This window comes from Lactobacillus sp. OTU4228 (assembly GCF_001006945.1).
Taxonomy (GTDB): domain Bacteria; phylum Bacillota; class Bacilli; order Lactobacillales; family Lactobacillaceae; genus Lactobacillus; species Lactobacillus amylovorus.
Map to the genome: position 1 here is coordinate 173,015 of NZ_CDLD01000012.1, position 84,722 is coordinate 257,736.

85 protein-coding genes, 3 tRNA genes, 1 other RNA gene and 3 pseudogenes (1 of these 92 cut by a window edge) are annotated in these 84,722 nt (G+C 37.8%); 73 read left to right on the plus strand and 19 right to left on the minus strand.

Features of this window, described 5'->3' with window-relative positions:
- The 3 genes in view from rapZ to whiA are tightly spaced (at most 8 nt apart) and all read left to right on the plus strand, a layout consistent with a single transcriptional unit that may run on beyond the window.
- On the plus strand, nucleotides 1-510 hold the 3' portion of the coding sequence (gene rapZ / locus BN1206_RS03115; protein ID WP_052542903.1) for an RNase adapter RapZ. 372 nt of this gene lie to the left of the window's left edge; only the last 510 of its 882 coding nucleotides appear in the window; its start codon lies off the left edge, out of view; it ends in the stop codon at nucleotides 508-510.
- A gap of 8 nt (nucleotides 511-518) precedes the next feature.
- Nucleotides 519-1,556: a gluconeogenesis factor YvcK family protein gene (yvcK, locus tag BN1206_RS03120; protein WP_013641668.1), complete on the plus strand. Its 1,038-nt coding sequence runs from the start codon at nucleotides 519-521 to the stop codon at nucleotides 1,554-1,556.
- Nucleotides 1,556-2,491 carry a DNA-binding protein WhiA gene (gene whiA / locus BN1206_RS03125; protein WP_013437496.1) on the plus strand — a complete coding sequence of 312 codons (936 nt, stop codon included), beginning with the start codon at nucleotides 1,556-1,558 and terminating at the stop codon, nucleotides 2,489-2,491. The genes yvcK and whiA overlap by 1 nt, the downstream gene beginning before the upstream one ends.
- Nucleotides 2,492-2,542: 51 nt before the next feature.
- On the opposite strand, the gene clpP is transcribed toward whiA, so the two are convergent.
- Nucleotides 2,543-3,127 carry an ATP-dependent Clp endopeptidase proteolytic subunit ClpP gene (gene clpP / locus BN1206_RS03130; RefSeq protein WP_013437497.1) on the minus strand — a complete coding sequence of 195 codons (585 nt, stop codon included), beginning with the start codon at nucleotides 3,125-3,127 and terminating at the stop codon, nucleotides 2,543-2,545.
- A gap of 189 nt (nucleotides 3,128-3,316) precedes the next feature.
- Between clpP and BN1206_RS03135 the strand changes: the two genes are divergently transcribed.
- Entirely contained in the window at nucleotides 3,317-4,945 is a 1,629-nt protein-coding gene (locus BN1206_RS03135; protein WP_014565680.1) for an SH3-like domain-containing protein, read from the plus strand.
- Nucleotides 4,946-5,005: 60 nt separating this feature from the next.
- Here BN1206_RS03135 and BN1206_RS03140 read toward each other — a convergent pair whose 3' ends face one another.
- Nucleotides 5,006-6,439, minus strand: coding sequence for an APC family permease (locus tag BN1206_RS03140; protein WP_013437499.1), 1,434 nt, complete (start codon nucleotides 6,437-6,439; stop codon nucleotides 5,006-5,008).
- A 313-nt stretch (nucleotides 6,440-6,752) separates the two neighbouring features.
- On the opposite strand from BN1206_RS03140, the pseudogene BN1206_RS03145 reads away from it, so the two are divergent.
- Nucleotides 6,753-7,618: pseudogene (locus BN1206_RS03145) on the plus strand (IS30 family transposase).
- Between the two features lie 117 nt (nucleotides 7,619-7,735).
- Here BN1206_RS03145 and BN1206_RS03150 read toward each other — a convergent pair.
- Nucleotides 7,736-7,807, minus strand: a tRNA-Arg gene (locus tag BN1206_RS03150).
- A gap of 239 nt (nucleotides 7,808-8,046) precedes the next feature.
- Here BN1206_RS03150 and BN1206_RS03155 point away from each other — a divergent pair.
- The 4 genes from BN1206_RS03155 to tpiA all read left to right on the plus strand — a co-directional run bounded on the left by BN1206_RS03155 (nucleotide 8,047) and on the right by tpiA (nucleotide 12,257).
- On the plus strand, nucleotides 8,047-9,078 hold the full coding sequence (locus tag BN1206_RS03155) for a sugar-binding transcriptional regulator (RefSeq protein ID WP_013641671.1): 1,032 nt from the start codon (nucleotides 8,047-8,049) through the stop codon (nucleotides 9,076-9,078).
- Between the two features lie 53 nt (nucleotides 9,079-9,131).
- Complete coding sequence (gene gap / locus BN1206_RS03160; RefSeq protein WP_013437503.1) at nucleotides 9,132-10,148, plus strand: type I glyceraldehyde-3-phosphate dehydrogenase; 1,017 nt, start codon at nucleotides 9,132-9,134, stop codon at nucleotides 10,146-10,148.
- Between the two features lie 113 nt (nucleotides 10,149-10,261).
- Nucleotides 10,262-11,473 (plus strand): phosphoglycerate kinase, encoded by a 1,212-nt coding sequence (pgk, locus tag BN1206_RS03165; protein ID WP_013641672.1) that lies wholly within the window; start codon nucleotides 10,262-10,264, stop codon nucleotides 11,471-11,473.
- Nucleotides 11,474-11,498: 25 nt separating this feature from the next.
- A complete protein-coding gene (gene tpiA / locus BN1206_RS03170; protein WP_013437505.1) occupies nucleotides 11,499-12,257 on the plus strand; it encodes a triose-phosphate isomerase in 759 nt (252 codons plus the stop codon).
- A gap of 336 nt (nucleotides 12,258-12,593) precedes the next feature.
- Here tpiA and BN1206_RS03175 read toward each other — a convergent pair whose 3' ends face one another.
- Both BN1206_RS03175 and BN1206_RS03180 read right to left on the minus strand, forming a co-directional pair.
- Nucleotides 12,594-13,115 (minus strand): hypothetical protein, encoded by a 522-nt coding sequence (locus BN1206_RS03175; protein ID WP_013641674.1) that lies wholly within the window; start codon nucleotides 13,113-13,115, stop codon nucleotides 12,594-12,596.
- Nucleotides 13,116-13,126: 11 nt separating this feature from the next.
- Nucleotides 13,127-14,002 carry a Cof-type HAD-IIB family hydrolase gene (locus BN1206_RS03180; protein WP_052542904.1) on the minus strand — a complete coding sequence of 292 codons (876 nt, stop codon included), beginning with the start codon at nucleotides 14,000-14,002 and terminating at the stop codon, nucleotides 13,127-13,129.
- Between the two features lie 67 nt (nucleotides 14,003-14,069).
- Here BN1206_RS03180 and BN1206_RS03185 point away from each other — a divergent pair, with 67 nt between their 5' ends.
- The 3 genes from BN1206_RS03185 to tsaE are packed head-to-tail and all read left to right on the plus strand — an operon-like array spanning nucleotide 14,070 to nucleotide 16,250.
- Nucleotides 14,070-14,768, plus strand: coding sequence for a uracil-DNA glycosylase (locus BN1206_RS03185; protein WP_013641676.1), 699 nt, complete (start codon nucleotides 14,070-14,072; stop codon nucleotides 14,766-14,768).
- Between the two features lie 13 nt (nucleotides 14,769-14,781).
- A complete protein-coding gene (gene pta / locus BN1206_RS03190; protein WP_014565682.1) occupies nucleotides 14,782-15,771 on the plus strand; it encodes a phosphate acetyltransferase in 990 nt (329 codons plus the stop codon).
- Nucleotides 15,771-16,250: a tRNA (adenosine(37)-N6)-threonylcarbamoyltransferase complex ATPase subunit type 1 TsaE gene (tsaE, locus tag BN1206_RS03195; RefSeq protein WP_013437511.1), complete on the plus strand. Its 480-nt coding sequence runs from the start codon at nucleotides 15,771-15,773 to the stop codon at nucleotides 16,248-16,250. Before pta ends, tsaE begins: the two co-directional genes overlap by 1 nt.
- A 178-nt stretch (nucleotides 16,251-16,428) precedes the next feature.
- Here tsaE and BN1206_RS03200 read toward each other — a convergent pair whose 3' ends face one another.
- From BN1206_RS03200 to BN1206_RS03210, 3 genes are read right to left on the minus strand one after another with little or no spacing between them, the layout of a single operon-like run.
- The gene (locus tag BN1206_RS03200) at nucleotides 16,429-16,881 is read right to left on the minus strand and encodes an alpha/beta hydrolase fold domain-containing protein (RefSeq protein WP_369792928.1); all 453 of its coding nucleotides are present in this window, start codon (nucleotides 16,879-16,881) and stop codon (nucleotides 16,429-16,431) included.
- A 48-nt stretch (nucleotides 16,882-16,929) separates the two neighbouring features.
- On the minus strand, nucleotides 16,930-17,304 hold the full coding sequence (locus BN1206_RS03205; protein ID WP_052542905.1) for an alpha/beta hydrolase family protein: 375 nt from the start codon (nucleotides 17,302-17,304) through the stop codon (nucleotides 16,930-16,932).
- Between the two features lie 13 nt (nucleotides 17,305-17,317).
- Entirely contained in the window at nucleotides 17,318-17,851 is a 534-nt protein-coding gene (locus tag BN1206_RS03210) for a 3'-5' exonuclease (RefSeq protein WP_013641681.1), read from the minus strand.
- Between the two features lie 97 nt (nucleotides 17,852-17,948).
- Between BN1206_RS03210 and murB the strand changes: the two genes are divergently transcribed.
- From murB to BN1206_RS03270, 12 genes are all read left to right on the plus strand, one after another.
- Complete coding sequence (gene murB, locus BN1206_RS03215; RefSeq protein WP_013641682.1) at nucleotides 17,949-18,845, plus strand: UDP-N-acetylmuramate dehydrogenase; 897 nt, start codon at nucleotides 17,949-17,951, stop codon at nucleotides 18,843-18,845.
- A gap of 61 nt (nucleotides 18,846-18,906) precedes the next feature.
- Entirely contained in the window at nucleotides 18,907-20,004 is a 1,098-nt protein-coding gene (locus BN1206_RS03220) for an ABC transporter ATP-binding protein (RefSeq protein ID WP_013641683.1), read from the plus strand.
- Entirely contained in the window at nucleotides 19,994-20,806 is an 813-nt protein-coding gene (locus BN1206_RS03225) for an ABC transporter permease (protein ID WP_013437518.1), read from the plus strand. The genes BN1206_RS03220 and BN1206_RS03225 overlap by 11 nt, the downstream gene beginning before the upstream one ends.
- Nucleotides 20,803-21,618: an ABC transporter permease gene (locus BN1206_RS03230; RefSeq protein WP_013641684.1), complete on the plus strand. Its 816-nt coding sequence runs from the start codon at nucleotides 20,803-20,805 to the stop codon at nucleotides 21,616-21,618. Before BN1206_RS03225 ends, BN1206_RS03230 begins: the two co-directional genes overlap by 4 nt.
- Nucleotides 21,615-22,688, plus strand: a complete 1,074-nt coding sequence (locus tag BN1206_RS03235) for an ABC transporter substrate-binding protein (RefSeq protein WP_052542906.1) — start codon at nucleotides 21,615-21,617, stop codon at nucleotides 22,686-22,688. The genes BN1206_RS03230 and BN1206_RS03235 overlap by 4 nt, the downstream gene beginning before the upstream one ends.
- A 38-nt stretch (nucleotides 22,689-22,726) precedes the next feature.
- Nucleotides 22,727-23,569, plus strand: a complete 843-nt coding sequence (gene cdaA / locus BN1206_RS03240; protein WP_013437521.1) for a diadenylate cyclase CdaA — start codon at nucleotides 22,727-22,729, stop codon at nucleotides 23,567-23,569.
- Nucleotides 23,566-24,525, plus strand: a complete 960-nt coding sequence (locus tag BN1206_RS03245) for a CdaR family protein (RefSeq protein ID WP_013437522.1) — start codon at nucleotides 23,566-23,568, stop codon at nucleotides 24,523-24,525. The genes cdaA and BN1206_RS03245 overlap by 4 nt, the downstream gene beginning before the upstream one ends.
- A gap of 28 nt (nucleotides 24,526-24,553) precedes the next feature.
- Nucleotides 24,554-25,909 carry a phosphoglucosamine mutase gene (gene glmM, locus BN1206_RS03250; RefSeq protein ID WP_052542907.1) on the plus strand — a complete coding sequence of 452 codons (1,356 nt, stop codon included), beginning with the start codon at nucleotides 24,554-24,556 and terminating at the stop codon, nucleotides 25,907-25,909.
- Between the two features lie 98 nt (nucleotides 25,910-26,007).
- Complete coding sequence (locus tag BN1206_RS03255; protein WP_013437524.1) at nucleotides 26,008-26,823, plus strand: Cof-type HAD-IIB family hydrolase; 816 nt, start codon at nucleotides 26,008-26,010, stop codon at nucleotides 26,821-26,823.
- 17 nt (nucleotides 26,824-26,840) lie between these two features.
- The gene (locus BN1206_RS03260; RefSeq protein WP_013437525.1) at nucleotides 26,841-27,647 is read left to right on the plus strand and encodes a Cof-type HAD-IIB family hydrolase; all 807 of its coding nucleotides are present in this window, start codon (nucleotides 26,841-26,843) and stop codon (nucleotides 27,645-27,647) included.
- A 20-nt stretch (nucleotides 27,648-27,667) separates the two neighbouring features.
- Entirely contained in the window at nucleotides 27,668-28,390 is a 723-nt protein-coding gene (locus BN1206_RS03265; RefSeq protein WP_013437526.1) for a hypothetical protein, read from the plus strand.
- Entirely contained in the window at nucleotides 28,387-28,848 is a 462-nt protein-coding gene (locus BN1206_RS03270) for a low molecular weight protein-tyrosine-phosphatase (RefSeq protein ID WP_013641689.1), read from the plus strand. The genes BN1206_RS03265 and BN1206_RS03270 overlap by 4 nt, the downstream gene beginning before the upstream one ends.
- Nucleotides 28,849-28,871: 23 nt before the next feature.
- Here the strand turns inward: BN1206_RS03270 and BN1206_RS03275 are convergent, their stop codons facing one another.
- A complete protein-coding gene (locus BN1206_RS03275) occupies nucleotides 28,872-30,005 on the minus strand; it encodes a glycerate kinase family protein (protein WP_013437528.1) in 1,134 nt (377 codons plus the stop codon).
- Between the two features lie 219 nt (nucleotides 30,006-30,224).
- Here BN1206_RS03275 and BN1206_RS09710 point away from each other — a divergent pair.
- The 4 genes and pseudogenes from BN1206_RS09710 (at nucleotide 30,225) to BN1206_RS03295 (ending at nucleotide 35,722) form a co-directional block, all read left to right on the plus strand.
- A pseudogene (locus tag BN1206_RS09710) lies at nucleotides 30,225-31,063 on the plus strand (PRD domain-containing protein).
- A 127-nt stretch (nucleotides 31,064-31,190) separates the two neighbouring features.
- Nucleotides 31,191-33,078, plus strand: a pseudogene (locus BN1206_RS03285) (beta-glucoside-specific PTS transporter subunit IIABC).
- A gap of 82 nt (nucleotides 33,079-33,160) precedes the next feature.
- Nucleotides 33,161-34,636, plus strand: a complete 1,476-nt coding sequence (locus BN1206_RS03290) for a glycoside hydrolase family 1 protein (RefSeq protein ID WP_014565690.1) — start codon at nucleotides 33,161-33,163, stop codon at nucleotides 34,634-34,636.
- 138 nt (nucleotides 34,637-34,774) lie between these two features.
- Complete coding sequence (locus BN1206_RS03295) at nucleotides 34,775-35,722, plus strand: alpha/beta hydrolase (RefSeq protein WP_052542908.1); 948 nt, start codon at nucleotides 34,775-34,777, stop codon at nucleotides 35,720-35,722.
- Between the two features lie 57 nt (nucleotides 35,723-35,779).
- On the opposite strand, the gene BN1206_RS03300 is transcribed toward BN1206_RS03295, so the two are convergent.
- Entirely contained in the window at nucleotides 35,780-37,405 is a 1,626-nt protein-coding gene (locus BN1206_RS03300; protein WP_013437534.1) for an APC family permease, read from the minus strand.
- 382 nt (nucleotides 37,406-37,787) lie between these two features.
- Here BN1206_RS03300 and BN1206_RS09395 point away from each other — a divergent pair, with 382 nt between their 5' ends.
- The 18 genes from BN1206_RS09395 (at nucleotide 37,788) to BN1206_RS03380 (ending at nucleotide 51,821) form a co-directional block, all read left to right on the plus strand.
- A complete protein-coding gene (locus BN1206_RS09395; RefSeq protein ID WP_013437536.1) occupies nucleotides 37,788-37,973 on the plus strand; it encodes a type Z 30S ribosomal protein S14 in 186 nt (61 codons plus the stop codon).
- A 127-nt stretch (nucleotides 37,974-38,100) separates the two neighbouring features.
- On the plus strand, nucleotides 38,101-38,646 hold the full coding sequence (locus tag BN1206_RS03305) for a VanZ family protein (RefSeq protein ID WP_013437537.1): 546 nt from the start codon (nucleotides 38,101-38,103) through the stop codon (nucleotides 38,644-38,646).
- Nucleotides 38,647-38,705: 59 nt separating this feature from the next.
- A complete protein-coding gene (locus BN1206_RS03310; RefSeq protein ID WP_013437538.1) occupies nucleotides 38,706-39,434 on the plus strand; it encodes a YebC/PmpR family DNA-binding transcriptional regulator in 729 nt (242 codons plus the stop codon).
- A gap of 185 nt (nucleotides 39,435-39,619) precedes the next feature.
- On the plus strand, nucleotides 39,620-40,594 hold the full coding sequence (comGA, locus tag BN1206_RS03315; protein WP_014565692.1) for a competence type IV pilus ATPase ComGA: 975 nt from the start codon (nucleotides 39,620-39,622) through the stop codon (nucleotides 40,592-40,594).
- Complete coding sequence (locus BN1206_RS03320; protein WP_052542909.1) at nucleotides 40,563-41,564, plus strand: type II secretion system F family protein; 1,002 nt, start codon at nucleotides 40,563-40,565, stop codon at nucleotides 41,562-41,564. The genes comGA and BN1206_RS03320 overlap by 32 nt, the downstream gene beginning before the upstream one ends.
- A gap of 10 nt (nucleotides 41,565-41,574) precedes the next feature.
- The gene (gene comGC, locus BN1206_RS03325) at nucleotides 41,575-41,919 is read left to right on the plus strand and encodes a competence type IV pilus major pilin ComGC (protein ID WP_013437541.1); all 345 of its coding nucleotides are present in this window, start codon (nucleotides 41,575-41,577) and stop codon (nucleotides 41,917-41,919) included.
- Nucleotides 41,900-42,319 (plus strand): hypothetical protein, encoded by a 420-nt coding sequence (locus BN1206_RS03330; RefSeq protein ID WP_052542910.1) that lies wholly within the window; start codon nucleotides 41,900-41,902, stop codon nucleotides 42,317-42,319. Before comGC ends, BN1206_RS03330 begins: the two co-directional genes overlap by 20 nt.
- Complete coding sequence (locus BN1206_RS03335; RefSeq protein ID WP_041808186.1) at nucleotides 42,316-42,585, plus strand: hypothetical protein; 270 nt, start codon at nucleotides 42,316-42,318, stop codon at nucleotides 42,583-42,585. Before BN1206_RS03330 ends, BN1206_RS03335 begins: the two co-directional genes overlap by 4 nt.
- Nucleotides 42,545-43,099: a ComGF family competence protein gene (locus tag BN1206_RS03340; protein ID WP_369792929.1), complete on the plus strand. Its 555-nt coding sequence runs from the start codon at nucleotides 42,545-42,547 to the stop codon at nucleotides 43,097-43,099. Before BN1206_RS03335 ends, BN1206_RS03340 begins: the two co-directional genes overlap by 41 nt.
- 173 nt (nucleotides 43,100-43,272) lie before the next feature.
- Nucleotides 43,273-44,274 carry a class I SAM-dependent methyltransferase gene (locus tag BN1206_RS03345; protein WP_013437545.1) on the plus strand — a complete coding sequence of 334 codons (1,002 nt, stop codon included), beginning with the start codon at nucleotides 43,273-43,275 and terminating at the stop codon, nucleotides 44,272-44,274.
- A 45-nt stretch (nucleotides 44,275-44,319) separates the two neighbouring features.
- Nucleotides 44,320-45,504, plus strand: a complete 1,185-nt coding sequence (locus tag BN1206_RS03350) for an acetate/propionate family kinase (RefSeq protein WP_052542912.1) — start codon at nucleotides 44,320-44,322, stop codon at nucleotides 45,502-45,504.
- 52 nt (nucleotides 45,505-45,556) lie between these two features.
- Nucleotides 45,557-45,923, plus strand: a transfer-messenger RNA (tmRNA) gene (gene ssrA / locus BN1206_RS09400).
- Between the two features lie 177 nt (nucleotides 45,924-46,100).
- Nucleotides 46,101-46,994, plus strand: coding sequence for a DUF3737 family protein (locus BN1206_RS03355; protein ID WP_014565707.1), 894 nt, complete (start codon nucleotides 46,101-46,103; stop codon nucleotides 46,992-46,994).
- Between the two features lie 4 nt (nucleotides 46,995-46,998).
- A complete protein-coding gene (locus tag BN1206_RS03360; protein ID WP_014565708.1) occupies nucleotides 46,999-48,174 on the plus strand; it encodes a MalY/PatB family protein in 1,176 nt (391 codons plus the stop codon).
- 80 nt (nucleotides 48,175-48,254) lie between these two features.
- Nucleotides 48,255-49,220: a mannose-6-phosphate isomerase, class I gene (gene manA / locus BN1206_RS03365; RefSeq protein WP_014565709.1), complete on the plus strand. Its 966-nt coding sequence runs from the start codon at nucleotides 48,255-48,257 to the stop codon at nucleotides 49,218-49,220.
- Nucleotides 49,221-49,255: 35 nt separating this feature from the next.
- Nucleotides 49,256-49,648 (plus strand): SdpI family protein, encoded by a 393-nt coding sequence (locus tag BN1206_RS03370; protein WP_013437569.1) that lies wholly within the window; start codon nucleotides 49,256-49,258, stop codon nucleotides 49,646-49,648.
- The gene (locus BN1206_RS03375) at nucleotides 49,648-50,370 is read left to right on the plus strand and encodes a response regulator transcription factor (protein WP_022087672.1); all 723 of its coding nucleotides are present in this window, start codon (nucleotides 49,648-49,650) and stop codon (nucleotides 50,368-50,370) included. Before BN1206_RS03370 ends, BN1206_RS03375 begins: the two co-directional genes overlap by 1 nt.
- Nucleotides 50,370-51,821, plus strand: coding sequence for a sensor histidine kinase (locus BN1206_RS03380; protein WP_014565711.1), 1,452 nt, complete (start codon nucleotides 50,370-50,372; stop codon nucleotides 51,819-51,821). Before BN1206_RS03375 ends, BN1206_RS03380 begins: the two co-directional genes overlap by 1 nt.
- Nucleotides 51,822-51,855: 34 nt before the next feature.
- Here the strand turns inward: BN1206_RS03380 and BN1206_RS03385 are convergent, their stop codons facing one another.
- Nucleotides 51,856-54,036, minus strand: a complete 2,181-nt coding sequence (locus BN1206_RS03385; RefSeq protein ID WP_052542913.1) for an LTA synthase family protein — start codon at nucleotides 54,034-54,036, stop codon at nucleotides 51,856-51,858.
- Nucleotides 54,037-54,179: 143 nt separating this feature from the next.
- Between BN1206_RS03385 and BN1206_RS03390 the strand changes: the two genes are divergently transcribed.
- From BN1206_RS03390 to BN1206_RS03400, 3 genes are all read left to right on the plus strand, one after another.
- The gene (locus BN1206_RS03390) at nucleotides 54,180-54,782 is read left to right on the plus strand and encodes a VanZ family protein (RefSeq protein ID WP_013437573.1); all 603 of its coding nucleotides are present in this window, start codon (nucleotides 54,180-54,182) and stop codon (nucleotides 54,780-54,782) included.
- An 87-nt stretch (nucleotides 54,783-54,869) separates the two neighbouring features.
- A complete protein-coding gene (locus tag BN1206_RS03395) occupies nucleotides 54,870-56,207 on the plus strand; it encodes a glucose-6-phosphate isomerase (RefSeq protein WP_013437574.1) in 1,338 nt (445 codons plus the stop codon).
- A 127-nt stretch (nucleotides 56,208-56,334) separates the two neighbouring features.
- The gene (locus BN1206_RS03400; protein WP_052542914.1) at nucleotides 56,335-57,714 is read left to right on the plus strand and encodes a DHA2 family efflux MFS transporter permease subunit; all 1,380 of its coding nucleotides are present in this window, start codon (nucleotides 56,335-56,337) and stop codon (nucleotides 57,712-57,714) included.
- A gap of 94 nt (nucleotides 57,715-57,808) precedes the next feature.
- Here BN1206_RS03400 and BN1206_RS03405 read toward each other — a convergent pair whose 3' ends face one another.
- Entirely contained in the window at nucleotides 57,809-58,822 is a 1,014-nt protein-coding gene (locus tag BN1206_RS03405) for a serine hydrolase domain-containing protein (RefSeq protein ID WP_013641706.1), read from the minus strand.
- Nucleotides 58,823-58,910: 88 nt separating this feature from the next.
- Between BN1206_RS03405 and BN1206_RS03410 the strand changes: the two genes are divergently transcribed.
- Nucleotides 58,911-58,982: transfer RNA gene (locus BN1206_RS03410), tRNA-Glu, on the plus strand.
- 5 nt (nucleotides 58,983-58,987) lie between these two features.
- Nucleotides 58,988-59,060, plus strand: a tRNA-Gln gene (locus tag BN1206_RS03415).
- A 92-nt stretch (nucleotides 59,061-59,152) separates the two neighbouring features.
- Here the strand turns inward: BN1206_RS03415 and BN1206_RS03420 are convergent.
- Complete coding sequence (locus tag BN1206_RS03420; RefSeq protein WP_014565714.1) at nucleotides 59,153-60,505, minus strand: Mur ligase family protein; 1,353 nt, start codon at nucleotides 60,503-60,505, stop codon at nucleotides 59,153-59,155.
- Nucleotides 60,506-60,640: 135 nt separating this feature from the next.
- On the opposite strand from BN1206_RS03420, the gene BN1206_RS03425 reads away from it, so the two are divergent.
- From BN1206_RS03425 to BN1206_RS03505, 18 genes are all read left to right on the plus strand, one after another.
- The gene (locus BN1206_RS03425) at nucleotides 60,641-61,240 is read left to right on the plus strand and encodes a thymidine kinase (protein WP_013437578.1); all 600 of its coding nucleotides are present in this window, start codon (nucleotides 60,641-60,643) and stop codon (nucleotides 61,238-61,240) included.
- 16 nt (nucleotides 61,241-61,256) lie between these two features.
- On the plus strand, nucleotides 61,257-62,345 hold the full coding sequence (prfA, locus tag BN1206_RS03430) for a peptide chain release factor 1 (protein ID WP_013437579.1): 1,089 nt from the start codon (nucleotides 61,257-61,259) through the stop codon (nucleotides 62,343-62,345).
- A complete protein-coding gene (gene prmC / locus BN1206_RS03435) occupies nucleotides 62,338-63,183 on the plus strand; it encodes a peptide chain release factor N(5)-glutamine methyltransferase (protein ID WP_013437580.1) in 846 nt (281 codons plus the stop codon). Before prfA ends, prmC begins: the two co-directional genes overlap by 8 nt.
- A 2-nt stretch (nucleotides 63,184-63,185) precedes the next feature.
- The gene (locus tag BN1206_RS03440) at nucleotides 63,186-64,187 is read left to right on the plus strand and encodes an L-threonylcarbamoyladenylate synthase (RefSeq protein ID WP_013437581.1); all 1,002 of its coding nucleotides are present in this window, start codon (nucleotides 63,186-63,188) and stop codon (nucleotides 64,185-64,187) included.
- Nucleotides 64,188-64,273: 86 nt separating this feature from the next.
- The gene (upp, locus tag BN1206_RS03445) at nucleotides 64,274-64,903 is read left to right on the plus strand and encodes a uracil phosphoribosyltransferase (protein WP_013437582.1); all 630 of its coding nucleotides are present in this window, start codon (nucleotides 64,274-64,276) and stop codon (nucleotides 64,901-64,903) included.
- Between the two features lie 123 nt (nucleotides 64,904-65,026).
- Nucleotides 65,027-65,740, plus strand: a complete 714-nt coding sequence (gene atpB / locus BN1206_RS03450; RefSeq protein ID WP_052542915.1) for a F0F1 ATP synthase subunit A — start codon at nucleotides 65,027-65,029, stop codon at nucleotides 65,738-65,740.
- 29 nt (nucleotides 65,741-65,769) lie between these two features.
- Entirely contained in the window at nucleotides 65,770-65,994 is a 225-nt protein-coding gene (gene atpE, locus BN1206_RS03455) for a F0F1 ATP synthase subunit C (RefSeq protein WP_181989513.1), read from the plus strand.
- Between the two features lie 50 nt (nucleotides 65,995-66,044).
- Complete coding sequence (gene atpF, locus BN1206_RS03460) at nucleotides 66,045-66,554, plus strand: F0F1 ATP synthase subunit B (protein ID WP_013437585.1); 510 nt, start codon at nucleotides 66,045-66,047, stop codon at nucleotides 66,552-66,554.
- Nucleotides 66,554-67,102: an ATP synthase F1 subunit delta gene (atpH, locus tag BN1206_RS03465; RefSeq protein WP_013437586.1), complete on the plus strand. Its 549-nt coding sequence runs from the start codon at nucleotides 66,554-66,556 to the stop codon at nucleotides 67,100-67,102. The genes atpF and atpH overlap by 1 nt, the downstream gene beginning before the upstream one ends.
- A gap of 14 nt (nucleotides 67,103-67,116) precedes the next feature.
- Entirely contained in the window at nucleotides 67,117-68,628 is a 1,512-nt protein-coding gene (atpA, locus tag BN1206_RS03470; protein ID WP_013437587.1) for a F0F1 ATP synthase subunit alpha, read from the plus strand.
- 10 nt (nucleotides 68,629-68,638) lie between these two features.
- Nucleotides 68,639-69,601 (plus strand): F0F1 ATP synthase subunit gamma, encoded by a 963-nt coding sequence (locus tag BN1206_RS03475; protein ID WP_052542917.1) that lies wholly within the window; start codon nucleotides 68,639-68,641, stop codon nucleotides 69,599-69,601.
- A gap of 33 nt (nucleotides 69,602-69,634) precedes the next feature.
- Nucleotides 69,635-71,074: a F0F1 ATP synthase subunit beta gene (gene atpD, locus BN1206_RS03480; protein WP_052542918.1), complete on the plus strand. Its 1,440-nt coding sequence runs from the start codon at nucleotides 69,635-69,637 to the stop codon at nucleotides 71,072-71,074.
- Between the two features lie 11 nt (nucleotides 71,075-71,085).
- Entirely contained in the window at nucleotides 71,086-71,526 is a 441-nt protein-coding gene (locus BN1206_RS03485; protein WP_013437590.1) for a F0F1 ATP synthase subunit epsilon, read from the plus strand.
- Between the two features lie 60 nt (nucleotides 71,527-71,586).
- Entirely contained in the window at nucleotides 71,587-71,817 is a 231-nt protein-coding gene (locus BN1206_RS03490) for a DUF1146 domain-containing protein (protein WP_013437591.1), read from the plus strand.
- Between the two features lie 83 nt (nucleotides 71,818-71,900).
- A complete protein-coding gene (locus BN1206_RS03495; protein ID WP_052542919.1) occupies nucleotides 71,901-72,890 on the plus strand; it encodes a rod shape-determining protein in 990 nt (329 codons plus the stop codon).
- A 13-nt stretch (nucleotides 72,891-72,903) separates the two neighbouring features.
- The gene (gene yidD / locus BN1206_RS09405) at nucleotides 72,904-73,197 is read left to right on the plus strand and encodes a membrane protein insertion efficiency factor YidD (protein ID WP_013437593.1); all 294 of its coding nucleotides are present in this window, start codon (nucleotides 72,904-72,906) and stop codon (nucleotides 73,195-73,197) included.
- 8 nt (nucleotides 73,198-73,205) lie between these two features.
- Nucleotides 73,206-73,433 (plus strand): DUF2969 domain-containing protein, encoded by a 228-nt coding sequence (locus BN1206_RS03500; RefSeq protein WP_052542920.1) that lies wholly within the window; start codon nucleotides 73,206-73,208, stop codon nucleotides 73,431-73,433.
- 21 nt (nucleotides 73,434-73,454) lie between these two features.
- On the plus strand, nucleotides 73,455-74,648 hold the full coding sequence (locus tag BN1206_RS03505; RefSeq protein WP_013437595.1) for an FtsW/RodA/SpoVE family cell cycle protein: 1,194 nt from the start codon (nucleotides 73,455-73,457) through the stop codon (nucleotides 74,646-74,648).
- A gap of 54 nt (nucleotides 74,649-74,702) precedes the next feature.
- Here BN1206_RS03505 and BN1206_RS03510 read toward each other — a convergent pair whose 3' ends face one another.
- The 6 genes from BN1206_RS03510 to rpsD form a co-directional block, all read right to left on the minus strand.
- Entirely contained in the window at nucleotides 74,703-75,845 is a 1,143-nt protein-coding gene (locus BN1206_RS03510; RefSeq protein ID WP_052542921.1) for a glycoside hydrolase family 3 protein, read from the minus strand.
- A gap of 117 nt (nucleotides 75,846-75,962) precedes the next feature.
- Nucleotides 75,963-76,427, minus strand: a complete 465-nt coding sequence (locus BN1206_RS03515; RefSeq protein WP_013437597.1) for a universal stress protein — start codon at nucleotides 76,425-76,427, stop codon at nucleotides 75,963-75,965.
- A gap of 61 nt (nucleotides 76,428-76,488) precedes the next feature.
- On the minus strand, nucleotides 76,489-76,770 hold the full coding sequence (locus BN1206_RS03520) for a hypothetical protein (protein ID WP_013437598.1): 282 nt from the start codon (nucleotides 76,768-76,770) through the stop codon (nucleotides 76,489-76,491).
- Nucleotides 76,771-77,067: 297 nt separating this feature from the next.
- Nucleotides 77,068-78,372, minus strand: a complete 1,305-nt coding sequence (locus BN1206_RS03525; RefSeq protein WP_013437599.1) for a replication-associated recombination protein A — start codon at nucleotides 78,370-78,372, stop codon at nucleotides 77,068-77,070.
- The gene (locus tag BN1206_RS03530; protein WP_014565717.1) at nucleotides 78,372-78,842 is read right to left on the minus strand and encodes a YueI family protein; all 471 of its coding nucleotides are present in this window, start codon (nucleotides 78,840-78,842) and stop codon (nucleotides 78,372-78,374) included. The genes BN1206_RS03525 and BN1206_RS03530 overlap by 1 nt, the downstream gene beginning before the upstream one ends.
- Nucleotides 78,843-78,931: 89 nt before the next feature.
- On the minus strand, nucleotides 78,932-79,543 hold the full coding sequence (gene rpsD / locus BN1206_RS03535) for a 30S ribosomal protein S4 (RefSeq protein ID WP_013437601.1): 612 nt from the start codon (nucleotides 79,541-79,543) through the stop codon (nucleotides 78,932-78,934).
- A gap of 282 nt (nucleotides 79,544-79,825) precedes the next feature.
- On the opposite strand from rpsD, the gene ezrA reads away from it, so the two are divergent.
- The 4 genes from ezrA to BN1206_RS03555 all read left to right on the plus strand — a co-directional run bounded on the left by ezrA (nucleotide 79,826) and on the right by BN1206_RS03555 (nucleotide 84,269).
- Entirely contained in the window at nucleotides 79,826-81,535 is a 1,710-nt protein-coding gene (gene ezrA, locus BN1206_RS03540; protein WP_013437602.1) for a septation ring formation regulator EzrA, read from the plus strand.
- A gap of 90 nt (nucleotides 81,536-81,625) precedes the next feature.
- Nucleotides 81,626-82,786 carry a cysteine desulfurase family protein gene (locus BN1206_RS03545; RefSeq protein ID WP_013641713.1) on the plus strand — a complete coding sequence of 387 codons (1,161 nt, stop codon included), beginning with the start codon at nucleotides 81,626-81,628 and terminating at the stop codon, nucleotides 82,784-82,786.
- Nucleotides 82,786-84,003, plus strand: a complete 1,218-nt coding sequence (thiI, locus tag BN1206_RS03550) for a tRNA uracil 4-sulfurtransferase ThiI (protein ID WP_013437604.1) — start codon at nucleotides 82,786-82,788, stop codon at nucleotides 84,001-84,003. Before BN1206_RS03545 ends, thiI begins: the two co-directional genes overlap by 1 nt.
- 56 nt (nucleotides 84,004-84,059) lie before the next feature.
- Nucleotides 84,060-84,269, plus strand: coding sequence for a helix-turn-helix domain-containing protein (locus BN1206_RS03555; RefSeq protein WP_052542922.1), 210 nt, complete (start codon nucleotides 84,060-84,062; stop codon nucleotides 84,267-84,269).
- Nucleotides 84,270-84,722 lie beyond the last annotated feature (453 nt).

Genomic DNA, 84,722 nt, shown 5'->3' on the forward strand with positions numbered 1-84,722 from the left:
ATTCAAGAAGAACGTCACATTTTAATCCCAATTAAAAATCGTTCTAACTACATTATTAATACTTCTAACTTGTCTACTAAGAAATTAAAGCAAAAGTTAATTAATACTTTTAGTGATCGTAAGCGACAACCATTTTCAATTGAAGTTATGTCATTTGGTTTTAAGTATGGGATGCCAATCGATGCAGATATTGTAATGGATGTACGTTTTTTGCCTAACCCATTTTATATTCCAGAATTGCGTCCATTTACAGGACTAGACAAACGTGTCTTTGACTACGTAATGAATAAAAAAGAAACGCAAGTCTTTTATCATAAGTTGTTAGACCTGCTTGAGACGGCGATTCCTGGCTATATCAAAGAAGGAAAAGAGAAACTTACAATTGCAATTGGTTGTACAGGCGGTCAACACCGTAGTGTGTCAATTGCTCAACAACTTGCTCGCGATTTAGCTAAAAAGTATCCAGTCGATATTACCCACCGTGAAGTGAGTCGCTATATTAGAAAGTAGGCATGACAATGTCATACGGAGAAACAAGAATCGTGCGCGTTATTAAAGGCAGACGCCCACGGATAGTCGTAATTGGTGGGGGAACAGGCCTGCCAGTTATATTAAATGCCTTAAAAGATCAAAATGCGGAAATTACTGCAATTGTTACTGTTTCAGATGATGGTGGCTCATCTGGCTCCATTAGAAACTTTATTAACGTTGTTCCGCCTGGTGATATTAGAAACGTATTGGTTTCATTAAGTGATTTACCACAAGAAGAAAAAGATATTTTCCAATACCGTTTTGATTCCTCTGATGCATTCTTCTCAGGTCATGCGATTGGTAATTTGATTATCGCTGCCTTGAATGAAATGCACGGCAATATTTTTGATGCAGTTCAATCTTTATCTAAAATGATGCGAGTAGATGGCCATGTTTTCCCTGCTTCAAATGAACCATTAACCTTGAATGCGGAATTTATCGATGGCACTACTCAGTCCGGTGAAACCGAAATCACTTCTAAAGATAAGCGAATTAAAAGAGTATGGGTTACCGATACTGACTCAGATGCAGAACCTAAGGCAGTATTACCGGTTCTTGCTTCAATTATGCAAGCCGATGCCGTTGTTCTAGGACCAGGTAGTTTGTTTACTTCAATTTTGCCTAACTTGATGATTTCTAACTTGGGTGAAGCTGTTCGTGAGACTGAAGCAGAAGTTATCTATATTTGTAACATTATGACTCAGCGCGGTGAAACTGATCACTTTAGTGATGCAGAACACGTAGAAGTAATCAATAATCACTTAGGTGGTCACTATATCAATACTGCTTTGGTTAATGGCGCTAAAATTGATATGAGCAAATTCCACCCTGAAGATTATGATGCTTATCTTGAACCTGTAAGAAATGACTTTGAAGGTTTAAGAGCACAAGAATGTCGTGTAATTACCGATGACTTTATTGATCAAAGACATGGTTTAGTCTTCCATGATGGTGAAAAGGTAGCTAAGGAAATTATTAATCTGGCATTTGAAGCAATGTCACGAAAGAGAATGAAGGAAAATTAATGGCTAGTTATGCTAGTGAGGTCAAAAAGGAGCTAACTTCGCTTGAGGTGCATCCAGAGCATGCAAAAGCAGAGTTAGCCGCTTTTTTGCGGATGAATGGAGTTTTAAATCTTCATGATCATCAATTTAGTTTAGATATTACAACAGAAAATCCTGCGATTGCGCGACGCATTTTTAAATTAATCAAAGTAGCCTACGGTATTGAGCCATTGCTGATTGTTTCGCGCAAGATGAAACTAAAGAAAAATAATCAATACTTAGTTCGTCTTAATCAAAAAGTGCAAGAAATTCTGGAAAATTTGCAAATTTGGGATCCTGAAAAGGGATTAGTAACCAGAATTCCTGAACGAATTCGTAAGTCTCGTGAAGGGGCAATGTCATACTTGCGTGGTGCCTTTTTAGCCGGTGGTAGCGTCAATAACCCTGAAACTAGTCGTTATCACTTAGAGATTTATTCAACTTATGAAGATCATAATGAAGATCTAGCTAAGATTATGAATGAATATTTCTATTTGAATGCTAAAATGACTAAGAGAAGAAGAGGTTATATCGTTTATCTCAAAGAAGCTGAAAAAATTGGCGACTTTTTGCATATTGTAGGTGCATTAAATGCCATGCTTAATTTTGAAGATTTGCGGATTATGCGTGATATGCGTAACTCAGTTAACCGTTTGGTTAATTGCGATACCGCAAATATGAAAAAGACAGCTTCTGCCTCGGCTAAACAAGTTGAAGATATTCAAACAATTCAGGCAGAAAAGGGCTTAGATGATTTGTCAGAAAAATTGCAAGTGCTAGCTCGTTTTAGACTGGCCCATCCTGAATTAACTTTAAAAGAAGTAGCGGATCAGATTCCCGATGGTCCTATCTCTAAATCAGGAGTAAATCACCGCTTTAAAAAATTACATGAAATTGCGGAAAGTTTAAGAGCATAAAAAAAGATCACTTCAATCGAAGTGATCTTTTTTTGCGTAATCAGTTAATGATTACTTCTTCTTGTTGACCATAATTTCGTCAATTAAACCGTATTCCTTAGCTTCTTCTGCAGTTAAGTAGTTGTCACGTTCAGTATCCTTTTGAATCTTGTCCAAAGGTTGACCGGTAGTTTCGTGTAAGATTTCGTTAATCTTCTTACGACTCTTTAAAATTTCGTTAGCTGCAATTTGAATATCAGTTTGTTGACCTTGTGCACCACCTAATGGTTGGTGAATAAGGACGGTTGAGTTAGGAAGTGCGAAACGCTTGCCCTTAGTACCACTAGTCAAAAGGATGGAAGCCATTGAAGCAGCCATACCAATTGCAATAGTAGAAACATCCGACTTGATAAAGTTCATGGTGTCCATGATAGCAAGACCAGAGGTAATAACACCACCAGGAGAGTTGATGTAAAGTGAAATATCCTTAGTGTTGTCTTGAGCATCTAAGAAGAGCAATTGAGCAATGATTGAGTTGGCCATTTGGTCATTAATTTCACCACTCAGCATGATAATTCTGTCTTTAAGCAAACGTGAGTAAATATCGTAAGCACGTTCGCCACGAGCAGTTTGTTCAATAACTGTAGGTACTAGCATAAATTTGCCTCCTAAATTTTTCGTTATATTTAATTAGCACTCATTCAAGTACAGTGCTAATTAAATCACTTCGTAATAAAAGTGTCAAATAATGAGACTTACTTGTATTGAAATTGTATTTTTGCGAGTGAATCTTATATATTATAATTACTATGTAAAACCAAAATTATGTAATATCGGAGGATAGGCTTGAAGTATACAAATAAAATTTTAACCGCTACATCTGCTGTAGCACTTAGTGTAGGTTTGTTAATGGGCTATGCTAAACCTGTTTCTGCTGCTGACGCTAACTCAGCAAGTAAGACAACAGATACTAATAGCTCTAGTGATAGTAAAAAAGCACCAGTTCAAACCAGTACTTCTTATGATTTGATGGTTAAAGTGGGTAGTGGTAGACGCTACAATGTTTACAAGAAGATCAGCAATGGTAAGCCTTCTGGCAAGATCGCTGATGCAAGTGACTACCAATACGCTCATATTCAATCAGATCAAAGTATTAAGACTAGAGATAATGGTACTTATTGGCGTATTTACGTAGACGGCCGTAAGGTTGGTTACGTAAACCAAAACTATTTCACTAGAAACACAATTGCTGTTCCTAAGACTGTAAGTTTGGTTAGAAATAGCAACTACCTCTTTGATCCTACTGATGCAATCAGTTATGTAACCAACAATATGGGTACTGTGATTGATAACCAAGATGTAGATGTATCTGAAGATATGATCGACTGTACTGATCCAGGTACTTACAATGTTAAGTACAGTTATGGTTCTGCTAAGGCAACAGTTAAGGTAACTGTTAGAAAGAGCACCAAGGAAGGTATTGCCGACGCAAGCAAGGTTCAAGCTAAGTCATTTGACGGTAACTTGAAGTCTTGGAAGACTTACTATGGTAGTTCAGCTAACTATGTAACTAAGACTGACTTTGCTCCTGATAAGTCTAAGCATACTTATACTAGTGATGATGGTAATTTAACCTTTAAGACTCGATTCTTCCAACCAGTTTTATTGAGTGTTGCTAGAGACATTAAAGATGACGACTACATTAACCGTGTAGGTCACATTCCAGAAGGTATCACGATGTCAAACGGCTGGCTTTACACTAGCTTGCTCAGCAGTACTACTATTACTGACGGCCACATTGTGGGTTACAACTTGAACAACTTGACTAACGCCTTTAACGGTCAATACTTACTTGATATGTCACAAAGCAAGTTTAACTCATATGTTAAGAACATTAAGGTAAGTCCTTATATTCCAATTGGCCACGGTCAAGCTATGGGTTCTACCGACAAGTACGTCTATGTATTGAACAACAATAATAAAGTTTCATACAAGAGTAACTTCTCAACTGAATTAGTTCAAATCCGTAAGAGCGACATGTGCATAAACAAGATCTGGACTATTAAATGCTGGAACGGTAGTGAATCAGAAGGTCGTTACTTCCAAAACGGCGTAATCGTAAGTGATAACAAGATGTACACTACAACTTACAACAAGGATGACGATCAAACTGAATACTGGGAATTCAACCGTAAGGGTGACAACTGGTATCCAACTATTGTAGGTGCAACTAAGGGTGGCATTGTTTCAAACACTTACACTCAAGGCTTCACTTATGATCCTAAGAACAACAACTTCTACATTGCATTTAACGATGTAATTGCTAAGATTGCCAAGAACGGTGAAGTTAAGGATACTTACCAATTCCACACTGGTCGTGAAATTGAAGGTATCGCAGTAGCCAACAACAGACTTTACACTAACTTGGCACAACGTGCAGAGCTGCTTGAAAGTAGTCAAACTTTGACTAAGTAAAATTTAAGATATAAAAAATAGCGATGATTAAAATCATCGCTATTTTTTTATGCTTTAGTATTAGTTGGCTTGAGCATCTTGATGTTTCTTAATTGTTGGAAGGATTAAACCTAATGCAATTAAAATGATTGGAGTCAAGATGTTTAAGAGCAATGTGAATGGATCTGGTGAGTAAATACCAAAGATACAACATGCAGCAGTAACTACGAAACACCAAATACCAGCAGTGTAAGCTAAACCTTGATGTTTAGTCATTTGATAAGTAGTTTCAAACTTTTCTTGGTGCTTTCTTAAAGCAATGTAAGCTGTGAATACCCAAAGGTAACGAAGTGGCATAGTAGTTGAGTTTAACTTAACCAATTGAGCCATAACAGCTTGTGCGTTAGGTACAAGGGCTTGAATTGCGATCAAACCACCTGACAAGATAACTACCATCCAGATACCGTTGATGTAGGCACCGTGTTTGTTAAGCTTGAGCAAACTCTTTGGAATAAATTCCTTAGCTTCTTTACTACCTAGAAGCATTCTAAGTGGAGCATCGATACTAATTACCAAAGTTGAGAATTGGCCGATTACGTTACACCATGAATAAATGTACATGAATAAGCCACCAACATGGTAATATTCACCAAGCTTTTGGAATGCCATGTAGGCACCGTTTGAAATGTATTCGTTAAGGTTAGCGTTAACTACCTTAGGATCAAACATCAATGCCATGGCAAAAGTACCTAAGATAGCTGAAACCATAACCATGATTGCAAGAGCCATCATTGCCTTAGGGAAGTTCTTTGATGGATCCTTAACCTTATTTACATAAGGAGAAATCTTTTCACAACCACCAACGGCAAATACCAAAATTGAAAGTGAAGTAAAGTACTTAACATTAAATGTTGGCATTAAGTTCTTCCAATTGAAGTTGATGCTGTAAAAACCAGCATGTGGGTTGATAGCTGGAGCTGCGAACATCATGATAATGAATAAGATTGACATGATGAACATTGAAGAACCGGCAACAGTAGCTAAGCCCTTTAAAACTGGAATACCACGACTGGCAACCCAGCAGAAGAACAAGAAGACAACTAAAGTTGCAAATTGAGTCCAAGCAGTAGGTAAACCATCGTACCAATGAGTATTACCAAAAATACCCCAGGCCATGGCTCTCAAACCACCGGTACCCTTACTTGAAATATAAACAACGTGGCAGGCCCAGTAAGTCCAACCAGCGTAGTAGGCCCATTTGGCACCCATTGTGGCGTTAACCCAAGATGAAACCCCACCTTCAGCGTTTTTGAAAGTGGCACCAAGTTCACCAACCATCAGTGCATAAGGAACAAAGTAGAGAAGGAACATTACGATCCAACTGAAGATGACCTTTGTTCCATCAAAGTAGACGTAGCCGTTAACAACGTTACCAAATCCCCATACGGTAGAGAAGGCCATCATTGCCAAGGTCGTCCACATCATCTTTTTAGGATTGTTTTGTGATTCAACCATAAACTATATCTCCTATATTACTAAAATATTTATGTGAACTTTTTAATTATATAACAATAACGTTTGCAAAATTTTAATGTTAATGCTACTCTCATAAGAATTTAACGCCTTATTTTTGGGTAGCTGGTCACTTATAAAGGTGCTTTTATGAATATTATTTTTTAATGTAAAAGATAAAATGATCTTATATATTTTTATATTGGATATTGGCCGATTGTAAAATTAAATTGAACACTTTGTAAAAAATAAAAGCCCATCTGGGCCTGTTTGATAGAACGTTAATAACCACAAAAACTTCTATTGGAGGTCACAAATGGACTCTTTATGTTTTACCATGAATCAGCGCATTAAAGGCAAACACTTATCATTCGAAGAGCGGGTTATTATCCAAACTCGTATTAAAGACGGCTTCTCTCTTAGAGCTATTGCACGTGAACTTGGTTGTTCCCCGTCTACCATCAGCTATGAAGTCAAACGCGGTACTGTTTCTCTTTATCATGGCAAACAGAGGCGGTACAAGGCTGATCACGGTCAAAGCGTTTATCAGGCTAATCGATACCATTGTGGCCGCAAATCAGGCTTCTTGAAGAAATCTGATTTTATCGAATATGTTAACAAGCATTTCTCTGAAGACGACTGGTCGCTTGATGTATGTGTCAATCGCAGTTTGGCTATAGGAGAATTTTCTAGTAATCAAACGGTTTGTACTAGAACCCTGTATAACTATGTCGATCAAGGATTAATGGATAGCAGAAACTGTGATTTGCCCGAAAAGTTAAAACGCAACACTAAAATTCATCGCATCCGCAAAAATAAGAGAAAGCTTGGCCGAAGCATTGAAGAACGTCCACAAGAGATCAACGATCGAAAAGAGTTCGGCCATTGGGAATGCGACCTGGTTTTAGGACATGAGACTAGAGATGATCAAGTACTGCTGACTTTGTCTGAGCGAATGAGTCGTGAGTTTTTAATCTTGCGGATTCCCGATAAGACCGCTGCCAGTGTCATGCATGCTTTTAGAACGCTTCAAAAACAATACAGCGAGCACTGGAACGACATCTTCAAGACATCATTAACATTGAAACCTGGTGCAATTCACTGCCGAGAAAGATCTTAGCATATCATACCCCAGATGAAATCTTTGAAAAGGAATTGAATCGTATCTATCAAACAGCATAAGTGTTCAATTTATTATTGCAATTTACGATATTTTTATATTTACTTTATTTTTATGGGAGAAAAGAAAAAAGAGCGATGAACTATCGAAATAATTCATCGCTCTTTTATTTCCTAAGATGGGTCCCCTGGGAGTCGAACCCAGATTTTAAGAACCGGAATCTTACGTGCGATCCATTACACTAAGGACCCGTATGACTCTATCAGTATAACAAAAAAAGATAGCAAAGAAAAATGATTTCACTTAACTTGTAACATTTTTAAATTCGCACATCTTTTTCTTGAATTACGAAAAATACATTGTTATACTAACAGTGTCGATTGGGAAATGTATGGATGTTGGATGTACGTTTCTCTTATATTTTTAAGTATTCTGGGACAGAAATCGACACAGGCATGGTCGTAATTCGTCCCAGGGAAAGGAGGGAACGATGGATTCGGACTTTTCTTTGCTCGAAGCGCTCGTTCCCGACGTCTTAAAGATTCTTCGACAAAGGTATCTTGTCCTTGAGCAGATCGCGTTACATGCGCCAATTGGTCGCCGTAGCGTAGCTCAACATTTAGGGCTTTCGGAAAGAAACATTAGAACCGAAACGGAATATTTGAATCAGTTAGGCTTGATTGAAATTAAAAGTTTCGGAATGTTTTTAACCGAAAAGGGCGAGAAAACATTGAAAGATGCAGGACCATTGATTGACCGCCTCTTTAATGCCGGAGAGACAGAGGTAGCTCTTGCTAAGAAATTAGGAATTGATAGAACTCTGATTGTCCCTGGTAACGCTGATCTACAAGATCGTGTGTATGAAGAGATGGGGGAAAAGTTAAGTTCAGCTTTGAATTTACTCTTGCCTTTAGGACATTCAATAGTTACAATTCTAGGTGGAGCGGCTTTAGCAAAATCTGCGAAGTATTTATCTCCAGATTTAGCTAATAACCGTCAACTGGAATTTGTTCCAGGTCGCGGAGCCTTGGGCGAGAATGTTGAAACGCAAAGTAATACAATCGTTCAAGAGATGGCTGCTAAGACTTCAGGTACTTATAAGACTTTATATTTGCCTGAGCAAGTTTCAGCAGATGCGTATAAATCGCTTATACGTGAATCTTCGATTGCAGATGTCCTGCAAGATATTTCACAAAGTGATGCTGTGATTCATGGTATTGGGTTAGCCCAAGAAATGGCACAGCGTAGAGGCTATGATTCAATTAAGCTCTCTAGACTTCGTGAAAAGAAGGCCGTCACCGAATGTTTCGGGTGTTTCTTCGATGAAAATGGCAAGGTTGTCGACCGTATCACCCAGGTTGGATTGCAGTTTGAGAACCTATACAAAATACCCCACATATTTGCCTTTGCTTGCGGTAGTCGCAAGGCTGAAGCAATCAAAGCTTATATGCCTAATGCACCACATCAAACCTGGTTAATTACTGATGAAGGTGCCTCAAATATGATTTTAAAGGGGAAATAAAAATCCCGTTTAAAATAAATGTTGTTTATAGTTCTTAAGGAGGACTTTAGGTTATGACAGTTAAAATTGGTATTAACGGTTTCGGCCGTATCGGTCGTTTAGCATTCCGTCGTATTATGGACCTTGGCGAAAAGACTAAGGACATCGAAGTTGTTGCTATTAACGACTTGACTACTCCAGCAATGCTTGCTTACTTGCTTAAGTACGACACTACTCATGGTACTTTCAACCACGAAGTTTCATCAACTGATGACTCAATCGTAGTTGACGGTAAGAAGTACCGTGTTTACGCTGAACCACAAGCACAAAACATTCCTTGGGTTAAGAATGACGGTGTTGACTTTGTTCTTGAATGTACTGGTTTCTACACTAGCAAGGCTAAGTCACAAGCTCACCTTGACGCAGGTGCTAAGCGTGTATTGATCTCAGCTCCAGCAGGTAACGACTTGAAGACTATCGTTTACTCAGTAAACGAAAACACTTTGACTGCTGACGACAAGATCGTTTCAGCTGCTTCATGTACTACTAACTCACTTGCACCAATGGCTAACGCTTTGGACAAGGAATTCGGTATCGAAGTTGCTACTATGACTACCATCCACGCATACACTGGTACTCAAATGACTTTGGATGGTCCTTCACGTAGTGGTAAGGAACAAGACGCTCGTGCTGCTGCTGAAAACATTATTCCTCATACTACTGGTTCAGCAAAGGCTATCGGCTTGGTATTGCCTAACTTGAACGGTAAGATGAACGGTCACGCACAACGTGTTCCAGTTCCAGACGGTTCAGAAACTGAATTGGTATCAATCTTGAAGAAGAAGGTTACTGCTGACGAAGTTAACGAAGCTATGAAGAAGTACGAAAGCCCATCATTTGCATACAATGGTGACCACATCGTTTCAAGCGACGTTATCAACATGACTGCTGGTTCAATCTTTGACCCAACTCAAACTATGGTAACTACTGCAGGTGACAAGCAATTAGTTAAGACTGTTGCTTGGTACGACAACGAATACTCATTCACTTGCCAAATGGTTCGTACTTTATTACACTTTGCTACTCTTTAATCATTAATTAAATTTAACTGATTATAGGTTAAGTGGTAATTGAGAAGGCGGAGGGAGATTCTTCCTTCCGCCTTTTTTTGAAGGAAAAATATCAAAATAATCGGAGGATTATAATGGCTAAATTAATCGTTGACGATCTTGATGTTAATGGCAAGAAAGTCTTAATGCGTGTAGACTTTAATGTTCCTATTAAAGATGGTGTTATTGGTGATGACAACCGTATCGTTGCTGCACTTCCAACTATTAAGTACATCATCGAACACGGTGGTAAAGCAATTCTTTTGAGTCACTTGGGCCGTGTAAAGTCAGATGCTGACAAGAAAGAATTATCATTAAAGCCAGTTGCTGAACGTTTAAGCGAACTTCTTAAGAAGCCTGTAACTTTTGTACCATCAAACGAAGGTAAAGAAGTTGAAGACGCAATCAACGCTATGAAAGATGGCGATGTTGTTGTTCTTGAAAACACTAGATTCCAAGATATTGACAATGACTTTGGTAAGCGTGAATCAGGTAACGATCCTAAGCTTGGCGAATACTGGGCAAGCCTTGGCGACATGTTTGTAAACGATGCCTTTGGTACTGCACACAGAAGCCACGCTTCAAACGTTGGTATTGCTACTGCTATGAAGAAAGACGGCAAGCCAGTTGCTGCTGGTTTCTTGATGGAAAAGGAAATCAAATTCTTAGGTAACGCTGTTGAAAACCCAGTTCACCCATTCGTAACTATCCTTGGTGGTGCTAAGGTTTCAGACAAGATCGCTGTTATTAAGAACTTGATTCCTAAGTCAGACCACATTTTAATCGGTGGTGGTATGGCTTACACTTTCTTAGCAGCTCAAGGCCACAAGATTGGTAAGTCATTGTTTGAAAAGGACAGAGTTGAACTTGCTAAGGAACTTTTGAAAGAAGCTGACGGCAAGATCGTTCTTCCAGTTGACAACGTAGCTGCAACTGAATTCTCAAACGATGCTTCACGTGAAGTTGTTGGTGACGATATTCCTGACAACATGATGGGTCTTGACATCGGTCCTAAGACTGTTGAAAAGTTCACTGAAATTCTTAAGGACGCTAAGACTGTTGTTTGGAACGGTCCTATGGGTGCTTTCGAAATGCCTAACTTCGCTAAGGGTACTTACGCAATTGCTGATGCCTTAGCTAACTTAACTGATGCTACTACTATTATTGGTGGTGGTGACTCAACTTCTGCTGTTAAGAAGTCTGGAGTTGCTGACAAGATTACCCACATCTCAACCGGTGGTGGTGCTTCACTTCAATACCTTGAAGGTAACGAATTACCAGGTATTGCATGTATTTCAGACAAGTAATTTAAGTTAAGGAGATAATAGACTAATGAGTCGTACACCAATTATTGCTGGTAACTGGAAATTACACATGAACCCAGAACAAACTACTGAGTTCGTTGACGCAGTTAAGGACAAGTTACCAGATCCAAGTAAGGTAGAATCACTTATTTGTGCACCTGCAGTTGACCTTGATGCTTTGAGAAAAGCTGCTAAGGGTTCAAACTTGCACATCGGTGCAGAAAACTGCTACTTTGAAGACGAAGGTGCTTACACTGGTGAAACTTCACCTAAGGTCCTCAAAGAAATGGGTATGGACTACGTAATTATTGGTCACTCAGAACGTCGTGGCTACTTCCACGAAACTGATGAAGACATTAACAAGAAGGCCAAGGCAATCTTTGCTAATGGCTTGAAGCCAATTATTTGCTGTGGTGAATCACTTGAAACTCGTGAAGCTAACAAGCAAGAAGACTGGGTAGTTGCTCAAATTAAGGCTGCTTTAGATGGTCTTACTGCTGAACAAGTATCTTCACTTGTAATTGCTTATGAACCAATCTGGGCTATTGGTACTGGCAAGACTGCTTCATCAGACCAAGCTGAAGAAATGTGCAAGACTATTCGTGAAACTGTAAAGGACTTGTACAACGAAGAAACTGCAGAAAACGTTCGTATTCAATACGGTGGTTCTGTAAAGCCAGCTAACGTTAAGGAATTAATGTCAAAGCCTGACATTGACGGTGGCTTAGTTGGTGGTGCTTCACTTAAGCCTGAATCATACTTAGAATTGGTAAACTACCAAGACTAATTTTGATCATAAAGAAAATAGCTTCTGCCAATGCAGAAGCTATTTTTTTGTGCCTTTAAATAACGGCTTATCATGGCAAAAATAGCAGTCGATATAGAAGTATAAATGCTTTTAATGACAAATGATAACGCTTTAGCACTTGTGCTTTGGCCAGGACCAAGTATAATAAGGGTTGGAAGTTATGATTGAACGGATTATAACTTCTGAATATTCAGTCTCTGCCTAATAATTCCTTATTACTTAATAAATACAAACTTCATGGCAGAAGATACATCTATATCTATATCACTTTCTAGAGAAGCAGTTATGAAAAATTTTTATAACTGCTTTTTTGTGTTAATTAGGATTAATTTCGAACTTTTGATTAATTGGTGGGAAGGTTGGAAGTTTAAGTGGCGTGACATGCCATTGAGTAAATAAAATAGAGGTTAAGAGGATAAAGGGAACATCCTCTGGCTTATTAATTTCGCACGTCAATACAACACCTTTATCACCCATCATGGTTTTAACATTGGCTACCTTTTTGATACCAGATCTAAAGGTATAAGTACCATGTTTGATACTACCAGTTACGACGTAGTTAAGCTGAGTGAGATAAAAAATATTGGTGCTAGGAGTGTTTAATTTTTTTACGCCAACAAGAGAGTGGTTTACCACATCAATGGTAAAAGAAGCTATCAGACCAGCACCGTCAGAAAAAAGACGGCCCACTTCCTTATTATTTATATCATTCAAATAAAGAGTATGATTGGGATTATCTAGGTTGCCTTGAATAAAGAATTTAACCTGACCATCAGAAGCAATGACAGGTATTTGGCCGTAATCCTTTTCTTGATTAAGCTCTAACCAAAACAACATATTTTTCACCTCTATTTTTGTTGATTATCTTTAATAAATTGATTAAGAATATAGGCTACTCCATCTTCATTATTATTCTTGGTGGTAACTTGAGCGATGTCTTTTATTAAAGGAATCGCATTGCCCATTGCTACGCCGACACCTGCTGCGCGAATCATGCTTTCATCGTTTAGATTATCTCCAATAGCGGCGATTTCGTCTTTTTTAATATTTTTCAATTTGGCATAATCCAGCAATGCCAGCCCCTTTTGTGCCTCGTCCGCATTAATTTCAATATTTGAAGATGAGCTAGAGGTAATAACTAGGTCGCCTAATTCGGCGATTTCTTTTTTTACATCGGCAAAAGCTTCGTGTCCGCGTGAATCAAAAGCAATAAATTTCATCACTTCGATTTCGGGATCAGCCAGCAATTCCGTAAAACTAGGAACCTGCTTCATATTCATAATTATTTTATTACCGGCAGAAATTGTGACGGCTTGACGGAAGTCGAGAAGAGGATTTAAATCAACCATCAAGTGCGCTACATTAGTAATTCGTTGCTCTAAGTTTTCACTATAAACTTGATTTTCGGTAACGACTTCAAAGTAAAATCCAGCCTTATGAAGGAGGTTAACAATTTGGATGGCCTTCTGAGTAGGGATACTGTGTTTGACCATTAATTGACCTGCTTCGTTAAATACTAGAGCACCATTTAGGTTGATAAAGCCAGTATGCAAATTTGCATCTCTTAAAATAGAACGTGATTCACGTGGGGCGCGACCCGTCGCAATCAGAAATTCAATTCCATTATTTTGTGCATTTTTCACAGCTTGAGCATTTGCTTCTGAAACGGTCATATTTGAATTAAAAAGAGTACCATCTAAATCGCAAGCAACTAATTTGATCATAAATTTCCTCCCAATTACTGTTAAATTAATGATACCATAAAGAGGATTAGAAAAGAGGGTGTAAGACTTGGCTAAAGAATTAATTGGCAATGATTGGGATCAAGTATTAGATCCAGTCTTTGCAAGTGAGAAATATCACGAACTTCATAACTTTCTAAGAGAAGAATACTCTACTAAGCAAATTTATCCTGACATGTATCATATATTCACAGCTTTCAAATTAACTCCCTTTGCTAAAACAAAGGTAGTCATTTTGGGACAAGATCCATACCATAATCCTGGACAGGCAAATGGGATGAGTTTTTCTGTCATGCCAGGTACACCACTTCCGCCATCACTTAAAAACATCTATAAAGAACTTTATGATGATGTTGGTGCACAGCCAGTTAACCATGGTTATTTGAAAAAATGGGCAGATCAAGGCGTATTGCTTTTGAATGCCGTTTTGACCGTACCATATGGACACGCAAATGGCCATCAAGGTAAAGGCTGGGAAGATGTCACAGATACGGCAATTAAGGCGTTAAGTGAACGTGGCAAGGTGGTTTTCATCTTATGGGGCAGATTTGCGCAAAACAAAATCCCATTAATTGATCAAAGTAAGAACTTTATTATAAAATCATCTCATCCGAGTCCATTTTCGGCTGATCGTGGATTCTTTGGCTCAAGACCATTTTCACGTTGTAATGCGGCATTAGTTAAATTTGGTGAGACACCGATTGATTGGCAATTGCCAAAAACTGTAAGTAAATCAGACATAGCATAAAAGAGGTATTAAAATGAGCGTATTTTCATTATTTAAAAAACAAGTTGAAGCAGCACCAGAAAAAAAGAGAATCGTTTTTCCAGAAAGTGACGATCTTAGAGTTTTAACTGCAGTATCAAATTTGAATAAAGATGGCATTATCGAACCAATTTTAATTGGTAAAAAAGAAGATGTTGAAAAGTTAGCTGCAGACAACAATTTAGATATTGAAGGCGTAAAGATTTATGATCAAAACAATTACGCTGATTTAGACGAAATGGCTGAAGCTTTTGTTAAGGCTAGAAGAAAGGATACCAGCATTGCTGAAGCTAAAGCCAAGTTGGCAAAAGGCAATTACTTTGGCACTATGCTGGTAAAAATGGGCCTAGCTGATGGGATGGTATCAGGTGCGGCTCATTCAACTGCTAACACTGTTTTACCTGCTTTACAACTTATTCACGCTGCTAAGGGGATGCACAGAGTATCAGGAGCCTTCGTTATGGAAAAAGGCGATGAAAGATATATCTTTGCCGACTGTGCAATTAATATCAATCCTGATGAAGAAACTTTAGCTGAAATTGGCTATCAATCAGCATTGACCGCTAAGATGGCAGATATTGATCCTAAGGTTGCCTTTTTAAGCTTTTCAACTAAAGGTTCCGCCGAAGGCCCAATGGTAGATAAGGTTCATGATGCAGCTGCCATGTTCCAAAAAGATCACCCAGAAATCCCTGGTGATGGTGAATTACAATTTGATGCCGCATTTGTTCCTGCTGTTGGTGAAAAGAAGGCTCCAGGTTCAAAGGTTGCTGGTCATGCAAATGTCTTTGTTTTCCCAGAACTTCAATCAGGTAACATTGCCTATAAGATGGTTCAACGTCTTGGTGGCTTTACTGCTGTTGGCCCAATTTTACAAGGACTTGCTGCTCCAGTAAATGACTTGTCTCGTGGCTGCAGTGAACAAGATATCTATGACTTGGCAATTGTTACCGCAGCTCAAGCTCTAGCAAAGGATGAAAATTAATGACAAAATTAGAGATTAATTCTGCTGAGGATATGCAAAAATTAGGTGCTTCTTTGGCCAAAACTGCTAAACCACATGATTTGTTATTGCTAAATGGTGATTTAGGAGCTGGTAAAACTACTATGACTCAAGGATTGGGACGTGAGCTTGGGATTCATCGCCCAGTAAAAAGCCCAACTTTTACCATTGTCCGTGAATACCGTGAAGCTAAGATGCCGCTTTTTCATATGGACTTTTACCGTTTGGAAAATGATGATTTATCTTCAATCGATTTGGAAGGTTACTTAGCAGAACCTGGCTTGGTAGTCATTGAATGGCCACAATTGGTAATGAATGATTTGCCAGATGAATTTTTGCAATTGACGATTACCAGAGTTGATGATAGTTGGGACTCAACCAAGCGTGTGGTTGAATTCAATGCCCATGGTAAGCGTAACAAAGAATGGGTTAAAGACGCATTAGCAGAATATAATAGATAATAGGATTGCTAAAAAAGATCTTGAATAAGTATTAGTGTTACTTGTTCAAGATCTTTTTGTGTAATAAATTAGTTATTATTTATTTCTCTTGCGATTAATTGTAATAAATCCTCACTTTGATTACATGAACCTGAACGATCAAGAAAACCGTGATCCATTCCTTTGTAGAAGACTTCTTCTACATTTTTACCGGCCTGACGTAATTTTTAGGCATACTTTGTAAATAATAGTCAAATTCTGCTTCGATAATAGTAATATCTAGAAATTTGCTAAAGTCATGCGAATAAACAGGACTGATTAAAAGATTTTCGACATTCTCAATGCCAGGATAAAGCAAACGAATGACATTATTAACATAAATAATTTTGTTTAGACGAGCGTGAATAAAAGGTTCATCGGTGGGATCCATGTCATAATCAGAATATTGCCAATGATAAATTGTCTTGCTAGTGTCAGTAATATCTATAGCTGCATACATTGGAAAAAGATGACGAATTTGATGCTTGTTGTCTGTTAAACCGCAGGCAGCGTAAAGCTCACCACCAGCACTATCGCCGGTCATATAAATTTGTGTATCATTAAAACCAATTTTATTTTGGTGAGTCATAATCCAATCAATCGAATTTTTAATATCAAGATAGGCACCTGGAAATGGAGTTTCTGGAGCTAACCGATATGCTCATGAAACAATGATAAAGTCACCTGCATCTGCTAAATATCTACATCGAGGATTGAAACTATCAAGTGTTCCAGCATAAAAGCCCTCGCCATGAACAAAAATTAGACATTTGTCATTAGTTCTTTCAGGTGTGTAAATTCGAGCAGGAATAGCATGATTATCTAATGGAATTAAAATATCATTTTCTGCAACTCTTAAATTATCAGTTTTAATTTCAGGATAGCCACCACGCATAGACTTGAAGTCCAGGTTGTCTAACGTAACGGGATGTTCAATATTCTTTTCACTATAAAGATGATTAGGATCTAGCCTTGCTTTAACTTTAGGATCAAGTAATCCAGTTTTATCACCATAAATCGTATTTTTTATAATCATGAAATGCTTCTTTCTAAATTTGATAAATTAAATTCTTGATAGCTTCATCGCCGAATTGCTTTTCTTGATTAATCAAAATACCTGCACAGGCTTCGCTGTCACTTAGAGCGTTATGGTGATGCCATAATTCAACATCAAGTGCGTCAGATACCGTATCTAATTTATGGTTAGGTAATTCCGGTTCAAATTTTTTGCTAGTTGCCAAAGTATCGATTACTAAATAATGCGGCTCAGAAATATTATAGCGAGCCAAACTTTGGCGCATGACATTAGTATCAAATCTAGCATTGTGAGCTGCCACGAGCATGCCGGGTTGATATAGTCCTTTGATTTTAGGCCAAACTTCAGCCATAGTTGGGGCATTTTTAACATCCTCCGCTGTAATTTGGTGTACTTGAATGTTACGTGCATCAAACGGCATTTGTGGATTAATTACCGTGTAAAAACGGTCAACGATTTCAGTATTTCTAACCATAACTAAGGCGAGTGAGCAGGCACTTTCAGGATAATGGTTAGCTGTTTCGAAGTCCATTGCAATAAAGTTCATAAGATTCTCCTTTTGAAAAAGTATAACATTTTTAATGATGAAGCTAGGCCTTTTATGCGGTAAAATAAAACAAGAAACAAAACTAGGAGGCAAAATTGTGGAATTACTTGATTTAAAAGAGCAAGGAATTGATATTAAAGAGCAAATTCCATTAAGTAGATATACTTTTACCAAAACTGGTGGTGCGGCTGAATATTTAGCCTTTCCTAAAAGTACTGAAGAAGTGGAAAAATTAGTAAAAGTTACTCGTGAAAATAAAATTCCATTAACAATTATTGGTAATGCCTCGAATTTAATCATTCGCGATGGCGGAATTGATGGCTTAGTTATAATTTTAACTGACTTAAAAAAGATTGAAGTAAAAGGTAATAAGGTAACTGCTGATGCTGGTGCAAGAATTATCGATACAGCATTTACAGCAGCTCATCATGGTTTAAGTGGCATGGAATTTGCGGCAGGAATTCCTGGCAGCATTGGCGGCGGTGTGTTCATGAATGCTGGTGCCTATGGCGGTGAAATGCAAGAAGTTGTAGAGAGCGTTAAGGTTTTAACGCGCGATGGCGAATTAAAGACATACTCTAATGAGGAAATGGAATTTTCATACCGTCATTCATTGGTGCAAGATAATGGCGATATCGTTTTAAGTGCAACCTTTAGTTTGAAGCCAGGCGACAAGCTCGAGATCTTGGACCACATGCATTATTTGAATGCCTTGCGTCAATATAAGCAGCCACTCGAATATCCTTCATGTGGTAGCGTATTTAAGCGTCCAACAGGACACTTCGTAGGTCCAATGATTATTAAAGCAGGACTGCAAGGTAAACAAATTGGTGGTGCGCAAGACTCAACTAAGCATGCCGGATTTATTGTCAATAAGGGTGGCGCCACTGCAACGGATTACCTTAATTTAATTCACCTTATTCAAAAGACAATTAAAGAAAAGTTCGATATAGATTTACATACCGAAGTTCGTATTATCGGTAAGGAAAAATAGAATAGATTACGAGACAAGCTACAGGCTGCAAAGCTTGTAGCTATTTTTTATGGGGATGGAAATGGATATTATTAAGTTAAAGCATATTACCAAACAATATGACGATGGTTTTGTTGCACTTAAGGATATAAATTTAACAATTGAATCAGGTAAGTTTTATTCATTACTTGGTCCCAGCGGGTCAGGCAAATCCACTATCTTACGGATTATTGCCGGATTTACTCAACCGACTGACGGAAAAGTTTATTTTGATGGGAAAGACATTACTAATCTTGATGCGGCAAAACGGCACATCAACACCGTCTTTCAGAATTACGCGCTTTTTCCGCATTTAAATGTTTTTGAGAACGTTGCCTTTGGTTTAAAAATAAAAAAGAAGCCGATGAATGAAATTAAACCGGCTGTCAAAGATGCTCTGCATATGGTACGGCTGGACGGTTACGCAAACCGTGAAATTTCTGAACTTAGTGGTGGTCAGCAGCAGCGTGTAGCCATTGCGCGGGCAATAGTCAATGAACCTAAGGTGCTTTTACTTGATGAATCATTATCTGCTTTAGATAAAAGATTGCGTAAGGATATGCAGTTTGAGTTAAGAGCGATTCAAAAGAAGCTGGGTATTACCTTCATTTTTGTTACGCACGATCAGGAAGAGGCTCTTTCGATGAGTGATGAGATTTTTGTCTTAAATGATGGCGAAATTCAGCAAAGTGGTAGTCCTGTAGCTATTTATGATGAACCGGTTAATGATTTTGTCGCTCGTTTTATTGGGGATTCAAATATTTTATCTGGTCGGATGATCAAAGACTATGAAGTAGAATTTGCCAATAATAAATTTAAATGTGCAGATGGTGGGATCAAGCCTAATGAAAAAGTGGAGGTCGTAATTCGACCAGAAGACTTAGATATCGTTGATCCTGAAAAGGGCAAGATTGTAGTTACTGCACAAACGCAATTGTTTTTAGGGGATCACTTCGAAATTAAGGCAATTGATGCTGATGAAAACGAATGGCTGATTCATTCAACTAATGGCGTAAAACTGGGACAAAGAATAGGCTTATTCTTTGATCCAGAAGATATCCATGTAATGCGTCTCAATGAAAGCCAAGCAGACTTTGATGCCAGAATTGAGAAATACGAGGGGGATGAAAATGAAGACTAGGAAAGCTCTATTCTTGATTCCTTATTTGATGTGGATCATCCTGTTTGTTATTTTGCCAATTCTGTTGATCTTATGGTATTCATTCACGGATAGCAACAGAAGTTTTACTTTGAATAATTATGCCGCATTCTTTAGGAATAGTACCTTTTTGCGCATGATGCTTAATTCGTTCTGGTATGCGTTGTTGATAACTTTGATTACTTTACTAATATCTTATCCAGCGGCATATTTTTTAACCAAAATGAAAAATCAACAGTTATGGCTGCTGCTGATCATTTTGCCAACTTGGATTAATTTGCTTCTTAAGGCATATGCGTTTATTGGAATTTTAGGTAACAACGGCCTAGTTAATAAATTTCTACAGTTGTTTGGGATTGGACCGGTAAATATTCTCTTTACGGATTTTGCTTTTATTTTTGTAGCAACCTACATTGAAATTCCATTTATGATTTTGCCAATTTTTAATGCGATTAAAGAGATTGATCCGGCCGTTATTCAAGCCTCAGAAGATTTGGGTGCCAGTCGTTGGCAAACATTTACATACGTATTGTGGCCACTATCTCGTCCAGGCGTAGAAAGCGGTGTTCAGGCGATTTTTATCCCATCGCTATCTTTGTTCATGCTCACCAGATTAATCGGTGGTAACCGTGTTATTACCTTAGGTACGGCAATTGAAGAGTATTTCATGACCACCATGAACTGGAATATGGGTGCGACGATTGGCGTAATTTTGATTGTATTGATGGTAATTGCCATGCTCATTACCAGTAGAAAAGCTAGAAGAAAGAAGGTTGACTTATGAGAAACAGACATTTAATTGCTAGAGTCTACCTATCTTTGACACTAGTTTTGCTCTACGTTCCTATCTTTTATTTGATCTACTTTTCTTTTTCTAGTGGAAAGAACATGAATAAATTTGAGCATTTTACTTTTGCTCATTATCAAACGCTTTTTCAAGATAATCGTTTGTTGGCTATCTTTTTGGAAACAATTTTGTTAGCACTTCTTTCTAGTTTAATTGCAACGATCATTGGTACTTTTGGTGCAATTGCGATTAATGGTATGAGAAAAGAAGCACACAGAAAAACCACTTTAGCATTAAATAATGTGTTGATGGTATCGCCAGATGTAATTATTGGTGCCAGCTTTTTGATCTTCTTTACTGCACTGGGTATTGGCTTAAACTTTGGCTCAGTTTTGCTCAGTCACATTGCGTTTTCAATTCCAATTGTAGTGTTGATGGTTCTGCCGCGACTTAATGAAATGGATACCTCTTTAATTGATGCGGCACGAGATTTAGGTGCCAACTCCTGGCAGGTATTTAGCAACGTGCTCATTCCGGCAATTATGCCAGGAATTTTTTCAGGCATGTTCATGGCATTGACATATTCGCTAGACGACTTTGCGGTAACGTTCTTTGTTACTGGTAACGGCTTTTCAACTTTGTCTGTAGAAATTTATTCAAGAGCGCGCCAAGGGATCGATCTAGAAATCAATGCTTTAAGTACGGTGATGTTTTTATTCGTATTACTTTTGGTAGGAACTTATTACTTTATCACCACTAAAAAGAGCAGACGCAAGAATCATAGAGTGATAGGAGGATTGGTCAAATGAAAAAGATTTTCATTGCAATCATTTCAATTCTCTTAGTTTGCTTAGGTCTTGCTGGTCTGGCTCATCACTTAGAAAAACCGGCTGCCGGAGGAAAAGGCCAAAGCTTAATCATTTATAATTGGGGTGATTATCTAGACCCTAAGCTGATCAAGAAATTTGAGAAGCAATCTGGTTATCATGTGGTTTATGAAACATTTGATTCTAACGAAGCGATGTACACTAAGATTAAACAAGGTGGTACCGCATACGATTTGACCATTCCATCTGAATATATGGTTACCAAGATGCGTAAAGCTCACTTGCTTGATCGATTAGATAAGCAAAAAATTCCTAATATGAAATATATTGGCAAAAACTTTTTGCATAAATCATTTGATGCAGAAAATGACTATTCAGTACCATATTTCTGGGGTACTTTAGGAATCGTCTACAATGATAAATTTGTCAAAAAAGGTGCAATTAAAACTTGGAATGATCTTTGGTCAAAGAAATATCGTCATCAGATCTTGCTAGTTGATTCAGCTAGGGATGCAATGGGTATGTCACTAGTATCATTAGGCTATTCAATGAATACGACTAGCAGCATGAAACTGAATTTAGCCCAAACTAAATTGGACGGATTAGGTCCTAATATTAAGGCGATTATTTCGGATGAAATGCGAATGTACATGATCCAAAATGAGGCTGCAATTGGTGTTACCTGGTCAGGGGAAGCGCACGAAATGATGGAAAGCAATCACCATTTGCATTATGTAGTGCCAAAAGAGGGATCAAATTTGTGGTTTGATAACTTCGTTGTTCCTAAAACGGCTAAAAATAAAAAGGCCGCTTATGAGTTTATTAACTTCATGCTAGAGCCAAAGAATGCAGCACAAAATGCCAAGTATGTTGGCTATGCTACTCCAAACGTAGCTGCTCAAAAATTGTTGCCTAAGTATATTAGAGAAGATCGTCAATTTTACCCTGATCAAACTACGTTGCGTCACTTGCAAGTCTTTAAAGATTTAGGTCCAAAAAAGACGCAAGAATATAATGATCTATTTTTAGAATTTAAAATGTATGCACGATAAAAGAGGTTAGTTATAATTAAAGAAGAAAGGAGTTTTCAATGCATTTTGATGTTTCTAATCTATTTACATGGAACAACCTGTCGATAGCGTTAGATGTATTAATCATTTGGTATTTGGTATACCGCTTGATTATGATGATTCGCGGTACCAAGGCAGTGCAACTAGCTAAAGGTATTGCTTTCATTTTCATCGTTAGAATTGTAGCAGGATTACTCCAGCTGCGTGCCGTAACCTATATCGTCGATCAGATTGTTTCGTGGGCGGTAATCGGAATTATTGTCATCTTCCAGCCTGAAATTCGTAGAGGGCTGGAGCGTTTAGGTCGAACTCCAATTTTTAATGGACGAGGCGAAAGTCCACATGATCAATCAGTAAGAATGGTCAAAGAATTGGATAAAGCCATTCAATATATGTCCAAAAGAAGAATTGGTGCTTTGATCACAATTCAACAGGACACAGGATTGGATGATTATATTGAAACCGGGATTAAGCTGGATGCAGATATTACGGGAGAATTATTAATCAATATTTTTATTCCAAATACTCCTCTGCATGATGGTGCGGTAATTATCAACAATAATCGCATCGCCGTAGCTGCTGCCTATTTGCCTTTGTCCGACAACAGTATGATTCCTAAGCGATTGGGAACAAGACACAGGGCTGCCGTCGGGATTTCAGAAGTAACGGACGCTGTTACTATCGTTGTTTCTGAAGAAACTGGTGGCGTAACTATTACTAAGAATGGTCGTTTTCTTTTAGACCTTTCACGAGATGAATATCTGAAGTACCTCAATGCGCAATTGGTTCCTAAGGAAGAAAAGAAGATTCCTTGGTACAAGCGTGTAATTAACAAAGTTTGGAAATGGGGTGCAGACCGATGAAAGATTTTTGGAATAACCGTTGGTTTATTAAAGTGGTCTCACTACTATTTGCAATTTTATTGGTAATTTATATTGACTCAACGCAAACTGGTTTTGTAACGCAAGGCGAACCGAGAAAAACAAGGGAAACAGCCAATGAAACTCAAACAATCAGTGTACCTTTGCAAGTTTCAATTGATACAGACAAGTATTATGTTGTTGGCTATCCAGAAAAAGTGAAGATCACTTTGGAAGGATCTAATGCATTAGTTACTTCAACGGTTAACACGCAGAGTTTCAGAGCCTACATCGATTTGACTCATAGAAAAATAGGCAAGCAGACCGTTAAGGTGCAAGTTACTGGACTTAATAGTCAATTATCATATACGATTAATCCGGCAACGGTTAATGTGGATATTGAACAAAGAAAATCCCGTACCATGCCAGTTCAAATAGAGTATAATAAAAATGCTGTTGCAAATGGATATAATATTGGCAAGCCCACAGTTGATCCACAAAAAGTGGAGGTAACCGGTGCTAAGGGCGAAGTAAACCAAATTGATCAAATTGTTGCTAAGCTTCCGCTTCCTAATGGTATTAATCACACTTATGAAAGACAAGTGATTTTGGTTGCTGAGGATAATAAGGGAAGACAATTAAATGCGGTCATTACTCCTTCGACTGCAACTGCAAAACTTCCTGTTTCACTATCTAAGAAAACTGTTAAATTGAATCTAAGACCTAAGAATGAAAAGAATAATAAGGTCTATTCCGTAACGGCTAAAAGAGATCAGGTAACTTTATATGGGCAAAAATCCGTTTTAGCGAAAATCAATCAGCTAAATGTGGACGTCGATTTAAAGGGTATTGATTCGTCAACTGTAAGAAATTATCCTTTGGTATTGCCTAAGGGAGTTGCAAGAGCTGATCCTGCGGAAGTACAAATATCCATTAAGGTTAAAAACTCAAGCAATTAATAAAATAGCAAGAAAGGTTGTTTATTAGATGTTAAAATATTTTGGAACTGATGGTGTTCGTGGCGTAGCAAATCAAGGCTTGACTCCAGAAATGGCCTTTAAATTAGGTCGTGACGGTGGTTACGTTTTAACCAAGAACAAAAAAGATGGTGAACAAGCTAAGGTATTAGTTTCTCGCGATACTCGTATTTCTGGTCAAATGCTTGAATACGCACTTATTTCAGGTCTTCTTTCAGTAGGTATTGAAGTTCTTGAAGTTGGCGTAATTACCACTCCAGGTCTTTCATACTTGGTTCGTGCACAAGGTGCAGATGCTGGTGTGCAAATTTCTGCTTCTCACAACCCAGTTGAAGACAACGGTATTAAGTTCTTTGGTAGCGATGGTTTGAAGCTTTCAGATGAAATGGAAGGCGAAATAGAAAAATTAATCGATGCTAAAGAAGACAAACTTCCTCGTCCATCTGCTGAAGGTTTAGGTACTGTTACTGACTTCCACGAAGGTAGTGCTAAGTACTTACAATTTATTGAAAACACTATTCCAGAAGACTTAGGCGGCATTAAGGTTGTTATTGATGGTGCCAACGGTGCTTCAAGTGCTCTTATTTCAAGATTGTTTGCTGACTGTGGCGTTGACTTTACTACTATTTACACTCATCCAAATGGTTTGAACATTAACGACCACTGTGGTGCTACTCACACCGAAAACTTGCAAAAAGAAGTTGTTAAGCAAGGTGCACAACTTGGTTTAGCCTTTGACGGTGATGCCGACCGTTGTATCGCTGTCGACGAAAATGGTAACGAAGTTGACGGTGACCACATTATGTACGTAATCGGTTCATACTTAGCTGAACACGGTCGTCTTAAGAAGGATACTATCGTTACTACTGTAATGAGTAACCTTGGATTTACTAAGGCTCTTGAAAAGGAAGGGCTTAAGAATGTTCGTACCCAAGTTGGTGACCGTTACGTTTCAGAAGAAATGCGTGCACATGGTTACAACCTTGGTGGTGAACAATCAGGTCACGTTATTATGAGCGACTACCACAACACCGGTGATGGTATGCTTACTGGTCTTCACTTGATGCTAGTAATGAAGAAGACTGGCAAGTCATTGAGCGAACTTTTGAAAGACTTCAAGGACTACCCACAATGCTTAGTAAACGTTCCGGTTGCTGACAAGAAGAATTGGAAGAAGCACCAACCAATCCTTGATGTAATTGCTGAAGTAGAAAAAGACATGGACGGCAATGGTCGTGTACTTGTTCGTCCTTCAGGTACTCAAGCTCTTCTTAGAGTTATGGCAGAAGGCCCAACTCAAGAAGAAACCGATGAATACGTAAACCGTATCGTTAAGGTTGTTGAAAAAGAAATGGGTACTAAATAATTAAACAAAATACCTGTGAATAAAAAGTCGTGAGTTAGCTCACGGCTTTTTGTATAATTAAAGATGTGTGATTTTTAAAAGGTCGAGGGGGAATAGAAATGGCAATTAAAATAATCGCGGTTGATCTAGACGGAACTTTATTATCAAGTGGAAATCTTATTTTGCCTGAGACAGAAAGAGTTTTGCGAGTTGCCTCTGAAAATGGCATTAAAGTTGTCTTGGCCACTGGTAGACCTCTTTCAGGTACTTTGCCATTTACACAGCAATTAGGATTATCTGGTGATGATCAGTATGCCATCGTGTTTAACGGAGCAGTGGTTCAAAGTCTTTCCGGTCGTGTATTAATGAGTCAAGAACTTGACTATCAAGACTTTAATAATATGCTTCGTTTCCAACGTTTAAGTCATGTTGATGTACATTTTGAAACTACCAAGTATTTCTTAACCTGCGACCGTGATTTATCTGTCCAAATGCAAATCAATGCGGCTTTGACTAATAACGTACTTAAGGTTAGAGAGCGCAAAGAAATTCCACAAGATTTTACTTTCAATAAAGTGGGCTTCACTTCTGTTGAAGGTAGCGACCAAGTGGATAAATTATGGAACAGCTTGCCATCATGGGCATTTGATTCTTATGATATCGTACGTAGTTTTGATAGTATTATCGAATTAAATGCATTGGGTGCTTCCAAAGGTAATGCATTAATGGACCTAGCCTCACGTCTTAAAGTTAACCAAAAAGATGTCATGGTATTTGGCGATCAAGGCAACGATTTGTCGATGTTTGAAAATCCTAACTTCATGAAAATTGCGATGGGCAATGCAATTAGTGATATTAAAGAAAAAGCAGATTATGTGACTGATGATAACGATCATAATGGTATTGCTAAGGCGATTAAGAAGTTTGTATTGTAAACAGAAGCAGGTATAAAATGATTAAATTAATTGCGGTCGACATGGATGGCACTCTTTTACAATCAAATAATCAGATTGGCGAAGAGACCAAACAGGCCTTAAAAAAAGCGGATGAAGCTGGAATAAAGGTTGTACCTGCATCTGGTAGACCGCTGCCTGGAGTTATTCCTTACATGGGAGAACTAGCGATAAATGGCGATGACAACTATGCGGTACTCTATAATGGTGGCTTAGTTCAATCTATTTCGGGTAATGTCTTAATTAGTCATCAATTCGATTATGATGAATTTAGAAAGTTTATTCAGCTGCAAAAGCAAAATCCAGGCGTGAACCTTCATTTTATGAAGGAACATGATTATTGGACGCTAGACAGACGATTATCTACTAAAATGGCTAAAATGTCTGCTGTCAGTGGAGCGCCTTTTGTGGTTAAGGATTTTGATGAAGTTCCAGCAGATTTTCAGTTTATTAAGGCTGAATATACTGGACCAAAAAATAAATTAGATAGATTGGAACAGAATATTCCTGAGTGGCTAAAGGATTATAATGTTGCACGTAGTGATCCAATGATTTTAGAGATCAATAAGCGTGAAGCCTCAAAGGGTCGAGGCGTTCATCAATTAGCACAAAAATTGGGCATTAAAGATGATGAAGTCATGATTTTTGGTGACCAGGGCAATGATATGTCCATGTTTAAGAATCCTGATTTTAAGAAGGTTGCCATGGGCAACGCAATTGATGAAATTAAGGAAAAAGCGGATTTCGTTACCAAGAGTAATGATGAAGCTGGTATAGCCTATGCAATTGATAAATTTATTTTTTAAATGTTAGAAAAGAACATTAGATGAAGAATATGAAAAAGATTATTTTGCGTGTACTTATGGTAATCTGTACAGCGGTTTCCTTTTTCTTGTTGTTAACGAGCGTAATCAGTTTAAAAATTAATGATACGCAAGCGATGGGGAAAGCAGTCATAAATCGAGTCGTAGCTGATTCAGATAATCCTAATTTAAAAGATGGGGTTAGGTTCTTAGAGGCGTCTGGATTAGAGCAAACGCTGTTAAAGCAACTGCCTAAAAAATATCAGGTAGAAATGTCTTATGCAGACTTATATCGAGCATGCGAAAAATATAATGAACAAGGCAAACTGACGCCTAAAGATCTTAATTTATCTAGTAAAACCAAGCTGGAAGAAATAATTAATGAATATATGGTCAAGCAAATCAACCATAAATTAAAGGAAAAATCCGACGAAGTCTATCACGCAATTTCTATTTATGAGTATTCAATCTTCGTGGTTGCATTATTGTTCCTTTTGGCAGCGATTCTAATTGCTTTTGGTCGCGCGTCAGCGCCGGTTCCACTCGCAATAGCATCAGTTGGTTCATTTATGGCCCTGTGGATTGCCGCAAATGATATTACAACTGTACTGCAGGCTAACGTATATAGCGGTCTTAGAGTAACCTTGTCTCAAGGCGTTTGGATTGGTTTGATATTTGGTTTAGCAACTACCATATTATGGCCGATTCTTTTAAAAGTAACGAAAGAAGTGAAAGTTAAGAAATGAAAAAAATTCTCTTTGTTTGTCATGGCAATATCTGTCGTTCACCTATGGCAGAAGCAATTATGCAATATCTAATCAAGCAAAATGGGTTAGAAGATCAGTATGTTGCTGAATCAAAGGCGACGACACAAGATGCATTGGGTAGAGGAATTGATCCACGTGCTCAACGAGAACTTGAAAAGAATAGAATGCCTTATGACCGTGGCCATCGTGCCAGTCAAATGACAGCAAAAGATTACGATGAATATGAATATTTAATTTGTATGGATGAAGAAAACTTCGCTGATATGAATCGAATTACCGGTGGGGATGCGCAAAGAAAAGAGCATAAGCTATTGGAATTCGCTGGTTCATATGACGATGTTGATGATCCTTGGTATACCAATGATTTTGATACGGCATATCAAGAGATTTATAAGGGATGCGAAGGATTAATCAAAAAGCTAAAGGAGGATAAATAAAAGGATGAGCTTTGCTCATCTTTTTATTTTTTGGCGATCAAACGAACGACATTTTCGGTAGTACGTTCAACATTTTGCGGCCCATCTTTTAAAGCTTGATCAATATTTTCGGCCTTGGCCAAAATACCAAAGATAGCGGTGAATCCTTTGTCATAGAGATGATCAATTCCTTTACCAATATAACCGGCAAGTGAGATAACTGGGACGTCATATTTTTTAGCAATTTGAGCCACACCGTATGGTGTTTTACCGAATTGAGTTTGGAAATCAGTTCCGCCTTCACCTGTAAAAACATAGTCGGCTTCTTTTATTTTTTCAGCTAGGTGTACTTCATTGGCAACTAGCTTAACGCCAGGATAGATTTTGGCATGAGTAAAGGCCAACAGACCGGCACCTAAACCGCCAGCTGCACCGCTACCAGGAGTTTGTGCTATATTTTGACCAATAATTTTTGCGTAGTGACTTAAATTTTCATCCAACTCTTTAGCTGTTGCTTGGTCCGCACCTTTTTGGGGACCGAAGACATAAGAGGCACCATTCGTTCCTGTCAGAGGATTGGTTACATCGCTAGCGAGCAAAAACTTAGTCTTTTTGATTTTGGGGTTAATATCTATCGTGTCAATTCTGGTAATTTGTTTTAAATCGCCGCCACCTAATTTTTGAGTAATTTCGTGATCATTATGGTCAAAGAATTTAACACCAATTGCTTGGGCCATGCCGCTACCACCATCATTAGTGCTACTGCCGCCAAGGCCAATGATGACTCGCGTAACATCGTGCTTTAAAGCAGCATTGATTAATTCACCGGTACCAAAAGTAGTAGTTTTTTTAATAGTTGCAGGAGTTCTCTTATCCTGTGGCACATAGGAAAGGCCGCTGGCTTCTGCCATTTCAATGATTGCAGTCTTTTGATCACCCAAAATGCCATAATGAGCTGTTACTGGTGTACCTAATGGTTCGGTAACTTTAACCGCATATTTTTGACCGTTAGTGGCATCAATTAGAGAATCCATTGTGCCTTCACCGCCGTCAGCCATGGGAACCGAAATAATTTTTGCGTCTGGCAATACTTTTCTAATGCCATTTTCCATTGCCTGACAAACTTCTTTAGCTGTCATGCTTTCCTTGAATGAATCGGGTGCTAGTACGAATTTCATTATTGTCCTCACTTCTTTTTATTTAATTTTACGTCATTTTGCTTTTTTAACAAAATATTGTTGATACCGCTTACAAAATTGGCTATTATAATAACTGTAAGTGAGCGGATTACTGATTCGATCAGGTCTAAGCTACTACAGTAAGATAGTATACGTTTAGTGTATAGTCTTATTTGTAGTAGCTTTTTTTATAGCTCAGATGATTAAGGGTGATTCGTGATGAAATTTCTAAAAGCATTTAATAATAGTGCTGCTTTAGTAGAGGATGATGGCACAGAAAAGATAGTTCTAGGTAAAGGATTTGGTTTTGGTCTTAAAAAAAGGTCAAGATGTTGATCAATCGAAAATTGAACGCTGTTTTGTGACAACTGAGCAGTCAGATGAAGTAGAACAAGTTAAGGAGTTTACAGCTCAAACAATTGATGTAACTAATCAAATTGTGAAGCTAGTTGAACCGCTTCTACAAACTAAATTTTCTGATTATCAATACTTAGCCTTAGCCGATCATATTGATTTTGCTGTAACCAGAATTAATGATCATATTGATATCGACCCGGCAAATAATGACTGGGAGGTTAAGAAGTTGTTCCCCAAGGAATATGCAATTTCAAAAAAGTAATCGCGTTAATCAACAGAGAGCTCAACGTTAAATCACCAAAAGTGAAACGACATTTATAACATATCACTTAGTTAACGCAGCCTCTGACGACGCGCAAGTCCAGGAAACAATGCAGATCACTAATTTGATCAGCGGCATTATTAGTATTATTCAGTTCCAATATAAACTTACTCTAGATACGAATTCTTTTAACTATAGCCGTTTTATCACACACTTACGGATACTATTAGTTAGGTTGCTTAGAAATCACCCGAATCCAAATTAAAAGCTAGATCCTTCATTATTATCGTTTATGAAAATCAAATATAATAAAGCCTACGATACGGCAGAACGAATTGCGACTTACTTACATTCGAAGATGGGCTGGACATTAGATTCAGACGATAAATTTTATTTGGTGTTGCACATCTTTAGAGTGACATCAAGACAAGAAAAATAATATCTATTAACTTAGGTATGTTACTAAGAGAATTAGGCATGAACCCAAGTTACTGAAAGACGTTGAACACTATTTGTGTTCTCTAGTTTTTAAGTAGCTTGGGTTTTTATTTTGAGGAGAAAGAGTCATGGCTAAGAACTATGATCAATTAGCTAAAACCATCATTAAAGATGTTGGTGGTAAAGATAATGTTAATAGCGTAGTGCACTGTGCTACACGTTTACGTTTTAAATTAAAAGATGAAAAAAAGGCTGACGATGATGCCATAAAGAACACTGATGGTGTTGTAACAGTTGTTAAAGCTGGTGGGCAATATCAAGTGGTTATCGGAAATGAAGTTGCCGATGTTTATGATGCTGTATTAAAAGAAGGTGGCTTTTCAGGTGGCGGTGAAGTGCCTGATGACTATGGCGAAGATGATAACTCTAGTTTTGCTGATAAAGCCGTTTCGTTAATTTCAGGAATCTTTACTGATATCCTAGCTTCACTTAGTGCCGGTGGTATTATCAAAGGTTGCTGCGGCTATGAGCTGGCTTTCAACAAAATCCGGCGCATATCAAATTTTGTACGCAATCGGTGATAGTATTTTCTACTTTTTACCAATTTTCTTGGGTGTAACTGCTGCTAGAAGATTCCACATGAATCAATTCATTTTGCTTCACAAATTCACACAACATTCTTTGGCATTCCAGTAATCACAATGAACTACACTTCAACTGTGTTACCAGTTTTATTCGCAGTTTGGTTTGCTTCAATGTATTGAACATTGGTCAAAGAAGTGGATTCCATCTGTTGTACAAATGTTCTTAGTACCTGTAGTTACTATGTTAATTACCTTGCCAATTGCCTTTATTGTAATAGGTCCTGTAATGACCTGGGTTGGAGATGCGATTGGTGCTGTAATGTCAGGTATCTACCACTTTAGTCCAATTGTTGCTGGTTTATTTCTTGGTGGACTTTGGCAAGTATTGGTTATCTTCGGTGTTCACTGGGGTATCGTTGACGTAACTACGGCTGATTTGGCTGCTCTTGGTTATGACCCAATTTTAGGGATGACCTGCATGGTCTGCTACGCACAAATTGGTGTTGTTTTAGCAATCATTAAACAAACCAAAGACAAGAAACTTAAGGAAACTGCTACTGGTGCATTCTTCTCAGGTCTCTTTGGTGTAACTGAACCAGCTATTTATGGTATTACCTTACCAAGAAAACGTCCATTTGTTTTAAGTTGTATTGGTGGTGCGGTTTCTGGTGCAATCATTGGTGCTTTCCACTCAGTTTTATATATTTTACCTTCAATGGGATTCTTTGCAATTCCTGCCTACATTAACCCTAAGGGTGGTTCAATGACTCAAATTATCGGTGTAATTATTGCCGGTGTAGTTGCATTTATCGTTGGTTTCACATTACAAATGATCTTTGGTAAGAAATCAGTTGACGCAGAATATGATAAAAAGCAAAGCGAAAAAGAAAAAGTAAATGAAACTTTAAAGGCAACTCCAGGAGTTGCTACCTCAACTTTAGTTAGTCCAGAAAATGGTAAAATTATGCCACTTTCAGAAGTTAAAGATGATGTATTTTCAAGTGGCGCAATGGGCAAAGGTGTTGCTATTGAACCAACTGATGGTGTACTTCATGCACCTGCAGACGGTAAGATTATTATGACCTTTGAAACTGGTCATGCAATCGGTATGAAGACTAAGACCGGTGCAGAAATCCTAATGCATATTGGGATGGATACAGTTAACCTTCAAGGTAAAGGTTTTGATACTTTAGTTAAGAAAGATCAAGAAGTTAAAGACGGCGAACCATTAGTTAAGTTTGATATTGATTTGATTAAAAAAGCTGGCTATCCTGTAACAACTCCTATGGTAGTTACTAACTCAAAGGACTTTGATGATATTAAGCAAATTGCTCAAGGCGATGTAAAGGTTGGTCAAGCTATCCTTGAACTTAAAGCTCCTGAAGTAGCAGATGCAGCTGTCTCTGTAAATGGTCAAGTTCAATTGAATTAACAACTTTTTGCAAAAGTAATCGCTTTCAGATAAGATAAGTGTTAAGTAATAAATAGATAAAAAGATAGAAAAGAGTGTAAGTATGTCATTTCCAAAGAACTTTTTATGGGGCGGTGCAACTGCTGCTAACCAAATCGAAGGTGCCTACGATGAAGACGGTAAGGGCTTATCTGTAACAGACATTACGACTGCCGGTAGTTTAGATCATCCTAGAATGTTGACTTATAAGTTAAATGGTAAACTTGGCAAGATCCCGGGCCTTCCTGGTGCTGGTCTACCAGAAGGTGCTGTTGGTGCCATTGATCCTAACGAATATTACCCTAACCACGTAGCGATTGATTTTTACCACCACTACAAAGAAGACATTAAGATGTTCGCTGAAATGGGCTTTAAGACATTCCGTCTTTCGATTGCCTGGACAAGAATCTTTCCAAAGGGTGATGAAGAAAAGCCAAATCAAGCAGGGTTAGACTTTTACCGCCGCGTCTTTGAAGAATGCAAGAAATACGATATTGAACCTTTAGTTACTATTTCTCACTATGAAGATCCGCTTTATTTGAGTGAAAAGTATCATGACTGGCAAGATCGTAAGATGATCGACATGTATGTCAAGTACGCTAAAGTTTTGTTTAAAGAATACAAGGGCTTAGTCAAATACTGGCTAACATTCAATGAAATTAATACTGCAGTAATGATGCTAGACATGTTTGGCAACAAGAACGATTCTGATGAGGCCTACCAACATGCATATCAAAAATTGCACTACCAATTTGTTGCGAGTGCTCGTGCAGTTAAGGCAGCCCATGAAATCGATCCAAACTATGTAGTAGGTAATATGATCTGTGGTATCGTTGATTACCCATTGACTCCAGATCCTCAAGATGTCTTGAAGTGCCGTCATGATTGGGAAAAGAACATCTTCTACTGTGGTGATGTTCAATGTAAAGGTAAATATCCAACTTTTGCTAAACGTCTTTGGGATGAACATAATGTTCACCTTGATATTACTGATCAAGACCGTAAGGACTTGGCGGAAGGTAAAGTTGATATGTACACTTTCTCTTACTACATGTCCAACGTTGTAACTACTCATGAAGTAAAGGACAAGGTAGGCGGCAACTTCGCAGCTGGCGCCAAGAACCCATACTTGAAATATTCAGAATGGGGCTGGGCAACTGACCCAACTGGTTTACAATACTACCTTGAAGTTATTTATGATCGTTACGAAATTCCAGTAATGGTAGTTGAAAATGGTTTGGGTGCTGTTGATAAAGTGACTGCTGATGGCAAGATCCATGATGATTACCGGATTGATTACTTGCGCCAACACATTGAAGCAATGCAAAAGGCCATTGATGATGGCGTTGATTTGATCGGCTACACCACTTGGGGCTGTATCGATTTGGTTTCTGCAGGTACTGGTCAAATGTCTAAGCGTTATGGCTTTATCTATGTAGACCGTGACGATAACGGAAATGGTTCACTTAAGAGAATTCCTAAGGATTCATTCTATTGGTACAAGAAGGTTATCGAGTCTCACGGTGAAGATTTAGACTAATAAGATAACTAAAATAAAAAGAGATGACTTGATTATTTCTTTTTTGTATAGGCAATAATTGTGAAAAATGCCAATATACCATATGAAATTCAAAAGTGTATAATTAATTCTATATTATTTTATATAGGAGTTGACATTTTGAATAGAAAACACAAAAAAGTTTGGTGGATAGTAGGGATAGTTGTTGCAGTCCTGGTCGTCTTAATTGGAGTAGGAGAAGCATACTTTTTCAATGTTGCTTTTGTACCAGGTGAAAAAAGCGTGTTAAATAAATATTCCAGCAAGCAAAAGAAGGATCCGTTAGCACAAAATAAGAAATGGTATGCTAAAGCTAAAAAAGAACACTTGTATATGAAATCTGCTTCTTCAAATTATCGTCTTGATGCCAATTATATTCCAGAAAAGAATTCAAATAAGACTGCAGTCTTGTTGCATGGATTTGGCAACAATAAAGACATAATGGCACCATATGCAGCAATGTTTCATCAACTAGGCTACAATGTTTTAATTCCAGATGCTCGTGCTCATGGTCAAAGTCAGGGTAAATATATTGGTTATGGTTGGCCTGAAAAGTACGACGTTCGAAAATGGGTTAAAAAGGACTTAGCTAAAAAGGGTAAAAAACAGAAAATCGTGATCTTCGGTGTAAGTATGGGTGGCGCGACTGCTATGATGACAAGTGGTATCAAGATGCCTAAACAAGTTAAAGCTTATGTTGAAGACTGTGGTTATTCGAGTGTTAAATCTGAATTCTTGTATGAAGCGAAAGATTTATACAATATGCCTAGCGCAGTTGCTAGTGGTGCGGTTGATCTCTTAAGCGGGATAAGTAAAGCTAACCTTGGCTTTTATTTAGGGGATGCATCTGCAGTTAACCAACTCAAGAAGAATAAACAACCAATGCTGTTTATTCATGGCGGTAAGGATAACTTTGTACCAACTAAGATGGTCTATCAAAATTATCAGGCAAAAAATGGTCCTAAGGAATTATGGATTGCTAAAAAAGCAGCACATGCGCGTTCATTTGAAACTTATCCGCAAGAATATAAAGCTCATGTAGCTAAGTTTTTGAATAAATATATTTAGAAAATAAAAAATCATTAGATCAAGATGATCTAATGATTTTTTTATCTATTCTATTTATTATTTAGTAGCGTTTTGTGGTTTTCTGCGACCAACGAGCCAAGTAGCAATCAGGGCAACAATAGCTTCAATAATAATCATTGCGATTCTCATAGGAATCTTGGTACTACCAAGCCATACGTCAAGAATAATAGAACCGATAATGATAATTCCCATCCAAATCCATTGCGATCTGTCAAAGGCAATACCGTATTCCTCTTCACGACGTCTGATGCCCGGTAAAATGGCACCCAAACCGATTAAGACAATTACGGCGACAATGTTGATAATCAATTCGTACCACCAAAGACCGCTACCATGCTTAACGTCTTGTGGGGCAAAACCAAGGATAGTTGCTACAGCGGTAACGACTAACAAGGCAAGACCGACAAGCCAAGCAAGTTTATCATTTTTAATGTAAACATATTTTGATGGGTATTTCTTAGAGTTCTTTCTCACTCTCATGAATGAGTAGAAGATCCAGCAGGTTACACCTGGTGAAACGATTGAGTTCAAATTAAGCAACCAGTTGAAGATATCGTTCATGTCAGGTAAGAAAATACCTAAAATCATGATGAATGATGAAAGGGCAACAGTTAAGATGTAACCATTAATTGGTAAGCCGTTCTTATCCTTTTTACGTAAGAACTTAGGCATGTACTTGTCACCGGTGTCTGAGATAAGCATTCTAGTCATGGCATCAAGCAATACGGCAACCAAGGCACAGTTGAACAATAATGATGTCCAAGCCCAGAGGTAAAGCAAGAATTTACCCATACCGAATTGTTTACCAACCATGTCGAATACGTAGTAAGCACCGTTCATCTTCAAGTCGTTTGGAATGTGGTATGCGTCAAAGTAGATACCAAGTGCAAATGAACCAAGGATAGTTAAGAAAGCAGTCATGATAGCTAAAGTAATCATTGCCTTAGGGAAGTCTGACTTAGGTTTCTTCATCTTAGTTACATATGGTGCAACCAGTTCACACCCGTTCATGGCATAGATTAACATTCCGACGGTTGACCAGTAGTGCAAGTCGAATTTAGGAATGATTGTGTGCCAAGTAAATGGTTGGGTAGCCATGTGACCGCCTGATTTTGCCAAACCAACAAAGGCAAGGAAAACAAACAAGACAGTCATAATGACCATCAAACCACCACCAATACTGGAAAGGAATTCCATTGAGTTGGCAAAGTGGTGTTCAACGATAATGAAAACAATGAACACAACGAAAGTCAAAGCAGCAAACATGGTAGTAGGAATTTTATCTTGGAATCCCTTTGAACCGGTCAATGCCCAACCTAGGTCGACAATGATTTCGTTAGCGGAGTCTACAGCATAAGGAATTGAGGCTGCCCAGTATGTCCAAGCAGTAAAGTAGCCTAAAAATTCTCCGTCAGTACCGCGGACCCATGATGAAAGTCCACCACCTTCTTCACTAAACGTAGAACCTAATTGTCCTACCATTAATGAGTAAGGTGTTACATAAAGCAAACACATGATAATCCAAGAGGTGATAACTGGCATCCCTTGGTTTTGGAAGTTGTACATGATATCGTCCAAGCCGATAACAGTACAAAGTGCCATCAAGGTCAAAACAGGCCAAGTGATGGCTTTCATTTTATTTGTTGAAGTTAAATCGTCCAAGTATTTTTCATCCTTCTCTATATCTAAATCTAAAACTTATTTACTCCCGCTAAATAACAGAAGAAATTACTGGCGATTTATTTTTGAATTTTTCGCGCATTCGAACTCCTCTCCTATTACAACTATAAATTTTACCTACTAATTACTATTAGGACCAGTGTAAAACGCTTTCTATTTTGCATTTAACACTTTACTTATTTAATATAAGTACGCATAATAAAACTAACAAAAAGTAAGAGGCACAAAAATGAAAGTGAAAGGGGAGGATGCTAATGAACGCACAAATTATTGCAATCGGTATTATTTTGTAGGCTTATACTTCTTAACTAGAGAGAAGAAGCCTGCTGTAGAAAGAGTTAGAAAACATAGATAGAGGTTTTTTATGGCAAAAACATCACGAATTATTCGTAATCGAAAAGTAGCAAAATTTTCAACCAGAGAATACACTCGCTGTGAACGTTGCGGTCGACCATATTCCGTTTATCGCAAGTTTGGTCTTTGCAGAGAATGCATGAGAGATTTGGCTCATAAAGGTCAACTCCCTGGTATTAAGAAAGCTAGTTGGTAAAAATTACAGCAAGCCTGATGAATTCAGGTCTTTTTTGTTAAGATTTATTTTTTCTTATAAAATTAACAGCATTATTTTTGGTACAGTAAAAACAGTATTGAAATAAGATTGATAGGAAAGAGTTGTAATGGATAAATTTCACTTTACCAAATGGGAAAAAATATTTTTAGTGTTGGCTTTTTTAGTCATCTTGATGCTGTTTGTTTCTAGTTCCATGACTTACCAGCAGCAGGAACTTCATGAAGGAGTCATGAATAAGCGATTCGGTTGGCTAGAGAATATAGTAGCCGGTTGGAATTTTACTTATGGCGGACGCGTGCATAATGTTCAAGTCGATGGTCGAGCAGGTCTTGCGCAATTTGTTTTGCGTAAAATGGCGCACTTTGGATCATATTTCTTGCTAGGTGGGTTTGGTTATTTAGGGATGCGCCGCATTTTTAAGATTAAATGGGTGGCACCGATTTTAACGTGGTTTATCACGATTGCATTAGCTGCTTTTGATGAGTACCACCAGTTTTTAACGGGCGATCGAACTCCTAGTGTCCATGACGTTATGCTTGATGGATTAGGTGCTCTTTGTGCAATTTTATTGGTAATGCTTGTCCTCTTTATTAGGAATAAATATCTGGCCAAGAAAAAACAGTTTAAATATTTGACACCATTGAATTTTTGAGTACTGTGAGTTAAGATAATAACGTTAATTAATATTAGAAAAAAGAAAGAAGGATCCTTATGTCAGGACATTCAAAATGGCACAATATTCAAGGCCGCAAGAATGCGCAAGACGCAAAGAGAGGTAAAGTTTTCCAAAAGTTATCTCGTGAAATTTACATGGCTGCAAAGAGTGGTGGTCCTGATCCTGATGGGAATCCTACATTACGTATGGTAATTGATAAGGCACGTTCAAACAACATGCCTAAGGATAACATCAAACGTGCGATCAAGAAGGCCGAAGGTGGATCAGAAGAACATTACGACGAAATCACTTACGAAGGCTACGCTCCAGGTGGTGTTGCTGTCTTTGTAGAAGCATTGACTGATAACAAGAACCGTACTGCTTCAGATGTTCGGGTTGCATTCACTCGTAATGGTGGTTCACTTGGTGCTACTGGTTCAGTTGCATACATGTTTGACCGTAAAGGCTACATCGTAATTGATCGTTCAACTACTGATGCTGACGAAGATCAAATGTTGCTTGATGTTATGGATGCTGGTGGCGATGATTTGCAAACTAGCGATGACGCATACGAAATCTACACTGATCCTAAGGAATTTGCAGCAGTTCGTGACGCTCTTATTAAGGATGGTTACAAGCTTGCTGATGCCGAATTAACTATGATTCCACAAAATACCACTCCTGTTCCAGCAGATAAGAAGGAACAATTTGAACACTTAGTTGATGCTTTGGAAGACAACGACGATGTTCAAAATGTCTACACTGCTGCAGCTGATGAAGACTAATTAAAATAAAAATAGCTTGGTCATGATGACTAAGCTATTTTTTGTGCCCTAATTTAATATTAGCTTAATTTACAAATGGCTTTAAATCAATGTTTTTAGCTATTTGTAAATTTTTTTATTTTTCTCAGAAAAAAATCGCCTTTTTTTGCGTAATAAATAGTGTGAGGTGAAAAAGGAGGTTTTTTATGAAAACTAAAAAGATTATCAATGAATTGCTTGTTTCTGCTGTGGCAAATAAAGTCAGTGATATTTTCTTTTTTCCGAAAAGAGAAGAGACAGTGGTCGAATTCAGAACAATTAGGGGCGTTGAAAGACAAAAATCTTTTCCAATAAATGAGGGACAAGAGATTATCAACTTCTTTAAATACAGTGCTCAAATGGATATTGCAGAACATCGTCGTCCGCAAGTTGGCGCGATGACTTTTACTGCAGATGAGCAAGAGTACTATTTGAGACTGTCTAGTTTGGGTGATTTTTCCGATCAAGAATCATTAGTAGTCAGAATTATTTATGGTATTGATCATAGTCAGTATTTTATGGACGAACAATTGGAAAAAATAAAGAGTTTAGCTTTGCGCAGGGGATTGATCATTACGAGTGGCCCGACAGGTTCTGGAAAGACTACTACGATGTACGAAGTTGCTAAAGAAATGAGCGAGAATAAGGTCGTGATGACGATTGAAGATCCAGTTGAAGTTCATGAAGCCACTTTTTTGCAATCACAGGTCAATAATGAAGCCGGGATTGACTATCAGAGCCTGCTTAAGGCAGCGTTGCGGCACCGTCCGGATATCTTGATTATTGGTGAAATCCGGGATGCTGGGACGGCGCGTCTAGCAGTGGATGCGGCCTTAAGTGGGCACTTAGTGTTTGCAACTGTTCACGCTAAAAGTACGCTGCAAACGGTATCCAGATTAGAAGGACTGGGCATTAGAAAAGATGAACTGGCAAACTGTTTAACCGCAGTTTCATATCAACGTTTAATGCCTAGCCATGAGCAGACAAAATGTTTGATTGATATTGCAAGTGGTGAGGTTTTGAAAGAAGCGATGGAGCAGGAAATCCGCGGAGAATTCATTGATTGGCAAAAGAATATGCACCTATTGCAGAAGGGAGGAGAAATTAGTGATGAGGTATATTGGCAATTCCAACAAGGATAAGCTGAATGGCGAGGAACAGTTGGCTTTTTTAGATTATTTAAAGCACAGTTTGGATAATGGTTTTTCACTGATTAGCTCAATTGAATTAATGCCGGCTCTGTGGCCTAAGAGAAAAGAACTAATGGGAAAATTAGCAATGCGGATGAAAGAGGGGGCTAATTTTAGTAGCGAATTAGTGAAACTGGGCTTTTCTAAGACAACGGTGACCCAGGTTAATTTGGCCTTGCAGCAGGGAAATCTAACGGAATGCCTGAATCAGCTGGCAACTTTAAATCGCTTAAAACAAGAACAAGTTAAGAAATTGCGATCGGAACTGTCATATCCGTTTGTTTTAGCAATTATGATGGTGGTTTTGCTGGTGTTCCTGCAATCGTTTATTTCTACGCAGTTTAGCGATACTAGTGAACATTCTGGGGATCTAGTAATGCTGGTATTGATAGGTCTAGTTTTAGTAGGAATTTATTTTTTAGCCAAGATCGTAACTTTGCTGAATAAGCAAGATTATGACTCGATGAAGAAGCTGGTGAAGTATCCGATTATTGGACCAGTTATTAAGCTATATGTGAATTATTTGTTGGTCTATGATATCGGGATGCTTTTGGCTAGTGGATTTTCATTGCAGCGAATGTGTGAATATGCTTCAGAACAAGAAGAGGGATCATTGCAGCAGGCTTTGGGTCAGAAGATTGGCAGTCAACTAGCTGAAGGGAAGAACTTGGAAGAGATCATTAAGCAGGAAGAATTCTTGCCTAATAGTTTGTTGATCATGTTGCAGACGGGATCGGAAAGAAAGAGCTTGAGTCAGAGATGCTTGGTTTTGGGACGCAGTCTGTTTATTGATTTAACAGGAAAAGTAGAGAAGCTGGTCGTGAATGTACAACCAATTTGTTTTATTTTGATTGGCGTCTGCATTATTGGGATGTATTTGAAATTGTTGTTACCGATGTATTCGATGATGCAGGGGATTTAGGAGGATAGAAATGAAGAAAAGATTGAAACAATATTTGTTGAATATTTTAGCAAAGAGCCGCCGACAAGAAGGCTTTACTTTGATTGAAATGGTTGTGGTGATTGCTATTATCGTAATTTTGATTTTGCTCATTGTGCCAAATTTGATTGGACAAAAGCAGAAGGCGGAAGACAAGTCTATGGATGCGTTTAGAAATACGATTTTGACGCAAGTAGAGTTGTATAAGGATGATCATCCAGAAAAGAAAAACATAAGTTTAGAAGACTTAGAAGGTGATCACTATTTAACTTCAGATCAGGTAAAAAAAGCAAAGAAAAATAATATAACCGTAGAAAATGTTAATAAACCGCAATAATTTACCCGCTTTTTCCTTAATCGAAACAATAATCACCTTAGGTATCTGCTGTGGCATATTACTAATCGGAACTTTACAACTGAAAAAGTACCAAGAACGTCTGATTTTCGATAATACCGTTAAAGAAGTTACTACTGCAATCGATCAAGCTTCAAGAGTTAGCACAATCACGGGAGAGGGCGTAGTAATTATTTTTTCACAAAGTGAATATTACTTGAGACTCAGCGGGAGAACAAGTAACAAAAAAGTTGATATCGATGAAAACATGGAAATATCAGGACTTAGAAATTTTCATTTTGATAAACACGGCTATTCATCACCTGGTACTGTGACCTTCACGGGGTATGGGATGGAAAAGAAAATAAAGTACCAAATGCTATGGGGACGGGTGCTAAAATGAGGAAAGTAAAAGGATTCTTAATGGCGGAAAGTATTGTTGCACTGATTATTGCTACTGTTGCCGTAAGCTGTATGTATTTGACGGTTGCCGAAAGTCAAGAGAACGGAAGAGAGATTGAGCTAAAAACAGATCGCGCTTATGCCTACCATGTTTTACAAGAAAGCAATCTAAATCAAGTTACGGTTCACGATCGAATTTATGAAAAGGCAGGGCATAACTATGTTTATGATCGGGATGCAAAACAAGAATTCGCAGTTGAAGACTAAAGGCTTTGTGCTTGCTGAAGCAATCTTTTCCTTATTTGTGACCATGCTAGTCTTATTCATTTTGCAGAATTTATTATTAAGCGTTAAAAAGGCTAACCTGAGTGAAAATCAACATATGAATGAAGTTGCTTATGCATATGTGCAATTAGATCGCTACATGTACGATGAAGATACTAAGATGGTTTATCCGTTAGTAAATGAAGGAAAAGCTAAAAGTGCAACATTCGTCAAAGTAAATAAAGATAAAAGTGAAGTAGAATACAAGATTGAATATTATTTGTCAAAACGCGTTTTAAAAGTTTCCAAATCTAACGGTGGTGGTTACATGCCGTTAATTTTTAATGTCCAGAGTGCCAAATTTATTACTAGAAAAGATAAGATTATCATTCGCATTAATGAGTACAACAAGGGAGAATCTGATTTAGTCTTTCAACTTGATGAAGAACCAGATGAGGATAGGAATGTTAGAAAGAATAAAAAAGAAGACCAAGGTAAAAGGAAGCGCGCTATTTAGCAGCATCTTAGTATTAATCACGACATTATTGTTTATTAAAATGTATCAGGATATCTATCAAACCAGCATGGAAAACAATATCTTACTTATTAAATATCTATCTAATTAAATGACTTTTCTTGCACCTCAACTTGCCTTTCTTTAAAATATTAAAGGTAATGGAGGGCTACTAGATGGAAAATTTTGAAAAACTTTTTAATCAATTTTTAGATTGCGTACAAACTTTGCAAAATGCATTGAATGTTTCATTTACAGAAGCATTGGTTGAAACATTTGACAATTTAGAACAAGGCAAGATAAAAGTCGAAAACGGTGCACCCGATGAAAAGACCGTCGAAGAATTAAGCAAGAAGTATCAAGCAATTGATTATGATCACATCAGTCAAAAAGATAAGGCACAAGTATTTACTTTTTTGACCTTAAAGGCAGTTAATGACGATGGCTTAGATGCTAACCAAATGCCAACACCACCAGCTATTTCTACTGTTGTAGCAATGCTGATGCATAAGTTGCTTAAAGATGAAAAGATGGAAATCGTAGATCCAGCAGTTGGTACAGGGAACTTGCTCTTCTCAATAATTTCTCAATTGAAGGCTTTAAATCATTCCAAAGACAACTATCAATTAGTTGGAATTGATAACGACGAAGAAATGTTGAACTTAACGGACGTTGCTGCTCACTTAAATGACATTGATATTGAGCTCTACTGTCAAGATGCTTTAATGCCTTGGATGTGTCCTAATGCTGATGCGATTGTCAGCGATTTGCCAATTGGCTATTACCCAATTGATGAGAACGCTAAGAACTTTGAAAATCATGCTAAAAAGGGTCACTCATTTGCTCATTTATTATTGATTGAACAAATTATCAAGAATCTTAAGTCAGATGGTTATGCTTTCTTAGTTGTTCCTAATTCAATTTTGTCCGGTAAGATTGGTGCGGACTTTATGCCATGGCTCACCAAAAAGGTATATTTGAAGGCGATCGTAGAATTGCCTGATGATATGTTCAGAAATAAATTTAATCAAAAGTCTATTCTTGTCTTCCAAAATCATGGTTCAGAAGCTAAACCTAGTGAAGTTTTGTTGACCAAGTTGGATTCATTGAAGAAAGAACAATCTTTGATTCAATTTAATGTGAAATTGAACGAGTGGTATACTAAAATCAATCATTAATTCGTAAAGCACGTAACTTTATTGAAAGTAGAGGAATTTATTTTTATGGAAAAAGTTTTGGCAATCAACTCTGGTAGTTCATCTTTCAAGTACAAGCTATTTTCTTTGCCAGATGAAAAAGTAATTGCAAAAGGAATGGCCGATCGTGTAGGCCTTGATGATGCTTCATTTGAAATTAAATTGGCTGATGGAACAAAGCATGTTGAAAAAACAGAAATTTCAGATCAAGAAGCTGCAGTTAGTTTATTGCTTAGATTCTTGAAGCAATTTAATGTTGTTGAAGATTTAAATGAAATTGTTGGTGTTGGTCACCGTGTAGTTAATGGTGGTGAATTCTTTAAAGATTCAACTATCATTACTAAGGAAAACCTTCACAAAATTTATGAATTGGAAGATTATGCTCCACTTCATAACCCAGCAGAAGGTCGCGGCATTGAAGCATTTATGAACGTATTGCCAAACGTTCCTCAAGTTGCTGTCTTTGATACAACTTATCACCGTGCTCTTGATCCAGTACATTACTTATATTCTCTTCCATACGAATATTATGAAAAATACGGCGTACGTAAGTATGGTGCACATGGTACTTCAGTTCGCTATGTTGCCCCACGTGCCGCAGATATGATGGGCAAAGATCTTAAAGATTTAAAATTAATTGTATGTCACTTGGGTTCAGGTGCTTCAATCACTGCTGTTAAGGATGCAAAATCATATGATACTTCAATGGGCTTTAGTCCACTTGCTGGTATTACTATGGCTACGCGTTCAGGTGATATTGATCCATCTCTTATCCAACACTTAATGCATGTTGAACATAAATCAATGGATGAAATGATCTATATGTTGAACCATAAATCTGGTTTGTTAGGTCTTTCTGGTATTTCACCAGACATGCGTGACGTTAGAGAAAGCGATAGCGACCGTGCTAAGTTAGCTAGAAACATCTTTATTAACCGTATTGTTCGCTATGTTGGTTCATACATTGCTGAAATGGGTGGTGTAGATGGAATTATCTTTACCGCCGGTATTGGTGAACACGACATGGGCGTACGCGAGGCTGTAATGGATGCATTTAAGTACATGGGTGTAGATCCAGATTACGAAGCTAACAATAAAATCAGTGAAGGCTTTATTACTAAGCCCGATTCTAAGGTTAAAGTAATGGTTATTCCAACCAATGAAGAATTAATGATTGAACGTGACGTTGTTCGTTTAACTCACATTAATTAAGCCTTTTTGTTCACACATTGTGTAGGTCTATGCTACAATAGTAGAGTCTCAAGGGGATGTTTTGGGATTCGACAGGCGTAGACCCGCATTGACTGCGGTTCGTAGGTTACGTCTACGTAAAAACGTTACAGTTAAATATAACTGCAAATAACAAAAATTCTTACGCATTAGCTGCTTAATTTAGCGCATGCGTTGCTCTTTGTCGGTTTACTCGTGGCTGACACTGAGTATCAACTTAGCGAGTTACGTTTAACTACCTCACCTGAATAGTTGAAAAGAGTCTTAGCAGGTTAGCTAGTCCATACTAGCCCTGTTATATGGCGTTTTGGACTAGTGAAGTTCAAGTAATATAACTATGATCGTAGAGGTCAGTGACGAGATGCGTTTGGACAGGGGTTCAATTCCCCTCATCTCCATAGATAAGAAGAAAGCTTTGTTAGGAAAGTATCCTAGCAAAGCTTTTTTATTATTTTTTTACTATAACTTTTAGTTATTTACTAATGCTAAAAATAAGTATTAAACATTATTGGCAAGGGCTTGTACAATTATCATAGTTAAAAGCGAAATTAAGCATATTAAATACACGGAGAAAAATAATGAGAGGAATTAAGAATAGATATTTTGAAGGGGAAAGAATCCTTTACGGCTTAAATGACGCCAACTTAGAAGGTATAACTTTTGGTGAAGGTGAATCACCATTAAAAGAAGCAACAAATATTACTTTAAAAAATTCAATTTTTAAGTGGAAATATCCTCTTTGGTACGATGAAAATGTCAATGTAGAAAATACAACTTTCGAAACAATGTCTAGAAGTGGTATTTGGTACACTAAAAATATTTCAATTAAAAACAGTGCGTTGCAAGCACCAAAGTTGTTCAGAAGAGCTAGCCATATCACTTTAGATAATGTTCATTTTGCTGATGCTGAAGAAACAATGTGGATTTGTGACGATATTAGAATTACTAATTCTCAAATCAACGGTGATTATTTTGGTAAAGATAGTAAAAATATTTACCTTGACAATGTAAGTGTAATTGGCAACTACGTCTTTGACGGTGCCGAAAATATTGAAGTTCATAATTCAACTTTTGTATCTAAAGATGCGTTTTGGAACTGTAAGAACGTTACAATTTATGATTCAATTATTGATGGTGAATATTTAGCTTGGAATACTAACAATATTAAGTTCATTAATTGTAAAATTGAAAGTGATCAAGGATTAAATTATATTGATCAACTTGAAATCAAAAATAGTTCACTCATCCATACAGATTTGGCTTTTGAAAAAGTTTCTAACATGGATGTGGAACTGGATGCCAAAATTGATAGTGTAAAGAATCCAATTTCAGGTAAGCTTGTCGCTCCTGAAATCGGTACTTTAATCATGGATCCTAACAAGATTGATCCTGCAAAGACGATTATTGATTGTCCAAAAATTGGTAAAAAGGTTGATCAATCAGATATGAATCAAGAACCAAAGGACTGGTGATAATATGCAATATGATTTTGTAAATGCTCCAGACAGAACGCATACTGATTCTGTAAAGTGGGATGTTAAGCCAGGCGAATTACCAATGTGGATCGCAGACATGGACTTTAAGACTGCACCGGAAATAACTGCTGCGATGAAAGAAAAAATTGCTTTGGGTGCATTTGGCTATGAATTTCCTAAAGATGATTACTTTAATGCAGTAGCTGATTGGTATGAAACTGAACACAACCATCGTCCAAAAAATGAATGGATGATTTTTACTACAGGTGTTGTACCAGCAATTTCTTCAATTGTTCGTCGTATTTCACACATCGGTGACAATGTCTTAGTACAAGAACCTGTTTACAATATTTTTTATAATTCCATTTTGAATAATGGACGTCACGTTTTATCAGGTGATTTGCAATTCGACGGTGAAAAATATGCAGTCGATTGGCAAGACTTAGAACAAAAGTTAGCTGAGCCTTTGACTACCTTAATGATTTTCTGCAATCCTCATAATCCAGTGGGCAAGGTTTGGACGGCAGAAGAAGTACAAAGAATCGCAGATTTGTGTCACAAGCATCACGTAACTTTGCTCTCAGATGAAATTCACGGCGATTTAGTTAGAAAGGGCCCTGATTATACACCAGCATTTTCAGTTGAGGTTCCAGCTAAGCAGAGCGTGATCTCACTTGTTTCACCAAGTAAGACCTTTAATGTGGCTGCTCTTCACGCCGCTACTGCAATTGTTCCAGACGAAAATTTGCGTGAAATGGTGAGCCGCGGCTTAAATAGCGATGAAGTAGCTGAACCTAATCTGTTAGCTATTCCCGCAACCATTGCTGCTTATGAACAAGGCCATGACTGGCTGAAGGGATTGAAAGCACAATTAAATGATAATTTTGATTATGCAGCTGAATTTATTCAGGCTAAAATCCCAACTGCAAAGGTGATTTCAGGTACCGCTACTTACTTAATGTGGATTGATGTACATGAAATAACTGATAACTCAGAAAAACTAGTTAACTTTATTAGAGAAGAAACTGGTTTGATTGTTTCTGCCGGTAGTATTTATCGCGGTGATGGTCATGACTTTATCCGGATTAATTTGGCTTGTCCACTAGAAATGGTTAAAGATGGGATGGACCGTTTAGCCACAGGAATTAGTAAGTATAGCAAATGGCTTTACATGTAAAGAAAAAAGTAGATATATAATTGAGAAAAGGGTTTCATTTCTTTTGCCTTAAAGTATATACTTTATATGAGGTGATTTAGATGGAACCATTATTTTTAAACCCGTACTTTAGACCTAAGATTTGGGGCGGACGTAAATTAAAAGATATTTTCAACTATGATATTCCAGATGGAAAAGTCGGTGAAGCTTGGATTATTTCTGGCTACAAGGACGATGCTTCTACTGTAACTGAAGGCCCACTTAAGGGTATGTCACTTAGAGATGTTTACTTGAAGCACCCAGAACTTTTTGGCAATCCTAAAGCTAAGGAATTTCCACTTTTGGTAAAATTCTTGGATGCCAACGATAACTTATCAGTTCAAGTACACCCAGATGATGATTATGCTCGCAAGGTAGAAAACGACTCAGGTAAAACTGAAAGTTGGTATGTCATGCAAGCTGATCCAGGTGCCTACATTATTTACGGTCACCATGCAAAGACGCGTGAAGAATTAGCAGACATGATTCACAAAGGTGAATGGGACAAGTTGCTTAGAAAGGTTCCAGTAAAAGCTGGCGACTTCTTCTACGTTCCAGCAGGTACTATTCACGCTTTGACTAAGGGATGCTTGGTAATTGAAACCCAACAATCAAGTGATGTAACTTACCGTTTGTATGACTATGATCGTGTTGATAAGAAGACTGGCAAGAAGCGTGAACTTCATACCCAAAAGTCAATTGATGTCACGACTGTACCACATGTTGATCCAAAACTTGATGTAAAAACTAACAAGGATCAAGACGCAGAAATCAAGACTTTGGTAGAACCACCAGTTTCACCACACTTCTACTTATGGCAAATTGATCTTGACGGTACTTGGAAGACCAGTTTAAACGATCACCCATACTTGTTAGTTTCAGTAATCAAGGGTGAAGGTAAACTTGAAGCTGACGGTAAATCATATGATTTAAAGATGGGAACTAATTTAATTATTCCAAATGAGATGAAGAAATTCACATTCACTGGTAAAATGAGAATAGTTATGTCTGCACCTGGTGAGGAATAACCGTTTTAATTTATCAGAATTAGGAGTGAGAATTTGTGATCTATGTCGCTTGTGGCTTAATTATGATGGTGATTGGGATACTTTGGCTGATTTCGCCAGCTAAAAGACCTAATCGAATTTATGGTTATTTATCTTATCTGGCGCAAGTCAATAAAGAGAGCTTTAAATTTGCCCAAAGAAGGGCGAGTTTATATTGTATTCTCTTTGGCTTGATTCAAGTTGTGATTGGTTTAATTATTCACTTTTTGAATTGGGATCGCTATTTTCTCATTTGGTTATTAACTTTTTATTTGTTTATCTTGTTGCCAATTGTTTATACAGAAAAAAGCTTGAAAAAGTTTCTGCTTAAACGACACGAATTGCCACCTGACTATGTCGATCCCGATAAAGTGAAACGTCAAAGAACAAAGGGATTTAGGGATCGATAATGAGTTTGAAAATATTAATGGTTGAAGATGACAATTCCGTCGCTGAAATGATGGGAATGTTTTTCAAAAAAGAAGGCTGGGAACAAGATATTGCTGTCGACGGTGTCGAAGCCGTCGATATGTTTAAAGAAAATGCGGATAAGTATGATTTGATTACGCTAGACTTGAATTTGCCTAAAAAAGACGGAATTCAAGTGGCCAAGGAAGTAAGAGCAATTTCTCCTACTGTTCCAATTATCATGCTTACTGCAAGAGGCAGTGAATCAGATCAAGTACTCGGTTTAGGTATCGGAGCCGACGAGTATGTCACTAAGCCTTTTAGTCCAATTGCTTTAATTGCTAGAATTAAGGCTCTTCATCGTCGAGTAATGATGGAGGAAAAGCCTGCACTTCCGCAAGAAAAGAAGCAAGACTATGATATTGAAACTGAGCACTTAAAGATTTCAAAGAGTAGACGTGAAGTCTTATTCGACGCTCAGCCTGTGATCGATTTAACACCTAAAGAATTTGACTTGCTTTATACGATGGCACAAAAGCCTAAGCAAGTCTTTTCGCGTGATCAGCTTTTGGAATTGGTGTGGGGCTATGAATATTATGGTGAGGAAAGAACCGTAGATGCCCACATTAAGAAGTTGCGTCAAAAGCTCGAAAAGGTTGGAGCTAAAGTGATCCAAACTGTTTGGGGCGTCGGTTATAAATTTGATGATTCACAGGCAAAATAATGAAATTAATTTATCAAAACATGCTAGGTTTCTTACTGATAATCGTAACGACTATTTCGATTATTGGTTATTCCGAAATTGGTTATGCGCGTAATCAAGCGTATATGCAAAATTATCAGCGAATGGAAGGCTATGCAGAATCGCTAGGTGATTTGGCTGAAGCTGATGGAAAAAATGGCACGGCACTGCTTAATAATAATTTCTTAAATCAATTAGAGTTTGTGTTGCATGGTGAAGATGTTCATTTGCGTATTTTTAATGATAAAAACGAGCAAATCTATCCTAAGGTTAATGCCAAAGTTCAACTGTCCAAGAACGTTTTTGCTACGTTAAAGACAGGCCAAGAAATTCGTATTCAAAATAATCATAATGAACAATCACCTATTAGGTCCACTAAGGATGCATATACTGGTGTGCTTGTTCCTTGGATGAATGGTAAAAACTTAGTAGGTGTAGCTTGGATTAGTTCACGAGTTACTCATGTTGAACGACCAATTTACATGGCTAAACGTAATTTGCTGAGAGCATTATTAATGACCGTGGCAGTTGGTTTGATCTTAAGTTTTATTATTTCATATTATTCAACCAAACGAATCAAGCGGCTCTCTCGGGCAACACAAAAGGTTGCTTCTGGTAACTTTAATGTGCAGATTCAACATAAAGATAGCGATGAAATTGACCAGTTAGCAGAGAACTTCAATAAGATGGTTCAAGCTTTAAAACGGTCCAATGAGGAAGTTAAGGCGCAAGAAAAACGGCGAGATCAATTTATGGCAGATGCGGCTCATGAAATGAGAACGCCGCTAACTACGATTAACGGCATTTTAGAAGGCTTGCAATATGATGCGATTCCAGAAGAATCTAAACCAAAATCGATTGCTTTGATGCAGAGAGAAACTAAGCGTTTAATTCGTCTGGTTAATGAAAATCTGGATTACGAAAAGATTCGCAATAATCAAATCAATTTGATTAAGACCAACTTCAATGCCACACCAATTTTGCAAGATCTGAAATCTCAGCTTAGTCAAAATGCTGAAAAGGCCAATGATGAGCTGGAAGTAATAGCTCCTGATGATTTGCCAATCTATGCTGATCGTGATCGTTTCACTCAAGTAATGGTCAACTTGGTTCAAAATGCCATTCAGTTTACCCATGATGGCAAGATCGAAATTAAAGGAGAACGCATGGTACATGCGACTGTGCTGTCAGTTAAAGATAATGGTATTGGAATGAGCAAAGATCAAATTAAGTATATCTTTGAACGTTTCTTCAAGGCTGATCCGTCTAGAGCACGAATGGGCACGGGAGAATCCGGTCTAGGTTTAGCGATAGTATCATCTTTAATTAAGCAACATGGTGGTAAAGTAACTGTTGAATCAGAGCCTGGCAAAGGTTCGACATTTACCGTAGTTTTTTATGATAAAGGCTTTGAACAATTTGTTGAAAAATAAAAAAATAGTCTGGAAATATTTTTCCAGGCTATTTTTATTGGTCATCTTCACTGCTACTGCTTGTAGCGGAATTTTTACTGCTGTTGTTTTTTATCACTTCAGAGACTTGATCAATTTCCTCTTGGCGCCCTTTTAGTTCTGGTGCATCAGTTTTATAGAGGCTAGTAGTTGAACCGTGGTGTCTGCTATAGAGGGAAGTAGAATGGCCTGCAAGTTGCTGTCTAATATTGATCATTCTTTGATAGTTCTCAGAATAATTAAATTGATCTGGATCTACTGGGATAAAGCCCTTAGGCGTGTAGAAGCGCAACAGGTTGTGATTGTTTAATAGATCTGAGTAGCGCAAGGAGTTTTTACCTTTTTTGGCTAGTTCCGCAATTTCTTTCTTTTCTTGAGGGGTAAAGTTGATAATCTGTTTACCATTTTTACGGTCATAGACAGTACCCTTGATTCCTTTAGCACCAACAATGATGTACTTAGAACTAACGATTGTGCCGTTTCTAAAGACTACCCAATTTTGTCTGTGAGGTGAAAGTAAGTCATTTCCGAATTGAACGTAGTCTTTTGTATTAACGCCAAGCAAATGAAGTAGAGTAGGTAAAACGTCAATTTCACCACCGACTTCATGATTGATTTGTCCCTTAAGATTATTAGCATGAATCATGAATGGCACACGTTGCATTTGGACGTTGTTGTAAGTATTCCAAGTATCAGAACTTTCGCCGATAATTGGAGCTAAAGTTTCATTTTCTGAATTACTTAAACCATAGTGGTCACCATAAATTACTACCATGGTATTCTTGTATAAACCAGAAGATTTAAGGTAATTGAAGAATTCATGAATTGCTTCATCAAGGTAGTGAGCCGTTACAAAATAATTATTGATGGTTTGATCCGTAGTATTTGTAGTCTTAAAGTTAGGATCTTGATCTTCTTTATCCAAATTGAACGGAATGTGGTTAGTAACCGTAATAAATTTAGTGTAGAACGGTTGCTGCATCTGCTCTAGGTATTTAATACTTTCGGCAAAGAACAGTTTATCTTTTAAACCATAGCCACTAGCATCTTTAGGCTGTGTAGAGTAATAGTTTTTGTCGAAGAAATAATTGTAGCCCATGTTTTTATAGACATCATTTCTGTTCCAAAAAGTACCTACGTTGCCATGGAAGACGGCTGAAGTGTAACCATCCTGGCGCAAAATTTGAGGTGCGGCCTGGAATGTATTTTCTGAACCCAATGAAGTAAAAAGCGAACCGTCTGAAATACCATATGTGCCAGTTTCAAGCATGTTTTCTGCATCACTGGTACGGCCTAGACCTACTTGATGGTAAAAGTTACTGAAGCTGATGGTATGTTTATTCTTGTATAACGAGTTTAAAAATGGGGTTACTTCTTTACCGTTAACCTTAAGATTGATCAAAAACTGTTGGAAACTTTCAAGGTGAATCACGATTACATTGCGATTTTTCTCAATGCCAAAATATGAAGAAGAAGGAGCGGCATAATTTTGCTTGGTGAAATTCAGAATATTGTTTAAATCTGAAGCATTAGCATTTCTGGTTACCTGACCATTTTGAGCACTTTTAATTCCGTCATAAGCGGTAAAAGTATCGACACCTAAATATTTAACTACGTAGGAACGATCAAAAGTATTACGCAAAAGTCGAGGACGAGACGTTTCGGCTAATAAGATGTTTAAGGTGGTCAGAAGTGCACCAATGGAGGTAATAGCCAAAGACATTGATAAACCGTATGACTTTTGATCAATTTTAATTTTATGAATGATCAAAAGGGTAATGATGATGACTAGATCTATCCAAATAATGATATCGCTGGGATGAAGCAGGGCAACGGTACTTTTACCTAATCCCTGTGATACTTTGCCAGCATTGGTCATTGTTTTGATGGTTAGGAAATCCGTGAATTGCCGGTAGTAAATGATGTTGGCAAATAATAATGCAGTATTGGCAAAATCCATCACCAGCATTGCAATGTATGACACGATTGGTCTTGGAAAATAAAAACCGATACTGATAAGGATGATTGCTGTTCCGATAGGACTGAGCCACATGATAATGTGCTGATAAGGATCAGTTAGTCCTAAATTAAAGTCGAAATAAGCAGCAAAAATGTATTTTACCCAAAAGCAGAAAACTAGCAGTGCTAAAAAGCCAGGTCTAGTTTGGATAAAAGCGATGATTTTCTTTTTCTTCATATAATTAACTCCTTAACAAACATTAATTTTAAAGGTTAAGCTGGGTTAAAACAATGTTTTGCTAATAGTTATCTCTTTTTTAATAATTTAGTTATTAAAAAGTGGGTATAATTTTATAGGAATAACTTGGAAAGAGGCAGAGCATGCTATTTTTTGGCCCAATATATAATTTTCTAGCAAAACAATATGCGACCAGTATCAATCATTTCGCTTTAGTTAAGTTGACTTTAATGGCATTAGATAAAACAGTTTTTTATTTTTTGATTTTTGCTGTTTTACGCTTAATCTGGCTTCTTTTTATTCGCAGAAGACGTTCACTTAAATCAGAAGCTAGTGTTTGGATATTTGCATTTTATATGATTCTGGTTTTGATGTTAACGACTTTCCGAGATACGTATTTCCCTTGGCAGCTCGTTTTTAATTTCAACAGGCCACTTAGCGATGTTAATTTAGTCTTTATGAAAGAAACCTGGAAATTAGTGTATGCTCCTAGCAGGCTGGACTTCTTTTATAATTCATTCGGCAATATTCTTTGCCTTGTACCATTTGGTATCCTGTTTCCAATTGTATTTTCCAAGAAGCAGTCGTTTGTTAAGACTGTGTTAATAGGGATGCTCTTTTCAATTAGTATTGAAACTTTGCAGTTTTTATTGGAAACCGGCGTAAGCGATATTGATGATGTCTTCTTTAATACCTGCGGTGCCATTTTAGGCTATTTAATTTATCGTTTGTTTCGAAAAAAATGAATGCGCTTGTACTTTGAGACTGGTATTCATTAAATAAGATTGTTAAAATAGGGTTGTAAAATTTTTTTATAGTTAGGAAGCAGATTTATGAGTTTAATTAAATTTGATAGTAGTAAATTAACTCCATTTGTTCACGAAAATGAATTAAGTGAAATGCAAGCAATGGTAAACGCTGCTAACACTGAACTCCGTGAAGGTACTGGTGCTGGTAACGATTTCCGTGGTTGGCTTAATTTGCCAGTAGATTACGACAAGGATGAATTCGCTCGTATCAAGAAGGCTGCCAAGAAGATTCAAAACGATTCAGATGTTTTAATTTGTATCGGTATTGGTGGTTCATACCTTGGTGCACAAGCTGCAATTGAATTCTTGAACAGCAACTTCTACGGCAAGGTTGACAGTGATATGCCAACTGTTGTCTTCTGTGGTAACTCACTTTCAGGTTCATACCTTTACGACTTAATCGAATGGTTAGGCGACAAGGACTTCAGCGTTAACGTAATTTCTAAGTCAGGTACTACTACTGAACCATCAGTAGCATTCAGAATCTTCAAAGACAAGTTAATCAAGAAGTACGGTAAAGAAGAAGCTGCCAAGAGAATTTACGCAACTACTGACCGTCAAAAGGGTGCTTTGAAGACTGAAGCTGACGCAGAAGGTTACGAAGAATTCGTAGTTCCAGATGACGTTGGTGGTCGTTACAGTGTTCTTTCAGCTGTTGGTTTACTTCCAATCGCTGCTTCAGGTGCTGACATTGACGAATTAATGAAGGGTGCTGCAGACGCTCGTGCTGACTACACTGACACTGATTTGTCAAAGAACTCACCATACCAATACGCAGCACTTCGTAACATCCTTTACCGTAAGGGTTACACTACTGAAATTGTTGAAAACTATGAACCAAGCCTTAGAATGTTTGGTGAATGGTGCAAGCAATTAATGGGTGAATCAGAAGGTAAGGACCAAAAGGGTATTTACCCATCAAGTGCTAACTTCACTACTGACCTTCACTCACTTGGCCAATACATCCAAGAAGGTTTACGTAACTTGTTCGAAACTGTTATCCGTGTTGAAAACCCACGCCACGACGTTAAGATCCCAGGCGATGAAAAGAACCTTGACCAACTTAACTTCTTGGAAGGCAAGAGCTTGAACTACGTAAACGACCGTGCTTACGAAGGTGTTGTTTTGGCTCACACTGACGGTGGTGTTCCAGTTATGACTGTTAACATTCCAGACCAATCAGCACATACTTTAGGTTACATGATTTACTTCTTCGAATTAGCTATTGCTATTTCAGGTTACTTGAACGGTATCAACCCATTCAACCAACCAGGTGTTGAAGCTTACAAGCGTAACATGTTTGGTCTTCTTAACAAGCCAGGTTACGAAAACTTACACGACGATTTAGCTAAGCGTCTTTAATAATTAGCTTTACTCAGCATATTTGATAGTATGCGTTTTAATATAATTGGTTTTACCAATTAAAGAAAGAGTAGAAACCCGATTAGTTTCTACTCTTTTTGTTTGATTATTTATGAAGGAAGAGATTATGAAGAAGAGCACAAAAAATATTTTGGCTGTTTTATCCGCGGCTTTTATGTCTTTTGTAGGAATTTTGACGGAAACAAGTTTAAACGTTACATTTCCGACCATGATGAAAGAATTCAAAGTGTCGCTTGATACTATTCAGTGGACGACAACAGGCTATTTATTGATGATCGCCATTATTATGATTTGTTCATCCTATTTAAATGACCGTTTTACTGCTAGACAGTTATTTATCATTGCCTGTGTTGGCTTTATGGTAGGTAGCGTTATTAGTGCGATTGCACCTAACTTTCCAATTTTGCTTTTGGGCAGACTGATTTCCGCATTAGGTGCTGGCTTAAGTACGCCACTAATGTTCAACTTGATAACGGAGATTATGCCACGATCTAAGTGGGGCGTTTATATGGGAATCGCTGGTTTAGTTGTCGCAATGGCACCAACCTTAGGGCCTGCCTTTGGTGGTATTACTACCTTCTATTTAAAATGGCGTTGGATCTTTGTTTTCGTTACTATTTTTGCTCTGATTGTATTTGTTGCTGGAACACTAGTAATAGGGAAATATCATGATCAAGTTAAGAGTAGTTTTGATTATCTCTCATTTATTACATTAGCTGCAGCATTCATCACCTTAACATTGGGCGTTAACCAAATTAGCTATGGCATGGCTAATCCACTATTATGGATTTTGTTAGTAGTTACCGCCTTATTAGTATGGGCTTTTGTAAAATTATCACAAAAATCATCCAAAAAATTATTGGATTTAGCAGTATTTAAACAAAAAGCCTTTGTTTTTGGGGCACTAGCATACTTTCTTTTGCAATTTAACAATATTGGTATCAGTTTCGTTTTGCCTAACTATATCCAAATTGTAGGTAAACAAAGTTCACTGGTTGGTGGCTTGGTATTACTTCCAGGAAGTATTATTGCTGGTTTACTTAATCCATATTTTGGTAGCTTATATGATAAACGTGGTGCTAAATTACCATTGTATCTAGGTGGCTTTTTTATGGCTCTTAGTTGTTTATTATTTGCTATTTTTGGTTTGAACCTAAGTGCAATGATGATCATAATTTTCTATGGCATTATGATGATGGGTCACAGAATGTCTTTCAGTAATACTATGGCAGAAGCTTTAAAGGTAGAAACAGGTAAGTTGCGTGCTGACGCCACAGCTGTTTGTCAAACTAGTCAACAGCTTGCCGGTTCAGTTGGTACGACCATCCTTGCTTCAATTATGTCAGTTTGGCAAAAACAAGGTCATGGTTCTTATACAATGGCTACAGCTCAAGGTAGTCAAGCAGCCTTTTGCTTTACTTTGCTGATGAGTTTGATCATTATGTTTAGTTATTGGAAAATGTTTAGAGCAGAAAAAGCTAAATAAATTGGGCTAGATAAAGAAAATAAGTTATAATAATAGACGAATGATGAAATTTAGTGAGAGATAAAAAGACGGCTGACACACAGTCGTCTTTTTTCTATGCTTTGGAATTTTCTGTGAGGAAACTACGGATAATTTTTTCGCGCATGGCCAGGAAGATAGTGTTATGACCAGTGGGATGCACGCGGTTAGTTAGCAAAATCAAACCTGTTTGTTTTAGTCGATCGAGAATGATCAAAGTACCGGTAAAACCAGTATGTAAAATGATGGGGTAATTTTGTTTAGGATCAAAGCGTAGGTCCCAGCCCCATGAACGTGACTTAACACCTCTAGGTGTTTTGTCATCGAATAATTGGCTGACAGTATCTTGGCTAAAAGGAAGAACATCTCGCTTAAGACCTAAGTATCCTTGACTAAAGGTGACTAGATCACGCATGTTGGAGAAAAGTCCAGCGGAGCCGCAATCACTGCCTAGTTGCCTTGCTTTTGGATCATGAGGGATGCCTTGCAACACCGTACCATCAACAATGGCAGTAGGTACGCAATCTTCTTTTTTTGGAGAAAAAGTCGTGTTAACAAGTGGCATTTGATCTAATACCTCTTGAGTAGCCACTTCTTGTACTGGTTTGCCATAAATGCTTTTGATTACCAAGCCGAGTAGAATGAAGTTAGTGTCAGCATAGCGCATCTTGTGTTCAAATTCATCGGTAACAGGCAAATTAATCAATGCTTTTAATAGTTCATCATGATTTAACTCATCGCGATGAGGAATCCAGCCGCGAATACCGCTGGTGTGAGTTAATAGATGGTAAAGTCGAATTTGTGGATCTTTGAATTCAGGAATGAATTGTTGCAAGGGCTCAGTGAAATTGAGTTTGCCTTGATCATAAAGCTTAAGCAGTACATTTTCTGTGGCTAACACCTTAGTTAGACTAGCAAGATCATATTCTGCGAAGGGGCTAAGTTGTGTAACCTCAGGATAAATGCTAGCAAAGCCCGTTGTCGAGGTGAATATTTGCTTTTTATTAATAAAGGTATAATTAACTCCAGGAACAACGCGATCAAACACCATTGACTCGATAAAATGTTGCGTTTTATTGTAATTGATCATTTGTATTTTTCACCGTCCATTACCACTAATTATAGACAAAATGACTTGACAAGCCTAGCAGAAAAAAGCATAATTATGAGTGTTGATTCGCCCGTTGGTCAAATGGTTAAGACGCCACCCTCTCAAGGTGGAGTTATGAGTTCAATTCTCGTACGGGTGATTTACTGGGATATAGCCAAATTGGTAAGGCACAGGATTCTGGTTCCTGGATGTTTGGGTTCGAGCCCCAATATCCCAATAAGGATGAATGAATAATCAAAGGCTGGATCGATTTGATCCAGCTTTTTTGATACAAAAAAACGATCCATAAACATTATGGATCGTTTAGTTTTACATACCAGCTTTGATAATTTTCTTTTCAGCCATGGTCTTACGTAAGGCAAGCATAGCAGTATAAGTGGAAAGAATGTAAACTTTCTTAGTTGGTAATTTCTTAATTTCTTCAATCAAGCTGTCATCGTCAGGATTGATGTTCATTGCACCAGGATCAAATCCAGCAATTTCAAGTCTAAAGCCCATGTCGTGCCAACGTTGACCACCAACAAGTACTTTCTTGATCTTGCTACAATCTAATCCTTCGAAATCAGCATCCCAAATCCAAGAAGTATCAATACCATCCGCATGGTTGGCATTAAGTAAAGCGACTAATGAGTAGTCATCTTTTTCGGTATTAAGCATATGCAAAACTTCATCAAGACCAACAGGGTTTTTAACTAAGATCAAGTCGATGTCTTTACCACCATAGTGGATTAATTCTTGACGACCGAAGATACGCTTGTTTTCTGCAAAGGCTTGTGCAACCTCAGCTTCAGTCAAACCAAAGTGACGAGCAACTGAGTAAGCAGCTAAAGCATTGTAGATGTTGTAAGTACCACCGATGTTGATTGAGTAGTCTTTGTTGCCCATTTGGAACTTTAGGCTGTTAGGCGTTTGCTCAATAATCTTGTTAACTGTAAAGGTTAAATCAGGACGATGGTAGCCACAGTTAGGGCAGAAGAAATCGCCTAAGTTAGCGTAAATTCTTTCATGGTAGTGCAAGATGTGATCGCATTTAGGACAAAGCACACCATCTGTGTTAACAGCTGCCTTAAAGTCATTTTCTGGCTTGTCATCAGGCAACTTGAAACCATAGAAAATCTTTTTGTTAGGCAACTTAACTGATGAAAAGATGCTGGCATCACCGTTAGCAATAATTGTTGCATCTGGTGCTAACTTAATCCCATTTACGATCTTTTCATAAGTAGTATAAATTTCACCATAACGGTCCATTTGATCACGGAAAATATTGGTCAAAACAAAGACGCTAGGGTGAAGCAGCTTGGTTACCATCTTAACGTTTGCTTCGTCTACTTCAAGCACAGCAATCTTGCGCTTAACGCGTTTGTGCTTATGTGCTAAAAATGCTGTGACGATTCCTTGTTGCATGTTGGAACCAGATGGGTTGGTTAAAACATCACCATATTTTTTCTTCAAGGCTTCAACGATCAAAGCTGTGGTCATGGTCTTGCCATTAGTACCAGTAACAATGACGGTTTCATAGCCTTTAGCTAAAGAATTCAGCACGTTTGGATCGATTTTCATCGCTAATTTTCCAGGGAAACTAGTACCGCCTTTCATGACGTTATGCAAAAACCAGTAACTAGATTTTCCGGCGACTTTAGCGACTCCTGATTTAAAACTCATGTACATCCCTCACTTTAAAACTATGTTTTAGTTTAGCATAGAAAACGAGTTTTACCATCTATTTGACTGCACAAATTTTATTTTTCCACTATACTATTAAAGCAAAGACTTTTTTGAGCAAAGGGGAGGACAGAAGTGGCGCAATTATTTTTTCGTTATGGTGCAATGAGCAGTGGCAAGACGATTGAAATATTAAAGGTAGCGCACAATTATGAAGCACAAGGACGTAGGATTGCTTTAATGACTAGCGGCCTGGATAATCGTAGCGGCGTTGGTACGGTTGCTTCAAGAATTGGCCTTCATCGAAAAGCAATTCCAATTACCAGTGAAATGAATTTGTTCGAATATATCAAAAAAATGAACGATCATGACTTAGCTGATGGTGATGGAAAACTAGCTTGCGTTTTAATTGATGAAGCTCAGTTTTTAAAGAGACATCATGTCTTAGAATGCGCTAAAATTGTTGATGATTTCAATATACCTGTGATGACTTTTGGTCTTAAGAATGATTTCCAAAATCATTTGTTCGAAGGCAGCGAGAATTTATTGATTTTTGCTGATAAAATAGAGGAAATGAAGACTATTTGTCATTATTGCGGGCATAAGGCAACAATGAATTTGAGAGTAAATAATGGCAAACCTGTATATGAAGGTGAACAAGTACAAATCGGTGGTGACGAGAGTTACTATCCTGTTTGTCGTTATCACTATTTTCACCCAGGTAGCAAGAGATAGAGAGGAAAATTAGTTTATGGATAACGTTATGGCTCAATTAGAGGGTTTAGTAGCCCACTATGAAGAACTGCAAGAAATGATGGCCGATCCTGAAGTTATTAACGATACTAAGCGTTACATGGAAATTTCCAAGGAAGAAGCCGACTTGCGTGAAGTTGTACAAAAATACAAGAAGTATAAGCAAGATAAAAAGGAATTAGAAGACAACAAGAAGATCATCGCTAATGAATCTGATGAAGATTTGATCGAAATGGCTAAAGAAGAAAATTCAGAAATCGAAAAAGAAATTCCTGAATTGGAAGATCAAATCAAGATTTTGATGCTGCCTAAAGATCCTAATGATGATAAGGATATTATCATGGAAATTCGTGGTGCAGCCGGTGGTGACGAAGCTTCATTGTTTGCAGGCGATCTTCTTAGAATGTATGAAAAATACGCTGAAAGACAAGGCTGGAAGGTTTCATTGATTGATTCTGAACCAACTGAAGTTGGTGGTTATAAGCGTGTAGCTATTATGATCACTGGTGACAAAGTTTACTCAAAATTAAAGTATGAAAATGGTGCACACCGTGTTCAACGTATCCCAGTAACCGAATCACAAGGTCGTGTTCATACTTCAACTGCTACTGTTGCTGTTATGCCTGAATACGAGCAAGTAGATATTGATATCGATCCAAAGGATATTCGTGTCGATGTTTACCGTTCAAGTGGTGCCGGTGGTCAGCACATTAACAAGACTTCAAGTGCCGTTCGTATGACTCACCTTCCAACTGGTATCGTAGTTGCCATGCAGGATCAACGTAGTCAGCAACAAAACCGTGAAAAAGCTATGCAAATTTTGAAATCACGTGTTTATGACTACTACGAAAGTCAAAACCAAGCTAAATATGATGCAAAACGTAAGAATGCTGTAGGTACTGGTGACCGTTCAGAAAGAATTAGAACCTACAACTACCCACAAAACAGAGTTACCGACCACCGTATTGGTTTGACTATTAATAAGCTTGACCGTGTAATGAACGGTGAACTTGACGAAATTATCGATGCATTGATTCTTTACAATCAAACTAAGCAATTGGAGGAGTTGGCTGATAAAAATGCCTAAGTTGACTTTAAAGCAAATCAGAATTAAGGCAGGAGAGGCTGCCGAAGATGTTCGACCAGAGGATATTGATTTTGTTTTGGCTGAGCGTCTTAATTTGACTCCTAGCGAGTTTGAATTAAAGCAAGACATGGTTTTGTCAGAAGATCAAGTCAAGCAAGCCAATAAAGACATTAAGAAGCTGGCTAGAGGCGTTTCACCACAATACATTTTGGGTTACGCTTGGTTTTTAGGCTACAAAATCATGGTGCAGCGCGGCGTATTGATTCCTCGTTTTGAAACCGAAGAGTTGGTTGAATGGGCATTAAAGTCACTTAAAAGTGGTGATAAGGTGCTTGATTTAGGTACCGGCTCTGGTTGCATTACCGTTGCTCTTGCTAAAGAAGCAGAAAAGAAGGGAATCAAGGATCTGACCCTTTATGCTAGTGATATTACTGATAGTGCTTTAAGAACAAGTGAAGAAAACTTTTTAAACTATGATCTTGACGTCACTACCCGTAAAGCTAATGTATTAATTGGTCTTGAAAAGTTCGACAAAATCATTTCTAATCCACCATATATCAAGACAAATGAGAAGAAAGACATGGATAAGAATGTCTTGCAAAATGAGCCTAAAGAAGCTCTGTTTGCTGGTAAAGATGGATTAGACTTTTACAAGAAGTTTGCCAAACAAGTTCGTGACCACTTAAATAGTCACGGTGAATTTTTCTTAGAATTTGGCTTTAATGAAGAAGAACAATTGAAAGAATTATTTGCCAAAGAATTGCCTGATTTTGAGATTGAATTTAGAAAAGATATGGCCGGCAAGCCACGCATGGTTCATGGAAGGTGGCAAAAATAGAAATGGAAACAAAGATTTTTAAAAAGGATCAACTTGATGAAGCCGTTAAGCTATTGGCCAAGGGTGAATTAGTTGCTTTCCCTACAGAAACTGTTTATGGCTTAGGTGCGATTGCAACCAATGAAAAATCAGTTAAAGGTGTTTATGCAGCTAAGGGTCGTCCTAGCGATAATCCTTTGATTGTAACGATTTCTGATGAAAAGATGATGGAACGCTACGCTAAAGAGGTTCCAGAACGGGCTAAAACGCTAATTAAGCACTTCTGGCCAGGTCCTTTGACTCTTCTTTTGTTTGTAAAACCAGGTACACTTCCTGATGCTGTAACCGGCGGTCTTAAGACCGTTGCTTTTCGTTGCCCAGACGATCAATTGACTCACGATTTGATTGCTAAATTGGGTTACCCAATTGTAGGACCTTCTGCTAACACGTCAACTAAGCCAAGTCCTACTACGGCTGAACACGTATATCATGATTTAAAGGGTAAAATTGCCGGTATTATCGATGGCGGTCCCACTCGTGTTGGACTTGAATCAACGATTATCGATTTGTCTGTTAAAACACCAATCGTGCTTCGTCCTGGTGAAATTACGCCAGAAGAATTGAGCAAAGTTTTAGGCGAAAAAGTTTTAATCAACACAGGCAAGGTTTCAGATAAAGATGTGCCGAAAGCACCAGGCATGAAGTATCGTCACTATGCTCCAAGTGAACCTGTAATCGTAGTTGATAATCCAGCTGATTTTGCCAAAATTGATTTTAACGAAAAAACTGGTGTAGCTGCTTTAGGTTCAATTTTAGCTAAAATCGATTTAAGCGATGACAATAAATTTGATTTAGGTGAAAACTTAGTTGACGCTGATCATAATTTATTTGGTGCATTGCGCTATTTCGATGACAAAGACAACATTGAAACCATTTATGTACAAGGCTTCAATGAAGGTGAAGAAAGTTTAGCTTACATGAACCGTCTTAACAAAGCAGCGGGCGGACATCATTTGAATAAATAAAAAATAAAACGCAAAGGGCTTTAAACCCTTTGCGTTTTTGATTAAAATGTTTAGTGAGTTATGTTATTTGTTAATAGGAGGTATATATGGGAAAGTTCGTAGTTTTGGATCACCCATTGATTCAACACAAATTGACAATTATTCGTCGCAAGGATACGGGTTCAAACGAATTCCGTAGAATTGTTGGTGAAATTGGTGGTCTGATGACCTATGAAATCACTAGAGACTTGCCACTTGAAGATGTCGAAATTGAGACACCAATGGGTAAGACAGTTCAAAAAGAAATCGCCGGTAAGAAATTGACAATCGTGCCAATTTTACGTGCCGGTATGGGGATGCTTAACGGTGTTCTTGAGATGGTTCCATCAGCTAAAATTGCGGTTATCGGTATGTACCGTGATGAAAAGACTTTGAAACCACATGAATACTTCTTCAAGGCTCCAAAGGACATCGCTGAACGTGAATGTTTAGTTGTTGATCCAATGCTTGCAACTGGTGGATCTGCTAATGACGCTATTGCTGCATTAAAGAAGCGTGGCGTTAAAGAAATTAAGTTAGCAGTTTTAGTAGCAGCTCCAGAAGGTATCAAGGCTGTTCAGAAGGAAAACCCTGACGTTGATATCTATGCTGCAGCAGAAGACGAGAAGTTAATGGATAACGGTTATATCTTCCCAGGTTTGGGAGATGCCGGTGACAGACTCTTCGGTACTAAGTAAACTTCCTTTTTCTGAAAAATATTTTCTCTAATGCGCTTTCATGTTACACAAAGAAGATATTTGGTGTTAAGATGATTTACGTGTTCGAGTTTTATTCAACACGAGAAGGGAGGTCACGAAGTAATGGAGAAATCATTTGTTTTTAAATTCATGGGCTTGAATTTTGATCTTACTGGGATCATTGGTTCAACGCTAATGGCTTTGGCAGTTTTCTTTATCTGCTTTTGGCTTGCACGAAAAGTCGAACTAAAGCCAAATAAAAGACAAAATGTACTTGAGTATTTGCTTGAATTTACTAACGGTATTGTAAAAGATAACGTCAGCGACGTAGATGCTCAAAACCACTTGTCTTTATATGCTTTTGTATTGTTCCTTTTCATCTGGTTCATGAACCAATTGGGTATGTTCCTAGAAGTCAAAGTTGATGATTGGGTGTTTGTAAAATCACCAACTGCCGATCCAGTAGCGACAATGTCGTTTGCAATGATGACCTTGCTTCTATCGTTCACATTCGGCGTACAAAGATTTGGTGTTGGCGGATATTTAAAGAATTATGCGCAACCGGTTGGTTTTTTACTTCCAGTTAATGTAATTGAAGAATTTACCAACTTCTTAACCTTATCATTGCGTCTTTATGGGAATATATATGCTGGTGAAGTTTTGCTAACATTAATTGGTAATGATCTAGCACATGCTGGTGGACCATTTACATTGATTCTAGCAGCTCCATTAGCCATGATTTGGCAAGGTTTCTCTGTCTTCATTGGCTCTATCCAGGCATATGTTTTCGTAACTTTGTCAATGGTTTACATTGGTAAGAAAGTTACTACAGAATAAATTTTTGGAGGTATAAATTTATGACTTTTATGTCAGAAGCTTTTAAATATCTCGCTGCTTCCATCGCAGCTGGTTTAGCAGCATTGGCTGCATCACTTGGTAACGGTAAAGTTATTTCAAAGACTCTTGAAGGTATGGCTCGTCAACCTGAAAGTGCTGGTAACTTAAGAGCAACAATGTTCATTGGTGTTGGTTTGATCGAAGCCGTTCCTATTTTGTCTATTGTTGTTGCCTTCTTAATTCTTTTCCTTTAATAAAGATTTTCTGTTTGAAGGATTTAAGTATAAAGAGAGAAGGGCAGTAAATGACTATTCAAACATTATTTGCAGCCTCACATCATATTTACCTTGGTAATGCTATTTGGTATTTAATTTGTTTTGCCATCTTGCTGTTATTGGTCAAGCATTACGCTTGGGGTCCAGTATCAGATATGATGGAAAAGCGGCGGCAAAAAGTTATTAATGACTTGGATTCAGCTGCAAGTGATCGTAAAAAGGCTGAAACGCTTGCTAATGAGCGTGAAGCTGCCTTGAAGAACTCAAGACAAGAAGCAACACAGATTCTCTCTGACGCTAAAACTAATGCGCAAAACACAGGCAAGGAAATCGTAGCTAGTGCAAACGAAGACGCTGCAGCAATTCGTAAGAAAGCAAATGAAGAAGCTGCTAAGGCTAAATCAGATGCTTTAAATGCCGCACGTGATCAAGTAGCTGATATTTCTGTAGCAATTGCCGAAAAAGTTATTGCTAAGAATTTATCTGCTGAAGACCAAAAAGATTTAGTCGACCAATTTATTAAGGGGTTGGATGATTAATGGCTTTAAGTAGAGAAGAAATAGCTGCACGTTACGGTACTGCTTTGTTCGGTTATGCGCAAGATAATAAAGTACTGGATACTGTTTACGATGAAATGATGGAATTGAAAAAGGCAGCAGTTGCCAATCCTAAATTCATCAGTGTCCTTAGCGATCCTATTTTAAGTAGTAAAGATAAAAAGTCTCTTTTAACTGCAGTTGAAAAAGATTTTTCAGATGAAGTACAAGGCTTTTTGAATTTGTTACTTGAATATAACCGCTTTGCTGATTTAATCGATATTATCGATGAATTTGCTTTACTTTATGACGATGAAAAGAAGATCGCAGCTGGTACTGCAACTACTGCAGTTAAACTGGATGATGATCAACTTAAGCGTTTAGGTGATAGTTATGCTAAAAAGTATGATTTAAACGCTGTGCGTCTTGAGAATAAAGTTGATCCAAGTATATTAGGCGGCGTAGTCCTCCAAGTGAAGGACCGCGTGATTGATGGATCAGTTAAAAATAGACTGAAGAAGATCCGTGCGCAAATAATTGATAAAAATTAAAAGAGGTGAAACCATTGAGCATTAAAGCGGAAGAAATTAGCTCCTTGATCAAGCAACAACTTGAACATTACGATGATAAGCTCGACATTAACGAAGTTGGTGTTGTAACTTACGTTGGTGATGGTATCGCCCGAGCTCACGGACTTAACGATGTATTGGCCGGTGAATTGTTAAAATTTGATAACGGTTCATACGGTATCGCTCAAAACCTTGAATCCAACGATGTTGGTATCATTATTTTGGGTCAATTTGACAACATTCGTGAAGGTGACCGTGTTCAAAGAACTGGTCGAATCATGGAAGTTCCTGTTGGTGACGCCTTAATTGGTAGAGTAGTTAACCCATTAGGTCAACCTGTTGACGGTGAGGGTGAAATTAAAGCTGATAAGACTCGTCCTATCGAAGCTAAAGCTCCAGGTGTTATGGACCGTCAATCAGTTAAGCAACCACTTCAAACTGGTATTAAAGCTATCGATGCCTTAGTTCCAATTGGTCGTGGTCAGCGTGAATTGATTATCGGTGACCGTAAGACTGGTAAGACTAGTTTGGCTATTGATACTATTCTTAACCAAAAGGGACAAGACGTAATTTGTATTTACGTTGCTATTGGTCAAAAGGAATCAACCGTTAGAACTCAAGTAGAAACTTTAAAGCGTTTTGGCGCAATGGATTACACCATTGTTGTTGAAGCGGGCCCAAGTGAACCAGCACCTATGCTTTATATTGCACCATATGCTGGTACTGCTATGGGTGAGGAATTTATGTACAATGGCAAGGACGTATTAATCGTATTTGACGACCTATCCAAACAAGCCGTCGCTTACCGTGAACTTTCCTTGCTTCTCCGTCGTCCGCCTGGTCGTGAAGCCTATCCAGGTGACGTCTTCTACTTACACTCACGTCTTCTTGAACGTAGTGCTAAGTTGAGTGACAAACTTGGTGGTGGGTCATTGACAGCTTTGCCAATTATTCAAACTGAAGCCGGAGACATTTCTGCATATATTCCAACCAACGTAATTTCTATTACTGACGGTCAGATCTTCTTGCAAAGTGACTTGTTCTTTGCCGGTACTCGTCCAGCTATCGATGCTGGTAACTCAGTTTCTCGTGTTGGTGGTAACGCTCAGATTAAGGCAATGAAGAAAGTTGCTGGTACTTTACGTACTGACCTTGCAGCTTACCGTGAACTTGAAAGTTTCGCTCAATTTGGTAGTGATCTTGATCAAGCAACTCAAGCTAAGTTGAACAGAGGTCAAAGAACTGTTGAAGTATTGAAGCAACCACTTCATGATCCGATCCCTGTTGAAAAGCAAGTATTGATTCTTTATGCTTTGACTCACGGTTACCTTGATGCTGTTCCAGTAGAAGACATTGGACGCTTCCAAAATGAATTGTTCGACAACTTTGATAGCAGTCATGCTGATTTGCTTAAGACAATTCGTGAAACTGGTGAATTACCTGATGATAAGAAATTATCAGCAGCCGTTGAGGAATTCAGTGAAAGCTTTACACCAAGTGAAAAATAGGAGGTAGATTATGCCTGCATCTTTACTTGAGTTAAAGAAAAAGATTGCTTCAGTAAAACAAACCGGTAAGATCACAGAAGCCATGCGAATGGTTTCAGCATCAAAATTGAATCAAACTGAAAATCATGATAAAGAATATACCGTTTATAACGACTATGTTCGTAAAACGATTTCTCGTTTAATCAGTTCCCAAGTCGTAGATAATCTGCGTGAAAAGAGTATCTCTATCGATAAAAACAATGTTGCGAAGATCGATTATACTGATGTGTTTGGTTTAGGTATTACTGCTGATATGATTCAAACCCGCAAAAAAGTTAAGACTACAGGTTTCTTAGTAATTAGCGGTGATCGTGGTCTTGTAGGTTCTTACAACAGCAATGTCATCAAAAATATGATGAGCATTTTTGAAGATGAACGTGCACAAGGACATGAAGTTAAAGTTTTAGCCGTTGGTTCTGTCGGCGCTCAATTCTTTAAGAAAAACAACGTTAATGTTGTTTACGAAAAAGATGGAGTTTCAGATGTGCCAACCTTTGATGAAGCTTTACCAATTGTTTCAACTGCAATTAAGATGTATTTAAATGGTGTCTATGACCAACTTTACGTATGTTATACTCACCATGTAAACTCATTATCATCTGCTTTTCGTGTTGAAAAGATGTTGCCAATCGTTGATTTGGATATCGGCGTAAAAGAAGCTGAAGCACATAAAGAATTAGAATATGATATTGAACCAGACATTAATAGTGTGCTTACTAAGTTGTTGCCACAGTATGCTCGTTCAACAATTTATGGTGCCATTCTAGACGCCAAGACTGCAGAACATGCTAGTTCAATGACAGCTATGCAAAGTGCGACTGATAATGCCAATGATTTGGTATCAAGTTTAACTACAAAATTAAACCGTGCTAGACAGGCACAAATTACTACTGAAATTACCGAAATTATCAGTGGTGCAAATGCCTTAGAGTAAACTTAGAGTAATAAAGAAAAGGAGGTAGATGTTTTGAGTGAAGGTGAAATCGTTCAAGTAATCGGCCCAGTTGTCGATGTTAAATTCCCAATCGATAAGAATTTACCTGATATTAACAATGCCTTGCGCGTAATCAAATCAGAGGATGAAAGCATCGTCCTTGAAGTTACGCTTGAACTCGGTGATGGTGTCTTAAGAACGATCGCCATGGAATCTACCGATGGTCTTCGCCGTGGTATGAAGGTTGAAGATACTGGTGCTCCAATTTCAGTTCCAGTTGGGGAAGATACTTTAGGTCGTGTGTTCAACGTTTTGGGTCAACCAATTGATGGCGGTCCAAAATTTTCAAAAGATCACCCTCGTGAAGGTATCCACAAAGAAGCACCTAAATATGAAGATTTAACTACCAGTAGAGAAATCCTTGAAACTGGTATTAAAGTTATCGACTTGCTTGAACCATATGTACGTGGTGGTAAAGTTGGTTTGTTCGGTGGTGCCGGTGTTGGTAAAACAACTATCATTCAGGAATTAATTCACAACATCGCTCAAGAACACGGTGGTATTTCCGTATTTACTGGTGTTGGTGAAAGAACACGTGAAGGTAATGACCTTTACTTCGAAATGAAAGCTTCAGGCGTTTTAAGTAAAACTGCCATGGTATTTGGTCAGATGAACGAGCCGCCTGGTGCCAGAATGCGTGTTGCATTAACTGGTTTGACTATTGCTGAATACTTCAGAGATGTTGAAGGTCAAGACGTATTACTCTTTATCGACAATATCTTTAGATTCACTCAGGCTGGTTCAGAAGTTTCCGCTTTGCTTGGTCGTATGCCAAGTGCCGTTGGTTACCAGCCAACTTTGGCAACAGAAATGGGTCAATTGCAGGAAAGAATTACTTCAACGAAGAAGGGTTCAATTACTTCAATTCAAGCCGTTTATGTTCCTGCCGATGACTATACTGACCCAGCTCCATCAACCACATTCGCACACTTGGACGCTACTACTAACTTGGAACGTAGCTTGGTAGAACAAGGTATTTACCCAGCCGTTGACCCACTTGAATCATCTTCAAGTGCCCTTGACCCAGAAGTTGTTGGTCAAGAACACTACGAAGTTGCTACTCGTGTTCAACATGTTTTGCAACGTTACCACGAATTGCAAGATATTATTTCTGTTTTGGGTATGGATGAATTGTCTGATGAAGAAAAATTGATCGTTGCACGTGCACGTAAAGTTCAATTCTTCTTGTCACAAAACTTCTTCGTTGCTGAACAATTTACTGGTGTACCTGGTTCATATGTTCCAATTAAGGAGACCATTAAAGGCTTTAAACTTATTTTGGATGGTCATCTTGATGATTTACCAGAAGATGCCTTCCGTGGTGTTGGCCCAATCGAAGATGTTTTGAAGAAAGCACAATCTATGGGTGTAACTCCAAGTGATCCAGAAGCTAAAGCATTGCTAGAAAAGTAGGGTGATGTCAAATGGCAGATCCAGAAAAGCTTTTTAGAGTAAATGTTGTAACTCCTAATGGAATGATTTATTCCCATCGTGGAAGCATCGTTGATGTACGCGCTGTTGATGGTGAACGTTCTATATTGTACAATCACACCCCGCTTTTGACTCCATTAGTTATTAGTGAAGTTAAAGTAAAACGTAGTCAAGAAATGGGTTCAAGAATCGATCACATCGCTATTAGTGGTGGTTATATTGATTTCTCAGAGAACGTAGCTACAATTATTGCGGATAGTGCCGAACGTGCTAGAAACATTGATGTTTCTCGTGCTCAAGCCGCTAAGGAAAGAGCTGAGAAGCGTCTTAAGGAAGCACGTGAGAAGCATGATGAACGTACTGTGGAACGTGCTCAAGTTGCTTTGAGACGAGCAATGAACAGAATCAGTGTTTACAATGATAGAGGTCACTAGATAAAGTGAAAAAGACGAATGCAAATTGCATCCGTCTTTTTTTATTAAAGGGAAAAATTTATGTTTCAATTAGGTGTTCATGCAATTATAAGTATCATCATTTATTTGATTGCCATTGGATTAGCTTTTCAGGCAATGAAGGCTGTTCAATTAGATAAAATTGTGCGTAAGGGTAGAGTTTTTGAAACTCAACTTTTATATTTATTTGGTGCAATTGCGTTAGGCTTTTTAATCGGCAATTTTGTAATTACTTTTATTGATACTTCAATGCAACTTAGTAATTTGTTTTAAAGATTGTGTTAAAACAAGGACAGTAAAGGAAACTCTTAGTTATTTATGGTAAAATGGACGATGAATAATTATGGAGGGTTATCGTGGCACGAGATATAGGAATTGATTTGGGGACAGCTAATGTATTAATTAATGTCTCTGGAAAAGGTATTGTTTTAAACGAACCTTCTGTTGTTGCCGTAAATACTGATACTAACAAGGTAGTTGCGGTTGGCTCAGAGGCATACGAGATGGTAGGTAGAACCCCTGGTAATATCCGCGTAATTCGTCCGCTTAAAAACGGTGTAATTGCAGATTTCGATATTACTGAAGAAATGCTGTCTTACTTTATTGAAAAATTAAATGTTAAAGGCTTCATGTCTAAGCCAAATATTTTGATTTGTGCTCCTACTGGAGTTACTTCAATTGAACAAAAGGCAATTATTCAAGCAGCTGAAAAATCAGGTGGCGGCAAGGTATATCTTGATTTCGAACCTAAGGTTGCAGCTGTTGGAGCTGGTTTAGACATTTTCAAGCCACAAGGAAATATGGTTATTGATATCGGTGGTGGTACTACTGATGTTGCAATTTTATCAATGGGTGAAATTGTAACTTCACAATCACTTCGTTATGCCGGTGATAGAATGAACCAAGCTGTAATTAGCTACATTAAGAATAAGCATAATTTGCTTATTGGTTCTAGAACCGCAGAACAAATTAAGATTGAAATAGGTAGTGCATTTGAACCTGATGAAGATGAACAAGTTACCGTTCGCGGTCGTGATGTGGTTGATGGTTTGCCCAAGCAAACTACAGTTACCGCACCTGAAATTCAAAAGGCATTGGAACCAGGTTTGATGTCAATTATCGCAGCCGCTAAGGAAGTTCTTGAAACTACTCCACCAGAACTTTCAGCAGATATTATTGACCGTGGAATTATGCTCACCGGTGGTGGAGCATTGTTGAAGAATATTGATAAGCTAATTTCATATTACTTACAAGTTCCTGTTTTAACAGCTGATCATCCATTGGAAGCTGTTGCTTTAGGTACAGGTACTTTGCTTAAGAATATTGAAAAGCATCAACGACACTAAGTGAGGAGATTACTTGCGTAAGATTTTGATCGGTTTAGTGCGTATTTATCAGACACTAATTTCACCGCTTTTTCCACCAAGTTGTAGATATTATCCTACATGCTCTAACTATATGATTGATGCTCTGAAAAAACATGGTCCTATTTTAGGGCTAATCATGGGGATTTGTCGTATACTAAGATGTAACCCATTTATTCGTGGTGGGGTGGACCCAGTTCCTGATAATTTTACTATTTTTCGAAATCCACATCCGGAAAGGTATGAAGACGAGATTATCGCTTCTAAGTTTCATCCGGATAGCAAGTAGGAGGATTTATGTCTAAAAAGTTAGAAAATATTGATATTGAAGTTAATGAACTTAAGGGTAAGAATTTGCCAACTTGGGAAGTTATTATTCCTAACAAAAAGTCCATTGGTTTAATTGAGAAGGTTGAAGGCCGTTACCGCGCTACTACAACTAAGACTAGCAACATTTTATTTGCTAACAGTCTTGAAAGTAGTATCAACGATTTGCTTTCATACTTCACATTACATGAAAAATAAAATTTAAGTAGTGGTTATTTAATGGCAAAAGTTGAAAATAAAACGAGTCTGATTGACCGATTGGCCTGGAACATTATTATTCCAGTGGCAATTTTGGCTATAATCAGTTTGTACTGTATTTACGTTGCAGCACTCGGGGATCCATCGCATGTTGGTTCACCTGTTAGAGCTGTGGTAATGCAGGCTCTGTGGTATTTGATCTCGATTGCAATTGTTGTTGTCGTGATGCAATTCGATGCGGAGCAGCTCTTTAAAATAGCGCCGATCTTTTTTGGTTTTGGCATAATTTTACTGATAGCAGTTTTATTCCTGTATAACCGTAGTGTAGCTGCAGATACAGGGGCAAAAAGTTGGTTCAAGTTAGGGCCAATTACTTTCCAGCCATCTGAGTTGATGAAACCGGCGTTTATCTTGATGATGGCACGTGTGGTTAAAGATCACAATGATAAATATGAACATACCATTAAAACAGATTGGCTGTTGCTTGGTAAGATTATTGCTTGGTTAGCACCAGTTGCGATTTTGTTAAAATTGCAAAACGACTTTGGTACTATGTTAGTTTTCATCGCTATTGTTGGTGGTGTGGTATTAGTATCAGGTATATCGTGGAAGATTATTGTTCCACTGTATGGAATCGTAATTATTGGCGCAATCACAGTTATCTTGCTGGTTGTTACACCAGGAGGACAATCTTTCTTAAGTCACTTCTTCCAAGCTTATCAGTTTGAAAGAATTAAATCATGGCTAGATCCATCCGGTGATACTTCATCCGGTGCTTACCAGTTATGGCAAAGTATGAAGGCCATTGGTTCCGGTCAATTATTTGGTAATGGTTTTGGCAAAGCTAGTGTATATGTTCCAGTTCGTGGATCCGATATGGTTTTCTCAGTTATTGGTGAAAACTTCGGTTTTGTCGGCTGTGTAGCTTTGATTTTGATTTATTTATACTTAATCGTTCAAATGGTTAAAATTTCGTTTGACACTAGAAATGTATTTTACTCATACATCGCTACTGGTGTTATCATGATGATTTTATTCCACGTATTTGAAAACATCGGTATGAATATTGACTTATTACCATTGACTGGTATTCCGTTGCCGTTCGTTTCTCAAGGTGGTTCAGCCTTGTTAGGTAACATGATTGGTATTGGATTGATCTTATCAATGAAATTCCACAATCGTGATTACATGTTTAGTACGGCTGGCGATTTTTAAAGATAATGAAAAGGATTCAAGTAAAAACTTGGATCCTTTTTTGTTGGTTTTAAATTATTTAAGAATGCCTAACTTTTCTTTTAACTGCAAAATTCTTCTAACTGAATCATTAATTTGCTTTTGGCTGATTGTGCCTTTTTGTACGGCTTTCTTAATAGCAATGATGCCAGTTTGATAATTCCCACCTAAAAGCATATCATTGCCAGCTTTTAGAGCCAGAACGTCGGCATTAATGCGGTGCTGCTTAGCGTACTGAGTGATTGCTCCCATTTGTAAGTCGTCAGTAATCATTAGACCTTGATAAGCTAAATTCTTACGGAGTAATTTGTGCACGGCTGGGGAGAGGGATGCCGGCATTTTAACATCAATATTTTTGATCACGATGTGTGAAAACATGATTCCATCCACGCCAGCTTTAATTCCAGCCTTAAAAGGTAAAAGATCTTCCTTTTTATATTCAGACAATGGCTTATTGATTTGGGCAAAACCGGTATGAGTATCACCGGCATCTCCGTATCCTGGAAAGTGTTTAAGACAACTAGCAACTTTTTGACTTTGGATGCTTTTGACAGCAACTGGAATATACTTAGCTGTTGTTTCATAATCTTGTCCTAAGGTTCGATCATAGATAAAACTATTCTTATCTTTGGCAACATCAGCAACAGGGGCAAAATTCATGTTTATACCATTTTGATGCAGAATTTTAGCTACTGTTTGATCTTCTTTTTGGATGCCAGTTAGACCTTGAGTATTATAAATTTCTTGGGGACTAGGATATTTTCGTTGTGAAATACTAGGATTGGTATCAATTCGGGAAACTGTTCCACCTTCTTGGTCGGTGGCAATTAGTAAACCATGATTGCTGTTTTTTTGATAATTGCGCATTTCCGAATCAAATTGAGCCTTAGTCTTATTTTGAAAATCCGGTGCAAATAGAGTAGTACCGCCCAAGTGATATTTTTTAACATCTTGCATCATTTGCTTGGTGTTGCCTGTACTATGAGCAAAATACAATTGTCCTATTTTTTCGTTTAAAGTCATGTGCTTAAGGATCAAATCGATTTTTTTGGTTTTCTTTTTAACAGCCGTAGTTTTAAAATTAGTTGTTCTACTGTCAGCTTTTATCTGATGCTGGCAACCGGTAATTAATAATGCCGTAGTCGCTAAAGCAGTCAAAATTAATAGTTTCTTTTTCATGATATAACCTTCTTGTTTAACTATGATTATTTTAGTTGAAATAACCATAATATTAAATAAAGAATGGTAACAAAAAAGAACCGAACAAACCGGTTCTCTTTGGGTATAAAATATAAATTATTTCTCTAAAGCGTTAGCAATTTCTTTGGTACGGCATACCAAAACATCGCACTTTGAAGTTCTGGTAACGTATTCGGTAACACTACCGATGAGCAAACGTTCAACTGCATTTAGACCAGTTGCACCGACAACGATCAAGTCAATGTTGTGCTTCTTAGGGAAGTCGTGACCAATGATTGTCTTAGGTGAACCGAACTCAATTGAGTAATGAGAATCCTTTACGCCGGCCTTAACAGCACGAGCTTGGTAATCCTTCATTCTCTTTTCAGCATCCTTGGAAACTTGTTCGACCATTGCAGAATCAAAACTTGAAACGTTTTGGAAAGAACGGGTATCGATTACATGTAAAATTTCCAAAGTTGCATTATTACGCTTAGCGATGGCTACAGCTTTACTAAAAGCCAAATCGGCTTCTTTTGAACCATCTACAGAAACTTGAATATTTTTGTATTGTGAAAGCATTTTCTAAACACCTCTTCCTAATATCTATTCTACCAAAAATTTGGTTATTATTAGGAATATATTACTCTTTATTTCCAGTAATTGATAAACCAAATACCAAGATGGTTAGGGAGGCAAGGAATAGCGTGATTAGGTTAAGATACTTGTTTCCCATAAATAAAATAATAATTCCAATGACACTTTCAATTAATAGCGCAATTGAAGTCCACTTTAAAATATTAGATAAACGAGGGTCGCCACCAACATCAAAAATCAAAAAATGACCATTTCTTCTGTGCCACAGGTACCAAGAGGTAAGCAGTAAAAGAAAAATAAAAATGATCATTACAACTTTTATTACCATAAAAAATATCTCCAGTTACAGAAAAAGACGGTCAATTAAGGCCGTCTCATTTAATATTCTAAAAAATCTGAGTTGACTAAACATAGCATAATGACGCTTGTTGAACCCGCAGTGTTCAAAATTTGAGTTGACGTCGCAGCGAATATGGATCCTGCACTAAGGCAGTATTCCGATTCGGTAGTTATTCGCCAACTCCCACGTCTTATAGTTTGATCGGTCAACTTTATACATTTAAGCTTGTCGATCAACTCAGATCACTTATTATGATAAGGGATCTGGCTATATTTGTCAATAAAATCAGTTTTTAGATAGATCATCAGTTTGCATCTGCTTTAGTTTTTGATAAATGGCTTTGTAACGTTGTTCTACCTTAGAATTTCCTTTTGGCTGGAAGTAATTTGCCTTAGTTAAATTGTCTGGCAAATATTGCTGTGCTACCCAGTCATTTTGATAATCATGAGGATAGAGGTAGTTAATGCCGTGTCCTAATTTTTTAGCACCAGAATAATGTGCATCCTTCAAATTGGCGGGAATAGAGTCAATCTTCTTATTTCGGATATCGCTGAGTGCATTATCAATGGCAGTAATGGCGCTGTTGCTCTTAGGCGACAGCGCAAGTTCGATTACAGCATTAGCAAGTGGAATCCTAGCTTCAGGCAAGCCAACCATTTGGGCGGCTTGAATAGCCGTCATTGCTCGCTCGGCAGCGGCAGGATTAGCTAAACCAATATCTTCATATGCAATTACGGTCAGACGACGACAAATAGAAATTAAATCACCAGATTCGATTAATCTAGCCAAATAGTGCAATGCCGCATCAGTATCCGAACCACGGATTGACTTTTGGAAAGCAGAAACTAGATCGTAGTGGCCATCACCAGATGCATCGAAGTTTTGAATCTTCATCTGAATGGAATCGGCCATTTCTTTTTGAGTGATTAAAATAGTAGAATCATCTTTATGCTCATTTTTAAGTTCCTGCTTGGTTGAAAGAACGGCTAGTTCTAAGCTATTTAAAGTAGCTCTCAAATCGCCATTGCCTTTTTCAATTAAAAGCTGGCGAGCATCATCAGTCAGATTAACATTGTATTTGCCCAAGCCATTTTCCTTATCGGCAAGTGCACGATCGATGGCCTTAGAAGCATCTTCGCTTGATAAAGGCTTTAATTCGAAAATTTGGCACCGCGAACGAATGGCAGGAGAAATAGATATATAAGGATTTTCGGTAGTTGCACCGATTAGAATAACTTGTCCTGATTCAAGTAGGGGCAACAGAAAATCCTGTTTGGTTTTATCGAGACGATGAATTTCATCCAGCAATAAAACGACAGTACCGCTCATTTTGCCTTCTTCGGCAACTTGCTGCAGTTGCTTCTTGCCGTCAGTTGCCGCATTAAGCTTTCTAAAAGCATATTTAGTGGAACCGGCAATAGCACTAGCAATACTGGTTTTACCAATACCAGGAGGGCCGTAAAGAATCATAGAAGAAAGCAAACGAGCCTCAACCATTCGACGAATGATTTTCCCAGGGCCAATTAAATGCTGCTGTCCAACAACTTCGTCCAAATTTTTAGGCCGCATACGGTATGCTAATGGTTTCATTACTTATCCCCGTGAAATAAATGATGCCAAAAGCCTTCATGCTTTTTGGCTGGTGCATTAAGTTCAGTCTTAGGCATTTCAGGTGGATAAACTTGGTTAATCTTAATTCGTGGACGGTTAATTGCAGTTTTGGCTACAACTAAAACTGCGGTATCATTTGGTCCTGTTTGAGCAGTTTCATTATTAACTAGAGTAAAAGGAATATCTTTCTTACTGCATTCTGCTTCAACATCGCCCAAGAAGCCATCATCTTTGATATTGCCGTTGATCAAAATAGTGTAACCCTTGAAATCATCGATATGTTTTAAAAAGAGGGCAGTCAATTTAGAATTCTTTACTTCCGTATTATCTAAACGAACTAAAACACGTTCACGTAAAGAACCTAAAAAAAGTCTACGTTCATCTGGCTTGGTTTGAGGCGTAATACCTTGAGCAGCTTGTTCAACACGTTTGTTTAAATCTTCAGTCATATGATTCATCCTTTCTGTTAGTACCAATTGTAACAAAAAAAGGCTTTCCCACAATGGGGAAAGCCTTTCGACAAAATAAAATGTAAAAATTAAAGTAACTTGTTGTAGTATTCAACAACGAGTGATTCATCAATTTCTGGTTCCATTTCGTCACGTTCTGGTAAACGTACAAGAGAACCTTCCATCTTGTTGTCGTCAAATGAAACAAATGATGGACGTGCAGTAACTGCATCTAAGGCATCCTTAACTTGTTGCAAGTTCTTTGACTTTTCCTTCAAACCGATAGTTTGACCAACTGAAACTTCGTATGAAGGGATGTCAACGCGCTTGCCGTCAACAGTGATGTGACCATGGTTAACTAATTGTCTAGCTTGTTCTCTAGTAGTAGCTAAACCAAGACGGTAAACAATGTTGTCCAAACGACGTTCAAGCAAGATCATGAAGTTAACACCGTGTTGACCTTCACGAATCTTACCAGCGCGAGCAAACAAAGTTCTAAATTGACGTTCGTTTAAGCCGTACATCCAACGTAACTTTTGCTTTTCGTGCAATTGTTGACCGTATTCTGACAAACGACCACGACTGTTAGGACCGTGTTGACCTGGAGCGTAGTTACGACGAGCGATTTCCTTACCAGTACCTGAAAGAGAAATACCTAATCTTCTTGAACGTTTCCAACTTGGACCTGTATATCTTGACATAAAAATCCTCCATAAAATTTATAATGATAATTTTTGGAGTAAAATATTACGAATAAGTTCAACATTCGTGCATCTTGGATTTACATTTTCGCCCAATGCAGCGCGGGTTACTCGTTCACTAAAGCGTTTCAAGATGTTGACGTTCTTGTCACTTATTGCTGCAAATATTTTACACGACTAGTATTATATAGGCTTCAGAATAATAAATCAAGAAATAGGACAGCTTTTTCACATCTTCAGACCATGTTTTGTTATAATTATAGTAGTTTTGGAGGATAAACGATGTCATCAATTCAAACTATTATTATAATTGCCGTTGTCATCCTTATTATAGTCGTCATTGCACTCATGCTTTGGGTCAACCGCAGGCAACTGCGTGCGATCGAAGTAATTGACGCAGCAGTCAATGAAATTGAAAAAATGCATCTCGAAGAAGACATTACGCGACTAGATAAAATGGATTTGGCCGGTGAAAGTCTAACTACATTAAATACTTGGCGCAAGAGCTACAATGAAACTTCAACTAAAAAATTGCCTCGCGTGCAACAGTTAGTTGAAGAAGCCGCCCAAGAAAACACCACTTATAAGCTCTTCAAAGCTAGAAAAAATATCAAAAAAGCTCAAGAGATAATCAAGCCAACTTTAGAAGACGCTCGCAATACTAAAGCTGTTTTTACAGAGTTACTTGAATCAAACAAAGAAAATCAAATGCAATATGATGCTTTGATTAAGGTTTATCATGAACTTAGAAAGAGTGTTTTGGCTGGTTCGTTTGAATATGGTGCGGCTATTGATCAAATTGAAGATCAACTTGCATCAATGGAAAGTGACTTTGAAGAAGCCAAGAACCTTTCTTCTCAAGGTGATCATGTTGAAGCTAAGCGCGTATTGTCTAAGATTAGAATGGCTTTAGGCGCATTGCAAAAACGCTTGCCTAAGATTAAGGAAGGAAATCATCAATTAGAGGTTGTTTTCCAAGATCAATTGCGTGAATTATCTGATGCCTACAAAAAGATGGTTTCAGAAAAGTATTACATTACTGATATAGATGTATTGAAGCGAATTAAAGAAATTCATGGTGAAATTGATGATGCGCGCAAGTTGCTTGCAGAGACTAAGGTTGATGAATTAGCCAAAGAAAATAAAAAGATCTCTGGTGAAATCGATGAACTTTATACTGCTTTGGCTAAGGAATACAAGGCTCGTCCATTTGTTGAGAAGAATCAAAATAAGATGTTGACTTTGATTGCTCATCAACAAGCCGCTTCTAAGAAACTCGTTGAAAAATTGCAACATATTGATGAAAGTTACGAATTAACTCACGGTGAACTTGAGAAGAGTAAGGAACTTGAAAAAGAAGTCAATGATATGAATCGCCAATATACCGTCGATACGCAAAGTATTGCCGACGGCAAAGGTGTTTATTCCGCAATTCAAGATTCATGGTTGCAAATGCTAGATCGTTTGCGTGAAATCGATCAAGAGCAAGCTAAGATGTCAACAGATGTTGATGGCTTGTATGATTCAGAAAACGTCGCTAACGATTCTATTAAACGTTTCAAGCAAGAAGTTTCATTAGTATATCGTCGTCTTGAGAGACGCAATTTACCAGGTAATCCAGATAGTTTTGTTCAAATGTATACCTTGGTAGTTAATGAAATTGGTCATGTCAGTGATGAATTAAGCCAAGTTAGAATTAATATGGAAAAGATTTCTAATGAATTAATTCAGATTTCTGACGATGTCGAGCGACTTAAGCGCGAAGCTGATGATATTATTAATTCTGCTAACTTAGTTGAATTAACAATGCAATATTCTAATAAGTACGCTGATAAAGATGCAATTAAGCAGGCCCAAAAGCTCGCAATGCAGCTGTACAATGAATATAACTACAAAGATGCATTAGATACCATTGCTACTGCACTTGAAAAAGTAGAACCAGGCAGCTACCAACGTCTTGAAAATGCATATTATTCAGAACAAAGAGAGTAAATAATTGAAGCTTTTAATTATTTGGGCTAAAATTTAGAAGTCAATGAACGGTCAAGCAATTGGCCGTTTTTTAATGAAGGGGTAATATTTGTGATTTATTTTGATAACAGTGCAACAACTAAGATAGATCCTCAAGTATTGGATACTTATAACAAGGTAGCAACCAATATTTGGGGCAATCCTTCCAGTTTGCATAAAATGGGGGACCGTGCTCACCAATTGCTTGAAGCATCTCGCAAGCAAATTGCTGGATTATTAGGTGTAAAACAACATGAAATTTTCTTTACCTCAGGTGGTACAGAATCAAATAATACAGCGATCAAGGGAACTGCTATTCAAAAGCGGGAATTTGGTAAGCATATCATTACTTCTAGTGTTGAACATGCTTCAGTTGCCAATAGCTTCACTGCTTTGGAAAACTTGGGCTGGCGTGTGACTCGACTTCCGGTAGATAAAGAAGGTAGAGTTAACGTTAATGATTTGAGAAATGCAATTGATTCAGATACAACGCTAGTTTCAATCATGGGTGTCAATAACGAGATTGGGACCATTCAACCAATCGATGAAATTAGTGATTTGCTTGAAAATTATCCAACGATTCAATTCCACGTTGATAACGTTCAAGCACTTGGCAAGAATATTTGGGATAAAGTCTTCACACCAAGAGTAGACTTATCTAGCTTATCTGCTCACAAGTTCCATGCACCTCGTGGTATTGGTATTCTTTATAAAAAAGAAGGCAAGATGCTTAGTCCGCTTAATGATGGTGGCGGCCAAGAAAAGGGCCTTCGTTCAGGTACCGAAAACTTACCAGCAATTGCAGGGATGGCAAAAGCAATTCGTCTTTTACTTGAAGATGAACCTGAAAAGGCTGCTAGAGAAGCTGCAATTAAGGCAAAGATTGTTGATTATTTGAAGCAAAAGCCCGGTATTGATATCTTTTCACCAGTTCAAGACAACTTTGCACCACACATTCTTTGCTTTGCCTTAGAGGGTATTCGTGGAGAAACTTTGGTGCATACGCTTGAAGATCAAGATATTTATACTTCAACTACTTCTGCTTGTGCTTCAAAGACAGCAGATGAAGCAAGCACCTTGGTTTCTATGCATATTGATGATAAGATTGCTACTAGTGCAATACGTTTGAGTTTTGATGAGACAAATACGCTTGCAGAAGCAGATGAATTTATCAAGGTCTTTGATAAGATCTACAATCATTTTGCTAAAATTAATCATTTGGGAGAGAATTAATGGAATATACAGAAGTTATGGTCCGTTATGGGGAACTCTCAACTAAGGGGAAGAACAGAAAAGACTTTATCAATCGTTTAGCTACTAACGTTGAAAGAGTCTTGAAGGATTTCCCTCAAATTGAATTTCACCCACGGCACGACCGGATGCACATCATTTTGAATGGTGCACCATTTACTGAAGTTGATAAGCGACTTAAAAAGGTTTTTGGTATTCAAACCTACTCACCAGCTATTAAAGTTCCTAAGACTTTAGAGGATATTAAGAAAACCTCTTTGGAATTAATGAATGAAACTTTTAAGCCTGGCATGACTTTTAAGGTTAATACTAAGCGTAGTGATCACAAGTTTGAATATGATACTAACCAACTTAACAATTTGATTGGTGATTATTTATTCGATCATATCGACCACTTGAAGGCTGAAATGAAGCACCCTGATTTAGTACTTAGAATCGAAGTGCGTCAAGATGCTGTTTATATTTCTAACCAATTGCTTCACGGTATTGGCGGGATGCCTGTTGGTACTGCTGGTAAAGCTGTAATGATGCTTAGTGGTGGTATTGATTCACCAGTTGCTTCATACCTTGCAATGAAGCGTGGGGTTGATATTGAAATGGTGCACTTCTTCAGTCCACCTTACACTACTGAAAAAGCTTTAGCTAAGGCTAAGGAATTAACTGGTATTTTGGCAAACTATGCAGGTAAGATTAACTTTATCGCTGTGCCATTTGCTGAAATTCAGGAAACTATTAAGGAAAAATTGCCAGAAGGTTACTTGATGACTGTACAACGTCGCTTCATGTTGCAACTTGCAGACCGTATTCGTGCTAAGCGCGGTGGTCTTGCAATCTTTAACGGTGAATCTGTTGGTCAAGTTGCTTCACAGACTTTGCAATCAATGGTTGCTATTAACGATGTGACAACTACACCAGTTATTCGTCCAGTTGCTACAATGGATAAGACTGAAATTATTAAATTGGCAGAAGATATTGGTACTTTTGATCTTTCAATTCAACCATTTGAAGATTGTTGTACTATCTTTGCTCCACCACGTCCTAAGACTAAGCCAAAGCTTGATAAGGCTCGTGAATACGAAGCTCGTCTTGATGTTGAAGGCTTGATTCAAAGAGCGATGGATGGAATTGAAGTAATGCCAATTTATCCAAATGAAAAATTTATCAACGATAAGATCGAAGAAGATCAAGATTTGTTGTAAAAAGTTATGCCGACAGAATGATCTGTTGGCATTTTTTGTAGAAAAAGGTAAAAACAGTGAAGATCGGAAAATCACTAAGAGAAACTAGATTGGCAGCTGGTGTTGTTTCGGAATCGTTTTATTCTAAAGTAGAACGTGGGATTCATAATATAGATGCAGATACTTTGGTTAAGCTTTTAAAAGCTAGAAAAATTAATCCTGTAGGTTTCTTTAAACAGGCGATTGACATAGCTGGTAATGAGAAAAATACAGCAAGTAACCGATAATATTTAAAACAATGCATGCAACTAATTCCAGAGATTTGCAAGAATGGCAGCAAGTATTTGAAGAATATAAAGAAAGCAAAGAAAAGGGCGTTGAATACACGCAATGGGTGAGCAATAAGAAATTACATAGACCATACTTTAAAAAATGAAAATGACTTGAATTGAAATGATTCTAAGTCATTTTTTTATGATATCTACGACTCTCTTAACTTCTTACTTTTAAGTAGGAAGTGTTTTATTTTAGAAATTACATTAAAAAATCAAAAATAAAAGTGTATCTGCAAGAAAAAAAGGAGACCGTAAAATATTTTGTGTAAGGATGAATGATTCCTTAAATTAATTTCTTAAAACATTAGAAAAAGGAGTTCCTTTCTCGTATGATTGGTTTGAACAAAAAAACACATACAGAAAGAAGAACTCCTTCATGAATGATTTTACCAAAAATATGGCACA

Excerpts from the sequence above, each read along its gene's own strand:
- BN1206_RS03205 (WP_052542905.1), bottom strand. The coding sequence starts at position 17,304 with ATGATTATAAAAAATACGATTTATGGTGATAAAACTGGATTACTTGAT.
- tsaE (WP_013437511.1), top strand. The coding sequence starts at position 15,771 with ATGACAAAATTAGAGATTAATTCTGCTGAGGATATGCAAAAATTAGGT.
- cdaA (WP_013437521.1), top strand. The coding sequence starts at position 22,727 with ATGCATTTTGATGTTTCTAATCTATTTACATGGAACAACCTGTCGATA.
- BN1206_RS03155 (WP_013641671.1), top strand. The coding sequence starts at position 8,047 with ATGGATTCGGACTTTTCTTTGCTCGAAGCGCTCGTTCCCGACGTCTTA.
- BN1206_RS03505 (WP_013437595.1), top strand. The coding sequence starts at position 73,455 with ATGGCAAAAGTTGAAAATAAAACGAGTCTGATTGACCGATTGGCCTGG.
- BN1206_RS03500 (WP_052542920.1), top strand. The coding sequence starts at position 73,206 with ATGTCTAAAAAGTTAGAAAATATTGATATTGAAGTTAATGAACTTAAG.
- BN1206_RS03310 (WP_013437538.1), top strand. The coding sequence starts at position 38,706 with ATGTCAGGACATTCAAAATGGCACAATATTCAAGGCCGCAAGAATGCG.
- ezrA (WP_013437602.1), top strand. The coding sequence starts at position 79,826 with ATGTCATCAATTCAAACTATTATTATAATTGCCGTTGTCATCCTTATT.
- yvcK (WP_013641668.1), top strand. The coding sequence starts at position 519 with ATGTCATACGGAGAAACAAGAATCGTGCGCGTTATTAAAGGCAGACGC.
- BN1206_RS03380 (WP_014565711.1), top strand. The coding sequence starts at position 50,370 with ATGAAATTAATTTATCAAAACATGCTAGGTTTCTTACTGATAATCGTA.
- upp (WP_013437582.1), top strand. The coding sequence starts at position 64,274 with ATGGGAAAGTTCGTAGTTTTGGATCACCCATTGATTCAACACAAATTG.
- BN1206_RS03515 (WP_013437597.1), bottom strand. The coding sequence starts at position 76,427 with ATGCTTTCACAATACAAAAATATTCAAGTTTCTGTAGATGGTTCAAAA.
- BN1206_RS03525 (WP_013437599.1), bottom strand. The coding sequence starts at position 78,372 with ATGAAACCATTAGCATACCGTATGCGGCCTAAAAATTTGGACGAAGTT.
- BN1206_RS03360 (WP_014565708.1), top strand. The coding sequence starts at position 46,999 with ATGCAATATGATTTTGTAAATGCTCCAGACAGAACGCATACTGATTCT.
- BN1206_RS03530 (WP_014565717.1), bottom strand. The coding sequence starts at position 78,842 with ATGACTGAAGATTTAAACAAACGTGTTGAACAAGCTGCTCAAGGTATT.
- BN1206_RS03405 (WP_013641706.1), bottom strand. The coding sequence starts at position 58,822 with ATGATCAATTACAATAAAACGCAACATTTTATCGAGTCAATGGTGTTT.
- clpP (WP_013437497.1), bottom strand. The coding sequence starts at position 3,127 with ATGCTAGTACCTACAGTTATTGAACAAACTGCTCGTGGCGAACGTGCT.
- BN1206_RS03485 (WP_013437590.1), top strand. The coding sequence starts at position 71,086 with ATGGCAGATCCAGAAAAGCTTTTTAGAGTAAATGTTGTAACTCCTAAT.
- BN1206_RS03305 (WP_013437537.1), top strand. The coding sequence starts at position 38,101 with ATGGATAAATTTCACTTTACCAAATGGGAAAAAATATTTTTAGTGTTG.
- BN1206_RS03350 (WP_052542912.1), top strand. The coding sequence starts at position 44,320 with ATGGAAAAAGTTTTGGCAATCAACTCTGGTAGTTCATCTTTCAAGTAC.
- glmM (WP_052542907.1), top strand. The coding sequence starts at position 24,554 with ATGTTAAAATATTTTGGAACTGATGGTGTTCGTGGCGTAGCAAATCAA.
- BN1206_RS03260 (WP_013437525.1), top strand. The coding sequence starts at position 26,841 with ATGATTAAATTAATTGCGGTCGACATGGATGGCACTCTTTTACAATCA.
- BN1206_RS03340 (WP_369792929.1), top strand. The coding sequence starts at position 42,545 with ATGATCGGGATGCAAAACAAGAATTCGCAGTTGAAGACTAAAGGCTTT.
- BN1206_RS03335 (WP_041808186.1), top strand. The coding sequence starts at position 42,316 with ATGAGGAAAGTAAAAGGATTCTTAATGGCGGAAAGTATTGTTGCACTG.
- BN1206_RS03375 (WP_022087672.1), top strand. The coding sequence starts at position 49,648 with ATGAGTTTGAAAATATTAATGGTTGAAGATGACAATTCCGTCGCTGAA.
- BN1206_RS03320 (WP_052542909.1), top strand. The coding sequence starts at position 40,563 with ATGAGGTATATTGGCAATTCCAACAAGGATAAGCTGAATGGCGAGGAA.
- BN1206_RS03255 (WP_013437524.1), top strand. The coding sequence starts at position 26,008 with ATGGCAATTAAAATAATCGCGGTTGATCTAGACGGAACTTTATTATCA.
- gap (WP_013437503.1), top strand. The coding sequence starts at position 9,132 with ATGACAGTTAAAATTGGTATTAACGGTTTCGGCCGTATCGGTCGTTTA.
- rpsD (WP_013437601.1), bottom strand. The coding sequence starts at position 79,543 with ATGTCAAGATATACAGGTCCAAGTTGGAAACGTTCAAGAAGATTAGGT.
- BN1206_RS03265 (WP_013437526.1), top strand. The coding sequence starts at position 27,668 with ATGAAGAATATGAAAAAGATTATTTTGCGTGTACTTATGGTAATCTGT.
- BN1206_RS03510 (WP_052542921.1), bottom strand. The coding sequence starts at position 75,845 with ATGAAAAAGAAACTATTAATTTTGACTGCTTTAGCGACTACGGCATTA.
- BN1206_RS03140 (WP_013437499.1), bottom strand. The coding sequence starts at position 6,439 with ATGGTTGAATCACAAAACAATCCTAAAAAGATGATGTGGACGACCTTG.
- comGC (WP_013437541.1), top strand. The coding sequence starts at position 41,575 with ATGAAGAAAAGATTGAAACAATATTTGTTGAATATTTTAGCAAAGAGC.
- BN1206_RS03490 (WP_013437591.1), top strand. The coding sequence starts at position 71,587 with ATGTTTCAATTAGGTGTTCATGCAATTATAAGTATCATCATTTATTTG.
- BN1206_RS03475 (WP_052542917.1), top strand. The coding sequence starts at position 68,639 with ATGCCTGCATCTTTACTTGAGTTAAAGAAAAAGATTGCTTCAGTAAAA.
- BN1206_RS03345 (WP_013437545.1), top strand. The coding sequence starts at position 43,273 with ATGGAAAATTTTGAAAAACTTTTTAATCAATTTTTAGATTGCGTACAA.
- BN1206_RS03210 (WP_013641681.1), bottom strand. The coding sequence starts at position 17,851 with ATGAACTTTATTGCAATGGACTTCGAAACAGCTAACCATTATCCTGAA.
- BN1206_RS03275 (WP_013437528.1), bottom strand. The coding sequence starts at position 30,005 with ATGAAATTCGTACTAGCACCCGATTCATTCAAGGAAAGCATGACAGCT.
- BN1206_RS03400 (WP_052542914.1), top strand. The coding sequence starts at position 56,335 with ATGAAGAAGAGCACAAAAAATATTTTGGCTGTTTTATCCGCGGCTTTT.
- atpE (WP_181989513.1), top strand. The coding sequence starts at position 65,770 with ATGTCAGAAGCTTTTAAATATCTCGCTGCTTCCATCGCAGCTGGTTTA.
- tpiA (WP_013437505.1), top strand. The coding sequence starts at position 11,499 with ATGAGTCGTACACCAATTATTGCTGGTAACTGGAAATTACACATGAAC.
- atpF (WP_013437585.1), top strand. The coding sequence starts at position 66,045 with ATGACTATTCAAACATTATTTGCAGCCTCACATCATATTTACCTTGGT.
- BN1206_RS03330 (WP_052542910.1), top strand. The coding sequence starts at position 41,900 with ATGTTAATAAACCGCAATAATTTACCCGCTTTTTCCTTAATCGAAACA.
- BN1206_RS03230 (WP_013641684.1), top strand. The coding sequence starts at position 20,803 with ATGAGAAACAGACATTTAATTGCTAGAGTCTACCTATCTTTGACACTA.
- manA (WP_014565709.1), top strand. The coding sequence starts at position 48,255 with ATGGAACCATTATTTTTAAACCCGTACTTTAGACCTAAGATTTGGGGC.
- BN1206_RS03245 (WP_013437522.1), top strand. The coding sequence starts at position 23,566 with ATGAAAGATTTTTGGAATAACCGTTGGTTTATTAAAGTGGTCTCACTA.
- BN1206_RS03390 (WP_013437573.1), top strand. The coding sequence starts at position 54,180 with ATGCTATTTTTTGGCCCAATATATAATTTTCTAGCAAAACAATATGCG.
- BN1206_RS03175 (WP_013641674.1), bottom strand. The coding sequence starts at position 13,115 with ATGTTGTTTTGGTTAGAGCTTAATCAAGAAAAGGATTACGGCCAAATA.
- BN1206_RS03235 (WP_052542906.1), top strand. The coding sequence starts at position 21,615 with ATGAAAAAGATTTTCATTGCAATCATTTCAATTCTCTTAGTTTGCTTA.
- pgk (WP_013641672.1), top strand. The coding sequence starts at position 10,262 with ATGGCTAAATTAATCGTTGACGATCTTGATGTTAATGGCAAGAAAGTC.
- whiA (WP_013437496.1), top strand. The coding sequence starts at position 1,556 with ATGGCTAGTTATGCTAGTGAGGTCAAAAAGGAGCTAACTTCGCTTGAG.
- prmC (WP_013437580.1), top strand. The coding sequence starts at position 62,338 with ATGCCTAAGTTGACTTTAAAGCAAATCAGAATTAAGGCAGGAGAGGCT.
- pta (WP_014565682.1), top strand. The coding sequence starts at position 14,782 with ATGAGCGTATTTTCATTATTTAAAAAACAAGTTGAAGCAGCACCAGAA.
- BN1206_RS03440 (WP_013437581.1), top strand. The coding sequence starts at position 63,186 with ATGGAAACAAAGATTTTTAAAAAGGATCAACTTGATGAAGCCGTTAAG.
- BN1206_RS09395 (WP_013437536.1), top strand. The coding sequence starts at position 37,788 with ATGGCAAAAACATCACGAATTATTCGTAATCGAAAAGTAGCAAAATTT.
- BN1206_RS03355 (WP_014565707.1), top strand. The coding sequence starts at position 46,101 with ATGAGAGGAATTAAGAATAGATATTTTGAAGGGGAAAGAATCCTTTAC.
- BN1206_RS03270 (WP_013641689.1), top strand. The coding sequence starts at position 28,387 with ATGAAAAAAATTCTCTTTGTTTGTCATGGCAATATCTGTCGTTCACCT.
- atpH (WP_013437586.1), top strand. The coding sequence starts at position 66,554 with ATGGCTTTAAGTAGAGAAGAAATAGCTGCACGTTACGGTACTGCTTTG.
- atpB (WP_052542915.1), top strand. The coding sequence starts at position 65,027 with ATGGAGAAATCATTTGTTTTTAAATTCATGGGCTTGAATTTTGATCTT.
- thiI (WP_013437604.1), top strand. The coding sequence starts at position 82,786 with ATGGAATATACAGAAGTTATGGTCCGTTATGGGGAACTCTCAACTAAG.
- BN1206_RS03420 (WP_014565714.1), bottom strand. The coding sequence starts at position 60,505 with ATGAGTTTTAAATCAGGAGTCGCTAAAGTCGCCGGAAAATCTAGTTAC.
- BN1206_RS03180 (WP_052542904.1), bottom strand. The coding sequence starts at position 14,002 with ATGATCAAATTAGTTGCTTGCGATTTAGATGGTACTCTTTTTAATTCA.
- BN1206_RS03520 (WP_013437598.1), bottom strand. The coding sequence starts at position 76,770 with ATGGTAATAAAAGTTGTAATGATCATTTTTATTTTTCTTTTACTGCTT.
- prfA (WP_013437579.1), top strand. The coding sequence starts at position 61,257 with ATGGATAACGTTATGGCTCAATTAGAGGGTTTAGTAGCCCACTATGAA.
- BN1206_RS03290 (WP_014565690.1), top strand. The coding sequence starts at position 33,161 with ATGTCATTTCCAAAGAACTTTTTATGGGGCGGTGCAACTGCTGCTAAC.
- BN1206_RS03225 (WP_013437518.1), top strand. The coding sequence starts at position 19,994 with ATGAAGACTAGGAAAGCTCTATTCTTGATTCCTTATTTGATGTGGATC.
- comGA (WP_014565692.1), top strand. The coding sequence starts at position 39,620 with ATGAAAACTAAAAAGATTATCAATGAATTGCTTGTTTCTGCTGTGGCA.
- BN1206_RS03220 (WP_013641683.1), top strand. The coding sequence starts at position 18,907 with ATGGATATTATTAAGTTAAAGCATATTACCAAACAATATGACGATGGT.
- BN1206_RS03385 (WP_052542913.1), bottom strand. The coding sequence starts at position 54,036 with ATGAAGAAAAAGAAAATCATCGCTTTTATCCAAACTAGACCTGGCTTT.
- BN1206_RS03395 (WP_013437574.1), top strand. The coding sequence starts at position 54,870 with ATGAGTTTAATTAAATTTGATAGTAGTAAATTAACTCCATTTGTTCAC.